We start from the raw sequence: 113,522 nt of genomic DNA, 5'->3' as shown, positions 1-113,522 counted from the left end.
TACCTTGTTCACAGGAAACGCCACCATCGTACCCACCGGCAGCGCCGAGGCCTGGGCAATCATCGACTGGACTTCGGTCTTGGTGTAACCATCCTTGATGCCCATGCCGGCCAGGGTGTCCGGGTTGTCGCCCGACATCACAAGCCCACGCTCATTGGTCTTAACCCGCGTCCATTCGCCGGGCGTCTTGTTCTTCGGCAGTACTTCCAGAATCGCCGCGTCGACGTAGGCCCGGGAGGCGAGCACCACGGCCGGGTCAATCTTCAGCGTGATGCTGCCGGTGCTGGTGACAATGAAGTTCATGCGCACGATTTGCGTGCGCCCCGAGCCTTGCGACAGCAACGGCTTGAAGCTCGGCGCGCAGTTGGCCACCGCCACCAGATCGCCGTCCGAATCGTACAGGCCAATTTCACGAATCCACTTACCGCCCTCATCGGCCGGAATGACCTGTTCGGCGATGATCACCGCCGGGTTGATCGGGTCGATCTTCAGTTGGTTCAGCGGCTTTCGGCGCCACTCGTTGATCAGTTTGGTTTGCGCCGGTGACGGGACGGGGTTAGCCGGATTTTCCAGCCCGGCCGGATTAGCATCACCCACGCCCATCTCGGTGATCTTCCAGGCAATGCCGAGCGCGTCGGCGTTTGCCTGCTTGGCCATCCCCACATTCGTGAGGGTCGCGAAAAACTGCGAATTCGCATCAATCATAATAAACGTCCAGGGTGTCTATGGAGTGTTCGCGGCCGACCACGCCGAAGCGGCCCGTGACCTCGATGTCACGCATCACCGGCGGGTAAACGTCGATTTCGTCGCCTTCGTAGAGGGTCACCGCAATGTTCAAATTGCCTTGGGTTTCGAGGCTGATCGCCAATCCCGTTAGATGCCGTGTAACCGGTTTGGCGTCGTCAATCAGCCGTTCCAGCTCCTGATACATCTCCTCGGTGATGCCGGTATCAAGCACGCCGACCTTCAGCGCAAAGGTGCCCGGCACGCCCATAGGCACGGTGTTGAACCACTCGATAATCTCGATCAGGTAGCCCAGGGGCTCGACCACACGACGCAGCGCACCCTTGGTGCCCTTGTGCTTATGGATGTAGTACGACGCCTTGATCGCCGCGCGCTTGGTCGCCTCGCTCCATCGGTAGTCCCAGCGATCCACCGACCACGCCCACGCCAGATGCGGCAGCAAATGCACCGGACAGGTATCAGGGTTGTAGAGGTCGCGCAGCGGGATGATGGTGTTCTCGAAAAACGTGGCCTCCATGGCCCGTTCCAGTTGCGTGCTGTTGATCGGCAGTAGGCTTTTCATATCAGCCCGCCAGCTTCACGGTGTAGCCCGTACAGAACGCCGCCTGTGCCTTGGTCGGGGCCAGGTCCTGCCATCCGACCAGCTCAACCCGGGAAACGCCGGCAACGTGCAACTGAGCGTCTACCGCAGACCGTGCAACCTCAACGCCCAGCCGCTTTCGTGGGTTAACCCAGGCGGCCAATCGGCTTTTCGCTTCGGCCAAACTGGCATCCGCTTCGGGCCCGGCGCTGGCCATGTGCAAAATCGCGTCGATTTGGTAGCGGATCACCTGGGCGCTCTGTACGGTCACAAAGTCCGTGAGGGGGCGCGTGTCCTCATCATCGAGCGCCGTCGCAACGGCGGCCAACAATTCGGGGCCGGCCACGCCTTCCCCCTCAAAACTCAACACCGTTACCGTAACGCAGCAGGGTGCCGGGCTTTCGGCCGAGGCATCGGCCACCAACCCCGAGGCGCTTCGTGCGTGCAGGATGTAGCTGTTACGCGGGCCGGCCGTGGTCAGTCCCTCATAGGCCAACTGGATACGCTCACGAAACGGGTCGTCGTCCTCCTTGACCTCCGGCACTGGCGGAACCGCCAGCAGATCCTCGGCTTGAATCACCAGGCGCTTTAGATTGACGTTCCCCCCAAGGTGATCGAGGTCGCCCTTGATGGCATGCGCCAGCAATACCGCCTTGCCGGCGTCATTGACCCGCGCGCGGTTGCCGACCTTGATGTAAGCGCCGACCTCAATCGTCTTAACCACCGGATCGCTTTCAAGAGCGGCGGTCCAGTTACCGCCCATGTACCCGCGAAAAACGCCCAGCTTTTCCTGATACACCTCCTCAAAGTCCAGCGGCTCCAACACAGTCGGCGCCGGCAACGACGACAGATCCACGATACTCATACGGCTACCTCCAACGTGACACCGTCGCCCAGGTACTGCCCGACGATCTTCAGGTTGATTTGCCCGCCAATCACGGAAAGGACGCGCACCTGGTCCAGTTTCAAACGCGGCTCCCAGCGCCCCAGGGCGCGAGCGACTTCAGCCTGTACGGCGCTTTTCCAGCCCTCGTTTACAGGCAAGTCAACAAACCGCCGCAGCTTGCTGCCGTACTCCATCCGGTGTCGGCGACTGCCTAACGGCGTGCCCAAGATGTCGGCGATGGATTGGCGCAAGTGCGCGATACCGGAAATGGGGAGGCCGGTATGGCGGTCCATTCCGATCATCTACCTCACTCCTTCAGCAGCTCGAATTCTTCGTTGGCTTTCAGGAATTTGACCGCGTCGGTATCGGACGTCGGGACCTCTACCACTCCCTTGCTGACGGGCAAGGTGCGGTCGGTGTCGGGAACGATCAGCAGCCGCGACGTGTAGACCTTGTCGCGAAACTTCAAAAGCTCCGTTGTCGTCAACGGGAGCGCTTCCCGCATCGGTGATGCGGACGCGGGTTCGTCGGTGATAAGCGTGTCGACGATCTTGGCCATGTGTTTCTCCAGGCATAAAAAAGCCCGCACTGGGCGGGCTGTCGTGGATTGAACTTAATGCTTGTGATTCGGCGTGTTGCCGGTGGTGTCGATGATCGACGCATCACTGGTGATGTTCTGCGTAACGTGTAGCGAGCCGTCGATGTTCACAACCCCTTTCAGGTTGATACCCCCGGCCGTTACGGTAACGGCGCTATCGGTTACGGCCGCTTCCGTGCCACCGACTTTAATGGTCACTGTGCCGGTTGGCAGGGTGATGCTGTAGCTCTTGGCCTGCCAGTCGTAGACCAGCGAACCACCATCATCAAAGCGCCAGACTTCGACATGGTCGCGGTTATCCGGTGGCGGACCGGCATCACCGTACAAGCCCGGGATAAACGTGCCTTGCGACACGTCACCGCTGGCACTGACCAACGTCCCCTGCTCGCCCATGGACGGCGCCCGCCAGTGCCGGGCCTTGCCGGCGGCGACACTGTGCCAGCGCACCCAGGCACTGACCCACTCGCCATCGGACACCCGACACGCGGGTGGGGAGGCGGCCAGATCGACCGCCACCACATAACAAGCTTTAACCACCCCCGCGAGCATGCGGTCATGCTGTGCGCTGGCGTAGCTCACGACTCATTCTCCGGCGCCACCACAACCTCAACGGCGTAGTCGTCCAATCGCAGTTCACCCGGCTGATCGTCCGGCCACGGCCATTGCTCGGTACCGAGGTAAATCTGCTGGGTCCACTCCACCAACCAAACGGTGTAACCATCCAGAGCCGGCTGAGTCCAGTCTTGCTGGGCCTGCACAAACTCGGCGGGATCAACCGGCAGCCCCCACGTCTGCGCGCGCAGCAACACTGCGAGCTGAGTCGCCAATTGCACGGCCTGCTGATGATGGTGCGGCTTGATCGGGTCGACGATGACGCGTGCCTCAAACTTGCAGAGCAGCGTTGTTTCACCGGTGCCGATGTCGGCCCCCGGCTCGATCTCGGCCAGCTCCAGAAACACCGCCGGCAGCGCAACGCGGTCCGACACATTCGGCCAGGCCGTCACTGTCTGCACACCAGGCAGATGGGTCGCCAGATGCTGTTCCACCGCCAAGTAAAGCTGGTCCAGGCTCAAAGTCTCATCAGACATTGCCGATCCTCTTGAGGTATTTTTGCAGCTCAAAGTTGAGCTCCTGTTTCAGGATCTCCAGCAGGCGTTCATCGGCCTTTTGCACCCAACTGTTGAAGTGCGGTCGAGCCTGCTCCAGCGAGACTTTGGCCTTGGCCAGCGGAAAGCGACTGCCGTGTTCCGCCACCCACCCCGAACTCGGCCCACGACCGGGTGACACCGTGCTGTCGGGGTAGTCGTCCGCATTGAAGTGCTTGCTCGCGGTGCGAATCCAGATGTCGGCCTTATTGCCGTAGACCTTCTTCAGGAACGCGCCCTGGTAACGCCGCCCCGCCACTGACACGCCGCTGCCGGTCTGCCGTGCTCGGCCGATCCGGCTGGATTCGATGGCGTTCAAACCAAACCACAGCTTGCCGCTCGAAGCCCCGCCGGACACTGGATAACTGCGCAACCGTTGACGCACCGCCGCGACGGCAATGCGCTCCTGCCGACTGACGGCCCGGGCGATGTGCGTGCGCAACCACCCCAACGTCTTGTTGATCGCACGGCGGTGCGCCGTTGCCGCCGCTTTGGGCACCAATTTGGCAAAGTCCTGAAACGCCTGAAGGTCCGTCGCCGAGGACTGGATAGAAATCATCCCGCCACCGGCCGAAGGTTTGAAATAGCTGCCGACGCTCATGGGCGTAACCTCAAGATCAAGGCGACCAGGCCGTCACCGCTCGGCTCCAGTTGAAACAAGTCGTAGTCGCCGCCGCCATCCAACGCAGGCAAATCGATGCTGACCAACAGGCCCGGCTCCAGGCCCTGCGAATCGCTGACGCGGATCTCGAACCGAGGCTCACGCAACCCGGTGTTGAGCTTGCCGAATTTCGGTTGCAGCCAGGGCGCGGCAAACATGCCGAACACCGGCTCTTCACGACCTTCGATCCGTGCGGTATCGCCCAACGTTTCGAACACCACCGCGTCGACCTCGGCGACCAGGTCGCGAAAGCCCACGATCAGAGCTCCAGCTGGATCTGGGCGCGCGGTCGGGTGCACAGGTGCAGCGGGTTGGACTGTGCTTCACCGGCCATGCCTTTGTTGAACGGCAGCGGCTCGATCATGCTGTAGTACGGAATGCCCTGGGTGTTGACCGTCTCCATGTAGTCGGCCGGTGCGAACACCGAGATGTACAGATCCGGTACACCCTCAGGGACCAGCAACGCCTTATCGTCGTGAACGAAAGACACTCCGGCGACCTTGCCACGGTAGCGCTCCCAGATAATGCCGCCGAACTCGAAGCTCTCCCGAGCGTCACCGCGCAAGGCCGCCGCCTGCTGGCTGTTGAGGTAGGTCTCTTTGACCGACTTGTGAACAATCAACTTGTTCCAGAAGTTCTTGCCGCAGAAGGCTCGGGAACCGGTGCTGGTCACACTGCCGAGGGCATCCTCTTGCATGTCCAGTGCTTCACCGCATTTAACCCGCAGCTCGGTGCCTGGATCCGCTAGGTCCATGGACAGTTTCTGACGCTGCACACCAAAGCGGTCATACAGGTCCAGCAGCACCGTCTTGCCATCGGCATCCAGGATCAAGCCGTTGAGCGCGCCCATGCGCTGGAATTCGTGGGTCGCGTCCAACTGGCGACGCGCTTTGGCCAGGCGGGTATTGACCACGTCCTGCACCGCCTGCAACTCGGTACGGGTACCGAAGGCGCGAATGCCCTGGATCTCGTCGGCCTTGATGGTGAAGCGCTCCGGCAGGTGCACGGTGTTGAACGGGATCAGGTTGCGTTTGCTGGCCGCGACCACCAGGCCAGAGCCACCGCGCTCACCGGCCGGCACCAGCGCCAGGGTGTCGCCGTCCTTTTCGATCTGGACGGTCAGGGTGGTGATGCCTTCCTCACGGAACAAGCCCAGGGCGCTGATGCGGCCCGGCAGGTAGGGTTGATCGTTGAGTGCTGCAGTCAGCGCGGTCACGGTAAACGCTTCGTCGTCAAAAATGGCGATCTCGGCCATGGGTACTCTCCAGAAATGAAAAACCCGCTCAAGGCGGGCTGGGTAAACGTGACTGAGCGTCTTAACGGACGATCAGGAAATGGGTGATCAGGTCTTTTTCGGCCTCAGGGTCCAGCCCGGTCAGGTGCACTTCGCTGACCTCCGCCATGCGCACCACGGCGCGACCACGGCGCACGATGTCCGATTCACCCAGCGGCCCGTAGAGAATCGCCACGGCCGTCTGGGTACCATCTTCAGCGGCCGGGGCATACGGCGCGAACTCGCCCGAGGCCGTCACCAGGCCGAGGACTTGACCCGAATTCAGCGCGGGGCCAGCAGCCACGTTGATCGTTTCCCGTGAGATGTTCCCGGCGCCCTCGGACAGCAGAAACTCACCTGTGTGGATCGGCTCTTTTTTGATGGTCATGCTCTTGCTCCTTTCGCGCCGCGCGCATTTCCAGATTGAGCCGCTTGTCGCGATGCCCAGATCGAGGTGGGGTCAGGTTGTTTGGCCAGCACCTTCGGCGCCGGGTCGTTGTCGAGTGGCAGGCTGTTGTCGATTTCAAAGCCTTTGCCGCTGGTGACGATCTTGTCGAACAGACGCGCGCGCACCGCAGCAGCATCCAGTCCCGCTGAAACGTATTCGGCGCTGAACTCCGGCAAGCGCGCCGCCACGCAGAGGTCATTCACCGCCTTGGCGCGGGCCAGGCCAGCGAGGACGATCTCTTCGCTTTCAAGCTGGGTCGAGCTGAGCAGCGGCGCGACCAGGTTGCTAATACCGCCCTCCGCGCAACGCTGGGTGATCATCAATGCCAATTTGGCCGAGTCGACTACCGGCGGCACCAACGGCACCAGCGGCGGATCGACAACGTCCAATTCCGGATCAGCTTCGGGTGGTTCGTCGAGCTGGGCCAGCAATTCGGCGGGCGCGTGCTGGTAACGCTGCAACACACCACCCTGCCCGAGGCACGCCTTGACCTTGATCCCGTCACCGACCTCATCGGCTAAGCCCAGGGCTACGGCTTCATTGGCGGTGAGCCAGGTTTCAGCGGCGACCAGCCGACGCAGTTCGACTTCATCAATGTCCGGCGCCTTGGCCTTATAGGCCGCGATGATCGCTTCCATCGTCTGATCGAGGACGTCGGCCACCTTGCGAAAGTCCTCGGCATCACCGGCCGCATAGGTCCAGGGATTGTGAATCATCAACATGGCGTTGGCCGCGATCACGACCTTGTGTGCGCCGCACACCGCCACGCTGGCGGCACTGGCGGCCAATGCATCAATCCGGCCGGTACAACGCTCGCCCAGCCGCGACAGTGCGTTGTGCATGGCCAGTCCGTCGAACAGGTCGCCGCCGATGCTGTTGAACGCCGCGACGACGTCCGAAACACCGTCGTCCATGGCGCGCAGGTCCTGCACGAATTGATTGGCGGTAATGCCCCAGCCGCCAATCTCTCCGTAAACGAAGACCTCGATCACCCGCTCGGCGGCCTCGCCGCTGGCCTGCACGGCGTACCAGGTTTTGTCCTGAACCTCCACGCGCTGGCCTGCGCGGTTGTAAATGCGCGGTCGCGCTTGTTTGCTCATGATTGCTCCTTGTCGTCGATTGGCTCGACGGCATCCAGGGTGTTGTAGTTGAGGCCCAATGCGGTGGCGCGCGCCAGATCGGCGGCATTTTCCAGATCGACCGTTTCGGCGTCGTAGCCGGTGCGCAGCACCATCTCGCTACGTGAGGCAAAGCCGGCCTGCACTTCCATCCGGCGCGCCTGCACGTCCTGTACTGGCTGGATGTACGCCCAGCCTTGCGGCACCCAACGGGTACGCAGATAGTCGCGGCGTTTTTGCGCGTAATCGCCCAGCACCAGGACACCCGACAACACCGCCATGTCCATCCAGGCAGCCCGCACTGGGCGACAGAGCTGATGGACGTAAACGCCGAACTGCAGTTGTTCCAAGCGGCGCCGAAACTCGTTGAGCACCACCCGTAGTGCCCGGTCGTTGATCCCGCGCATGTCGCCGGTGAGGATCTCGTAAGGCGTGCCGGAACCGGCGGCTGCCGCCATCAGTTGCTGGCGCATAAAGTCCGGATAGTTGTTGCCCGCGTCCGGTGGTTTTGAAAACTCGACCTCCTCACCCGGCCCCAGCTCCTGCATGGTGCCAGGCTCCAGCGCGACCATCGGGGTGAACCCGTCACGATCCAGGCTCAACAGTTGGCCGGTCACCGGATCCCTGGGAACCTGGCCTGAATCCGGTGCCGGACGACTGATGAAGCCGGCAAACAGATTGGCCACTTCCTGACGGAACAACACCGCATCGTCATAGTTGTCGAGACTGCGCAGGCGCTTGAGCACCGGTGACAAGCGCGGCACTCCGCGCAACTGACCAGGTTCGACCGGCTCAAAGATGTGCAGCACCTGGGCCGCAGGCACACGGACCAACTGGTTGTAGCCAACGGTCAGCGATGCCGCATCACGCGGATGCGACAGGTACATCCAGTACGCCACGCGCTTGCCGCCCGGGTTGAACTCGATACCTGCGCGGATCGTATTGCCGCTTTTGGTGCTTTCGTACTTGTCATGCGGGACGAACTCCGGCGCGAGGATCTGCAGCTGCAGCGGAACCGCCAAACCCTCGTCCAGGCTGCGCGGTCGCAGCCGCACAAAACATTCGCCCGAGGTTTCCACCGTGCGCGCCACCAAGGCCTGCTGGCCGTAGAAGTCGGTACGCTCATCGGCGTCCGATTCATCGACCCAATCCGCCCAGAGCTCCTGCAGCAGTTTGCGTAAAGCATCATCGTCGGTAGTTGGCCGAGGGGTGATGCCGGTGCCGATCAGGTTGCTGACACGCTTGTCGATCACGTTGAAGGCATACGGGTCGTTGCGCACCGCTGCCCGGGAGCGCGACCGCAGGTTGCGCAGTGCCGGGGTATTGATGCTGTTGATCCCGTTGTCGGGAGCATCCCAGCCAGTGGAGCGGCGGCCCTCTCCGGCGCCTTCGTAACTGGCCTTGATGTTCGACGGCAACACGAATCCGTTACGGGTTAGCGTCGGATAGCGAGCCATTAGAGTCCTTTGCCCCCGTGGTACAGCCGAACAGCACGCGAACGGGGTCCTGCAGCGTTGACCAGTGACGAACGAATCTCTTCGCGCGCCCTGAGCAGTTCGTCGACGGTGCGGTATTCCACGGTACGGTCGGTGTAGCGCACGGTTTTTTCACCACGAGCAATGGCCGCCTCAACCGCGTCGAGGTGCTTCTGGGTAAATGACATATCAGCGTCTCTTCAGATAACCGCTGGCAGAGCTGCGGCGTTGAGGTGGTGGTGCGACAGCCCGCGATTGCACGGCCGGGGCCGCAGGTTGCGGTGCCGGTTGAGTCTGTCGTGCGGCCGATGGTGCGGGTGTTTCGTTGTCGATCAGGCGATGGCCCTGAACAGGCTTGATGCTCGACGCTTCATCAAACAAACCAGCCTGCGCCAAGGACTGCCGGACCCGCTCCCAGTCATGTTCCTGATAACGGTTGATGCCCAGGTAATGCGCCATGGCCAGGCAATACACCATCAGGTCGAGTGCTTCGTTGCGCTCGGCTTTGCCCTTGACCCATTCGATGCGTTTGTGACCGCGCACGTAACGGGCGACCTTGCGCTCTGCCACGCACTGGGCGAAAAACTCGTCCGGCAAGTCGTTGGCAAAGTGCAACGCACCCGGACCATCCGGGAACGGGTAGCGGTTGTAAATCCAATCCTTCGCAGTGTCGGTGCCGACGAACCACAGCTCGGCGCCGTTGCGTTCGGTCTGGCCCTTCCAGGTCACGTCGACCATGGATGGACGCTGAGCGATCACCGGCCTGCCGGGCTTGCTAGCGCCCTTGATGGCGAAGACGTTTCGCCAGCGACGGACGCGGCAGAACTGATAGACCTCGTCGGTGTGGTGACCACCGGAGTCGACACCGGTTGCGAGGATCGCCAAGCCGACACCACACGGATGCCGGTAACGCGCCTTGAGCTTTTCATCCAGCACCGCCCAGGTGCGTTCATCCGCCGGGTCACCCCAGATCACCTGGTGGTCAACGACCCAGCGCTCCATGCCGACGCCGAAGCCCATCACCATGAGTTCCAGGCGGTTGGCCTGAACGTCAACAGCACCGGTGAGCATCATTACACCGGCCGGCATTGCGCCGAGGGTGTAGGTTTCCAGACGCGCCCTGGCGATCAACACTTCCGCCTTGGTCTGCTCGAGCGCGCTGTCCCAAACCTTGGCCAGACGGGTGTTGTAGAACACCTGCATAAGGCTGGTATCACCTTGCGACTGCGCTTTTTTGGCGTCCTCGAACTCCACGGCGAGCGAGGCCCAATCCATCCAGCCGGTCGGCGAATACAAGGCGCTGAGATGAAACCCCACGGTTTTGCCATCGCCACGACCATGCGCACGCCACTCACCTCGGGCGAGCATGTCGCTTTTGTGGTGCTCCTCAATCAGCACGTCGCACTCAGGGGCGGCGCACTCGTAATGCACGGTGGTGAAGTCTGCACTGTAGTGCAGCCGCTCCCACTCCAGCACCTGCATATGAGCGCAGGTGGGGCATGGCACGTAGTAGTGACGCTGGTCGCTGGATTCGAACAGATCGGCGATCCGCGAGGCGCCCTTGATCGTCGGCGAGCTGGAAAAATAGATCTTGGCGTTTCGGCCGAAGTTGGTCGCCCGCGTCTCGGCCAACCTGATGGGATCACCCTCTTGGCCTACGTCGTTTTCCCAGCGGTCGACTTCGTCGCCGTAGATGTAACGTGCAGACAGCTCCGAAAGGTTAGCGGCGGAACCAGCGGTGGTGACGTACAGCGAACCACCCTCGAACTCCTTGGTGTCCATCGTATTGCGGGCGTCCCGTGAGCGGCTGGTCGCCACGCGTTCACGCAGCACCGGGGTGGCCTTGATCGTCTTGCTGATTCGCCCCGAAACACGCTTGGCCAATCCAAGGCTGGGCAGCAAGGCCAGGATGTTCGACGGCGCCATGTGGATCAGTCCGCCCATCCAGTTCAGGGCGATCTGCGTTTTCATCAACTGCGAGGCCACCATGGTGACCACGCGCCTGCAGGGATGAGCCGGCGACAGGCAACGCATCGGTTCACGGGCATACGGTGTTCGTGAGGTTCGGTACTGGCCGGGCTCAGGGGCGCCGGTGTCCCGTGGAATCCGCATGTACTCATCGGCCCATTCATCGATCCAAAGTTCTGGATCGGGACGCAATCCACGGAAGTAGTTCTCACGGTACACCTTTGCACCGTCAGAAAATTCCGTGTGCATGGGTTCAATCCAGTGTTAGGGCATGTTCAAGATCTGCTGAGGAGAGGCGCTCGGCCTCTTCCAGCGTTCGACGGATTGTTGCTGTGAGGTGTTTTTCGATCTGCCAGGGATCCGTCATCGCCGCCAAGTCATACGACAGCTGAGGCAACGGGCCGAACAACTGGTCGCGCAGCAAGCGGCCGGCGTCGTAGGCACCGGTCTCTACGGCTTCCTTGGACACCAATGAACCTTGCGCCTTGCCCAGTTCGATCTCGGCCAGTTTGGCCATGTTGTGCTCGCGCAGCGCGCGGGACTTCTGGTAGTCGGGGTGTTTGCCATCGCCTGGCATTAGCTGCGGCGGCGCAGCCGTGGAAGTCGGCTCAATGACGGGGGACAGTTGGCTGTACACGTCACGCTGAATCCGATCTTGCTGGTGGCGTTCGGCAACGGCTGCCTTGCTGGGGTCGCTGGTTTTGTCGAGCAGTGCCTCAGTAGCCTCAAGATCAATCTTGCCGTTTTCGGTAAGCACCAGCCGATCCTGGCTGGCTAATTTGGAAACGTAGGATTTGGCCCAACCGCGCCGGGCCGCAAACTCCGTTTTGCTGATTACAGTCATGGTTAATTTCCCCAGTTCACCCCGCGAGTTCACCTGTTCACCTCAGTTCACTAAGCTGGTGAACCGCCCGCTAACACAGTCCCGCGGGTTTCCGACCCCGTACCCGCCGAATACCCCCAGGGTCCCCGGCAGTTTTCGGCGCCCCGCCGCAATTCCTCACCCCTGTTCGCCGTTGGCAGGTGGCACTTCGGAAACGCCCAGCCGCTTGGCGGCCCAGCGCTCGTAAAGACCAATGGCGACATCAGCGCCGGCCATCGCAGTCAGGCAACCCAAGCTGCCGGCCGTCCAGATCGTCATGCCCGCGCCGATCATCAGCATCATCGCCGACACCCCGCAGACAATGCAGGCACCGGACCGAAGTGCAAGGCGCCGCAACAACGCCCAGCCTCGCGCCCCATCTTTATCTGCTCGCCACATTTCACCGGATACGCCGCCGACCAAGGCCAGGACGATCACTAACCAAATCGGCATCTCTGCCAGCGCTTGCTGCTCATTTGTCATGTTGTGCCTCAAGTGAAAGAGCGCGCTAAACACAAAAAGAAAACCCCGCCGGAGGGCAGGGTTTTCAGTGTCGCGGCGCTTGCCAGGACGGAGTGCACAGCACGTGCTCGGGGGAAGCGCCGAGGCGCAGAACTCATATCGTGGTGACTTTTTACCCCCTGAGTACGGAACCGAAAAGAGGGCATTTTCGGTTAACCGGCTCGACGCAACTTTGACGCAACTTTGAGGAGACTTTGAGGTAAAACGCCCCGACCAGCGGTTAGCCACTTACGTGCATCTTTGCGTTCGGCCAACACCTCAAAGAGTCGCACATGAAGACTGTGCACAAGGTCGTAGTAGGTTTGCTTCGCCTTAGACACATATCCCAGTTCATGCATTTGCGAAGGCCAGGTCGGTGCAGGGTCGTAGCCGTAGCGCAAGACCGCCAACTGTTGCAGCCTTTCTCCCCGCCCACCATGTCGAGCGATCTCGGAAAGAGCCGCACCGATTTCTTGAGCAACTGCATCAGGCCCCGCACCAGCCCCCATAATGATCCGCGATCCGGGCGTGCCGCGCGGTGCACATCCACCCCACTCCATGATCGTTGCCATCGGGCTACCCATCCCCCCCACCTCGCCATTACTCCGAAGTTGCTCGCCCCAATGCTTCAGCAGCACTTCCATTGCCTCGATCATCGCCCTACCCCCCGAAAAACCGAACCCAACACAGAAAACCCGTTACCCGACACAAACCCAACACATATACATCCCTTTAAAATCAATACTCTTATTAACTTTGAGTTGAGTGTGTTGGGTTTGTTGGGTTTTTCCGTCCTCGCATAAGAAAAAATTCTTACTGTTGTCTTCAGTGCAAATAACGTCACGCATGCGCGCCCGCGACACCAAACCCAACACACCCAACACAACAGCCGGAAACCCGCGCAAATAAAGGACTGAAACTGTGTTGGGTAGCCAAAACCAACCCGACACACACCCGACACACCCAACACACTTTTAGGCGTAGTCATGCGGCAGCTGCCTTAATGTGGTCCCAGCTGTCCACATTCCACCCTGCTAGCTTCGCGTTTGCTCGCCAGCTGACAACCACCGCGCCAAGCACGGCCGACTTCAGTGATGGGGGCGGGGAAGCATCCTGATCAACCGGAAAGAAGAACGCACCAAACTTGCGATTACTCCCATCGGTCCAAGGTATCGATCGCGTTTTTTCCACCTCGGAATTGATGAACAGCGAGAACTTCGTCTGACTCATCACGTGTTCTTTATTGCGCTGACACCACTCCAGGAACAACGAGTAAAGGTCAGTGGAAAGACACGGCCCCCAGAGTCCTTGACCCAGCTCGCTGTATTTCCACAGGTGTAGGAACGTCTGCCAGCCGGCCCGACTCAGGGCCACCAGGCGTTCACGGGCGTCAGTGGATGGCGGACGCGTTCGCTGATTGAAGTCGCCCAAATCAACCGACAACAGCCAGCCATAAAGAGCTGCGACACCGCCTTGCTCCAGCTCCCGGCCAATGGCTTTTTGGCGCGCCACCGGCAAGGTATCCAAGGGCCAGACAACCAGCATTCGGCGATCGCTGTCACTGATCGGCCATGGCATGATCTCGTTACTCAAGAACACCGCGTTCATATGGTTGGATTCCTCCCAGCCATTGATGAACTTGGATTCCATCCGCACCGTTTTGCCCGTCACCAGGTGTTTGATTTTGCCCACCTGGTTGTATCGCTGATCGCGGCTGACCACCTCTTCGAAAACGGCCCAAAGCTTCCGGCTTTGCCAGGCGTTGAAATTGCTTTCCAACTGAGTCTGTCCGACTGTCGCGGCGTACTGGCCGTACAACTTGCCCATGGTATCGGCGAAAAACAGACTCTTACCCGAGCCCTCCATGCTGGAGTGCATCAGCACAGCGGTATCCATCTTCGCGCCCAAATGCTGCAGCGGAAACGCCAGCCAGCGAGTCAACCAGAGCGCCGCATTTTCATCGTGGTTACATAGAAATGAGATCAACCACCGCAAGTTGGCACATGCGGCATCGTCCCTGAGCGGCTCCAGCGGCAAGCCATCAAAGGTATTGATGTAGATGCTCGGGTCCTTGGTCATCGTCGGGTCAAAAACAATGTGGTCAACGTCGACCACCCGCCGCTCGCTGCTGTTCAGCCACAATGGGTACGTGTCACCGAGGGCCATTTTCACGGCACCCTCGGCAACGCGGCGTTTCTTCTCACGATCCCAAACGTCCTTGGTGCCATCGATGTACACGTAACGCTCGGTTGGCGGCATCCCGAAGGCACCGCCCTTCTTGCCCGCCATCCGCCGCGACTGCTCGATATCGCGCACATGGTCATCGGATATCAGCTTGCGGTGCTCGGTATCTTCCGCCCATTGTTTCGCCAGCGGCTTGCCGACACGCGCTTCGAACGCAGACTTCTTCATCACCCGCGACTGGTCGAAGTCCCACACGTGAGTGGTGCCTTCCACCAGCGCATACCGCCGCAGGATCTGTTCAAGCGTGAGTGCCTCCCCCGCCCCCCCGTCAGAAGCCGGAGCGGCCTCGCCGCCTTCGTCCGGCGCACAGTCCGGCTCGCTCGGGTCACCTGATGGGGTCGGGGGAAGATCACGCGGGTCCGGTCGCGAAGAATGCTGCATACCCAGCAGTCGTGCGGCGTCCTTGACGGCCCGAGACTGGTCGCCACCATGCTGCAACAAACAGAACACCTCAAACGCGTCGTTCTGGTGCCCGTTAGCGAGTGGATCTGCGCCGTGGTGCGAATAGACCTTGCCATCATCACTGACCGTCACACCCGGCAGCCCGGTACTGCTGTGTGGATACAGCCACTTACTGCCGCGCTTAATGTAGTCGTGGGCACGCAGCAGCTCTTCAACGTCGTGACTGCGATTGAACTCGTCGATCACCGAGGGTTTACCGGCTGCCGGTGGCGCACGCTTGATGACCTTGGCCGGCGGTTTTTTCGGCTTTGGCACCCATGGACACGCCGCCTCGGCATCTCGCTTGAAGATGTCCCAGTTGTTCCAGATGGACAGCAACTCCGGAGTCAGCATCGGCAAGCCATCACTCACACTCGGCGGCGTGCGCCAGGTGTAAGGTTTACCCGTGCCTGGGTGGATCGATGGTGGCAATACATCCTGCACCAACCCACCGCGCAGCTCGAACACCGTAATGCGCTGGAATTCGTCCGCCTCAGCCCGCGCCTCGGCTTCACCCGCCGCATCACCGGCTTCCTTCGCAGCTTTTGCCTTGGCGATCAGCGCCTTGTGTATCGATCCGTCAGGGTCTTTCTCGTTGGGCCACGCCAGCGAATGACGGCTTAGTTCAAGACCGTCAGGGACGCGGAACATAATGCGAAAGCGTGCTGGGTTGCCCACCACCGTCGGAAACACCAACGCCATCGCATCAAGATCAATTTCCAGCTGGTCATAGAGAACATGCCGCGTCCACTGCACGTCATCGACGTCCAGGGAACAGATACGGCTGGGACCAAGCACAACACCAAGATTGTGCTCCGGCTTCTTTTTCCAGAATGCTGCAGCCTTCGCCGAATCGGTGAAGTACCCACCCGGCTTGTTCCAACCCATCCCCTTCGGGCCTTTCTGACCTGGCTCAATCGGAACCAGCGCCAAACCAAACGTCTCAACGTAAAACTGAGCCCAATCAGCAGTAGGCAAACGGTTCTCGTGCTCAGTCATCTGCGCCGCTCCCGCAACCCCTGGCAACTGACACAGGTCTGGCAACCCTGAATCGTCTGCTGTCGAAGCAACGGAATCGGCTCATCGCAGTCTTCGCAGAATTGAGCGCTGACGCGATTTGAAGGGATACGGCGACTACGGTGAAGAGCAACGTCGAGCAGATATTGAGCTTGGTCATTTGCGCGATCGATATCGTCAGCCATCGTTGCGATCCTCCATCGCCTGACGGGCGCCCGCCATGATGCCGAGAATTTCACGGATCACATCAGCACCGTGCTTCTCCAACGCGAGGACCTCATGAAGCTCCCAGACGTTGTCCTTGGCTGCTTCATGCATGCTCGATACGAACTCTGCAGTCTCACCCAAAACATTACCGACAGCTTTCAGCGCTTCCGAAGTTGCAGGCACTGGAACTGGTTTGTACCAAACCACCCCGGCAGGACGCATCAGCGCGTCCAGCAGCAATGGACTGGCCGTCAGCCGGATAACTTCTTCCAGCTCGTCCGGCGTCAGCCAGCGGCGCTCTTCGTCGAGCTTCAGTTTTTTCTGAAGCGAGTCGTTATCCATGACCATGTCGAAAGCCAGGGCTGTGATGCCGCCCCGATAATCACGCCCAGCGCGATAAAGCGCATGACGCAGAGAAAGGACCGGACCAGCGTCCGGCAAAAGATCTGTGCGACTCATAACCGTAAATCCCCTGTTTACGGTGTGGCCGTAGAGCAAAACACGCTCTATCCTACGACCACGACCGATGTGCTGTGCGAATCGTGCTGTGCAGCACGGCTCATCGTTCCAGTCGGCCCAGGGGATTCTTATGGTGAGAGGTCCTGGGCCGACGCGCTATGTAGCGACTTGCATGTACCTTGTGTAGCTCGTTGCTTCCGACCTGTAGTTTCTTTGGTGAGAGGTTTCAGGCCGGTGTTTCAAGTGGCGGTACGGTATGTGCTGCGTATCGCCACCGCTGGGCTGGGGGATTCTTATGGTGAGAGGCCCCAGCTCAGCACCCTTCTAAGCTGCTGACTTCAGGCCAGCTTCCGCTTTTACTTGCATGTAAAGGCCCTCAATGGCCTTTCCTGTTACGTACCGAACATCAGCACCTTTAGCAGCACGATTGATAGTCGGCTGCGTTGTTCCCACACGCTCTGCGATAACACGTTGGGATAAACCCGACCGCAGTAACTCCGCGAGCATTTCTTGGATAGTCATATCGTTCACCGATGCGCTTTCGCATTGAACGACACAATACACAAACGTATTGATCGATTCAATACAATCGCCGATACGTTTTTGAATCAAGGCAGAAAAAAGTGATTGGCGATCGCATTGCTCAATGCATGCAAGAACTGAGTCTTTCTGAAGGCGAGCTTGGTCGCCGTTCTGGCGTCCCCCAGCCAACGATTCATAGAATCGTGACGAATGCGGTTGCCAGCCCTCGCCACGAAAACATTGAAAAAATTGCCAAAGCCTTAAAAGTCAGCAGCAACTGGCTGTGGAAAGGAGGCGAACACAAGGCCCCAGGCGTTGAGATCAGCCCCTCATCTTCATCTGAGACTAACGTTGAGCCAGGCCCGGCGATCAAAGGATATGTACCCTTGATTTCTTGGGTACAGGCAGGCGCCTGGTGTGAGATTGAAGATGTGCGAACCATTGATGATGCAGAGATCTGGCTACCATGCGCCGCGTCCCATAGCAGCCAAAGTTACGCTCTCAGGGTGCGCGGACTTTCGATGTTTAACCAGCATGAACGACGGTCCTTCAGAGATGGCGATATCATTTTTGTTGATCCCGCGAAGGATGCCGAGAACGGCTCACTTGTTATCGCTAAATTGGTTGATCGCCAAGAAGCAACGTTTAAACAGTTGGTTATGGAAGGGAAGCGTCGATTTCTAAAGCCGCTGAATCCTGCTTGGCCTGAACCGATCATCGAACTGGGAGACGACGCCATGATTTGTGGCGTCGTCTTCTCGAAGCTAGAAATTTTCTGATACATCGCCGCACCAGATGGAGCCCGCTTCTTGCGGGCTTTTTTATGCTTCTTGAAAAATCAATTCGAATACGTATTGACTAGATCAATACGTATTTGTATCGTTTGCATCGTATACCTCTCACCAAAGAGTACGAGCCATGCAAACCACACAGCACAGCAACACCCGCAGCCCGATCTACCTCCACCCAGCAGCATGCAGCAGCCGCGCAGCAGTAGAAGCCATCCAGCGCCGCACCGGCCTACTGGTGATCACCGCCCCCAAAGGTCGCACTAAGGCCATCCAGGCTCTCAACAATGCCACCGCCGATGAAAGCCAGTCGCCGTTCGGGGGTGACGCAGCATGACGACACTTCTAATCGGCCTTGCTGGACGGGCTCGCTCTGGCAAAGACACTGCTGCACAACACCTGGTGAACAATCACGGATTCCAGTCCTACGCGTTCGCTGATCCGTTGCGTGACGGCCTTATGCACATCCTCAATCTGAGCCCGTGCGACTTCGAAGGCGAGCAAAAGGAACAAGCGTTGCCATGGTTGGGACGCTCACCCCGCGAACTAATGCAGTCCCTAGGCACAGAGTGGGGCCGCGACAACGTGCACCCTGAACTGTGGCTGCTACTGGCCGCGCAGAACCTAGATCTACTGGCACGCACCCACGACACCGCACGTGGCTTCGTCGTCAGTGACGTTCGGTTCAACAACGAAGCGGACTTCATCCGTAAGCGCGGCGGCGTAGTACTTCACATGGTTCGCGTGGTCGCATCACCCGTAAAACCGCACAGCAGCGAAAACGGAATCCAGATTGCTCCTGGCGACTTGCGGCTGAAAAACGACGGTTCCTTCGATGAATTGTTCACGAATGTCAACGACATCGTGGACACGCTGCACGCCCGTGCAGCAGTCGCCTGAGGACAGCGCCATGAACCGCACCCTGGACGAAACCGCCGCAGTGCTCGGACTCAAACCCCGGAAATTCCGCGAGCAACTGCGTGCGCTCCACGTGCTGACGCAAAGCGGCGACCTTGCCAGCCACCACCGTGGCGGCGGCAATCTGTTTTCAGACCCGCGCAGCGTCCAGATCGGGACCACCAACCGTTACAAGCATTACGCCGTGGTGATGGTCACCGAGGCTGGCGTGCAATGGCTGGCCAAGAAGCTGGGTATCACCATCACGCACAAGGACGCCGCCGCATGAAAACCAACTACTTCAATGCCTACACCCAAGCTCTCGGCGCCCTGAGACTGATCCCCATCTACCTGGACAGCCCAGGCGTAGTCAGCCGCGCCACACTGATCGGCGCCGCGAGCGAAGCGATTGACCTGCTGGACAGCATGCCTTGTCGCACAGTGGAACTGGCCGAGGTCTTTCGCTGTGTCAACAACGTGATTCAAGAAGGCCAAGTGGCCTATGTCACTCCGACCAACTCGCCCGAGTATCCATTCGGCGCCGTTGTCGCTGATGCAAAAGGCAACGTCTGCGCCGCCGGAATTGGAAAAAGCAAAGAAAGCCTCGCCGAACTGATCCGCCTCAAGTTGGTGCCCCCTGCGGAGGGGTTCGGGGAGGTCGCTGCATGAGCAATACCCTCGACCAGCTTCGCAAGCAATTCGCCACACCCTGCCCGTCTCTGACGGCAGTGCGGGAACAGTACTTCTCGCACATCCGGACGGACCGTTACCTGCTGAGTGAGATCAAGGCTGGGCGCATTGCGTTGGTCGTGACACACCTGCACAGGTCAGTCCGGACTAAACCGGTGGTGTACCTGCACAACCTTGCCGCCTTCCTCGACGCCCAAGCGGAGGAGGAAGCCGCCTGATTCAACGGTGCCCCTGCCGTCCAGGGGCAGACAACATCCACTCAATGAGGCACAGCACATGAGCAAAGCTCGCCCCTTCATCGACACGTTACGGGACATCGAGGCCGGAGGCTTACTTGATGAATTAAGCGAAACCCAACATAGCCTGGTCGATGCCATCCGCCAGACCGGCAAGGGCGGTGAACTGACCATCAAGCTCACCTACAAGCCTGATGGCAGCGGCCAGATGACTATCAAGGCCGACGTCAAAGCGAAGGAACCGATTCTGTCTCGCGGCACATCGCTGTTCTTCCTTACTCCCGAGGGCAATCTGACCCGCCGCGACCCACGACAACAGGACCTCCCGTTACGAACAGTCAGCGAAGACCCGGTACCGGAAAAATTGCGCCACGTAAGCCCGTAACGCCAGATTCGAAAACCTCTCACCACAGCAGCACCCAGCGGAGCACATCCAATGCAACAAGCCATTAAACAACTGGTCACCCTCGCACAGGCGATCGGCAAACCGATTGATCATCAAGGACTGGCAGCACCCATTTCCCTGCTTCCTGATGGCGTGAGCGTCAACTCGCTTGAGCACCTGCTACCCAACCCAACCCGCACGCGCCAGAAACTCACCGTGCTTGATGCCGAGTCCTTCATTGCATACGTGAACCGCTTCGCCGATGCCGCGACCGCAGTGTTCTGCAATGGCCCAGAAGGCCGAACCTTCTTGGCAGTTATCGACTACCACCAGCCAACCGCCCCCGCCTGGCGCGACCACGTGGCCACGTACCGTTGCCCTACCAGCATCGAGTGGGGTCGCTGGAAAGAGAACGACCGCAAGCGCATGGATCAAGCAACGTTCGCCGAGTTCATCGAAGAGAACGTCAGGGACATCACCCAGCGCGCAAACGAAACGAACGACCCCAGCCCGGCCGACATGCTGGAGATCAGCCGCACCCTGGAAGCCAAGAAAAACATCACCTTCCGCCAAGGCACCCGCCTCGACAACGGCCAGGTTCAACTGACCTACAACGAAGAAATCGACGGGCGTGCCGGCGAAGCAGGCCAACTGCGCATCCCTGAACAATTCTTCATCGCCGTGAAACCTTTCCTCGGTGGTGACGCTTTCTGCGTCCCTGCCCGCTTCCGCTACCGCATTCTGGAAGGTCGCCTGCAAATGTGGTTCGAGCTGGTGCGCCCCGACAAAGTGCTTGAAGAGGCCTACAACGCCGTCCGCCTGAAGATCCAGAGCGCAATCGGCGAAGTACCGCTGTACGAAGCCACCCTGTAACTAATCCCAAGTAATACCCCGCCGCCAGCCTCTCACCAAAAATCCTGTCGGCGGGCTCTACCGAGGTACACAGCACATGACACCAATTCAGATTTGCGCACTGATCGTTCTGATCGTACTTGTTGGCCTTACCTATTGGGCAGGCTATCGCGGCGGCCTGAACGATGGCCGCATCGAAGGTATCGACGAAGGCAAGGCCATCCAGCAATCAGATAGCTCAGGGACGATCCAGGACCTCAAGCGATCGCTTGATCAGGCGCAGGACCACCACAAGCAACTGTACTCCCACTATGAGCGCGCATTGGCCGCCTCAAAACTAGGGGAACCAGAACGCCAGACTCTGCTGGCCATCGCCGAACAACTGCGAATTGCGGCAGAGACATTCAGCGCATTCCGCACAGGCAAGAAACTCGAACGAGACACCATTACGCTCCGCGACCAGGCTCTCGCCATTGCAAGCATTCTGGAACCAGTAGCGCAGGAAAGTGCCGCATGACCACCCTTCGCCGAACAGTCCGAATACGCAGCGGACAAATGCCGCCCCTCGACCTCAATGTCATCTGTAACAAATGCGACAAGTCGCGGGCACACGGCAACCATAAAGAATGTAGCAAGCAGCGCCAGGCCGACGGCATCGCACGGCGCGCAGGGGAGCGACAGCAATGAGCCTTCCACGCTGGGTAATGATTAACCGCGCCTCAGAACTTACGGGCTACAGCGAAGACGCCATTCGCCACAAAGTGAAGAACGGCACCTGGGCTCAAGGCCGGATCTGGCGCAAAACGCCAGACGGCCGCATTGCAATCAACATGACGGAGTACGACAAATGGGCCGAGAGCGCACCGCAGCAAGCGGCTTAGAGGCAGAGCTGGCCAAACACAAGGGGATTGAGCTACATGGTGGCAACATTCGCGTCGTGTTCATGTGGCGGCGAATCCGCTGCCGCGAATCCCTCGGCCTCCCGATAACCAAAGCCAACATCAAACATGCCGCCCTACTAAGGGCGGCGATCATTCATGAGATCAAGACAGGAAACTTTGATTACGGCCGGCACTTTCCAAACTCGAAGAATGCGACCAACTACACCAACGTAAAAGACGAGCGCATCGCAGCACTGATGGCACGTTACAAACCGCTGAAGGCTGTCGACATTACTCCGATGACCGAAGAAAAGTACGGCTACGCGCTGGATATTTGTACCGAATTATTGGGGCCCGAGCGATTGGCAGGCATCCTTTTACCTGAAGATATCCAACTGCTCAGGACGCAATTGATCGCCACCCGGGCGCCTTCGACGGCGAACCATTATCTGGCTACGTTTGCCGGATTTTTGGCGTGGTGCGAGACCAACAGCTACTGCCGGAAAGGCTTGTCCGCCGCTTGCATTCGATTCGCCATGATCGGACGTGAACCGGACCCTCTCACCAAGAGTGAGTTCGAACAGTTGCTCAATAAAGGCTGCATTCACCCTCAAGACTCAGCCGCGATTACTCTCGCAGTTTACTCGGGACTTCGCCCTGGTGAACTGTGCGCGCTGGCAGTCGAAGATATCGATCTGGTCGCGGGACAGATCAACATCATCAGGGCAATCACTGCGGATGGCACATTCAAAGTACCTAAGACTGGAAAACCTCGGGCGGTGCTTCTGATGCCGCCTGCGATCGAGGCCTGTAAAACTCTGATGGGACTAGTAGACGATCATGCGCCGCGCAAGATCGAGGTGTACATGAATCGCCACGAAAGCCGTGCAGAAACAGTCACCCCACTTCTATCTCCGACCACGCAAGCCAGAAAGAAAATAATCAACCATTGGTTCATTCCCACCTCGTGGAACACAAAGTGGGCAGCCATTCAAAAGCGTTCGGGGATTCGCCCGCGTCGGCCATACCAAACTCGGCACACCTACGCTTGCTGGTGCTTAACAGCTCGAGGAAACCTCGCATTCATTGCGAAGCAAATGGGCCACAAAGACTTCACTATGCTAGTAGAAGTCTATGCAAAATGGATGGATGATGAATCTCCCAGAGAGCTACAAAACATCTGGGATAATATAAGAACAAAACGTTAAGCCGCGATACTAGCTTCAAGATCTTCTACCAATACGATAGCGATCTCACAACGCTGTAGAAATACATCAGCATCCATTGAAGATATGTGCGAGCCAAGCTGATAATCAGCCTTACATCTAGTCTCATGCAAAACTTTGAGCGCGTACCCCACACGCTTCATTTTTGACTGAAGAACCTTATCGGGGTACAGCGTGTCGATATAAAAGGCTCTTAGATTCTTATGTGTCGGCCCCGACAGGCTACTGACTGGCGGTAAATGCACACCATCAGCATGCTCAATTGCGGAGTGATATAAAGCGTAATAGCCTCTCGAAATACAGCTTCTAACACGAATCTCAGCACTGGGAGAGGTGGAAAGAAAATCTTTCGCCTCACTCAAAAAATCCCTATATACAACACCCATAAAAACTCCCTATTTATGCTGCGTTATGCTCAATGCCAGAGTGCGCCTGAAGATGCTCACGACGAATAATATTTACAACAATTCTATCCCAGTCCTCAATAGCAGGATCTTCAAGAATCAAATCCATCAAGTATTCATTTACTTCAACCAACTGACTTACGCTATTCGCCTCAACATTCAATTCCAAATATATGTGACTTACGCCATCAAAATTTGAAACTCTCTCCACCATATGAGCAGTACTTAAGTTGTACTTTAATAACGCCTGCTCAACATATAGGCCTACTTTAGAAACTTGCTTCAAGCAAATACCTAGAGACTCTACTGAGGACACAAAAGCCCGCGCCTCTTTAACTGCCTTAAGCTCATCTACATCTACAACAGAGTTCGCCTTCTTGAAATCCGCAATTATTGGCTCAAGACTCTCGTAATCCAGAAGAAACGCTATAGTCTGTAAACGGTGAGACAGAAGCTCTGTATCTCCGGGGACAATGGTAGCGGTCTTAGCAAAAAGATCTTTAGCCAAAGTTAAATCACCGAGTGTTTTCATCGACACCCCAAAATTGAAGTAACCAACATCATCGGCAACAAGTCGCAGCGACCTTTCATGAAGTTCTTTAGACTCTGCGTAATCTCCAGTAATCGCCGCAAGCATACCGCCCAACATATATGCTTCCGATGCGTTAACCGACACTAGCTTTTCTATATCTCTTTTCAGAGACCTAACTTCAAATGGGGTTACATCAGAACGCTTCGAGAGAACCTCGATGCGAGCAGTCAATTCTTGACCCTTACTGTTCGGAACGGACATATAGTCCTCCTGTACCGGCGATCCTTTGCCACAGTCCCTAGGTTGCAGGTGATGCTCCTAAGGACCGATAAAATATTTACCCAGAAACACGCGATGAAAAAATGGGTCTGGGTAAACATTTTCATAGCTCATAGCGGTGCAAAATCTACGCATCGCCCTACCTTTAGTCAACACCTCCTATGCCAGAAACCTTCGCGACAAAGACTTTTTTCCAAAGGATCGGGCGGGGTGAGGCCCGATCCGGCGTGGTAACCTTCTACAACTGTAGCTGAGTAATGCGAATGCAGGGCCCGAGCACGACACCATGCAAAAATTCAGCAAATGCCCCATTTTTGCCCCACAAATTTCAACATAGCCCCTTAACTACCTGATGAATAAAGCGATTTCAGATTTATCCTCCCACACGCCGATGATGCAGCAATACTGGCGCCTGAAGAATCAGCACCCTGACCAGCTGATGTTCTACCGCATGGGTGACTTCTACGAGATCTTCTATGAAGACGCGAAGAAGGCCGCCAAGTTGCTCGACATCACCCTGACCGCCCGTGGGCAGTCGGCCGGCCAGGCGATTCCGATGTGTGGGATTCCTTACCACGCCGCCGAAGGCTACTTGGCGAAACTGGTCAAGCTCGGCGAGTCGGTGGTGATCTGTGAGCAGGTCGGTGACCCAGCCACCAGTAAAGGGCCGGTGGATCGGCAGGTAGTGCGGATCATCACACCGGGTACGGTCAGTGATGAAGCGTTGCTGGATGAGCGTCGGGACAACCTGATCGCGGCGGTGCTGGGTGACGAGCGTCTGTTCGGTCTGGCGGTGCTGGACATCACCAGCGGCAATTTCACCGTACTGGAAATCAAAGGCTGGGAGAACCTGCTGGCGGAACTGGAGCGGGTCAATCCGGTGGAACTGATGATCCCGGATGACTGGCCAAAGGATCTGCCGGCGGAAAAGCGTCGTGGGGTTCGTCGTCGTGCACCGTGGGATTTCGAGCGTGACACGGCGCTGAAAAGTCTCTGCCAACAATTCTCGACCCAAGACCTTAAAGGCTTCGGCTGCGAGAATCTGACCCTGGCCATCGGCGCCGCCGGTTGCCTGCTCAGCTACGCCAAGGAAACCCAGCGCACTGCCCTGCCGCACTTGCGCAGCCTGCGCCATGAACGCCTGGACGACACCGTGGTGCTGGATGGCGCGAGCCGTCGCAACCTGGAACTCGATACCAACCTGGCGGGCGGCCGCGAGAACACTCTGCAATCGGTGGTCGATCGCTGCCAGACCGCCATGGGCAGCCGCTTGCTGACCCGCTGGTTGAACCGTCCGCTGCGAGACTTGACCGTATTGCTGGCGCGTCAGTCCTCGATCACTTGCCTGCTCGATGCCTACCGTTTCGAAAAGCTGCAACCGCAGCTCAAGGAAATCGGCGACATTGAGCGGATTCTGGCGCGGATCGGTTTGCGTAATGCTCGCCCTCGCGACCTGGCCCGTCTGCGCGACGCCCTGGGCGCACTGCCCGAGCTGCAAGTGGCAATGACCGAGCTCGAAGCCCCGCACATCATTCAACTGGCCGCGACCACCAGCACCTATCCGGAACTGGCGGCGCTGCTGGAAAAAGCCATTATCGACAACCCGCCGGCGGTCATCCGTGACGGCGGTGTGTTGAAAACCGGTTACGACGCCGAGCTCGACGACCTGCAATCGCTCAGCGAAAACGCCGGGCAGTTCCTGATTGATCTGGAAGCTCGCGAGAAGGCGCGCACCGGTCTGTCGCACCTGAAGGTCGGCTACAACCGCATCCACGGTTACTTCATCGAGTTGCCAAGCAAACAGGCCGAGTCGGCGCCGGCGGACTACATCCGTCGCCAGACGCTCAAAGGTGCCGAGCGCTTTATCACGCCGGAATTGAAGGCGTTCGAAGACAAGGCGCTGTCTGCCAAGAGCCGCGCTCTGGCTCGCGAAAAGATGCTCTACGAAGCGCTTCTCGAAGACCTGATTTCGCAACTGCCTCCCTTGCAAGACACCGCCGCGGCACTGGCCGAACTGGACGTATTGAGCAACCTTGCCGAACGCGCACTGAACCTTGATCTGAACTGCCCGCGCTTCGTCAGTGAGCCGTGCATGCGCATCAGCCAGGGTCGTCACCCGGTGGTCGAGCAAGTGCTGAGCACGCCGTTCGTGGCCAACGACCTGAGCCTGGACGACAACACGCGCATGCTGGTGATCACCGGCCCGAACATGGGCGGTAAATCCACCTACATGCGTCAGACCGCGCTAATCGTATTGCTGGCGCATATCGGCAGTTTCGTACCGGCCGCCAGTTGCGAGTTGTCCCTGGTAGACCGGATCTTCACCCGGATCGGTTCCAGCGATGACCTGGCCGGTGGCCGATCGACCTTCATGGTCGAGATGAGCGAGACCGCAAACATCCTGCACAACGCCACCGAACGCAGCCTGGTGCTGATGGACGAAGTCGGTCGCGGCACCAGCACCTTCGACGGTCTGTCCCTGGCCTGGGCGGCGGCCGAGCGTTTGGCGCATCTGCGCGCCTACACGCTGTTCGCCACTCACTACTTCGAATTGACCGTGTTGCCGGAAGCCCAGCCGTTAGTGGCCAACGTGCACCTCAACGCCACCGAGCACAACGAACGCATCGTGTTCCTGCACCACGTGCTGCCTGGCCCTGCCAGCCAGAGCTACGGCCTGGCGGTTGCGCAGCTGGCCGGTGTGCCAAGCGAAGTGATCGTGCGTGCTCGCGAGCACCTGGGTCGCCTGGAAGCCACCGCCCTGCCGCACGAAGTGCCCAAGGCTACCAAAGGCAAACCGGCCGCGCCGCAGCAGAGCGACATGTTCGCCAGCCTGCCGCATCCGGTGCTGGATGAATTGGCCAAACTGGATCTGGACGACATGAGTCCGCGTCGCGCGCTAGAAATGCTCTATACACTAAAGACACGGATCTAACGCACTTGCCTGCAAGCTGTTAGAATCTCGCGCGGTTTGGGATGCTGCTGGCTAATAGCCTGGCCAGCAGACTATCGCTCCCGAACCTGGCGACCCCAACGTGAAGGGGCTCCGCTGCCGCCGCCTGAGGAGAAAATTAGAAATGACCTTCGTCGTCACCGACAACTGCATCAAGTGCAAGTACACCGACTGCGTAGAAGTCTGTCCGGTGGACTGCTTTTACGAAGGCCCGAACTTCCTGGTGATTCACCCGGATGAGTGCATCGACTGCGCACTGTGCGAACCAGAATGCCCGGCCGTGGCCATCTTCTCCGAAGATGAAGTCCCGGAAGACATGCAAGAGTTCATTCAGCTGAACGTTGAACTGGCCGAAATCTGGCCCAACATCACTGAAAAGAAAGAATCGTTGCCAGACGCTGAAGAGTGGGATGGCAAGAAAGGCAAGATCAAAGACCTCGAACGCTGATTACCCCGCGTTCCCGAAAAGGCCCCTTGTGGGCCTTTTTGCTTTTCCGGGAACCCCTCTAAAAAGATCAAAAGATCGCAGCCCTCGGCAGCTCCTACGCGCCTGTGGGCGCTGCCGAGGGCTGCGATCTTTTGACTTTTCTGCAGGCAAAAAAAAAGGGGCGGTTTGACCCGCCCACATTTTTTCCCTATTCCCTGTGTTCCTTTTCATCATCCTGATGAACCGCATCCTGCGATGTCCTTTCCCCTCTTCCTTGAAGGGCGTGTCTATCCGTCGACACAACCCAGATACTAGAGAATTCCCCGGTAGGAGCAACCGCACTTCCCTGGCGAAACGCTCTGTCATATGCACTTCACAAAACAAAATATCTATATAAGTCAGCCGGTTAGCATGACGTCGTTTTGAAAATGGCCAACTACCAACCTGTAAAAATAACGAACACTTACGAAAGAGTAAGCAAAGTCTTACATCGCAATACTACGAACCCGAGATTTCTCCCAGGCAACAAAAAGCCCCGAACCAGTCGGGGCTTTTTGGTGCCATTGCGTGAATGCCTTATTGAAACAGCGACTCACTCGACAGGCCGTTCTTCTCGAGAATTTCTCGAAGGCGTTTGAGCCCTTCCACCTGGATTTGCCTGACCCGCTCCCGGGTAAGGCCGATCTCCAGGCCTACATCTTCAAGCGTGCTGCTCTCGTGACCGCGCAGGCCGAAGCGGCGTATGACCACCTCGCGTTGCTTGTCGGTGAGCTCCGAGAGCCACTGATCGATGCTCTGAGACAGGTCATCGTCCTGTAGCAGTTCGCACGGATCGGTTGGACGATCGTCAGTAAGGGTGTCCAGCAGGGTTTTATCCGAATCCGGACCCAGCGAGACGTCGACCGAAGAAACCCGCTCGTTCAGGCCTAGCATGCGCTTGACCTCGCCTACCGGTTTTTCCAGCAGGTTGGCGATCTCTTCGGGTGAAGGTTCGTGATCGAGCTTTTGCGTCAGCTCCCGTGCGGCCCGGAGGTACACGTTGAGCTCTTTGACCACATGGATCGGCAACCGGATGGTCCGGGTCTGATTCATGATCGCGCGCTCGATGGTCTGACGAATCCACCAAGTTGCGTAGGTCGAAAAGCGGAAGCCGCGCTCAGGGTCGAACTTTTCCACTGCCCGGATCAGGCCGAGGTTGCCCTCTTCGATCAGGTCCAGCAGCGACAAGCCACGATTGACGTAACGCCGGGCGATTTTCACCACCAGCCGCAAGTTACTTTCGATCATGCGCTTGCGCCCGGCCGGATCGCCACTTTGCGACAGGCGCGCAAAATGAACTTCTTCTTCCGGGGAGAGCAGCGGGGAAAAGCCGATTTCATTGAGGTACAGCTGCGTGGCATCGAGTGCCCGCGTGTAGTCGATGTACTTGTGTTGCTTTAACGAAGCGGAGTGTTTGGATTTGGCGCGAACGGAAGGCGGTGCAGCCCCTTCATCATTCGACATCGAATCCGTAGCGATGCCGGTCTCCATAAGGAGAACCTCATCGTCGATGTCAAACTCCGGCACTTCTTTACTGAGAGCCATTGTTATAGTCCTTTGGTGAGTTCGACCTCAAGCTCAAGCGGCGCCTTTATCCTTGGCAACGCTGGAGCCTGTTCCCTCTACGTGACGGAACAGGCTGGCAACAAATCAACGACGTGGCAGGAATTGCAGCGGATCTACAGGCTTACCTTGTCGGCGAATCTCAAAATGCAGTTTCACCCGGTCTGTACCCGTTGACCCCATTTCGGCAATTGTCTGTCCGACTTTGACCTGCTGCCCCTCCCGAACCAACAGCCTGCGGTTATGTCCGTAGGCACTGACGTAGGTATCGCTGTGTTTGATGATGACTAATTCGCCGTAGCCCCTTAAGCCACTCCCGGCGTATACCACCGTCCCATCAGACGCAGCTAAAACAGGCTGTCCCAAATCCCCGGCGATATCAATTCCTTTATTCAAACTACCGTTTGAAGAGAATTTTCCAATTAATATGCCATTAGAAGGCCATCCCCAGCCGGTCGGGGCCGGGCCTGCTGGAGGCAGTGGCGCGGGTGCTGACTTGTTGGCGACGGACGGTGCAACCACCGCTGTAGTCGTGGTTGCGCCATTCGGCTGGCGTCGAATTACCGTGGTTTTCAACGACGATGAAGGCGTTGAATCCGACGCGCTGGCCACTGCCGTTGGCGTTGAACCGGTACGACCATCAAAGCGAATTGTCTGACCCGGATGGATCGTGTACGGCGTAGGAATATTGTTCCGAGCGGCGAGGGCTTTGTAGTCCCAGCCGTAGCGAAAGGCGATCGAGAACAGGGTGTCTTTAGGTCGAACGACGTATTGACCCGTCGTCACTGCCGGACGCTGGGCGACCGCATTGTTGCGGTCCACTACGCCCACGGTGCTCGACTTGGTGCTGGAGCAACCGACCAGCAACGTGCTCAAGACAAGGCCAGTCACCAGGCGCTGAAAGCTTGTTGTACTCATACGCTGCGCAATGACTGTGAGACTCACCCGCCGCTCCCTTTGTGGTGGCTGAAAAATGTGGTTTGCCGTGATCCGGCACGAAATGTCGCAAGTATAACGGGCCGTACAGGCTTTACCTTTAATGAAGCGAAATCGCTTCTCGCACACGTTTGCTGCCTGACGATAAAACCCGTTTAACTGATCGATGCCGCTGTAAGACCCAGGCAATCGAAGAGAATTCAGCGCGCGAAAACAAATGCTCAGGCCAGTGGCCCGTTGAGCAGTGGAACGAAGCGCACCGCCCCCAGAACGCGCCGGGAAAAGCCCTGTTCTTCACGGATGATCAGCATCAATTGCTGGACCTCACCGGAGCCGACCGGGATCACCAGACGCCCGCCCGGTGCCAACTGATCGAGCAGTGCCTGGGGCACGTCGGTGGCAACGGCGGTGACGATAATGCCGTTATACGGCGCCAGTGCCGGCCAGCCTTCCCAGCCATCGCCCCAGCGGAACACCACGTTGCGCAGGTTCAGTTCGACCAGGCGTTCCTTGGCCCGATCTTGCAACACCTTGATGCGCTCTACGGAAAACACCCGCTCTACCAGTTGCGACAACACGGCGGTCTGGTAGCCCGAGCCAGTACCGATCTCCATCACCTTGTCCAACGGACCCGCCTCCAGCAGCAACTCGCTCATGCGGGCCACCATATAAGGCTGGGAGATGGTCTGGTTGTTGCCGATCGGCAGCGCGGTATCTTCGTAGGCCCGGTGCGCCAGCGCCTCGTCGACAAACAGGTGACGCGGTGTACGGCGGATCACTTCCAACACCTTGGCGTTGGAAATCCCCTCTTCATACAGTCGCTGAATAAGCCGCTCGCGGGTTCGCTGAGAGGTCATGCCGATGCCGCGACGCAGCATATCGTCTTGTTCACGAGACATTAACGCAGCCCCTCCAGCCAGCCATCGAGACTTCTGAAGGCATCATTGAAGGTGCGATCCAGTTGTAGTGGAGTGATTGAGACATAACCCTGCATCACCGCATGGAAGTCAGTACCCGGGCCGCCATCCTCGGCATCCCCTGCGGCCGCAATCCAGTAGCCGGACTTGCCGCGCGGATCGACGACTTTCATCGGCGCCGCAGCGCGGGCGCGATGCCCGAGGCGGGTCAACTGAATGCCGCGGATGTGGTCCAGCGGCAGGTTGGGAATGTTCACGTTCAGCACCGTGCGCGGTGGCAGCTGGAGGTCAGCATGGGCTTCGACCAGTTTGCGCGCAAAGTAGGCGGCTGTGGGAAGGTTCTCTACTTGGCGTGAGACCAACGAAAAGGCAAACGAAGGACGCTCCAGGAAGCGACCTTCAAGGGCCGCCGCCACGGTGCCGGAATACAACACATCGTCCCCCAGGTTCGCGCCCAGGTTGATACCGGAAACCACCATGTCCGGCTGGCGCTCCAGCAAGCCGTTAAGGCCCAAGTGCACGCAATCGGTGGGTGTGCCATTGAGGCTGATAAAGCCGTTGGCCAGGGTTTGCGGGTGCAACGGACGGTCGAGCGTCAGCGAACTGCTGGCGCCGCTCTTGTCCTGGTCCGGGGCGATAACCACGCACTCGGTGTAATCCGCCAGCGCAGCATAAAGCGCGGCGAGACCGGGTGCGGTTACCCCATCGTCGTTAGAAATCAGAATACGCATGGGCTGTCCGTCTGCCCCACCGGCACCAGATCGACGAGTTCGCGCACCAATACGGTGGCGAAGCATCCGGCCGGGAGGACGAATTCCAGTTGCAGAATGTCAGGCTCGGGATAATGCCACGTCAACCCACCAATGGGCAGCCGCAGGATGCGACGTTCGTGGCTCATTCCGGCGTTAATCAACCAATCGCGCAAGTCTGCTTCGCGGCTGGCGATTTCCTGCTCCAGTTCATGGACAGCGCCCGTCGCTGGCGAGTCACCTTCGCCCCATTGCGGGCCGGTCGGATGCAGGTCGAGAATCGCCAGACGCGGGTCGCTGCACTCCGCTTCACCGGCCGGAAAAAAGCTGCGACTGTCGGTGAAGGCCAGCAGATCACCCACCTGGGCACGCTGCCAGGTGCCATCGGCCACACGCGCCGCCAGCACTTGGTTGAACAGAAAACTGCGAGCGGTGGAGAGCAGGCGCGAACGCACATTGCGCTGCTCCGGCAACGCTTTACGCGCGGCCCAGGCACGGGCATCGACGACGTTGCCGCCGTCAAAGCCAAAACGCTGGGCGCCGAAATAATTGGGAATGCCTTGTTGGGCGATCAATTGCAGACGTTCTTCGATCGCCGCCTTGTCGCCGGCAAACTGGGTCAGGCGCAAGGTGAAGCCATTGGCCGAGTGGGCACCGCGTTGCAGCTTGCGTTTGTGCCGGCCGGTCTTGAGGATTTTCAACGTGTCGTTTTCGGCCGCCGACAGATCAGGATCGGCCTTACCCGGCAGTTGCACGCTGAACCACTGGCGGGTCAGCGCCTGACGGTCCTTGAGGCCCGCATAGCTGACGGTGCGCAACGGCACGCCGGCAGCCTTGGCGATCCGGCGTGCCGCTTCTTCGGTGTTCAAACCGCGCTTTTCCACCCAGATCCACAGGTGCTCGCCGTCACCGCTGAGCGGGATATTGAGTACTTCGTCGACCTGGAAATCTTCCGCCGTAGCTTTCAGTACCGCAGTGCCGAGGGCTTCACCATAGGCTCGCGGGCCGAGCAGTTGCGACTCGTTCATGCGCGCAGCAACAAAGCAACGGAATGCACGGCAATGCCTTCTTCGCGACCGACAAAGCCAAGCTTCTCGGTGGTGGTAGCTTTCACGTTCACTTGATCCAACTCAACTTGAAGATCCGCGGCAATCAGCGCGCGCATCGATTCGATATGCGGGGCCATTTTCGGCGCCTGGGCAACGATGGTGTTATCGACGTTGCCGACTTTCCAGCCTTTGGCGTGGATCAGTGCGACGACGTGACGCAACAGCACACGGCTGTCGGCGCCCTTGAATGTCGGGTCGGTGTCCGGGAAGTGCTTGCCGATATCACCCAGCGCAGCCGCGCCGAGCAAGGCATCGCTCAAGGCGTGCAGCAGGACGTCACCGTCGGAGTGAGCGAGCAGCCCGAAGCCGTGTGCAATGCGCACGCCGCCCAGAGTAATGAAATCGCCTTCAGCGAAACGGTGCACATCATAGCCGTGGCCAATACGCATAAAAAAACGCCCCGATTTTTGTCAGGGCGTGATTCTACCTGCATTAGGCGCTTAGGGCGCGCGCGTGATGCTGTAAGTGATCGCCTATAAAGCTGGCGATGAAGAAATAGCTGTGGTCGTAGCCCGGTTGCAGGCGCAACGTCAGCGGATGACCGGCCAGTTTGGCTGCCTGTTGCAGGGCTTCAGGCTTGAGTTGAGTGGCGAGGAAATCGTCGAGATCACCTTGATCGACCAGCAGCGGCAACTGCTCATCGGCTTCAGCGATCAGAGCGCAAGCATCCCATTCGCGCCACTTCGAACGGTCCTCGCCCAGGTAACGGGAAAAGGCCTTCTGACCCCACGGGCAATCCATCGGGTTGTTGATCGGCGAAAACGCCGACACCGACTGATAACGCCCCGAATTGCGCAACGCACAGACCAGCGCCCCGTGACCACCCATGGAATGACCGCTGATGCCGCGCTTATCCGATGCAGGGAAATGCGCTTCGACCAATGCCGGCAATTCCTGCACGACATAGTCATGCATCCGATAGTGCCGCGACCACGGTTCCTGCGTGGCATTCAGATAAAACCCGGCGCCGAGCCCAAAGTCCCAGGCGCCATCCGGATCGGCCGGCACATCAGCACCGCGCGGACTGGTGTCCGGTGCAACGATGATCAGCCCCAGCTCGGCGGCCATGCGCATGGCGCCGGCCTTTTGCATGAAGTTCTCGTCGGTGCAGGTCAGGCCGGACAGCCAATACAGCACCGGCAATTTGCCGCCCTGCTCCGCTTGCGGCGGCAGGTACACGGCGAACACCATGTCGCAGCCAAGCACTTCGGAGCGATGCCGGTAGCGTTTGTGCCAGCCGCCGAAGCTTTTCTGGCAGGAGATATTTTCCAGGCTCATGACCGACCTCAGAAATGGATGACGGAACGGATGCTCTTGCCTTCATGCATCAGGTCAAACGCCTTGTTGATATCTTCCAGGCCCATGGTGTGGGTGATGAAGGTATCCAGCGGGATTTCGCCGGTTTCGGCCATTTCAACGTAGCTCGGCAATTCGGTACGACCACGCACGCCGCCAAATGCCGAACCGCGCCAGACGCGACCGGTCACCAACTGGAACGGACGGGTCGAGATTTCCTGGCCGGCACCAGCCACGCCAATAATCACCGACTCGCCCCAACCCTTGTGGCAGCACTCAAGGGCTGCACGCATCAATTGCACGTTGCCGATGCACTCGAAGGAAAAGTCGACGCCGCCATCGGTCATGTCGACGATGACTTCCTGGATCGGACGGTCGAAATCTTTCGGGTTCACACAATCGGTTGCACCCAGTTGCTTGGCGATCTCGAACTTGGCCGGGTTGATGTCGATGGCAATGATCCGCGCAGCCTTGGCTTTGACCGCACCAATCACCGCCGACAAACCGATACCGCCGAGGCCGAAGATGGCGACGGTGTCACCGGGTTTTACCTTGGCAGTATTGAGCACCGCGCCGATGCCGGTGGTGACACCGCAGCCGAGCAGGCAGACTTTTTCCAGTGGCGCTTCTTTCGCAATCTTGGCGACGGAGATTTCCGGCAGCACGGTGTATTCGGAAAAGGTCGACGTCCCCATGTAGTGGAAAATCGGCTGGCCTTTGTAGGAAAAGCGCGAAGTGCCATCTGGCATCAGGCCTTTGCCTTGGGTGGCACGAATGGCCTGGCAAAGGTTGGTTTTGCCCGACAGGCAGAATTTGCACTGGCGGCATTCCGGGGTGTACAGCGGGATCACATGATCACCGACAGCCACCGAGGTCACGCCTTCGCCGATGGCTTCAACGATGGCGCCACCTTCGTGACCGAGGATTGACGGGAAGATGCCTTCCGGATCGGCGCCGGACAAGGTGTAAGCGTCGGTGTGGCAAACACCGGAAGCCACGACACGCAGCAGGACTTCACCGGCCTTCGGCATGGCGACATCGACTTCAACGATCTCGAGGGGTTTCTTGGCCTCGAAGGCAACGGCGGCGCGCGACTTGATCATGCTGACTCTCCAGTGAATAAAAACGAGACAAGGAGTGTAATACACCGCCGTACGATGAATAATCGGGACAAATGCAAAATATTATTGCCATACAGGGATAATCCTTGATGTCGGAAAATCGCTGGGAAGGGATCGACGAGTTTGTCGCCGTCGCCGAGTGCAGCCAATTCACTGCCGCTGCCGAGCGTCTTGGAGTTTCTTCCTCCCATGTCAGTCGACAAATCGTACGCCTGGAAGAACGCCTTCAGACGCGCCTGCTATATCGCAGCACCCGCCGGGTCACGCTGACCGAGGCAGGGCAAACGTTTCTGCAACACTGCCAGCGTTTACAGGATGGCCGCGAAGAAGCCTTGCGCGCGGTCGGCGACCTGACCAGCGAACCCAAGGGCATGCTGCGCATGACCTGCGCCGTGGCTTACGGCGAGCGCTTTATCGTGCCGCTGGTAACCCGGTTCATGGGGCTTTACCCGCAACTGCGGATCGACATTGAACTGAGCAATCGCCAACTCGATCTGGTGCACGAAGGCCTGGACCTGGCGATCCGCCTCGGTCGCTTGCAGGACTCACGACTGGTGGCGACACGCCTGGCACCGCGGCGCATGTACCTGTGCGCATCACCGTCCTACCTGGAACGGTATGGTCGCCCACACAGTTTGTCGGAATTGAGTCGGCATAACTGCCTCATCGGCAGTTCAGACCTGTGGCAACTGGAACAGAACGGGCGGGAATTTTCCCAGCGGGTGCAGGGAAACTGGCGTTGCAACAGTGGACAAGCGGTACTGGATGCGGCGCTACAAGGGGTGGGGTTGTGTCAGTTGCCGGACTATTACGTGCTGGAGCATTTGCACAACGGCGCGTTGATTTCGTTGCTGGAGGCGCATCAACCGCCGAATACGGCGGTGTGGGCGCTTTATCCACAGCAACGGCATCTGTCGCCGAAGGTGCGCAAGTTGGTGGATTTCTTGAAGGAAGGATTGGCTGAGCGGCCGGAGTATCGGGTTTGATGGTTTGAAGATCAAAAGATCGCAGCCTCGTTGCACTCGACAGTTCCTACAAGTGCCGTACGGTGAACGCGGACAATGTAGGAGCTGTCGAGTGCAACGAGGCTGCGATCTTTTAGCGCCGGTTAGCCCAACGCTGGCGCAACCATTCCAGGTCTTCGGGGCGGGTGACCTTCAGATTATCGGAGCGCCCTTCGATCAAGCGTGGCGCCATACCTGACCACTCCATCGCCGACGCTTCATCGGTAATCACAGCGTCCGCAACCAGACTGTCCGCCAAGGCTCGATGCAACGCCCCCAGGCGAAACATCTGCGGCGTAAAGGCTTGCCAGATCACGCTACGATCCACGGTTTCAACAACACGACCGTGCTTATCAACCCGCTTCAAGGTATCGCGCGCCGGCACCGCCAGCAGTCCGCCGACCGGGTCATCCGCCAGTTCACTCAATAACTTATCGAGATCGTCCCGGGACAGATTCGGTCGTGCGGCATCATGCACCAACACCCAATCCTCATCATCAGCGCCCAACGCGTGCAAATGCAGCAACGCATTAAGCACCGATCCGGAACGCTCCGCGCCGCCCTCGACCCGCTGAATGCGAGGGTCGGAGGCACATGCCAGGTTCGGCCAATAAGGATCATCAATCGCAAGACTGACCACCAACCCCTTCAGGGCAGGATGATCAAGGAAACAGCCGAGGCTGTGTTCGAGAATAGTGCGCCCGCCCAGTTGCAAGTATTGCTTGGGACGGTCCGCGGCCATACGGGCACCGACGCCCGCGGCAGGAATTACGGCCCAGAAGGCCGGTAACGACTGGATCATTGAGCCAACTGGTAAAGGGTTTCACCGTCCTTGACCATACCCAACTCATGACGAGCCCGCTCTTCAACGGTCTCCATGCCTTTTTTCAGCTCACTGACTTCAGCGTCCATCACCCGATTGCGCTCGAGTAAACCTTCGTTCTCGGCGTGTTGATCCGCAATCTGCTGAGTCAGCTCGGCCACTTGCGCCAGACTGCCATTTCCCACCCACAGGCGGTACTGCAGGCCAGCCAGCAGCAGGAGCAAGACGAGGAACAACCAATTGGGACTGCGCATCGAATATCAGGTATCCAGTGAAAAAAGACAGCCATGCCAAAACTATGAAGCTTCTGATAGCACGAAGCCTGGAAGACCCAGGCTTGTGCTCTTAAGGCATCAGATTAGTGGCAAAAACGTCGCTGTCGCGATTTTTTCGACACAATCCGCTGTCTTTTTAACATCTAACGATCAGCCGCGAAACTCGCTGCGACCGTTGTACTTGGCTTTGCCGTTCAACTGCTCTTCGATACGCAGCAGTTGGTTGTACTTGGAAACGCGATCGGAACGGCACAGGGAGCCGGTCTTGATCTGGCCAGCCGCGGTGCCCACTGCCAGGTCGGCAATGGTCGAATCTTCGGTTTCGCCGGAGCGGTGCGAGATCACGGCGGTGTAACCAGCGGCCTTGGCCATCTGGATGGCTTCCAGGGTTTCGGTCAGGGTGCCGATCTGGTTGAACTTGATCAGGATCGAGTTGGCGATCTTTTTATCGATGCCTTCTTTCAGGATCTTGGTGTTGGTCACGAACAGGTCGTCGCCCACCAGTTGGATTTTCTCGCCGATCTTGTCGGTGAGGACTTTCCAGCCAGCCCAGTCGGACTCGTCCAGGCCATCTTCGATGGAGATGATCGGGTAACGCTCGGTCAGGCCTTTGAGGTAGTCAGCAAAACCTTCCGAGGTGAACACATGGCCTTCGCCGGACAGATTGTATTTACCGTCTTCGTAGAATTCGCTGGCTGCGCAGTCCAGTGCCAGGGTCACGTCGGTGCCCAGTTTGTAACCGGCGTTGGCCACGGCTTCGGAGATCACTTTCAAAGCGTCTTCGTTGGAGGCCAGGTTTGGTGCGAAACCACCTTCGTCACCGACCGCAGTGCTCAGGCCACGGGCCTTCAGCACAGCTTTGAGGTGATGGAAAATCTCGGTACCCATGCGCAGGCCTTCCGAGAAAGACTTGGCGCCAACCGGCTGAACCATGAATTCCTGGATGTCGACGTTGTTATCGGCGTGCTCGCCACCGTTGATGATGTTCATCATCGGAACCGGCATCGAGTAAACACCCGGGGTGCCGTTCAGGTTGGCGATGTGAGCGTACAGCGGCAGGTCCTGGTCCTGTGCTGCTGCCTTGGCCGCAGCCAGGGAAACGGCGAGGATCGCGTTGGCGCCCAGGGAACCTTTGTTTTCAGTACCGTCGAGCTTGATCATCGCGTGATCGAGGGCTTTCTGGTCGCTTGGGTCTTTACCCAACAGCAGGTCGCGAATCGGACCGTTGATGTTGGCTACGGCTTTGAGTACGCCCTTGCCCAGGTAACGGCTTTTGTCGCCATCACGCAGCTCGAGTGCTTCACGCGAGCCAGTGGAAGCACCGGACGGCGCGCAAGCGCTACCGATGATGCCGTTATCGAGAAGCACGTCCGCTTCGACGGTGGGATTGCCACGGGAGTCGAGAACTTCACGACCTTTGATGTCGACGATTTTTGCCATTGTTGTAAACACTCCAAAGTTGACGAAAACGACGCAGCTAGAGGAAATCTTTTACCGTCGGCAAGTGATGTGCAGCGGGCAGGCTTGCGGACGATAAGGCTCAGGCCCGCGGGCCTGAACATTAAATCGTGCGGTACTTTACCGGAGAAATGAGGTTTACGCGGTTTCTACCGTCGGAAAACTCTTAACCAGTTCGTCCAAAGCTTTGAGCTGGGCCAGGAATGGCTCCAGTTTGTCCAGACGCAAGGCGCAAGGGCCGTCGCATTTGGCGTTGTCCGGGTCCGGGTGGGCTTCGAGGAACAGACCCGCCAACGACTGGCTCATGCCAGCCTTGGCCAGATCAGTGACCTGGGCGCGACGACCGCCAGCGGAATCGGAGCGACCGCCGGGCATTTGCAGCGCGTGAGTCACGTCGAAGAACACCGGGTATTCGAACTGCTTCATGATGCCGAAGCCGAGCATGTCGACGACCAGGTTGTTGTAGCCGAAGCTCGAACCGCGTTCGCAGAGGATCAACTGATCGTTACCCGCTTCCACGCACTTGCTCAGGATGTGTTTCATCTCGTGCGGTGCGAGGAACTGGGCTTTCTTGATGTTGATCACCGCGCCGGTCTTGGCCATCGCGACCACGAGGTCGGTCTGGCGCGACAGGAAGGCCGGCAGTTGGATGATGTCGCAGACTTCAGCGACGACCGCGGCCTGTTCAGGCTCGTGGACGTCGGTGATGATCGGCACGCCGAAGGCTTGCTTGATGTCCTGGAAGATCCGCATGCCCTCTTCCAGGCCGGGGCCACGGTAAGAGGTCACGGAGGAACGGTTAGCCTTGTCGAAACTGGCCTTGAACACGTAAGGGATACCGAGTTTCTCGGTGACCTTGACGTACTCTTCGCAGACCTGCATCGCCATGTCGCGGCTTTCCAGCACGTTCATGCCACCGAAAAGCACCATCGGCTTGTCGTTGGCAATCTCGATATCGCCTACACGGATGATCTTCTGCGCCATTGGTTTCACGCCTTCTTCTGGTGTTGAGTCAATGCTGCTTTGACGAAGCCGGTGAACAACGGGTGACCGTCGCGCGGTGTCGAGGTGAACTCAGGGTGGAATTGGCAAGCGACGAACCAAGGATGATCCGGTGCTTCAACCACTTCGACCAGCGCGCCATCACCGGAACGACCGGAGATTTTCAGGCCGGCTGCCATGATTTGCGGCAGCAGGTTGTTGTTCACTTCGTAGCGATGACGGTGACGCTCGACGATCACATCTTTGGCGTAGCAATCGTGAACCAGAGAACCCGGCTCCAGCAGGCAATCCTGTGCGCCAAGGCGCATGGTGCCGCCCAGGTCGGACGTTTCGGTACGGGTTTCGACGGCGCCGGTGGCATCTTCCCACTCGGTGATCAAACCCACGACCGGGTGACCGCTTGCACGATCAAACTCGGTGGAGTTGGCGTCTTTCCAGCCCAGCACGTTACGAGCGAACTCGATCACGGCCACTTGCATGCCCAGGCAGATGCCCAGGTACGGAACCTTGTTTTCACGAGCGTATTGAACGGCGGTGATCTTGCCTTCCACGCCGCGCAGACCGAAGCCGCCCGGTACGAGGATCGCGTCGACACCTTCCAGCAGCGCGGTGCCCTGGTTTTCGATGTCTTCGGAATCGATGTAGCGCAGGTTGACCTTGGTGCGGTTGCTGATACCGGCGTGACTCATCGCTTCGATCAGCGACTTGTAGGCGTCCAGCAGTTCCATGTACTTGCCGACCATGGCGATGGTGACTTCGTGCTCAGGGTTGAGCTTGGCGTCGACCACGGCTTCCCACTCGGACAGATCGGCGCCGCCACATTGCAGGCCAAAACGCTCGACGACGAAATCATCCAGGCCCTGGGAATGCAGGATGCCCGGGATCTTGTAGATGGTGTCGGCATCTTCCAGCGCGATCACCGCGCGTTCTTCAACGTTGGTGAACTGGGCGATCTTGCGACGCGACGAGATGTCGATCGGGTGATCGGAGCGGCATACCAGCACGTCAGGCTGCAGGCCGATGGAACGCAGTTCCTTGACCGAGTGCTGAGTTGGCTTGGTTTTGGTTTCGCCGGCAGTGGCGATGTATGGCACCAACGTCAGGTGCATCAGCATCGCGCGCTTGGCGCCGACTTCGAAACGCAATTGACGGATCGCTTCGAGGAACGGTTGCGACTCGATGTCACCCACGGTGCCACCGATTTCGACCATGGCCACGTCGGCATCGCCGGCGCCCTTGATGATCCGGCGCTTGATTTCGTCGGTGATGTGCGGGATCACCTGGATGGTGGCGCCCAGGTAATCACCACGGCGCTCTTTGCGCAGGACGTGTTCGTAGACACGGCCGGTGGTGAAGTTGTTGTTCTGGGTCATGGTCGTGCGGATGAACCGCTCGTAGTGGCCCAGGTCCAGGTCGGTCTCGGCGCCGTCGTGGGTGACGAACACTTCACCGTGCTGGAACGGGCTCATGGTGCCCGGGTCAACGTTGATGTACGGGTCCAGCTTCAGCATGGTGACCTTAAGTCCCCGCGCCTCCAGGATGGCCGCCAATGAAGCCGAGGCAATGCCTTTCCCCAATGAAGAAACAACACCGCCCGTGACGAATATGTAGCGCGTCATGAAAAACCCTAGAAGTCTGCGTTAAAGCGGTCCGAGCCGCCGGGGAAAGCGAAGGAAGGCCGAAGCCCCCGATCACCTGCATTAATCACAGTGCATCTTTCAAAAAAACCGCCGCGTTGGGACAGACCGGGAGATGAAACACCGGTGCGTTGCTCGCTACACATTTTTTGGAATCGCCCAGCAAAGACTGCTTGGTAATCGGCAACTCCTGCAATTCAGGCGAATCCACAGAAGTTGTATCAAGAAGGGAGCGTAGTCTACCGGAAAGCCCCTTTCAGCTCAAACCTTGATCTTCGCTTGGCGGCTGCCAATGTAAATTCCAGCCGTCCTGTGTCGTGCCGTTCAGCCCCCGCAGCCCCGCCACCGCCAGCAATTGCTCGCCGCGATAGAGCAGCGGCAATCTGCCACGGGCAAATGACGGTACGCCACTTTCATTAAGCAAACGCTTCAGGTCGCGGTGACCGCGCTCAGGCAAATTCATGATTTCACCGCCTAAACGATAGCGGATACGCAACGGACCGTCGGGGATTTGGCCCGTCAGTGTGAGCAGGCCATTATCGAGCAACGCCAGCGGCAACGTGGGGTCCGCCCAGCGTCCAGCCTCTGGTGGCGTGCGCAACCAGGCGCCGGACAACCACCAGATACGCCCTCCCGCACGGCGCAATTCACCGTCCGCCAGCCGCCAGACTGGACGGGCATCGCCAGTAGCATCGCGAAGATCTTGCCAACCCGACCAATGGTCGCTGTCCGGCAGTCGAGTCCGGGTCGCCAACCAGTGACTCAAGGCATTACGTTGGCGAGCGGCGGACAGTTTTCCCAGCGAGGACAATTCCAGGGACGGCACTCCCAACCAATCGAAATCACTGCGACTGCCCGCCTCGCCCAGATCAATCTGCGCCAACTCATCCAGCAAGCCTTGGGCTTCGCGTAGATGCGCCGCACTTCGGGCCATAGTCGCTTGCGCTTGCGGCCAACGCTCGGTCAACACCGGGAATACCTGATGCCGCAGGTAATTGCGCGAAAACTGTCGATCCTGATTCGAAGGATCTTCGATCCAGCTCAATTGATGCGCGGCGGCATACGCCTCAAGTTCCGCGCGGGTGACATCCAGCAGCGGCCGCAGCAAGTGCCCCCGCCCCAATGCACGCTCACTCGGCATCCCCGACAACCCCCGCACCCCAGCCCCGCGCAACAGTCGAAACAGCAGGGTTTCTGCCTGGTCGTCACGATGCTGGGCAGTCAACAGCACTTCATTGGCTTGAGTGGCCTTGATGAAGGCGCCATAACGCGCATCCCGGGCGGCACGTTCAAGGCTGGCACCTGACTGAACCTGGACGTGAACAACCTCTAGTGGCACACCCAGCGCATCACAGACCGACTGACAATGAGCTGGCCACGCATCAGCCGCAGGCTGGAGACCGTGATGAATATGGATGGCGCTGAGCGTCGGCAGGGATTGGGTTTTTGCGAGGTGTGCAAGAAGGTGCAGCAGGACGGTGGAGTCGAGGCCGCCGGAGAAGGCGATGCGCCAGGTTGTCGCGGTGCGCCAAGGCTTAAGGTTCAGCAGAAGCCTAGCAGGCAGATCAATCATGGACTGGCTCATATCGATCACTTCACACAAAACAAATGTGGGAGCGGGCTTGCTCGCGAAGGCTGCCTAACATTCAACACACAAGTTGAATGTTATACCGCTTTCGCGAGCAAGCCCGCTCCCACATGGGTACAGCGAGGTCAGATCAGAGACCGTAGCTCATCAGACGCTCGTAACGACGGGCCAGCAGCGCTTCGTTGTCGAACTTCTTCAGCATCGCCAGTTGCGCGCTCAGCTCGGCACGGATCGAAGCCGCTGCAGCAGCCGGGTCGCGATGGGCGCCGCCCAGAGGCTCGCCAATCACTTTGTCGACGATACCCAGGCCTTTCAAGCGCTCAGCGGTAATGCCCATGGCTTCAGCAGCATCCGGGGCTTTCTCGGCGGTTTTCCACAGGATCGACGCGCAACCTTCCGGCGAAATCACCGCGTAGGTCGAGTACTGCAGCATGTTCAACTGATCGCAAACACCGATTGCCAATGCACCACCGGAACCACCCTCACCGATAACGGTGGCGATGATTGGGGTCTTCAGGCGTGCCATGACGCGCAAGTTCCAGGCAATCGCTTCGCTCTGGTTGCGCTCTTCGGCGTCGATACCAGGGTAAGCACCCGGGGTGTCGATGAAGGTCAGGATCGGCATTTTGAAACGCTCGGCCATTTCCATCAGGCGGCAAGCCTTGCGGTAGCCTTCCGGACGCGGCATGCCGAAGTTGCGGCGAACCTTCTCGCGCACTTCACGGCCTTTCTGGTGACCTATGATCATCACCGGTTCATCGTCCAGACGGGCAATGCCGCCAACGATGGCAGCGTCGTCGGAGAAGTGACGGTCGCCGTGCAGTTCGTCGAACTCGGTGAAGATATGTTCGATGTAGTCCAGGGTGTATGGACGTTTCGGGTGACGCGCCAGACGCGCGATCTGCCAGCTGGTCAGCTTGCCGAAGATGTCTTCGGTCAAGGTGCTGCTTTTGTCCTGCAGGCGGGAGATCTCATCGCCGATATTCAGCGAATTGTCATTACCGACCAAGCGCAACTCTTCGATCTTGGCTTGCAGGTCGGCGATCGGCTGTTCGAAATCTAGAAAATTCGGGTTCATAGGCGTCCGTCTTGGGTCGACATCCAAGAGAGCTTGGGCCGGCCGGTTGTCTATTCGCGCCCTACCTTAAGGGAGAGGCGCGTTCAGGTCGAGATTAAAAATTCAGGTCGAGATCAGGGCAGTTCATTGCCACCTGACCGTCAACGGTATTGGAGGAAGACGTTGTCTCGCCCGAACTGGTCACGCAGGGCTTGAATCAAGGTATCCGCCGGGTCGATCCGCCAGGTCTCGCCGAACTGCAGCAAGGCCTTTGCATCAGGACTGGTGTACTCCATGGTGATCGGGCACGCGCCGCGGTGGCGCTTGATCAGTTCACCGAGCCAGCGTAGCTGATCGCCTTTCAAATCCTGGGTGTGCAGCTTCAGACGCAGGCTTTCGGCCAGGTTGGTGCGCGCATCTTCCATGCTCATCACCCGCTTGACCCGCAAGCGCAAGCCGCCGGAGAAGTCGTCGTTACTGACTTCACCTTCAACGACCACCATCGCATCAGTCTGCAACAGCGACTGTGCGGAATGGAACGCCTCGGCGAACAGCGACGCTTCGATCCGGCCCGAACGATCGTCGAGGGTAATGAAACCCATCTTGTCGCCCTTTTTGTTCTTCATCACCCGCAACGCGATGATCATGCCCGCGACCGTCTGCGTATCCCGCGCCGGTTTCAGGTCGATGATGCGCTGACGGGCGAAACGGCGGATTTCGCCTTCGTATTCGTCGATCGGGTGACCGGTCAGGTACAGGCCCAGGGTGTCTTTCTCGCCTTTCAGGCGTTCCTTGAGCGTCAGCTCCTTGGCCTTGCGATGATTGGCATAGACATCGGCGTCCTCTTCGACGAATAGGCCGCCAAACAGGTCAACGTGTCCGCTGTCTTTGGTACGCAGGGTTTGTTCGGCGGCTTTGATCGCCCCTTCCATGGCATTCAGCAAGACCGCGCGGTTGCGATCGATATTGGCCTGATAGGCTTTCTGCTCGTCATGGAAGTACGGACCGAGACGATCCAGAGCACCGCTGCGGATCAAACCGTCCAGGGTGCGCTTGTTGATGCGTTTGAGGTCGACCCGGGCGCAGAAGTCGAACAGATCCTTGAACGGACCGGCCTGACGCGCCTCGGTGATGGCTTCGACCGGACCTTCGCCCACACCCTTGATCGCGCCGAGGCCGTAGATAATCCGGCCTTCCTCGTTCACCGTGAACTTGAACTCCGAAGTATTCACATCCGGCGCGTCGAGACGCAGCTTCATGGTGCGAATTTCTTCGATCAAGGTCACGACCTTGTCGGTGTTGTGCATATCCGCCGACAGTACCGCAGCCATGAACGGCGCCGGGTAGTGGGTTTTCAGCCATGCCGTCTGGTAAGACACCAGACCGTAAGCGGCAGAGTGAGACTTGTTGAAACCGTAACCGGCGAATTTCTCTACCAGGTCGAAAATGTTACCGGCCAGGTCAGCGTCGATATTGTTGGTGGCGCAACCTTCAATGAAACCGCCGCGCTGCTTAGCCATTTCTTCGGGTTTTTTCTTACCCATGGCCCGACGCAGCATGTCCGCACCGCCGAGGGTGTAACCGGCCATGACCTGGGCAATCTGCATCACCTGTTCCTGATACAGGATGATGCCGTAAGTCGGTGCCAATACCGGCTTGAGGCCTTCGTACTGGTAGTCCGAGTGCGGGTACGCCAGTTCGGCGCGACCGTGCTTACGGTTGATAAAGTCGTCCACCATGCCCGATTGCAGTGGGCCCGGACGGAACAGGGCCACCAGTGCGATCAAGTCTTCCAGGCAGTCGGGCTTGAGCTTTTTGATCAGCTCTTTCATGCCCCGGGACTCGAGCTGGAACACCGCGGTGGTTTCAGCTTTTTGCAGCAGCGTGTAAGTCGGTTTGTCGTCCAGCGGGATGAACGCGATGTCCAGCGGCGGTTGATCAACCTTGGCGCGATCGCGGTTGATGGTTTTCAGCGCCCAGTCGATAACCGTCAGGGTCCGCAGGCCGAGGAAGTCGAACTTCACCAGACCGGCAGCCTCAACGTCATCCTTGTCGAACTGGGTTACCAGGCCATCGCCGGCCTCGTCGCAATAGATCGGCGAGAAGTCAGTCAGCTTGGTCGGTGCGATAACCACACCACCGGCGTGCTTACCGACGTTACGCACAACGCCTTCGAGCTTGCGGGCCATTTCCCAGATTTCCGCGGCTTCTTCATCGACCTTGATGAAGTCGCGCAGGATTTCTTCCTGCTCGTAGGCTTTTTCCAGGGTCATGCCGACTTCGAACGGAATCATCTTCGACAGGCGATCCGCCAAACCGTAGGACTTGCCCTGCACCCGCGCCACGTCACGGACCACAGCCTTGGCAGCCATGGAACCGAAGGTGATGATCTGGCTTACCGCGTTGCGACCGTATTTCTCGGCCACGTATTCAATTACCCGATCCCGACCGTCCATGCAGAAGTCGACGTCGAAGTCGGGCATCGATACCCGTTCCGGGTTAAGGAAACGTTCGAACAGCAGGTCATATTCCAGCGGATCGAGGTCGGTGATCTTTTGCACATAGGCCACCAGCGACCCGGCACCCGACCCGCGGCCCGGACCTACCGGCACGCCGTTGCTCTTGGCCCACTGGATAAAGTCCATAACGATCAGGAAGTAACCGGGGAAGCCCATCTGGATAATGATATCCAGCTCGAAATTCAGCCGGTCGACGTAGACCTGGCGCTTGGCTTCGTAGTCTTCGGTGGTGTCCTTGGGCAGCAAGACGCTGAGGCGATCTTCCAGGCCATCGAAGGACACCTTGCGGAAATACTCGTCGATGGTCATGCCATCGGGGATCGGGAAGTTGGGCAGGAAGTGCTTGCCCAGCTTCACTTCAATGTTGCAGCGCTTGGCAATCTCGACGGTGTTTTCCAGCGCCTCGGGAATGTCGCTGAACAGCTCGGCCATTTCCTCAGCGCTTTTGAGGTATTGCTGGTCGCTGTAGTTCTTCGAGCGCCGCGGATCGTCGAGGGCGCGGCCTTCACCGATGCAAACGCGGGTTTCGTGGGCTTCGAAGTCTTCCTGCTTGATGAAGCGCACGTCGTTGGTGGCCACCAGCGGCGCGCCGATCTTCTCGGCCAGGGCCACAGCGCCGTGCAATTGTTCTTCGTCATTGGGACGGTTGGTGCGCTGGATTTCCAGATAGAAGCGATCCGGGAACACCGCCATCCATTCACGGGCCAGGGTTTCCGCTTCTGCCGGGTTGCCGCCGAGCATGGCCAGGCCGATCTCGCCCTCTTTCGCCGCCGACAGCATGATCAAGCCTTCGCTGGCTTCGGCCACCCACTCACGCTCGATGATAATCGAGCCATTGCGCTGGCCATCAATGAAGCCGCGCGAGATCAATTCTGTAAGGTTGCGATAACCCACGGCGTTCATCGCCAGCAGGCTGATCCGGCTCAATGGGTTGTCGGGGTCTTTGTTCGACAGCCATAGGTCGGCGCCGCAGATCGGCTTGATGCCCGCGCCCATGGAAGCTTTATAGAATTTGACCAGAGAACACATGTTGTTCTGGTCAGTGACCGCCACGGCAGGCATGTTCATGCCGACCAGGGTCTTGACCAGCGGTTTGATCCGCACCAGACCGTCGACCAGGGAATATTCAGTGTGCAGGCGTAGATGAACGAATGAAGCCGGCATAGTGATCCTGCGTTAAGTCATGAAAACAACAAGGCCCGGAAATCCGGCGTTTAAAGCTACTACGCTTGGTAATCCAGCGTTGAACGGCAACTCGAAATGCTCATTGACTAACGTCAACTCCGCTTTCTCGCTGCCGTTCGCCTTGTCTTACCTGCGCTCGTGACGCTTTAAATCGCCGGATTGTACCGGGCCTTTATAAAAACATCAGCCTTGCGACTAACTCTCGATCAGACTTTCCCGCGCCTCGTAGGCCAGGCGAACCGGGGCGAACGAGCGGCGGTGAATTGGCGTTGGCCCCAAACGGGCCAAGGCTTCCAGATGAACGGGGGTCGGGTAGCCTTTGTGGCCGCCGATCCCGTAACCCGGGTAAATCAATTCGAAAGCGGCCATCTCACGGTCGCGACTCACCTTAGCCAGGATCGACGCCGCGGCAATGGCCGGCACCTTGCTGTCGCCTTTGACCACGGCTTCGGAGCGCATGGACAGTTTCGGGCAGCGGTTGCCATCGATCATCGCCAGTTTCGGCTGAATGTGCAGGCCTTCGATGGCGCGCTGCATGGCCAGCATGGTGGCATGCAGAATGTTCAACTCGTCGATTTCTTCGACTTCAGCCCGAGCGATGTGCCAGCTCAGGGCCTTCTCACAGATTTCGTCGTAGAGCTTTTCGCGGCGGGCTTCGGTGAGCTTCTTCGAGTCGTTCAGGCCCAGAATCGGCCGATTCGGATCGAGAATCACCGCAGCGGTGACCACGGCGCCGCAGAGCGGGCCGCGACCGACTTCGTCGACGCCGGCAACCAGATCTTCCACTTCAGCGACCAAGGTGAAATCCAGCCCCATTTGCATGCTTGTCTTACTCATTGTACTTGGCCGATCAGTTTCAGCACGGCGTCCGCCGCCTGGTTGGAGGCATCCAGACGCAAGGTCCGGTGGATTTCATCGAAGCCGCGGGTCTGTTCTTCACCGCCCTCGATCAGCGGAGACAAGGTCTGGGCCAGGGCTTCAACCGTCGCGTCGTCCTGCAACAACTCGGGCACCAGCAGGCGCTGGGCCAGCAGATTGGGCAGCGAGACGTAGGGACTTTTCACCATGCGCTTGAGAATCCAGAACGTCAGCGGCGCCAAGCGATAGGCAACCACCATCGGCCGCTTGTACAACAGCGCTTCAAGCGTCGCCGTTCCGGAGGCGATCAACACGGCATCGCAGGCCGCCAGGGCCAGATGGGATTTGCCGTCGAGCAAGGTCAGCGGCAAATCGCGGCCAGCCAGCAGCTCTTCGAGCTGGACACGGCGCTGGGGGCTTGCACACGGCATGACGAACCGCACGCCAGGGCGCAAGGCACGCAGACGCTGGGCGGTATCGAGGAACAACGCACCGAGACGGCCCACTTCGCCGCCACGACTGCCCGGCATCAGCGCCACCAGCGGACCGTCAGGCAAACCCAACTCGGCCCGCGCCGCTGCGCGATCGGCTTCGAGTGGAATGGCATCGGCCAGGGAATGCCCGACAAACCGTACCGGCACGCCCTTCTCTTCGTAGAATTTCGCTTCGAACGGGAACAGCGTCAGCATCAGGTCGCAGCCTTCGCGAATCTTCAGCACACGCTTCTGCCGCCAAGCCCAGACCGACGGGCTGACGTAATGCACGGTCTTGATGCCGGCCTGACGCAGCTTGAGTTCGATATTGAGGTTGAAGTCCGGGGCGTCGATGCCGATGAACACGTCCGGCTTCTCGGCGATCAGGTCCGCGACCAGCTTTTTACGCCGGGCCAACAGCTCCCGCAATCGACCCAGCACTTCCACCAGGCCCATGACCGAAAGTCGTTCCATCGGGAAATATGAAGTCAGGCCTTCGGCCTGCATCAGCGGTCCGCCGACGCCAATGAACTCCACCGCCGGATGCTGTTCCTTGAGCGCGCGCATCAGGCCCGCGCCCAGAATGTCACCGGAAGCCTCACCCGCTACCAGCGCAATACGCAGATTAGCCATGATTAACGGGTGATGCCGCGGGTCGAAGACTGGATCGAATCACGGAACACCGCGACTTCCGGAAACTGTGCCGAAGGTTCGGCCAGTTCGGCGAGCGCTTGCTCGACCGTCAGCCCCTGGCGGTAAACCACCTTGTAGGCACGACGCAGGGCGTGGATCGCGTCTTCGCTGAAACCGCGACGGCGCATGCCTTCGAAGTTCATGCTGCGAGCTTCGGCGGGGTTGCCGAATACCGTGACGTACGCGGGAACGTCTTTGCCGATGGCCGTGCCCATGCCGGAAAAGCTGTGGGCACCGATGTGGCAATACTGGTGAACCAGGGTGAAGCCGGACAGGATCGCCCAATCCTCAACATGCACATGCCCCGCCAACGCGGTGTTATTGACCAGGATGCAATGGTTGCCAATAACGCTGTCGTGACCGATGTGGGCATAGGCCATGATCAGGTTGTGATCACCCAAGGTGGTTTCCGAACGGTCTTGAACGGTGCCACGGTGAATCGTCACGCCTTCGCGGATGATGTTGTGATCACCAATGACCAAGCGGGTTTCTTCACCCTTGTATTTCAGATCGGGTGTGTCCTCGCCTACCGAAGAGAACTGGTAGATGCGGTTATGCTTACCGATACGGGTCGGGCCTTTGAGGATCACATGCGGCCCGATCACTGTCCCCTCGCCGATTTCCACACCTGCGCCGATGATCGACCAAGGGCCGACCTCGACGTCGTCGGCCAGAATGGCCGTCGGATCGATGATTGCGCGAGGGTCAATCAAACTCATAGTTTGCGTTCCGCGCAGATGATTTCAGCGGAGCAGACTGGTTTGCCATCGACCGAAGCCTGGCATTCGAACTTCCAGATCTGACGCTTGCAGCTCAGGAACTTGGCTTCGAGGATCAACTGATCACCCGGCAGCACCGGCTGACGGAAACGCAGCTTGTCAGAACCGACGAAGTAATAAAGGGTGCCGTCGGCCGGTTTCACGTCCAGCATTTTGAAACCAAGGATCCCGGCAGCCTGGGCCATTGCTTCGATGATCAACACGCCCGGCATGATTGGATGCGCAGGGAAGTGACCATTGAAGAACGGCTCGTTGATGCTGACATTCTTGTAGGCGCGAATGCGCTTGCCTTCCACATCCAGATCCACGACCCGGTCCACCAGCAGGAACGGGTAACGGTGAGGCAGGTATTCGCGAATCTCGTTGATGTCCATCATTTCGGGGGGAAGCCTATGTAAAGATTGGGAGCGCGCGACTGACGCGCACCCCTCTAGCAAATCAAGGAGGCAGTCTAGCGGCTGTGCACACTTGATATGGAAATGGTATCAGCCATCTGATGAAGCATTATCGCCAGGGGTCACTTCCCCTACACGCTTTTCCAACTGTCGCAGACGCCGCGCGATGTCATCGAGCTGACGGATGCGTGCCGCGCTTTTGCGCCACTCGGCAGCCGGTTGCATGGCTGTACCGGAAGAATAGGAGCCCGGCTCGGTAATCGAGTGGGTCACCATGGTCATCCCGGTCAGGAAAACGTTGTCGCAAATCTCGATATGCCCCACCAGCCCAACACCACCGGCGAGCATGCAATGCTTGCCGATCTTGGTGCTGCCGGAGATCCCCACGCACGCTGCCATGGCGGTGTGATCACCGACCTGGACGTTGTGGGCGATCTGAATCTGATTGTCGAGCTTCACACCATTACCAAGGACGGTATCGGCCAGCGCACCGCGGTCGATGGCGGTATTCACGCCAATCTCCACATCGTCGCCGACCAGGACACCACCAATCTGGGCAATCTTCTGCCAGACACCTTTCTCGTTGGCAAAACCGAAGCCTTCGCCACCGAGTACGGCGCCCGACTGAATCACCACTCGTTTGCCAATGCGTACGTCGTGGTACAGCGTGACCCGCGGAGCCAGCCAGCCGCCCTCGCCAATCTCGCAGCGCGCACCAATGAAGCAATGAGCCCCAACGGTCACACCCGCCGCAATACGCGCACCGCTTTCGATTACCGCAAAGGCACCAATGCTTGCCGCCGGGTCGACCGCTGCGTCCGCCGCCACTACCGCTGTCGGATGAATACCGGCAACTGCCTTGGGCTTGGGATCAAACAGATGGGAAACACGGGCATAAGCCAGGTACGGATCCGGTACAACCAGCACATTACCGGTAAAACCTTCAGCGTCAGCAGCTTTCAGCAACAGGGCTGCAGCCTTACTGTCCGCCAGGTATTTACGGTATTGAGGGTTTGCCAGAAAGCTCAACTGAGCTGGGCCAGCCTCTTGCAAAGTGGCTAGCCCAGTAATTTCTTTCTCCGGGTCGCCACTCAGGGTGGCGCCGAGGAACTCGGCCAATTGGCCGAGCTTTATAGTCGCTGTCATGGATTACTTCAGCTGATTCATGCGCTCGATAACCTGGCGAGTGATGTCGTACTGAGGTTTGACATCAATCACTGCGCCACGCTCGAAGACCAGGTCAAAAGCACCTTTCTTGATGACTTCTTCCACAGCGCTGTCCAGTTTCGGCTTGAGCTGCTTCAGCATTTCACGGTCAGCAACGGCTTTGGCTTCGTTCAATTCCTTGGACTGGAACTGGAAGTCGCGGGCCTTTTGCTTGAATTCAAGCTCCAGACGTTCGCGTTCGCCTTGCTGCATCTTGTCGCCACCGGCTACCAGACGATCCTGGATGCCTTTGGCGCTGCTTTCCAGAGTCTTGAGTTTGGTCAGCTGCGGGCCGAATTTTTTCTCGGCGTCGACGGCGTATTTTTTCGCCGCGTCAGATTCCAGCAGTGCCATCTGATAGTTCAGAACGGCGATTTTCATGTCGGCAAAAGCCGGACCTGCAACCAGTACGGTCGCCAGGAGAACCAATTGAGTCAACTTACGCACGATGCACTCCTACAAAATCCATTGTCGTTATCTTGGGTCAGACGCTTAGAACGTCTGGCCGAGGGAGAATTGGAAAACCTGTGTTTCAGCGTTATCCGGTTTCTTGACCGGCATGGCCAACGCGAAGCTCAGTGGACCCAGTGCGGTGACCCAGGTCACGCCGACACCGACGGAACTGGCCATGTTGCTCAAGCTGATGTCGTTGCACTCTGTTTGAGAGGTCGAACCGACATTGGCGTTAGTCGTCTTGTCACACTTGGAATCGAATACGTTACCCACATCCCAGAATACCGACGTCCGCAGGGAACGCTGATCCTTGACGAATGGCAGCGGGAACAGCACTTCGACACCACCCTGGATCAGGACGTTACCACCGAACGGCAGTGGATCCTGGTCCGGGTCAGCCAGCGTACCGGTGTTACCCGTCACACCCTGACCGCGACTCGGGGTACTGCGGGGACCAAGCGTACTGTCCTTGAAGCCACGAACCGAGTTGAAACCACCAGCATAGTAGTTTTCATAGAACGGCAAGCCATTGGTCGAACCGTAACCATCGCCGTAACCCAACTCGGTGTGCAGACGCATGGTGTAGTTTTCAGACAATGGCTGGAACAACTGGCCACGGTAGTCGAGCTTGAAGAACGACAGGTCGCTGCCAGGCGTGGTGGTTTCCAGTGTCAGGCTTTGGGAATGACCACGGGTAGCCAGTACGCCTTTGTTCAGGGTCGACTCGGACCAGCCGGCCGACGCCTTGAAGTTCAGGTAGCTGTCGCCTTCCCTGTTAACGAAGTCGAAAATCTCATCGACGGTGTATTGACCGGTCTTGATCTTGTCTTGTTGCGCTGTCAGACCGAAGGTCAGACGCGAAGTCTCGCTGATCGGGTAACCGACGCTTACGCCAGCACCGAGGCTGTCTACCGCATAGCTTGCAACATCGACATCGAGGTCTTTGTAGTCAGTGGTGCGATAGAAAGCGTTGTAACCCAGGCTCACACCGTCTGCAGTCCAGTACGGGTCGACATAACCGAAGTTATAGCGGCTCTGGTATTGGCTTCGGGTCAAACCGATGCTGACCTTGTTACCGGTACCCAGGAAGTTGTTCTGGGTGATCGAACCACCGAGGATCAGACCGGCACTCTGGGCGAAACCGACACTGGCGGTAATCGAACCGGAAGCCTGTTCTTCAACGCTGTAGTTCACGTCAACCTGGTCATCCACGCCCGGCACGGCCGGGGTTTCAACGTTGACTTCCTTGAAGAAGCCCAGACGTTCAAGACGAGTCTTGGATTGGTCGATCAGGTAGGTCGAAGCCCAGCCGCCTTCCATCTGACGCATTTCACGACGCAGCACTTCGTCTTCGGACTTGGTGTTGCCGCGGAAGTTGATGCGGTTCACGTAGGCACGCTTGCCCGGATCAACAGCGAAAGTGATGTCTACCGTGTGGTCGTCATCGTGAGGCTGAGGCACGCCGTTGACGTTGGCGAAGGTGTAACCCTCGTTACCGAGACGACGGGTGATCAGTTCGGAAGTCGTGGTCATCAGCTTGCGCGAGAACACCTGACCTTTCTGAACCAGCAGCAGGGACTTGACCTGGTCTTCAGGCACTTTCAGGTCGCCGCTGAGTTTCACGTCACGAACGGTGTATTTCTCGCCTTCGTTGACGTTGACGGTGATGTAGACGTGTTTCTTGTCCGGGGTGATGGACACCTGGGTCGAAGCGATATCCATGTTGATATAGCCGCGGTCCAGGTAGTAGGAGCGCAGACGCTCCAGGTCACCGGAGAGTTTCTCACGAGCATACTTGTCATCGTTCTTGAAGAACGACAGCCAGTTGGTGGTCTTGAGTTCGAACAGGTCGATCAGGTCGTCGTCGGCAAAGACCGTGTTACCCACCACGTTGATGTGCTGGATAGCAGCAACGGTGCCTTCGTTGATGTTGACCTTCAACGCAACGCGGTTACGCGGCTGCGCCACCACTTCGGTGTCGACGGTCGCCGAGTAACGGCCCTGAGCGACATATTGACGCTGCAGTTCGTTACGCACACCTTCGAGGGTGGCACGCTGGAAGATCTCGCCTTCGGACAGGCCGGATTGCTTGAGGCCCTTCATCAGGTCTTCAGTGGAGATGGCCTTGTTACCCTCGATCTCGATACTCGCGACCGACGGACGCTCGACTACCGTGATAACGAGGACATTGCCTTCGCGACCCAGCTGGATATCTTGAAAGAAACCGGTTTTGAACAACGCACGAGTGGATTCCACCAGGCGACGATCATCCGCCTGTTCACCGACGTTCAACGGCAAAGCACCAAAGACACTACCCGCGGAGACCCGCTGGAGGCCATTGACGCGAATATCAGAGATAGTGAAGGACTCGGCGTGAACTTCGGCGATCATCAATACGGTGAGAACCGCAGTTAGCAGCAGACGTTTCATGAAGTCCTTTCTTATTCCAACTGGCAATAAACAAACTGCCGCAAAATGCGGCAGATTCGCAATTCAGCGAAGCGTTACAGTCGACCCAGATCATTGACCAGAGCAAGCAACATCACCCCGACCACCAAACTGATACCGATCTGTATCCCCCAACCCTGCACCCGATCCGACAAGGGGCGACCACGCACCCACTCGATCAGATAAAACAACAAATGCCCCCCATCCAGTACAGGAATGGGCAACAAATTCAGAACTCCCAGGCTAATACTCAGATAAGCAAGGAAATTCAGGAAATCAGCGACGCCCGACTGGGCAGAAGCGCCCGCCACTTTAGCAATGGTTATCGGTCCACTCAAGTTTTTTACCGAGAGCTCGCCGAACAACATTTTCTTGAGCGAATCGAGGGTCAGTACACTCATGGTCCAGGTGCGTCGGGCACCCTCCCCAATCGCTGCCACCGGACCGTAGCTGACCTCACGAATCATCTCTGGTGGCCATTCGACTGCTTTCACCCCTGCGCCCAGATAACCCGTGGGTGCTTTGCTGCTACCACGAGCCGCCAGCGTTACAGGGACGTCGATTTGAGCACCATCGCGCTCGATGCGCAGCATGATTTTGGTATCTGGATGCATACGGACGGTATCGACAACTTGCTGCCAGTCATCAAGGGACTTGCCATCAAGTGCCAACAACCGGTCACCGGTCTTCAGGCCCGCGGCTTGCGCCGGCCCTTTTGAATCGAGTTCAGCCAAAACCGGCGGCAATGCCGGACGCCATGGACGAATACCCAGCGAGCGAATCGGATCCGGTTCATCGGCGCCCTTGAGCCAGTGATCCAGTGCCAGCTCTCGAGGCGAATCAGCGGTGGAACCCTGTTCACGCACCAGCAACTGCAAGGTACCGCTCTCGCCCAGGCGACGGACCAGCTGCAAATTCACGGCGGCCCAGCCGGATGTCGGCTCGCCATCGATGGCAACGATTTCCTGATTCGCGCTCAAACCTGCCTTGGCCGCGATGCTGCCCGACTCGACAGCGCCGATAACCGGACGCACCTGTTCGCTGCCGAGCATGGCCAGCACCCAGAAGAAAACCATCGCCAGCAGAAAGTTGGCGATCGGGCCGGCGGCAACAATGGCAATGCGCTGGCGGACGGACTTGCGATTGAAGGATTGATCGATTTGGTCGGCCGGCACTTCGCCTTCGCGCTCGTCGAGCATCTTCACGTAGCCGCCCAACGGAATGGCGGCGAGCACGAACTCGGTGCCTTGCTTGTCGTGCCAGCGCAGCAACGGCATGCCAAAGCCCACGGAGAAACGCAGCACTTTTACCCCACAGCGACGTGCGACCCAAAAGTGGCCGAATTCGTGGAAGGTGACCAGCACGCCCAGGGCTACTAGGGTGCCGACAATCATATAGAGCGCGCTCATCTACTTTCTCCGCAATCCTATCCAGTGCTGCATGGGGCCAACGTACTGCAGCACTTATTGCCCGTGACGACTCAACCACTGTTCGGCCAGCACACGCGCCTTGGCGTCTGCGGTGAACACCGCCTCGAGATCATTCACCGCAACCACAGGTTCAAGATTCAAGACTTCCTCGATGATACTCGCGATTTCCGGGTAACGAACCCGTCCGTCGAGAAAGGCTGCGACCGCCACTTCATTCGCCGCATTGAGCATGGCCGGCGCACTATTGCCAGCCTCTGCCGCCTGGCGCGCCAGACGCAGGCACGGGAAACGCTCCTCATCGGGCGCCTGGAAATCCAGACGTGCAATGGCAAACAGATCCAGCGGGGCGACACCCGAGTCGATGCGCTCCGGCCAGGCCAGGGCATTGGCAATTGGCGTGCGCATGTCCGGATTACCCAACTGCGCCAGTACTGAACCGTCGACATAGTCCACCAGCGAGTGGATAACACTCTGCGGGTGAATCACCACTTCAACCTGGGATGGCTTGGCATCGAACAGCCAGCAGGCTTCGATCAGTTCAAGCCCTTTGTTCATCATGCTGGCCGAATCGACCGAAATCTTGCGCCCCATGGACCAGTTGGGGTGAGCACATGCCTGGTCGGGGGTAACATGCGCCAACTCCGCCATCGGCGTCTGCCGGAAAGGGCCACCAGAGGCTGTCAGTAAAATCCGACGCACGCCGACCGCACCCAGACCGCGGGCGAAATCGTTGGGCATGCACTGGAAAATCGCGTTGTGTTCGCTGTCGATCGGCAGCAGCACCGAACCACTTTTACGCACGGCCTGCATAAATAAGGCGCCGGACATTACCAGCGCTTCTTTGTTGGCCAGGAGGATCTTCTTGCCCGCTTCGACCGCCGCCAGGGTCGGGCGCAAGCCCGCCGCACCAACGATGGCCGCCATGACCGCATCGACTTCAGGGTCGGCAGCGACCTGACACAGGCCCTCCTCCCCGACCAGAACACGCGTCGACAAGCCTGCGGCGCGCAAATCATCCTGCAGGCCACGAGCAGCGCCCGCTTCAGGCACAACCGCAAACCGCGGTGTATGCCGCACACACAGGGCCAGCAGTTCACTCAACCGAGTGAAACCGCTCAACGCGAAAACCTGATAGCGCTCGGGATGACGAGCAATGACATCGAGGGTGCTCAGGCCAATCGAGCCCGTCGCCCCCAGAACGGTAATCTGCTGTGGGCGGCTCACGGTGCCGCCATCCACAACAGCACCGCGAATACCGGAATCGCGGCCGTCAGGCTGTCGATACGGTCCAGCACGCCACCGTGACCGGGCAACAGATTACTGCTGTCCTTGATCCCGGACTGACGCTTGAACATGCTTTCAGTGAGGTCGCCCACCACCGAAATGAACACGATCAATGCAGCGCCGATCAGGCCTTTGAACAGTTCTGCTACAGTCCAGTCGCGAACCAGCCCCACCACCAGCGTGATGACCAGGCTCAGCGCCAGGCCGCCATAAACCCCTTCCCAACTCTTGCCGGGACTGACCTGCGGCGCCAGCTTGCGCTTACCGAACTTGCGGCCGGAAAAGTACGCACCGATGTCAGCGCCCCAGACCAGCACCATGACGGCCATGATCAGCCAGTTGCCCAACGGCTCCTGCTTGATCTGGACCAGACCTTGCCAGGCCGGCAGCAAGATCAGCAAACCGATCACCAGTTTGCAGGCGGCACTGGCCCAGTGTTCGCTGGAGCGCGGATAGGTCAGCACCAGGTATGTCGCGACACCCCACCAGAGCACCGAAGCGCCCAGCACCCAAGGCGCGAGCCCCGGAAGGATATGCATGACAAACAGCACCAAGGCGACCACAGCCGCATAGGCAACGCGAATCGGCTGGGCAGTGAAACCCGCCAGGCGAGCCCACTCCCACGCACCCAGTGTCACGACCAGCCCGATGAACAGCGCAAAACCGGAGCCTTCGAGCAGGAAAAACCCGCACAAGGCGATCGGCAGCAGGATCAGCGCGGTGATGATTCGTTGTTTAAGCATTAAACCCGGGCTCCAGACTCGACCTGCTCGCTCGTTTTACCGAAGCGGCGCTGGCGAGAAGCGAAATCGGCCAGCGCGGTGCGCATGGCGTCGTGTTTGAAGTCCGGCCAGAACAGGTCGGAGAAGTACAGCTCGGTGTAAGCCAGCTGCCATAACAGGAAATTGCTGATGCGGTGCTCACCGCCGGTACGAATGCACAAGTCCGGCAACGGCAGGTCGCCGGTCACCAGACAGGTTTGCAGCAGTTCCGGAGTGATGTCTTCCGGGCGCAAATGCCCGGCCTGAACTTCCCGTGCCAGGCGCTGCGCAGCTTGCGCGATATCCCACTGACCACCGTAGTTGGCGGCGATCTGCAGGATAAAGCGATTGGCACCAGCGGTAATCGCCTCGGCTTCGCGCATGGCTGCTTGAAGCTCAGGGTGAAAACGCGAACGGTCGCCAATGATGCGCAGACTGATGTTGTTCTCGTTCAGACGCTTGGCCTCGCGGCGCAACGCCTTGAAGAACAGGTCCATCAAGGCGCTGACCTCATCGGCCGGACGCTGCCAGTTTTCACTGGAGAACGCGAAAAGGGTCAGCACCTCGACCTTGGCCTCAGCGCACACCTCAATCACCGCACGAACAGCATCCACACCCGCTTTATGCCCGGCGACACCCGGCATAAAGCGTTTTTTCGCCCAGCGATTGTTACCATCCATGATGATCGCGACATGGCGCGGCACCGCGGACGGCGCAGTCTGCTTGGTCTTGTCCATGAAAAATCGACCCTTATACGGCCATCAGGTCTTTTTCTTTCTGCGCCAAATTCGCGTCGATTTCAGCCACGTATTTTTTGGTCAGATCATCAATTTCGCCAGCGCCGCGACGCTCTTCGTCTTCACTGATTTCCTTTTCCTTGACCAGATCCTTGAGCTGGCTGTTCGCATCACGACGGATGTTGCGCACGGCAACACGAGCGTCTTCAGCAACATCACGAGCCTGCTTGGTGAAGCCCTTGCGGGTTTCTTCGGTCAGGGCCGGCATGGAGATCAGCAGCAACTCACCCAGGTTGGTCGGGTTGAGGTTCAGACCCGCGCTACCGATAGCCTTGTCGACAGCACCCAGCATGTTGCGCTCAAAGGCAACGACTTGCAGGGTACGGGCGTCCTTGACGGTGATGTTCGCGACTTGTTTGATCGGGGTGTCGGAACCGTAATACGGCACCATCACGCCTTCGAGAATGCTTGGATGCGCCTGACCAGTACGAATACGGCCGAAGTTGTGCAGAAGCGACTCGACGGATTTTTTCATGCGCTCTTGAGCGTCTTTCTTGATTTCGTTGATCATTGTTGGCCTTCCTCGATCAGGGTCCCTTCAGCGCCGCCATGTACGATGTTCAGCAGGGCGCCGGGCTTGTTCATGTTAAATACGCGCAACGGCATCTTGTGGTCGCGGCACAGGCAGATAGCGGTCAGATCCATCACGCCCAGCTTGCGATCCAGTACTTCATCGTAAGTCAGATGATCGAACTTCTCGGCATGCGGGTCTTTGAATGGGTCAGCGGTGTAGACGCCATCGACCTTGGTCGCCTTGAGCACGACATCGGCATCGATTTCGATTGCACGCAGGCAGGCTGCCGAATCCGTGGTGAAGAACGGATTGCCCGTACCGGCCGCAAAAATCACGACTTCCTTGGCGTTCAGGTGGCGCATGGCCTTGCGGCGATCGTAGTGATCGGTCACGCCAACCATGGAAATGGCCGACATCACGATGGCCGAGATATTGGCACGTTCCAGCGCGTCGCGCATGGCCAGGGCGTTCATCACAGTGGCCAGCATGCCCATGTGGTCACCGGTAACCCGATCCATGCCGGCCGCGCTCAGCGCTGCACCGCGGAACAGGTTGCCGCCGCCGATCACCAGACCGACCTGCACACCGATGCCGACCAATTGACCGACTTCCAGTGCCATGCGATCCAGAACTTTCGGGTCGATCCCGAACTCTTCCGAGCCCATCAGGGCCTCGCCGCTAAGCTTGAGTAGAATGCGTTTATAGCGAGCCTGATAACCACTGCCCTGCTGAGCCATTGCGAATCTCTCCTGCGGCGTATTTTAAAAATTCTTTGCGAGCTGTTTACAGCTGGCGTTCACTCTAGCTTGGCGCTGCTTCAGCGCCATCGGAACATGGCTTTGTAAGCCAGTTCCAAAGGGAAACCAATAAAAAATTGGTAGCCCATCTGAAAAGAGGCTGCGCGCGTAAGCGGGCAGCCTCTTCAGGGCGACAGTTATAAAAACCGTCTTATTGCTTGGCGGCAGCCAGCTGGGCAGCAACTTCTTCAGCGAAGTTGTCGACCGGCTTCTCGATGCCATCGCCTACTTTGAAGTAGGTGAAGGAAACGATTTCAGCACCGGCTTTCTTGGCCAGTTCGCCAACCTTGATTTCAGGGTTCTTGACGAACGCCTGCTCAACCAGGCTCGCTTCAGCCAGGAACTTGCTGATACGACCTTTGACCATGTTTTCAACGATGTTTTCTGGCTTGCCAGCGATCTTGTCAGCGTTGAGGGTCAGGAACACGCCTTTTTCGCGCTCGACCGCTTCAGCGGAAACTTCCGATGGCAGCAGGAATTCAGGGTTGGTCGCCGCTACGTGCATAGCGATGTCTTTGGCCAGCTCAACGCTGCCGCCTTTAAGGGCAACCACAACACCGATCTTGTTGCCGTGCAGATAACCACCAACAACATCACCTTCGACGCGAGCCAGGCGACGGATGTTGACGTTTTCGCCAACCTTGCCGACCAGAACCAGGCGATCGGCTTCTTGAGCGGCGATCAGCGGAGCAACGTCAGTCAGTTTGTCAGCGAACGCTTTTTCAACGCTCGAAGCAACGAATGCCTTGAAATCGTCCTGCAAAGCCAGGAAGTCGGTCTGCGAGTTCACTTCCAGCAGAACGGCGGATTTACCGTCTTCTTTCAGAGCGATTGCGCCTTCAGCAGCCACGTTGCCTGCTTTTTTGGCAGCCTTGATCGCGCCGGAAGCACGCATGTCATCAATGGCTTTTTCGATGTCGCCGCCGGCCTTGGTCAAGGCCTTTTTGCAATCCATCATGCCTTCGCCAGTACGCTCACGCAGTTCTTTAACCAACGCTGCAGTAATCTCTGCCATTTCAAAAATCCTCTTGGATAGGTTATCAACCATTCCACCCGATCGAACGGGCGTTCAATTCTTCCCGAAACACCTTTGTAAGTCGCTGCACGTTACAGAAGCTGTAGCTGCGCTACCGACAAATGGTTTTCGAGGTGGCAAAAAGGGGGCCAAGCCCCCTTTTTGCTTACTGAGTTAACGCCAAAGCGTCAATTACTCAGCTGCTGCTACCGGAGCTTCTTCAACGAACTGCTCGGTGCCGCCAGCAACGTGGTTGCGACCGCGGATTACAGCGTCAGCCATCGAACCCATGTACAGCTGGATAGCGCGGATTGCGTCATCGTTGCCTGGGATGATGTAGTCAACGCCTTCCGGGCTGCTGTTGGTATCGACTACGCCGATAACCGGGATGCCCAGCTTGTTGGCTTCGGTGATCGCGATGCGCTCGTGATCAACGTCGATAACGAACAGTGCGTCTGGCAGACCGCCCATGTCCTTGATACCACCCAGGGAACGATCGAGCTTCTCAAGATCGCGAGTGCGCATCAGCGCTTCTTTCTTGGTCAGCTTGGCGAAAGTACCGTCTTCGGCTTGCACTTCAAGGTCACGCAGACGCTTGATGGAAGCACGGATGGTTTTGAAGTTGGTCAGCATGCCGCCCAACCAGCGGTGATCGACGTACGGCGAACCGCAACGTGCTGCTTCTTCAGCAACGATCTTGCCAGCGGAACGCTTGGTGCCGACGAACAGAATCTTGTTTTTGCCCTGGGCCAGACGCTCTACGAAAGTCAGAGCTTCGTTGAACATTGGCAGGGTTTTTTCAAGGTTGATGATGTGAATCTTGTTACGCGCGCCGAAAATGTATTTACCCATTTTCGGGTTCCAGTAACGGGTTTGGTGACCGAAGTGCACACCGGCCTTCAGCATATCGCGCATGTTGACTTGGGACATGATAGTTCCTTAATAAGTCGGGTTTGGCCTCCACGTATCCCAATGACCAACCAGCAGCATCAGCTGAAGGCACCCAGGTCATCGTGTCGACACGTGTGTGGATTTAAGCCTTTCGGGGTATCCCCGGAAAGCGGCGCATTTTATATCACAAGGCTGCAAAAAACGGAACCCGGATTCTCAATTCCTGGCGCGCGCCTTTATCCGCGCCCCTTGGAATCCCCCAAGAATGCGCCTATCTATAGAGAGAAGCGACGCACAGAGGCTCAGATTTGCGCTGATCGTCTGTTAGAATCGCGTTTTTCAGGGCCGCGAAGATAGCTCGCGCAATGCCCATTCCGTATTAGAAAGCGCCATCGAGCGCAGAGAGAGCCTGTATGACCGTCACCCTCAAAACCCCCGAGGACATCGCAAAAATGCGGATCGCCGGCAAACTGGCCGCCGATGTGCTGGAAATGATTGCCGAACATGTCAAACCGGGCATTACCACCGAAGAACTGGACCGCATCTGCCACGACTACATCGTCAACGAGCAGAAAGCCATCCCTGCCCCGCTCAACTACAAAGGCTTCCCGAAGTCGATCTGCACCTCGATCAACCACGTGGTCTGCCACGGCATCCCGAACGAGAAGCCGCTGAAGAATGGCGACACCGTGAACATCGACGTGACCGTGATCAAGGACGGCTACCACGGCGACACCAGCCGCATGTTCCACGTCGGCACCGTGCCGGTCTGGGCCGAGCGCCTGTCGCAGGTCACTCAGGAATGCATGTACAAGGCTATCGAAATCGTCAAACCCGGCTGCCGCTTGGGCGATATCGGTGAAGTGATCCAGAAGCATGCTGAAAAGAATGGTTTCTCGGTGGTTCGCGAATTCTGCGGCCACGGCATCGGCAAGGTGTTCCACGAAGAACCACAGATCCTGCACTACGGCCGCGCCGGCACCGGCATGGAACTGAAAGCCGGCATGACCTTCACCATCGAGCCGATGATCAACCAGGGCAAGGCCGACACCAAGGTATTGGGCGACGGTTGGACCGCGATCACCAAGGACCGCAAGCTGTCCGCCCAGTGGGAACACACTCTGCTGGTGACCGACACCGGCTACGAGATCTTCACCCTGCGCGCCGATGACACCATCCCTCGCGTATCGGCCTGATCAACCCGCTCTGCCCATAGCCTTATAGAAAGGAAAGCCAATCGATGCCGCAGGTGGATCCCGAACTCTTCGACCGTGGCCAGTTCCAGGCTGAGCTGGCCTTGAAGGCCAGCCCGATCGCGGCCTTCAAAAAGGCGATTCGCCAGGCCCGCGAGGTGCTCGACGGGCGCTTTCGTAGTGGCCGGGAAATTCGCCGGCTGATCGAGGATCGCGCCTGGTTCGTCGATAACATCCTGCAAAAGGCCTGGGAGCAGTTCAACTGGAGCGAAGACGCCGACATCGCGCTGGTCGCGGTCGGCGGCTACGGTCGCGGCGAGTTGCACCCGTATTCCGACATCGATTTGCTGATCCTGCTGGACAGTGCCGACCACGAAGTTTTCCGCGATTCCATCGAGCGTTTTCTGACGCTGTTGTGGGACATCGGCCTGGAAGTCGGTCAGAGCGTGCGTTCGGTGGAAGAATGCGCCGTTGAAGCCCGCGCCGACCTGACCGTGGTCACTAACCTGATGGAAAGCCGCACCATCTGCGGCCCCGAACGCCTGCGTCAACGCATGCTGGACGTCACCAGCACCGCGCATATGTGGCCGAGCAAAGACTTTTTCCTGGCCAAACGCGCCGAGCAAAAGGCTCGTCACCACAAGTACAACGACACCGAATACAACCTGGAACCCAACGTCAAAGGCTCGCCCGGCGGTTTGCGGGATATCCAGACGATTCTGTGGGTCGCCCGTCGCGAGTACGGCACCCTGAACCTGCGGGCCTTGGCCGGCGAAGGCTTTCTGGTAGAGAGCGAAAACGCCCTGCTGGCCTCGTCCCAGGAGTTTTTGTGGAAAGTCCGTTATGCCCTGCACATGCTGGCCGGACGCTCCGAAGACCGCTTGCTGTTCGACCATCAGCGCTCCATCGCCGGGCTGCTGGGGTTCGAAGGCGATGACGCCAAGCAAGCCATCGAAAACTTCATGCAGCAGTATTACCGGGTGGTCATGAGCATCGCCCAGCTCAGCGACCTGATCATCCAGCACTTCGAGGAAGTCATTCTCGCGCCGGAAGACGAAGCGCCGCCGCAGCCGATCAATTCGCGGTTCCAACTGCACGATGGCTACATCGAAGCCCGCAATAACAACGTGTTCCGCCGTACGCCGTTCGCCATGCTCGAGATCTTCGTGCTGATGGCCCAGCAGCCGGAAATCAAAGGCGTGCGTGCCGATACCATTCGTCTGCTGCGGGAAAACCGTCACCTGATCGACGATGATTTCCGCAACGATATTCGCAACACCAGCCTGTTTATCGAGCTGTTCAAGTGCAAGATCGGTATTCACCGCAACCTGCGACGGATGAACCGTTACGGCATCCTCGGGCGCTACTTGCCGGAGTTCGGCTTCATTGTCGGGCAGATGCAGCACGACCTGTTCCACATTTATACGGTCGACGCCCACACCCTGAACCTGATCAAGCACCTGCGTAAGTTGCAGTACACCCAGGTGTCGGAAAAATTCCCGCTGGCCAGCAAGCTCATGGCCAAACTGCCCAAGCCTGAACTGATCTACCTGGCCGGCCTATACCACGACATCGGCAAAGGCCGGCATGGCGACCACTCGGACATCGGCGCCGTCGATGCCGAAGCCTTTTGCCAGCGCCACCAGCTGCCGGTGTGGGACAGCCGCCTGATTGTCTGGCTGGTGCAGAACCACCTGGTGATGTCGACCACCGCCCAGCGCAAGGACTTGTCCGATCCGCAGGTGATCCACGATTTCGCACAGATCGTCGGCGATGAAACCCATCTCGATTACCTGTACGTGCTGACCGTCGCCGACATCAACGCCACCAACCCGACGCTGTGGAATTCCTGGCGCGCCAGCCTATTGCGCCAGCTCTACACCGAAACCAAGCGCGCCTTGCGTCGCGGCCTGGAAAACCCGGTGGACCGCGAAGAGCAGATCCGCCAGACCCAGAGCGCGGCCTTGGACATTCTGGTGCGCGGCGGCACCGATCCGGACGACGTCGAGCAATTGTGGGCGCAACTGGGCGATGACTACTTCCTGCGCCACACCGCCGGCGACGTCGCCTGGCACAGTGACGCGATCCTGCAGCAGCCGGCCGATGGCGGGCCGCTGGTGCTGATCAAGGAAACCACCCAGCGCGAGTTCGAGGGCGGCACGCAGATCTTCATTTATGCGCCGGACCAGCACGACTTCTTCGCCGTGACCGTGGCCGCGATGGACCAGCTCAACCTGAACATTCATGACGCGCGGGTTATCACCTCCAGCAGCCAGTTCACCCTCGACACCTACATCGTGCTCGACACCGACGGCGACTCGATCGGCGACAACCCGACGCGGGTCAAGCAGATCCGCGACGGCCTGACCGAAGCCCTGCGTAACCCGGACGATTACCCGACGATCATCCAGCGTCGGGTGCCGCGCCAGCTCAAGCACTTTGCGTTTGCGCCACAGGTGACGATCCACAACGATGCCCAGCGCCCGGTGACCGTGCTGGAACTCAGCGCGCCGGATCGCCCGGGCCTGCTGGCACGCATTGGCGGCATCTTCCTCGAGTTCGATCTGTCGCTGCAGAACGCCAAGATTGCTACTTTGGGCGAGCGGGTGGAAGACGTGTTCTTTATCACCGACGCGAACAACCAGCCGTTGTCCGACCCGTTGCTGTGCAGCCGTTTGCAGGATGCGATCGTTGAACAGCTGAGTGTCAGCCAAGAACCCGATATCAAACTGTCGCGCATTAGCATCTGAACAACACATTTCCCCTGTGGGGATGGACATGTGTGATGTGGGGCTTGTTGTGGCGAGGGGGCTTGCCCCCGTTCGGCTGCGAAGCAGTCGTAAAACAGTGCATGCGGTGTACCTGATACACCGCGTCCACAGGTTTTGGGGCCGCTTCGCAGCCCAACGGGGGCAAGCCCCCTCGCCACATAAGCCCTGCCACCACGTTAGTCCTCCCACATTGAACGAGGCCCCCGATGAACAACGCTCTGAACCAGTTGCAGCCCTACCCGTTCGAGAAGCTCCGCGCCCTGCTCGGCAGCGTCACGCCCAACCCGGACAAGCGCCCTATCGCGCTGTCTATCGGCGAGCCGAAGCACCGTTCGCCAAGCTTTGTCGCCGAAGCCCTGGCCAGCAATCTGGATCAGATGGCCGTTTACCCGACCACCCTCGGCATCCCCACCCTGCGTGAAGCCATTGCGGCCTGGTGTGAGCGTCGATTCAACGTCCCGAACGGCTGGCTCGACCCGGCGCGCAATGTGCTGCCGGTCAACGGCACCCGTGAAGCGCTGTTTGCCTTCACCCAAACCGTGGTCAACCGTGGCGACGACGCCCTGGTGGTCAGCCCGAACCCGTTCTATCAAATCTACGAAGGCGCGGCATTCCTCGCTGGGGCCAAGCCGCATTACCTGCCGTGCCTGGACGAAAACGGCTTCAACCCGGATTTCGATGCCGTTTCGCCCGACATCTGGAAACGTTGCCAGATCCTGTTCCTGTGCTCGCCGGGCAACCCGACCGGCGCACTGATCCCGGTTGAAACCCTGAAGAAACTGATCGCCCTGGCCGACCAATACGACTTCGTGATCGCCGCCGACGAGTGCTACAGCGAACTGTACTTCGACGAACAAACCCCGCCGCCCGGCCTGCTCAGTGCCTGCGTGGAACTGGGCCGCACGGACTTCAAGCGCTGCGTGGTGTTCCACAGCTTGTCCAAGCGCTCCAACTTGCCGGGGCTGCGTTCGGGGTTTGTCGCCGGTGATGCCGATATTCTCAAAGGCTTCCTGCTGTACCGCACCTACCACGGCTGCGCGATGCCGGTTCAGACCCAACTGGCCAGCGTTGCCGCGTGGAACGACGAAGTGCACGTGCGCGCCAACCGTGCGCTGTATCGCGAAAAATACGATGCAGTCCTGGAAATCCTCAGCCCGGTGATGGATGTACAACGTCCGGACGGCGGTTTCTACTTGTGGCCGAACGTTGAAAGTGATGACGAGGCGTTCTGCCGGGATTTGTTCGTTGAAGAACATGTGACGGTGGTGCCGGGGTCGTACTTGTCCCGTGACGTGGACGGCACCAATCCTGGCGCTGGTCGGGTGCGCATGGCGCTGGTTGCGCCGTTGGCCGAGTGTGTTGAAGCCGCCGAGCGGATTCGCGCCTTCATCCAGCGCCGCAAATAACCCCAACCTGTGGGAGCGGGCTTGCTCGCGAAAGCGGTGTAACAATCAACATTTATGCTGACTGACACAACGCCTTCGCGAGCAAGCCCGCTCCCACAAAGAGGTTGCTCTACTTCACTTGGCCGAGGTTGGCTTCGCTCAGGTCCAGTTCGCCCAACACTTCACGCAAAACGTCATCACCAATCTGGTGGTGACGGCTGAGGCTGTACAACTCCAGGCGTTGCGCCCGCAGCGCCTTCAAGCGCAAACGCCGCTCCAGCAAGTCCATCTGAAACGCCAGGGCCTGGGCTTCGGCAGAGTCGTTGAACACGTCGAGTTGATGCCGATATTCGGACATGATCCGCGCCTTGAGTTCAGTGGCCAACGCCGCCTCAGCGGCATCCGCCGGCTTGGCTTCGTCGACTTCCAGCGCATGAATCGCCGCTTCAGCAGTTTTGCGCCAGGCATCGCGCACTTCATTGCGACGCTTGTCGTCGGGGCTTTTCTCGATGCCGCGCAACAACAGCGGCAAGGCGATGCACGCGGCAATCAGCGACAGCAGAATCACTCCCGCGGCGATGAAAATCAGCAAGTCGCGCTCGGGAAATTCATCAGCCCCCATCAATAACGGCACTGACAGCACGCCCGCCAGGGTCACCGCACCGCGCACGCCGCCGACGGTCAGCAACCAGCAGGATCGCGCCGTGGGCACCAATGTCAGCTCGCCCTTGCCACGCCAGCGCCGCAACAGTCCCGAGAAGCGCCACGTGCTCTGCACCCAGATAAACCGCAGCACCAGCAACACCAGGAAAATCGCCACCACGTCCAGGCAACGGTAAAGCAGGGTCGGCCACAACGACGTTTCGTGGCTCGCCACGGCCTAGATGATGTCCGGCAATTGCAAGCCCAGCAGCAGAAAGATCAAGCCGTTGAAGGCGAATTCCAGCAACGACCAGACACTGCGATTGAGCAGTCGGGTGCTGGTCTGGCGTGGCAGTAGGTCGAGCCAGCTCTGCATCATCCCCGCTGCCACCGCCGACAAAATGCCGGATGCACCGAGACGTTCGGCCAACACGTACGCGGCGAACGGCAGCAACAGCATGAACACCACGTGAGTCGCCGGGTCATCCCAGCCCCGGGCGATCATCCACGAGCGCAAGCGGCCGACCAGCCAACTGAGCGCCACACCAATGGCCAGGCCACCAACGGCGACCAGCACGAAGGTCAGGCTGGCATTGGCCAGGGAAAACACACCGGTCACGGCGGCAACCAAGGCAAACTTGAAGGTCACCAGGCCCGAGGCGTCATTCATCAACGCCTCGCCCTGGAGCATGTGCATCAGGGGTGTCGGCAAGCGATTCTGGGAAATCGCCGAAACCGCCACGGCGTCGGTTGGCGACAACACCGCCGCCAGCGCGAACGCCACCGGCAGTGGAATGCTCGGGATCAACCAATGAATGAAATACCCGGCGCCGACCACGGTGAACAGCACCAAACCCACGGCCAGCGTCAGGATCGGCCCGCGCAGGCGCCACAGTTCACGCTTGGGCATGCGCCAGCCATCGGAAAACAACAGCGGCGGCAGGAACAGAAAGAGGAACAACTCCGGGTCCAGCGCTACATGCAGCCCCAACGTAGGCCAGGCCAGCAAAGCACCCGCGCCGATTTGCACCAACGGCAAGGGCAGCGGGATCACCCGTCCGATCAGGCGTGAAACGCCGACCAGCATCAACAGGATCAGGACGGTGTAGGCGGTTTGCATAAAGCGTTTTTCCCAGGCAATCGACAGCATTGAAGTGCCATATTAGCCGCTTAGACTGCGGGCAGGCCGTTGCACCAATGTCGCATCGCCCGCAAACACCGCAAAACCACTGTGGGAGCGGGCTTGCTCGCGAAGGCGTGGTGTTAGCCGCCATCACTGCTGCCTGACACGACGCCTTCGCGAGCAAGCCCGCTCCCACATCAGGATCAGTTTTGCGTTTTAACTGAAAGGCCATGGCATAATCCGTCACCATTTTTTTCCAGCACCTGCAAAGGGGCAATTCCTTGACCGATTCAAGCAAAACGTTGCACCTTTTCGGCATCAAAGCCTGCGACACCATGAAAAAGGCGCGCACCTGGCTCGATGAACACGCTGTCAGCTTTGACTTTCATGATTACAAAACGGCCGGAATCGACCGTGAACACCTCAACCAATGGTGCGACGAGCACGGCTGGCAAGTGGTGTTGAACCGCGCAGGCACGACCTTTCGCAAACTCGACGACGAACGCAAAGCCGATCTCGATCAAGCAAAAGCCATCGAACTGATGCTCGCACAACCCTCGATGATCAAGCGCCCGGTGCTTGATCTCGGTGACCGAACCCTGATTGGCTTCAAGCCAGATATCTACGCGGCCGCACTCAAGTAAGGCAGCCCGTTCTTTTTGTTAGAGGTATCAACATGTCCAATTCCCTGTTCAGCCTGGCCTTTGGTGTCGGCACTCAAAACCGTCAAGGCGCCTGGCTGGAAGTGTTTTACGCGCAGCCACTGCTCAATCCATCGGCTGAACTGGTTGCAGCCATTGCGCCGGTTCTGGGCTACACCGAAGGCAACCAGGCCATCGCTTTCAGCACTGCCCAGGCTTCGCAACTGGCTGAAGCGCTGAAAAACGTCGACGCCGGCCAAGCCGCGCTGCTGACCCGTCTGGCCGAAAGCCACAAGCCGCTGGTCGCGACCATCCTGGCCGACGACGCGCAACTGACGTCCACGCCTGAGGCTTACCTCAAGCTGCACCTGCTGTCTCACCGTCTGGTCAAGCCACACGGCCTGAACCTGGCCGGTGTGTTCCCGCTGCTGCCAAACGTAGCGTGGACCAGCCAGGGCGCCATCGACCTCGCCGAACTGGCCGAGCATCAACTGGAAGCCCGTCTGCGCGGCGAGCTGCTGGAAGTGTTCTCGGTGGACAAGTTCCCGAAAATGACCGACTACGTGGTACCGGCCGGCGTGCGTATCGCTGACGCTGCGCGTATCCGTCTGGGCGCCTACGTGGGCGAAGGCACCACCGTGATGCACGAAGGTTTCGTCAACTTCAACGCGGGCACCGAAGGCCCGGGCATGATCGAAGGTCGTGTGTCGGCTGGCGTGTTCGTCGGCAAGGGTTCGGACCTGGGCGGCGGTTGCTCGACCATGGGCACCCTGTCGGGTGGCGGCAACATCGTGATCAAAGTTGGCGAAGGTTGCCTGATCGGCGCGAACGCCGGTATCGGTATCCCGTTGGGCGACCGCAACACCGTGGAGTCGGGCCTGTATGTGACCGCTGGCACCAAAGTGGCGCTGCTGGACGAGAAAAATCAGCTGGTCAAAGTGGTGAAGGCCCGTGAACTGGCCGGTCAACCTGACCTGCTGTTCCGTCGCAATTCGGAGACCGGTGCGGTGGAATGCAAAACCCACAAATCGGCCATCGAACTGAACGAAGCGCTGCACGCTCACAACTAAGCAGAGCGCAAAACGATCACCTGCACCTTGCCCTCGATCTTGATTTTGATCTTGTAGGAGCGAGGCTTGCCCGCGAAGGCGTCATCACTGACGCCCAAAAGCTTCGCGGGCAAGCCTCGCTCCTACAAGGGCAAGGACGAGGAAAATCAAGGTCAGGCGCTCCCCTCGCCCATGTTCAACAGGGCCCGATAGCATGATGATTCCTTCTCCCTGGCGCGCCGATTTTCCGGCCATCGCCGCATTACAAAGGCAAGACCAGACCTATCTGGACAACGCCGCCACCACGCAAAAACCTCAAGCCCTGCTGGATGCTCTGGCGCATTACTACGCCAATGGCGCGGCCAACGTGCATCGGGCGCAGCACTTGCCCGGCGCCCACGCCACCCAGGCGTTCGAGGACAGCCGCAGTAAAGTCGGCCAATGGCTGAATGCCGGCGATTGCGGGCAGATAATCTTTACCCACGGCGCGACTTCCGCGCTGAACCTCCTGGCCTATGGCCTGGAACACCTATTAAATCCAGGCGATGAGATTGTCATCAGCGCTCTGGAGCACCACGCCAACCTGCTGCCCTGGCAGCAACTGGCCCTGCGCCGCGACTTGAAACTGCTGATTTTGCCGCTGGACGCCGACGGTGTGATCGACCTTGAAGCTGCCGCGCAGTTGATCGGCCCGCGAACCCGTTTGCTGGCGGTCAGTCAGTTGTCCAATGTGCTCGGCGTCTGGCAACCGTTGCCCGAGTTGTTGGCGATGACCAAGGCGCACGACGCCCTGACCGTGATCGACGGCGCGCAAGGCGTGGTTCATGGCCGGCACGACGTGCAGGCGCTGGGCTGCGACTTCTATGTGTTTTCCAGCCACAAGCTCTACGGCCCCGATGGCCTTGGCGTGCTGTTCGGGCGCAATGAAGCCCTTGAACAGCTACGCCCATGGCAATTCGGTGGCGAAATGGTGCTGGACGCCAATTACCACGACGCCCGTTTCCGCCCGGCGCCGCTGGGTTTCGAAGCAGGAACGCCGCCGATCTCCAGTGTGATCGGTCTGGGGGCGACCCTGGATTACCTCGCTGGGCTGGATCAGGACGCGGTAAACGCACACGAAGCGGCGCTGCATGACTACTTGTTGAAAGGTCTTGAGGCACGCAATGGCATTCGATTGCTGGGCAAGCCGCAACTCGCGCTGGCCAGTTTTGTCGTCGAGGGTGTGCATAACTCCGATCTCGCGCATTTGCTGACCGAACAGGGGATCGCCGTGCGCGCCGGTCATCACTGCGCCATGCCGCTGCTCAAGAGCTTCGAACTGGCCGGGGCGATTCGGGTATCGCTGGCGCTGTATAACGACTCCGAGGATCTGGAGCGGTTCTTTGAAGCGCTGGATCAGGCGCTGGAGTTGCTGCGATGAGTTTGCCGGCCGATGCGGTTTTGGCGCTGGAAACATTTGAACAAGCCGGTAGCTGGGAACAGCGGGCGCGATTGCTGATGCAATGGGGCGATCGCCTGCCGGCGTTGAGCGATGTGGATAAGGTTGACGCCAACCGCGTGCATGGCTGTGAAAGCCAGGTTTGGCTGGTGGGAACATTGCAGGATGGGCATTGGCAGTTCGCCGCGAGCAGCGATGCGCGGTTGATTCGCGGGTTGGTGGCGTTGCTGCTGGCGCGGGTTAACGGGTTGTCGGCGGCTGAGTTGCAGCAGGTGGATTTGCCGGATTGGTTCAATCAGCTTGGATTGAGCCGGCAGTTGTCGCCGTCGCGCAGTAATGGCCTGAATGCCGTGTTACAGCGAATGAATGAGTTGGCTGGTTAATCGCCTTCGCGAGCAAGCCCGCTCCCACAGGGAAATGCATTCCAATGTGGGAGCGGGCTTGCTCGCGAAGAGGCTATCAGCCACACCGATCAAGCCTCGGGTTTTACCCGATCCGCCGGCCGCCGCACACCCGCCACAATCTTATCCACAGCCTTGGTCGCCGCGACCATGCCAAATGTCGCCGTCACCATCATCACTGCGCCAAACCCGCCGGCGCAGTCGAGTTTCACACCATCACCGACAAAACTCTTCTGCAAGCAAATGCTGCCATCCGGTTTCGGGTAGCGCAGCTGTTCGGTGGAGAACACGCACGGCACGCTGTAATGACGGGTCACGGTACGGGAGAAGTTGTAGTCACGGCGCAGCGTCGAGCGCACTTTCGAGGCCAGCGGATCGTTGAAGGTCCGGTTCAAATCACAGACCTGGATCAGCGTCGGGTCAATCTGCCCGCCCGCGCCACCGGTGGTGATGATCTGGATCTTGCGCCGTTTGCACCAGGCGATCAGCGCAGCCTTGGCATTCACGCTGTCGATGCAGTCGATCACGCAATCGATGTTCGGCGTGATGTACTCGGCCATGGTTTCGCGGGTGACGAAATCCGCCACCGCGTGCACCGTGCAGTCCGGGTTGATCCCGCGCAGGCGCTCGGCCATCACCTCGACCTTGGGCTTGCCGACGGTGCTGTCCAGCGCATGCAATTGACGGTTGGCGTTGCTGACACAGACGTCATCGAGGTCGAACAGCGAAATCTCGCCCACGCCACACCGGGCCACGGCTTCCGCCGCCCAGGAACCGACGCCACCGACGCCGACGATCGCCACATGGGCCGCGCGCAGGCGCTCCAGGCCCTCAATGCCATACAACCGAGCAATGCCGGCAAACCGCGGATCTTCTGTACTCATGACCATTACCCCAAAAACCGGCGCGCATTATAGGGCCACAGCGCGAGAACTTTTAACCTTCCGGCTATAAGTGTAAGAACTTATGTGAAACCGAAGTGCCCAATGTCGGGCGTTTCCCTGTTCGCTGTACGGTCAGAGAACCTCCAGTGTAGGATGCGCGCCCCTGCCCCCTGGCAGCCAGCCGCAAACCGTTCCTTCGTTCCACAGCCTTTGGAACCCGAAAAAGCTATGTCATCGCGTAAATTTGGACTCAACCTGGTCGTGGTGCTCGCCATCGCAGCCTTGTTTACCGGCTTCTGGGCGCTGATCAATCGCCCGGTCACCGCCCCCAACTGGCCTGAACAGATCTCCGGTTTTTCCTACTCGCCGTTTCAACAAGGCCAGTACCCACAGAAAGACCAGTACCCGACCGACGATGAAATGCGTCGCGACCTGGAGATCATGAGCAAGCTGACGGACAACATCCGTACCTACTCGGTCGACGGCACGCTGGAGGACATTCCCAAACTGGCGGAAGAGTTCGGCCTGCGGGTGACCCTGGGGATCTGGATCAGCCCGGACCAGGAACGCAACGAGCGCGAGATCTTGCGCGCCATCGAACTGGCCAACACCTCACGCAGCGTGGTTCGCGTGGTTGTAGGCAACGAGGCGATCTTCCGTAAGGAAATTACCGCCAAGGACCTCAGCGTCATCCTCGACCGCGTCCGCGCAGCCGTGAAAGTGCCGGTGACCACGTCCGAGCAATGGCACGTCTGGGAAGAACACCCGGAACTGGCCAAGCACGTCGACCTGATCGCCGCGCACGTTCTGCCTTACTGGGAGTTCATTCCGGTGGACAAGGCCGGTCAATTCGTCCTCGACCGCGCCCGGGACCTGAAAAAGATGTTCCCGAAAAAACCACTGCTGCTCTCGGAGGTTGGCTGGCCGAGCAACGGTCGGATGCGTGGCGGCACCGACGCGAGCCCGGCGGATCAGGCGATCTACCTGCGTACATTGGTCAACAAGCTGAACCGCCAAGGCTTCAACTACTTCGTGATCGAAGCGTTTGACCAGCCATGGAAAGCCAGCGACGAAGGTTCGGTGGGCGCGTATTGGGGCGTGTTCAACGCCGCACGCCAACAGAAATTCAACTTCGAAGGTCCGGTAGTCGCGATCCCGCAATGGCGCGTGCTGGCAATCGGCTCGGCCGTATTGGCCTTGCTCTCCCTGACCTTGTTGATGATCGACGGCTCGGCCTTGCGTCAACGTGGCCGCACTTTCCTGACCTTTATTGCGTTCCTTTGCGGGTCGGTTCTAGTCTGGATCGGCTACGACTACAGCCAGCAATACAGCACCTGGTTCAGCCTGACGGTGGGCTTCTTGCTCGCCCTCGGTGCGCTCGGGGTGTTTATCGTGTTGCTGACCGAAGCCCACGAACTGGCCGAAGCGGTCTGGACCCACAAGCGCCGGCGAGAATTCCTGCCGGTCGTGGGGGATTCGGACTACCGACCGAAAGTGTCGATTCACGTACCGTGCTACAACGAACCGCCGGAGATGGTCAAACAGACCCTCAACGCCCTGGCCAACCTCGACTATCCGGACTTCGAAGTCCTGATCATCGACAACAACACCAAGGACCCGGCGGTCTGGGAACCGGTGCGCGATTACTGCGAAACCCTCGGCCCGCGCTTCAAGTTCTTCCACGTCGCCCCATTGGCCGGTTTCAAGGGTGGCGCGTTGAACTACCTGATTCCGCACACCGCCAAGGATGCCGAAGTGATTGCGGTGATCGATTCGGACTACTGCGTCGACCCGAACTGGCTCAAGCACATGGTGCCGCACTTCGCCGATCCGAAAATCGCCGTGGTGCAGTCGCCACAGGATTATCGCGACCAGAACGAAAGCACCTTCAAGAAGCTCTGCTACGCGGAATACAAAGGCTTCTTCCACATCGGCATGGTCACCCGTAACGACCGTGACGCGATCATCCAGCACGGCACCATGACCATGACCCGCCGTTCGGTGCTCGAAGAACTCGGTTGGGCTGACTGGTGCATCTGTGAAGACGCCGAGTTGGGTCTACGAGTGTTCGAAAAAGGTTTGTCGGCGGCGTATTACCACACCAGCTACGGCAAAGGCCTGATGCCCGATACCTTTATCGACTTCAAGAAACAGCGTTTCCGCTGGGCCTACGGGGCGATTCAGATCATCAAGCGTCACACCGCCAGCTTGCTGCGCGGCAAGGACACCGAGTTGACCCGTGGCCAGCGTTACCACTTCCTCGCGGGCTGGTTGCCGTGGGTGGCGGACGGCATGAACATCTTCTTCACCGTCGGCGCCCTGTTGTGGTCGGCGGCGATGATCATCGTGCCGCAACGGGTCGATCCACCGCTGCTGATTTTCGCAATCCCGCCATTGGCGCTGTTCGTATTCAAGGTAGGCAAGATCATCTTCCTCTATCGCCGTGCGGTCGGGGTTAACTTGAAGGACGCGTTCTGCGCGGCGCTGGCCGGTCTGGCGTTGTCGCACACCATCGCCAAAGCGGTGCTGTACGGCTTCTTCACCAGCAGCATTCCGTTCTTCCGTACGCCGAAAAACGCCGATAACCACGGCTTCTGGGTAGCGATTTCGGAGGCGCGCGAAGAGATGTTCATCATGCTGCTGTTGTGGGGCGCGGCACTCGGGATCTTCCTGGTGAACGGCCTGCCGAGCAACGACATGCGCTTCTGGGTGATCATGTTGCTGGTGCAGTCGCTGCCATACCTGGCGGCGCTGATCATGGCGTTCCTGTCTTCGCTGCCCAAACCGGCCGCCGAGCCTGAGCCGGCACCGGCCGTCTAAATCAGTACAGATGCACTAAACGGCGGCCAATGGCCGCCGTTTTGCTTTAAGATAACCGCCATTTTGCAGGCCTTGCCTTAGTGGCCCGACCTAATACCTGTGGGAGCGAGCCTGCTCGCGAAGAGTCCGTCACATTCAACCTTTATGGTGACTGTCAGACCGCTTTCGCGAGCAGGCTCGCTCCTACATTTTCAGCTTCCGGAGTTTTCCATGACGGCCCACGCCGACCTTTCGCCGACCCTTCAACTCGCCATTGACCTGATCCGCCGTCCGTCCGTGACGCCGGTCGACGCCGATTGCCAGAAGCAGATGATGCAGCGCCTGGGCGATGCCGGTTTCCAACTGGAACCGATGCGCATCGAAGATGTGGATAACTTCTGGGCCACTCACGGCAAACACGACGGTCCGGTGCTGTGCTTCGCCGGTCACACCGACGTGGTCCCGACCGGTCCGGTCACCGCTTGGCAGATCGAGCCGTTCAACGCCGTCATCGATGAACACGGCATGCTCTGCGGCCGTGGCGCCGCCGACATGAAAGGCAGCTTGGCGTCGATGACGGTGGCCGCCGAGCGTTTTGTCGCCGACTACCCGGATCACAAGGGCAAGGTTGCTTTCCTGATCACCAGCGATGAAGAAGGCCCGGCACACCACGGCACCAAGGCTGTGATCGAACGCCTCGCCGCGCGCAAGGAGCGTCTGGACTGGTGCATCGTCGGCGAACCGTCGAGCACCACCCTGGTCGGTGACGTGGTCAAGAACGGTCGTCGCGGTTCCCTCGGCGCCAAGCTGACCGTACGCGGTATTCAGGGCCACGTGGCCTACCCACACCTGGCGAAGAACCCGATCCACCTCGCTGCCCCGGCGCTGGCCGAACTGGCCGCCGAGCATTGGGACCACGGCAACGATTTCTTCCCGCCGACCAGTTTCCAGATTTCCAACGTGAACTCCGGCACTGGCGCGACCAACGTGATTCCGGGTGATCTGGTGGCGGTGTTCAACTTCCGCTTCTCTACCGAATCCACCGTTGAAGGCCTGCAAAAACGCGTCGCCGACATTCTCGACAAGCATGGCCTGGACTGGCACGTGGATTGGGCGCTGTCGGGCCTGCCGTTCCTCACCGAACCGGGCGCCCTGCTGGATGCTGTTGCATCGAGCATCAAGGACATCACCGGTCGCGAAACCAAGGCGTCCACCAGTGGCGGTACGTCCGACGGTCGTTTCATCGCGACTATGGGCACCCAGGTGGTTGAGCTGGGGCCGGTCAACGCGACGATTCACCAGGTCAACGAGCGTGTGCTGGCCGCCGACCTCGACGTGCTGACCGAAATCTACTACCAGACCCTGATCAAGTTGCTCGCCTGATGCTTGCCTGCCCGATCTGCAGCGAACCGCTTAACGCGGTGGACAACGGCGTGGCCTGCCCCGCCGGGCATCGTTTCGACCGCGCGCGCCAGGGTTACCTGAACCTGCTGCCGGTGCAGCACAAGAACAGCCGCGACCCTGGGGATAACCTGGCGATGGTCGAGGCCCGACGCGACTTCTTGAACGCCGGCCATTACGCGCCGGTGGCCAAGCGCCTGGCGGAGTTGGCGGCGCAGTACGCGCCCCAGCGCTGGCTCGATATCGGTTGTGGCGAGGGTTACTACACCGCGCAAATCGCCGAAGCCTTGCCGAATGCCGATGGTTACGCATTGGATATTTCCCGGGAAGCGGTCAAACGCGCCTGCAAGCGTAATCCGCAGCTGACTTGGTTGATCGCCAGTATGGCGCGGGTGCCATTGGCGTCCGGCAGCTGCCAGTTTCTGGCGAGCGTTTTCAGCCCGCTGGACTGGGAAGAAGCCAAACGCCTGCTCAGCCCTGGCGGCGGCTTGATGAAAGTCGGGCCGACCAGCGGCCATCTGATGGAATTGCGCGAAAGCCTGTATGACGAAGTGCGCGAATACACCGACGACAAGCACCTGGCCCTGGTGCCGGAAGGCATGGCGCTGGCGCACAGCGAAACCCTGGAATTCAAACTGACGCTGGCAAGCGGTCAGGATCGTGCCAACCTGTTGGCCATGACGCCCCACGGCTGGCGCGCCAGTGCCGAACGCCGGGCAGCGGTCATCGAGCAGGTCGAGCCGTTCGAGGTCACCGTGTCGATGCGCTACGATTATTTCGTACTTCAATAAACCCTAATTTTTTGGCCTTTAGCAATCGCTTGAGGCCGGCTAAATCCGCGAATGGATTTTTCAAGACCGCAGTGAGGACATCCATGCGCCAACCCGATATCGAGATTTACCTGAAAGACGCCGACGTCGACTACAAAGCCGTCGCAGATTGGCTTAGCGAGGCGTTGGGCCAGTGCAGTGAATGGGTCAAGAAGGGCCAGACCTACAAGTGCAAGGCCGGCAACGTGCCGGTGACCTGGCTGCCGAAAGCCGTCGGCAAATGGAACAGCCTGTTCCTGGACAGCGACCAGACCCCGTGGGAAGACGACATCGCCTGCGCCCGCGCAGCCTTTGCCGCGCTGAACGTCGAAGTGCGTTGCGCGCCGGGAACGTGGGTCGAGGAAGAAGGCGAAGAAACCGCCGATCGCTGGATGCGCATCAGCGCTGATGGTGAAGAAGAGATCACCTGGAAAACCGTATAAGACCAGCAACACCACAAACCTGTAGGAGCGAGGCTTGCCCGCGAAGCTTTTAGCGCCAGTGATGACGCCTTCGCGGGCAAGCCTCGCTCCTACGGGTCATGCGTGATCCGGGGATCGGGTTTACAGACCTACAACATCCTCAGCCTGCAACCCCTTCTCGCCCGTCACCACGGCGTATTCAACCTGCTGGCCTTCAGCCAGCGAACGGTGGCCTTCGCCGCGGATCGCGCGGTAATGCACGAACACGTCCACCCCGTCCTCGCGTTGAATGAAGCCGTAGCCCTTGGCGTCGTTGAACCACTTCACATTGCCGGTCTCGCGCGTAGCCATGTCTCGTTACCCCCTTGTTTTTATTTTGAGCGGTCGAGTATATGACAGCCGCTAAAACTCTCAACTCAAGTTTACTTGCCCGCTTTTTTGCCGATTTTCGGCGAATACGGCACACTATCGGCCGCCCGAGCATTTGCTCGGTTTTATTCACTCACGCAGAAGCCGTATGACCCGCTCCCCGTTCCGTCGTCTTGTGTTTGGCACCCTGCGCCGACTGTTGTACCTCTGGGTTCGCTCGGAGACGATCAACCAGTCGTCCTTTACCCTCAACCTCGACCGCAGCCGTCCGGTGTTCTACGTCCTGCAAAATCCTTCGCTGACCGACCTGGCCGTGGTCGACACCGAGTGCACCAAGGCCGGTCTGCCGCGCCCGGTGCTGCCGGTGTCGGTGGGTAATCTGCTGGAGCCCGCCGCGTTCTTTTACCTGACACCGGAGCCCGACTGGCTCGGCCGCCAGGACAAACGCGGCGCACCGCCAACCCTGACCCGTCTGGTCAGCGCCTTGAGCCAGAACGCCGCCGAAGATGCGCAGATCATCCCGGTCAGCGTGTTCTGGGGTCAGTCGCCGGACAGCGAGTCGAGCCCGTGGAAGCTGTTGTTCGCCGATAGCTGGGCGGTCACCGGGCGTCTGCGCCGCTTACTCAGCATCATCGTGCTGGGGCGCAAGACCCGCGTGCAGTTCTCGGCGCCGATCCATCTGCGTGAGCTGATCGAGCACAACAAGGGCCACGAGCGCACCGTGCGCATGGCCCAGCGAATTCTGCGGGTGCACTTCCGCAACCTCAAAGCCGCAGTGATCGGCCCGGACATTTCCCACCGTCGCAACCTGGTCAAGGGCCTGCTCAATCAGCCACTGGTCAAGCAAGCGATCCTCGATGAAGCCGAGCGCGAGAACATCTCCCCGGAAAAAGCCAAGGCCCAGGCCCTGCGCTACGGCAACGAGATCGCCTCGGACTACACCTACACCGCGATCCGTTTCCTGGAAGTGGTGCTGAGCTGGTTCTGGAACAAGATTTACGACGGGATCAAGGTCAACCATATCGAAGGCGTGCAGAAAGTCGCCCAGGGTCACGAAGTGATCTATGTGCCTTGCCATCGCAGCCACATCGATTACCTGCTGCTCTCGTACCTGCTGTTTCGCAACGGCCTGACCCCGCCGCACATCGCCGCCGGGATCAACCTGAACATGCCGGTAATCGGCAGCCTGCTGCGCCGTGGCGGCGCGTTTTTCATGCGCCGTACCTTCAAGGGCAACCCGCTGTACACCTCGGTGTTCAACGAATACCTGCACACCTTGTTCACCAAAGGCTTTCCGGTCGAATACTTCGTCGAGGGCGGCCGTTCCCGCACCGGGCGCATGCTGCAACCGAAAACCGGAATGCTGGCAATCACCCTGCGCAGTTTCCTGCGTTCGTCGCGCATGCCCATCGTCTTCATCCCGGTGTACATCGGTTATGAGCGCGTACTCGAAGGCCGGACCTACCTCGGCGAACTGCGCGGCGCGAGCAAGAAGAAAGAATCGATCTTCGACATCTTCAAAGTCATCGGCGCCCTCAAGCAGCGCTTCGGCCAGGTGGCGGTGAACTTCGGCGAGCCGATCAAACTGGCGGAATTCCTCGACAGCGAACAGCCAGACTGGCGCTCCCAGGAACTCGGCCCGCAATTCAAACCGGCGTGGCTCAACGAAACCACCAACCGCCTCGGCGAGAAAGTCGCGCAGCATTTGAACGAAGCGGCGGCGATCAACCCGGTCAACCTGGTGGCCCTGGCGTTACTGTCCACCAGCCGTTTGGCTCTCGATGATCGCGCGATGGCGCGGGTGCTGGATTTGTATCTGGCGCTGTTGCGCAAAGTGCCGTACTCCCCACACACCACATTGCCGGAAGGTGACGGTCGGGCGTTGATCGAGCATGTGAAGGACATGGACCTGCTGTCCGAACAGAGCGATGCCTTGGGCAAGATTCTGTATCTGGACGAGCAAAACGCCGTCCTGATGACCTACTACCGCAACAACGTGCTGCACATTTTTGCCTTGCCGGCGCTGTTGGCGAGTTTCTTCCAGAGTGCGTCGCGCATGAGCCGCGAACAGATCCTGCGCTACACCCGCGCGCTGTATCCGTACCTGCAATCGGAGCTGTTCATTCGCTGGTCCATGGATGAGCTGGAGGGCGTGGTCGATCAGTGGCTCGAAGCCTTTGTCGAGCAAGGCCTGCTGCGATTCGAGAACGACGTGTATCTGCGTCCGGCACCGAGTTCGCGACATTTCGTGCTGCTGACGCTGCTGTCAAAAAGCATCGCCCAGACCCTGCAACGCTTCTATATGACCGTTTCCCTGCTGCTCAACAGCGGCCAGAACAGCATCAGCGCCGAAGAACTGGAAGACCTGTGCACGGTCATGGCCCAGCGCCTGTCGATCCTCCATGGCCTGAACGCCCCAGAGTTCTTCGACAAGAGCCTGTTCCGCCACTTCATCCAGACCATGCTCGATCTGGACGTGCTCAAGCGCGATGAAGCCGGCAAGCTGAGCTATCACGAACTGCTCGGCGAACTGGCCGAAGGCGCGGCCAAGCGTGTACTGCCGGCGGAGATCCGTTTGTCGATCCGTCAGGTGGCGCTGCATCGCAGTGAAGATGCGGCGGATCAGGTCGCCACACAGCCCGAGGCTTGATGCAATTCCCTGTGGGAGCGGGCTTGCTCGCGAAGTCGGTGTGTCAGACGACAGAGATGTTGAATGTTAAACCGCCTTCGCGAGCAAGCCCGCTCCCACATTGACTGGAGATCTGCGATGAAAAAACTCTCTCTACTAGCCCTGACCGCATTGCTGGGAGCCTGCCAATCCATGCACCCTTCAGCCAAAACCAGCCTCGACGGCGAAGTGTTCTACCTGCAACGCATCGCTCTGCCGCCGAGCGCAATCTTGAGCGTCAGCCTGCAGGACATATCCCTGGCCGACGCGCCAGCCGTCGTCCTCGACGAACAGAAAGGCCCGGTCAAAGGCCAAGTGCCGTTGCCATTCCATCTGAGCTACGATCCGGCACAGGTCAAACCCGGCCATCGCTATTCGGTCAGCGCACGCATTGAAGTGAACGGTGAACTGATGTTCATCACCACCGAAAACCATGCAGTGCAACTCGATGGCAACGATCCGCAGCCGCTGAAAGTCCGCGTCGACGCCGTCCGTTAATTTCCCTTATTCGTACAAGGAAGCCGCCATGTTCCGCCCTACCCTTCGCTTCGCCGGCCTGTGCGCAGGTTTGATGATTTCTGCCAGTGCCATGGCCCTGTCGCTCAGCGACCTGTCGCAAAACGACGCCACCGGCGGCCTCAAGGACGCCCTGACCCAAGGTGCACAACTGGCCGTTAAACAACTCGGCACGCCGGGCGGCTTCAGCAACAACCCGGACGTGAAGATCGAACTGCCGGGCAAACTGGGCAAAGTCGCGAAAAAGATGAAGCAGTTCGGGATGGGCGACCAAGTCGATCAGCTGGAAACCAGCATGAACAAAGCGGCTGAAACCGCCGTGACCCAGGCCCAGCCGATCCTCGTCGATGCCGTGAAAAAAATGAGCGTGTCCGACGCCAAGGGCATCCTCAGCGGTGGCAAAGACTCGGCCACTCAGTACCTGGATAAATCCAGCCGCGAACAGATCCGCGCCAAGTTCCTGCCAATCGTAAAACAAGCCACCGACCAGGTCGGTTTGGCCAAACAATACAACTCGTTCGCCGGCCAAGCTGCGACACTGGGTGTGGTGGACGCGAAAAGCGCCAACATCGAAAGCTACGTGACTGAGCAGGCATTGAACGGTTTGTTCGAGATGATCGGCAAGCAAGAAGAAACCATCCGCCAAAACCCGGCGGCTGCGGCGACCAGCCTCGCGAAGAAAGTCTTCGGCACGCTCTAAGCTCAAACATAAAACCCTGTGGGAGCGGGCTTGCTCGCGAAAGCGGTGTATCAGTCAACGTTGATATCGACTGGTACACTGCCTTCGCGAGCAGGCTCGCTCCTACAGTAAGTCAGGCTTTTGCGGTAGACCTCGGTAAAGCCAGTCACCGCCCTCAAAACGACCGAACACTGGAAATCGATGAAGTAAGTCAAGTCCAGGTCATCGGCTTCGGTGTGCAGATACGAGCGTCCATATTTCACCGGTGCGTTGCGCAGCAGTGTGCTGATGGCGATGTAGCGAAAGGCCGAAAAATCATTTTTGAACATGAACCAGTAAAACAGCGCTCGGGCGACGCGGCCGTTGCCGTCGCGAAACGGATGCTCGTAGCCCAGGGCAAAATGTAGCGCGATGGCTTTGATCAAGGGATGAACATAATCCCCGTGGAAGGGGTCGTTGTGGGCTTGGTTGATCCACTTCGTCAACGCATCCAAGCGCAACGCCAGCCCCACTGCGGGAGGCGGTGTGTGAACGGTGTTGCCCTCGCCGTCCTGCACCACCACATCATCTTTGACCCTGAAAGTTCCGGGACTGTATTGCGCGTCGTCGATGCCTTCGACGCCCACGCAATGGATCGCGGCGATCAATTCGACGCTCAAGGGCCGGTCACGCATTTCCCAGGCGAAATTCATCATCTTGTAATTGCCGATGACCATTCGCTCATCCGGCGTGCGCGGCAGGCGCTTGCGCTTGAGCATGTCCTTGGCCACCCGCGTGGTGGTGGCAGCGCCTTCCAGTTGGCTGCTGCTGATGGCTTCGTCTTCGATCAGGTCATTGAGCAGATAGCTGAAATGCGCGTGCTCACCAATCTGGCTACTCATGTACGCCAACGCTGCAGTCGTCGCCTGTCGGTCGACGGTAGATATCGCGATTTGTGCGACCGGTGTCAGCACGAAATTGCTCCATTGGATCGGCTCACCCAATGGCAGCAGGTTTGCGTATTGGGCGGTGCGGGCCTTTTTGACCAGTGCCCAACAGAGACGGGGATCCAGGCCCGGCGCCCAGCGATGGCGCAAGTCATCAAATGGAAGGTAACGGCCCTGACCGTCCAGAGGCTTTAGCAGTACGAGGTAATCCGAAAGGCGTTCTTTGTGCGGCGATTGCGCCAGCAGGTCAAACACAGGGTCGGACCTGCCTCTCAGCGCAGGGGGCTTTTTCATTACGACTGCCTCAAGAACTCATCAAAACCGAGTCTGGAGTACAGCATTCAGCCCTCTGCGACTCAATATCAGAGCATTCTGAAATATTTGTAGGAAATCTAATGTGGGAGCGGGCTTGCTCGCGAAAGCGGTGTATCAGTCAACGTTGATATCGACTGGTACACCGCATTCGCGAGCAAGCCCGCTCCCACAAAAGTAGGTGGCCCGACGGCCGCCCGGTTCACGCTGGGTCTTTTTTGATCCGGAACCACGCCGCATACAGCGCCGGCAGGAACAGCAACGTCAACGCCGTCGCCACGATCAATCCGCCCATGATCGCCACCGCCATCGGCCCGAAGAACACGCTGCGCGACAGCGGGATCATCGCCAGCACGGCGGCGAGTGCCGTCAACACGATTGGCCGGAATCGGCGCACCGTGGCTTCGATAATCGCTTGCCACGGCTTGAGGCCGGCGGCGATGTCTTGCTCGATCTGGTCCACCAGGATCACCGAGTTGCGCATGATCATCCCGGACAAGGCGATGGTCCCGAGCATGGCGACAAAGCCGAACGGCTGGCGGAACACCATCAGGAACAGGGTCACGCCGATCAAGCCCAATGGCGCTGTCAGGAATACCATCGCCGTGCGTGAGAAACTGCGCAGTTGCAGCATCAGCAACGTCAGCACCACGACGATGAACAGCGGCACGCCGGCCTTCACCGAGTTCTGTCCGCGAGCCGAATCCTCCACGGTGCCGCCGACTTCCAGCAAGTAGCCGTCCGGCAGTTCGGCGCGAATCGGGTCGAGGGTCGGCATGATCTGCTGCACCAGGGTCGCCGGCTGCTCCTTGCCGTAGATGTCGGCGCGAATCGTCACGTTGGGCAGGCGATTGCGGTGCCAGATGATGCCTTCTTCGAAGCCATATTCCAGGGTCGCAATCTGCGACAGCGCGACGCTTTTGCCGTTGTCGGTGGGCACCGCCAGGCTCGGCAGCAGCGACAGTTCGGTGCGTTCATGCACGGTGCCGCGCAGCAGGATTTCGATCAACTCGTTGTCTTCGCGATACTGACTGACGCTGGAACCGGTCAGGGAGCTTTGCAAAAACTTCGAGAGGTTGGCGGTGCTCACGCCGAGCGCGCGGGCGCGGTCCTGATCAACGTTCAGGTACACGACTTTGCTCGGTTCTTCCCAGTCCAGATGGACGTTGACCACGTGGGGATTCTCGCGAACTTTCTCCGCGACTTTTCGCGCCAGAGCCCGGACTTCTTCGATGTGTTCACCGGTCACGCGGAACTGCACCGGGTAGCCAACCGGCGGGCCGTTTTCCAAACGCGTAACCCGCGAGCGCAGGGCCGGAAATTGTTCGTTGAGGGTTTCGATCAGCCAGGTGCGCAGGGTTTCGCGCTCCTCGATGGTCTTGGCCAGGACGACAAACTGGGCGAAGCTCGCGGCAGGAAGTTGCTGATCCAGCGGTAGGTAAAAGCGCGGCGAGCCGGTGCCGACGTAAGCCACATAGTTATCGATGCCGGCGTGGTCCTTCAGCAGACCTTCAAGGCGTTTAACCTCGTCGGTGGTGTTGCTCAAGGACGCGCCTTCGGCCAGTTTCAGATCGACCATCAATTCCAGACGGCCCGAGGCCGGGAAGAATTGCTGCGGCACGAAGCGGAACAGGAAGATGGAGCCAATGAACAACACAACGGTCAATACGATCACGGTCTTGCGCCAGCGCACGCACCATTCGACCAAGCGCCGAACGCGTTGATAGAACGGCGTGCCGTAGGGGTCGGGCTGACCGCCAGTAGTGCCGTGTTTGGCGGCGTGAATCTTCGCCAGGTCCGGTAGGAGTTTTTCCCCCAGGTACGGCACAAACACCACGGCGGCAATCCACGAGGCCAGCAGTGCGATAGTCACCACCTGGAAGATCGAACGGGTGTATTCACCCGTGCCCGATTGCGCGGTGGCAATCGGCAGGAAACCGGCTGCGGTGATCAGCGTGCCGGTGAGCATCGGGAACGCGGTGCTGGTCCAGGCGAAACTCGCGGCTTTGATCCGATCGAAACCCTGCTCCATTTTGATCGCCATCATTTCCACGGCGATGATCGCGTCGTCCACCAGCAAGCCCAAGGCCAGAACCAGTGCGCCGAGGGAAATCTTGTGCAGGCCAATTCCCAAGTAATACATGCAGGCGAACGTCATCGCCAACACCAGCGGAATGGCCAGCGCCACCACCATGCCGGTGCGTACGCCGAGGGAGAAAAAGCTCACCAGCAACACAATCGCAAGGGCTTCCACCAGCACCTGGACGAATTCACCGACACCGGTTTTCACCGCAGCAGGCTGGTCCGAAACCTTGCGCAGTTGCATGCCGGCGGGGAGGTTTTTCTGGATGCGGTCGAACTCGACTTCCAGGGCCTTGCCAAGCACCAGAATGTCACCGCCGTCCTTCATCGCTACGGCCAGACCGATGGCGTCTTCAGCCATGAAGCGCATGCGGGGCGCCGGTGGATCGTTGAAACCGCGACGCACGTCCGCCACATCTGCGATGCGGAACGTACGATCACCGACCCGGATCGGGAAGGCCTTGATCTGATCGACCGTCTGAAAATTCCCCGAGACCCGTAGCTGCAATCGCTCGCTGCTGGTTTCGAAGAATCCGGCAGTGGACACTGCGTTCTGCTCTTCAAGCGCCTGCTGCACGGCGGCCAGCGGCAAGCCGAGGGTGGCGAGCTTGACGTTGGACAGTTCGATCCAGATCTTCTCGTCCTGCAGACCGAGCAGATCGACCTTGCCCACGTCCTTGACCCGCTGCAACTGAATCTGGATGCGGTCGGCGTAATCCTTGAGCACCGCGTAGTCAAAGCCGTCGCCAGTCAGCGCGTAGATATTGCCGAACGTCGTGCCGAATTCATCGTTGAAAAACGGCCCTTGAATGCCCGGCGGCAGGGTCTGGCGGATATCGCTGATCTTCTTGCGAACCTGATACCAGAGCTCCGGGATCTGCGCCGAGTGCATCGAATCCCGAGCCATGAATGTCACTTGGGATTCCCCCGGACGGGAGAACGAGACGATGCGCTCGTACTCGCCGGTTTCCATCAGCTTCTTTTCAATGCGCTCGGTGACCTGGCGCGAGACTTCCTGGGCCGTGGCCCCCGGCCAGTTGGTGCGAATCACCATGGCCTTGAAGGTGAACGGCGGGTCTTCGCTTTGGCCGAGTTTGGTGTAGGAAAGCGCGCCGACGATTGCCAGCAAGAGCATCAGGAACAGTACGATCTGGCGATTGCGCAGCGCCCATTCGGAAAGATTGAAACCCATCGGGGATTACTCCTTGTCCGCCAGATTGACCACGCGGTTGGAGCGATCCACCGGGCGCACTTGCTGCCCGTCATGAAGCACATGAACGCCGGCGGCCACCACCCAGTCGCTGGCGTTCAACCCTTCGAGTACCGGCACGGTTTTCTCACCGAAGGCACCGACCCGGACCGGGACTTTCTTCAACGTGTTGTTGGCGCCGACCACCCACACATAAGTGGCACCGTTTTCGGCGGTAACCGCCGAGAGCGGCACGGCCAGCGATACTACGGCGGCGGACTGGATAAACACCCGGGCACTCTGGCCGAGTTCGGCAGGGACTTTGCCGGAAGTGAAGGCAATACGCGCCGCGAAGGTCCGGGATTTGGGATCGGCGGCGGGCGAAAGTTCGCGAATGCGCCCGGCAAAACGTTGATCAGGCTGGGTCCAGAGTTCCACCGACACCGGTTGATCGACCTTGAAACGACCGAAGCTTTGCTCCGGCAGGCTGATCAACACTTCGCGCTCGCCATCGGTGGCGAGGGTAAACACAGTTTGCCCGGCAGCCACCACTTGGCCGACTTCCACCGCGCGCTTGGCGACCACGCCATCCTGAGGCGCACGCAGCACCGCGTAGCTCGCCTGATTGGTCGAGACATTGAATTCGGCTTTGATTTGTTTGAGGCGCGCTTCACCGGATCGGTAAAGGTTTTCGGAATTGTCGTACGCAGACTTGCTCACCATCTGACGGTCCATCAGCGTCTTGTAGCGATCCCGCTCGGCGCGAACCAGGTTCAGATTGGCTTCGGCAGCGGTGACTTGAGCGCGGGTAGCCTCCAGTTGCAGGCGCACATCCTGGGGATCGAGCTCGGCCAAGGGTTGATCGGCCTTGACCCGCTGGCCTTCCTCGACCAGTCGTCGGCTGACTTTACCGCCAATGCGGAACGCCAGATCCGGCTCATAACGGGCGCGGACTTCGCCGGGATAGCTTTCCATCGCCTGGGCCGAAGGCTCTGGCTGCACCACCATGGCCGGGCGCACGCTGACTTGCGGCGCCTCTTCGTGACCGCACGCCGACAATAAAAAAGCCAGGCTGACTGGCAACGCGAGGGGCAAGGCATAGCGGAACATGGTGAAGGACCTTTCGCTAATGGTGCTTGGAATAATTATACTGGCCAGTATGTTATTAATAGCAAACTCACCAGTCCAGTATTAAAAGCGAATAATGTCGAACAATCTTTCAGCATCCAATGGTCCGGGCCGCCCCAAGGATCTGGCCAAGCGCCAAGCCATCCTCGATGCGGCGAAAATTCTGTTTCTGAGTAATGGCTATGCCAGCACCAGCATGGATGCCGTGGCGGCCGAGGCCGGGGTGTCCAAGTTGACGGTCTACAGCCATTTCAACGACAAGGAGACGCTGTTCTCCGCTGCCGTGGTGGCCAAGTGCGAAGAGCAATTGCCGCCGCTGTTTTTTGAATTACCGGACGGCATTGCGGTGGAAACGGTGCTGTTGAACATTGCTCGCGGCTTTCATCAACTGGTCAATAGCGACGAATCGGTGAACCTTCATCGCTTGATGATCAGCTTGGGCAGCCAGGACCCGAAGCTATCGCTGATCTTCTTCGAGGCCGGGCCGGAGCGCATGTTGAATGGCATGGAGCGGTTGTTGAGCAGGATTGATCAGACCGGCGTATTGAGCATCGATAAACCGCGCAATGCCGCCGGGCATTTCTTCTGCCTGCTCAAGGGAGCGGGGAATTTTCGGTTGTTGTATGGCTGCGGCGACCCATTGACCGGGGATGCGGCCGAGGAACATGTGCTTGAAGTGGTGGGGTTGTTTATGCGGGCTTATCGGCCTGAGACAGCCTGAGAGATTGCCGGTGTTTGATAGGACGCCTTCGCGGGCAAACCACGCTCCAACGGGGTTAGCGCACAACCTGTAGGAGCGAGGCTTGCCCGCGAAGGCAGCGCCTCGGTCTTAGGGCTTAAGCGCCTTCTTCGGATAAATGTCATACCGACTGGATTTGCCATCCAGCGCATGACTCGGCTTCGGCCCGTCAATGCACGGCGCCTTGCGCGGGCGCTTGACCACCACCCGGTGGCTGGCCAGGGCCAGCGCCGCTTCAAGCAAGGCCGGTGCATCCGGGTCATCGCCCACCAGCGGGCGGAACAGGCGCATTTCCTTCTTCACCAGGGCGGTTTTCTCACGGTGCGGGAACATCGGGTCGAGGTAGATCACCTGCGGCGGCTCGCCTTCCCAATTGCGCATGACTTCAATCGAATTGCCCTTGAGCAAGCGCATCCGCGCCACGATCGGCGCCACGTCGAAATCTTCGGCGCCACGGGCCAGTCCATCTTCCAGCAAGGCGCCGATCAGCGGCTGACGTTCGATCAGGCTTATCTCACAGCCCAGACTGGCCAGCACAAATGCATCCTTGCCCAGCCCCGCCGTGGCATCCAGCACCCGTGGGCGTACGCCTTGGGCGATGCCGACAGCCTTGGCGATCATCTGCCCCGTGCCGCCGCCGAACAACCGACGATGAGCGGCACCACCCTCGACGAAGTCCACTCGCACCGGCCCCGGCGCATCAGGCCCCAGTTGTTGCAGCTGCAAACCCTGCTCGCCCACCTGCAAGGCAAACTCGCCGTCATCCACCTGCAGGGGCAAGCCCAGGCGTTCGGCCCATTGCTCGGCCTGTGGCTGAAACGCCGGGGCCGAAGCCTCGACATGGATGCGGCAGGCCGCGGGTTGATCAATCATGGGAAAAGGTGCTCAAAAAATTAATGATCGGCAGAAAACGTCCGATAACAAAACTATCGAGCATTTTGCCAGAGCTGAGCGTCGACCGAGAAAAATGTCAGACATTCAAACCACATCCGTAGGCTACATATCGCGTCATGGCGATTATGGCCTGCGAAACTCCCAAGCACTGAGCGGCGTCAGTCACCTGTGGCAAGATTTTTTTGCTCAGGCCCTGGCCGAACAGTCGAGTGATGTGGTGCCTGCGTGCGGGACCTTTCCACCGGTTGATCTGGAAAGCCCGGTCGAGCCGACCGTTGGCAGCGAGCTCTACGCGCACATCGTGTCCCAGCGTGAATGCGATGTGACAGAAACCCAGGTCAAACCGCCAGAGCCGCTGTTCCTGCCGATTGCCGAGTTCGAAATGGACCTGGCTGACAAACCTTTCCCGCCGTTCCCGCCGGAAGAAATCGTCGCCCAACAGCAACAGCAGAACTTCGAAAGCGGCTGGGTGCGCCCGATCGTGCTCACCGCTGGTCAACCAGTACCTGAAGCCGGCCCTGCACCGCAGCCGCGTCCGCTGCACCTGCCAATTGCCGAGTTTGAACTGCATCTGCTGGACAAACCGTTCCCGCCGTTCTCGCCCGAAGAACTGGTGGAGCAACAGAAGCAACTCGATTTCGATAACGGCTGGGCACGCCCGATCGTTCTGCAGAACCTGCGCATCGCCGCCTGATCCCTCAGAATCTCTCAGCGACACACCCACCACGGCCCCACATCCAGATGAAAGTGATTGCGATGGGCGGCGTTGTAGTCCGGGCTCAACACCACACTAAACATGTCGCAGGCGCCGTCGCGGACCTGGCGTAGAAACCGCGCATCCTGATTATCCTTGGGCCAATCCTTGAGCACATTGATGGTTCGACCATCCGCCAGACGAAAACCGGCGATATCCAACGCATTGGCGCTGGCGTGCTGGCTGCGAGCGCCGTTCTCGCGGTTGTACATGTTGCGGCAGGCGAAACTGCCAAGATGATCAACCCGCGTCACGGCCTGGCCGTAAACCGCCTGTGACGCTGGTTGCAGGGCGTGGCGTTCGAACAGGGCGAACGCCACCGCCAACGAGCAACTGGCGAGGAAACTGCTGCTCAGGGCCACCTCGCCGCCTTGTACGCGTACGGTGTTGGTCAACGGGCAGACAGCATCCGGGCTATCGGATTGGTGCGTAACGCGCAAACCGGAACTGCTCAGGGCTTGATCGCATAACTGCGGGTCATCGCGCAGGCGCATCAGTTTGTAGCGGGTCAGCAGGTTGGGCGCGGCGCTGACGTCCAGCGGCGCCCAGGGATTCCACTGCGCAGGCACGGGAATCCAGCCGCGCCAGACGCTCAGTCCCGCCGCCCCAATCATCAACAACACCAGCAGCAATCCCTTGGCAAACCGCATCGTCAGCCTTTGAAAAACTGATTGGCCTTCGCGTACGACATGGAGCGCGATGTAAAGCTGAAGGTGCCAGACGTCTTGATCTCTTCAGCCGCGCGGAAGAACTCGCCATACGCCGCCAGGGCCAGCGCCGAACCGACGCTGATGCGCTTGACGCCCATTTCGCTCAGTTGCTCGACCGTCAATTTGAGCCCGCCGGACATCAACACATTGACCGGTTTCGGTGCCACGGCACGGACCACCGCCAACACGTCGTCGGCACTGCGCAGACCCGGCGCATAAAGCACATCGGCGCCAGCTTCGGAGAACGCTTGCAAGCGGCGGATGGTGTCGGCCAGGTCAGGATTACCGTGCAAAAAGTTCTCGGCACGGGCCGTCAGCATAAAAGGGAATGGCAGGCTGCGAGCTGCTTTCACGGCGGCTTCGACACGCGCTACGGCATGTTCGAAGCAGTAGATCGGCGCCTCTTCACGACCGGTGGCATCTTCAATCGAGCCACCGACAGCGCCCGCCTCTGCTGCGCGCAAAATACTCTGGGCGCATTCGACCGGATCATCAGCGAAACCGTTTTCCAGATCGACAGCGACAGGCAGATCAGTCGCCGCGACAATCGCCCGAACGTTGGCCAGGGTGTCGTCCAGCGACAGTCCGCCATCGGGGCGAGCATTGGAAAAAGCATAACCGGCACTGGTGGTCGCCAGCGCCTCGAAACCCAGGCTGGCGAGCATTTTCGCCGAGCCGGCGTCCCACGGGTTGGGAATCACAAAAGCCCCCGCGCGTTCATGCAGTGCTTTGAACGCCTGGGCTCGAAGGGTTTGCGCATCCATTGGCAGGCTCCTGAAAAGAGGAAGAATCCACCTCAGAGCAGGCCAAGTTGCTCCGCGGCGGGTTCTCTGTATAGCTCAGGCAGCGGCGGCAAGCCAGGCAAACGCAGCATCAGTTGTGCGTGGAAACGTTGCGCCAGTTTCGCCGCCAGCAAGTTGTCGGCGGTGTGCAGGAAAATATAAGGCGTACGACCCTCCTCGATCCACCCGGCGATTTTCTCGACCCAGGGCACCAGGAATGGGTCATTGGCCTCCAGTTGTGGATGGCCGATAAAACGCACCTGCGGACATTGCGTAAACGCTGCCGGACGGGTGGGTACGTTGGGCTTTTTCGATTGGGCGTGGAGCACCGAGGGATCGGTCGAGATACAACTGAACAGCGCGCGCGGATCGAGGCAGATACGCTCGACGCCTCGATCCAGTAGCAGGCGATTGAGCATGCGCTCGGCATCGCCCTTGGCGAAAAACTCGCTGTGCCGCACTTCGACCGCCAATGGTCGGTCCACGGCGTCGATAAAACCAGCCAGCTCTGACAGTCGCTGCGGGGTGAAGCTTTTCGACAATTGCAGCCAGACCGGCGACACCCGTTCGCCGAGTGGACTGAGCAATTGCAGGAAGGTTTCGGCAGCGGTCAGTTGTTCGCGCAGGTCGCCGCCGTGGCTGATGTCGCCGGGGAACTTGGCGGTAAAGCGAAAATGTTCGGGCATGGTCTCAGCCCAGCGCTGCACAGTGGATGCAGCCGGGCTCGCGTAGAAGGTGGTATTGCCTTCAACGGCGTTGAACACTTGGGAATAGAGATTAAGGAATTCGGCGGGCTTGGCGTCTTGCGGGTAGAGATAGTCGCGCCAGGCGTTTTCACTCCAGGACGGGCAACCGAGGTAGTAAGGCAGCAACATCAGATGTACAGGTCGAGGCCCAGCACATCGGCATCCCAATCGACAAAACCGGCGGTGCTCAGGTAACTGGCCAGGGCCATCGCTACGCTTTTGCTCATGGCGCGGTGGTAAATCATGTCTTGCTGACGGGCGGGGAGATTGCTCAAGCGTTGTGCGGAGGCTTTGGCAGCGCGGGCGGCCAATTGCTCTTCGGTCGGGATTTCCAGCTCGCCGTCGATGTCATCGACGGACTCATCCAGCGCGATATTGCCTTTGCGAGGCTTTCGCTTGATGGGGTAAGACTGAGAGGAAAGGCCGTCTATACGCATAAGTGCATGCTCGGTATCAGTGATGGCAGTTTAGTGGCGCACAAGCCACTTCGCAAACTGTCGAGTGATAACTAGAACACATAAAAGGAAAAAGGTTTAAAGCTGGGGGTTAGAAACTGACGATTGGCGATATCCGTCAGATCGCTTTCGCGGGCAAGCCTCGCTCCTACAGGGGTTAGCGCGAGTCCTGTGGGAGCGGGCTTGCTCGCGAAGGCTGCGTGTCAGTCAATAATGATGTCGCCTGACACTACGCCTTCGCGAGCAAGCCCGCTCCCACATGGGGTCGCTTTGATCAGCGTGCTTTCGGGGTCGCAACCTTGTCGCGCAGATAAACCGGCTGCGCCTCATCCGCCACAATCGCCTCGCCCCGCTCCCAGGCAAACCGCGCCAGGGTCAGCAGGTCTTCAGCATGGGGCAACATCCCCGCATCCTGGCCGATCAGGCTGACGCCTATACGCTCGGCGTACCCCCAACCAGTGCCCGCGCCAAACCATTCGCCACTGGCATCCGCCGGCAACGCTGCCACTTCCGGTGGCAACACAGCTTCATTACCGACAAGGCGCATCTCACCTGCCGTTTCGCGGTAGCAACCCCAATACACTTCGTCCATCCGCGCATCGATGGCCGCCGCGACCTGACTCACACCGTGTTCACGATAGGCGCGCTGGGCCAGCACGGCGAGGTTCGATACCGGCAATACCGGGCGTTCCAGGGCAAATGCCAAACCTTGCACCACACCGATGGCGATCCGCACACCGGTAAAAGCCCCCGGCCCACGCCCGAATGCAATGGCGTCCACCGCTTGCAGGGTGGTCCCGGCGTCGGCCAGCAGTTGCTGGATCATCGGCAATAGCTTTTGCGCGTGCAGGCGCGGGATCACCTCGTAATGGCTCGTAACCTTGCCGTCATGCAGCAAGGCAACGGAGCAAGCTTCAGTCGCGGTGTCCAGGGCCAGCAAGGTGCTCATCGATGTTTCCGTAAGAGAGGTCAGAAAAAGTGCGCCAGTATAAACAACTACGGCCCGCAAGCGGGCCGTAGAAGATGAAGCGTTTCAGACTTTTCAGTTCAGCGCTTCAAGCACCTTGCCGGTGATCGCTTCAACCGAGCCAACACCTTCGATGTGGCTGTACTTCGGTTTGCCCTGAGCGGTGGACAGTTCCTGGTAGAACTTCACCAGCGGCTCGGTCTGAGCATGGTAGACCGACAGACGATGACGCACGGTTTCTTCGGTATCGTCTTTGCGCTGCACCAGTTCATCACCGGTGATGTCGTCTTTACCGGCAATTTTCGGCGGGTTGTAGACGATGTGGTACACGCGACCAGAAGCCTCGTGCACACGGCGACCGGCGATACGCTGGACGATGTCTTCGTCTTTGACGTCGATTTCGACCACGTGGTCCAGCTCGACGCCGGCTTTCACCAGGGCTTCAGCCTGGGGAATGGTGCGCGGGAAACCGTCGAACAGGAAACCGTTGGCGCAATCAGCCTGGCTGATGCGCTCTTTAACCAGATTGATGATCAGGTCATCGGAGACCAGACCACCGCTGTCCATGACGCTCTTGGCGATCAGGCCCAGCTCGGTGCCGGCCTTGACCGCTGCACGCAGCATGTCGCCAGTGGAGATTTGCGGAATGCCGAATTTCTCGGTGATGAACTTAGCCTGAGTACCTTTACCGGCCCCGGGAGCTCCCAGCAGAATGACGCGCATCGATGTGCTCCTCAATTTTTTATATAGATAACGTCAGATTCGCCTCGTGGGGCCAATCTCAAAAATAGGGTCGTGGCCGCCCAAACGGCCAAAGGCTGATCAAGATACACAGCAGGCCCTGACCACACAAGCCGCCGAAAGTCGGAGAAACCCGCGCCGGTTGTGACCTTTGGACGGGGTACCCCAAGTCGCAACCCCGTCATTAACTGTCGCCTGCCAGACCTTTTTGGCCCTTCGCCTACAGGCACCGGGCGCAAGTGCCAAGTGCCCGAACCCAAGAGGAAAACCTTAGCCGGTATTTCGCAAACCGGCGGCAATCCCCGCCACAGACACCAGCAGCGCCTGTTCTACCGGGCTGCCCTGCGCCACTTCCTGTTGCCGCGAACGGGCCAACAACTCGGCCTGCAATAGATGAAGCGGGTCGAGGTAGGTGTTGCGCAGGCGAATGAATTCCAGGGTATCTGGGCTATGTGCCAGTAGCTGCGACTGACCGGTCAGCCCAAGGACCACTGCGCAGGCCTGCGACAATAGGTCGCGTAAATGCGCACCCAAAGGAAGCAAATCGGGCTCCACCAGCCGTTCATCGTAAGACTGGGCGATGTCCGCGTCGGCCTTGGCCAGGACCATTTCCAGCATGTCGATGCGGGTACGGAAGAATGGCCATTGCTCGCGCATCTGACCCAGCAACTCACCTTCGCCACGTTCCAGCGCCTTGCTCAGGGCCGCTTCCCAGCCTAGCCAGGCCGGCAGCATCAGGCGCGTCTGGGTCCAGCCGAAGATCCACGGAATGGCGCGCAGGCTTTCAATCCCGCCGGCGCGACGCTTGGCCGGGCGGCTGCCCAGCGGCAGACGACCGAGTTCCTGTTCCGGCGTCGACTGACGGAAATACTCAACGAACTGCGGATTTTCCCGCACCACGGCGCGGTAAGCCTTGACGCCGTCGGCGGCCAATTCGTCCATCAAATGGCGCCACGCAGGCTCTGGCGGTGGTGGCGGGAGCAAGGTCGCTTCGAGCACCGCGGCTAAGTACAGATTGAGGTTTTGCTCGGCGATGTCCGGCAGGCCGAATTTGAAACGGATCATTTCCCCCTGCTCGGTGGTGCGGAAACGCCCGGCCACCGAACCTGGCGGCTGCGACAGAATCGCCGCGTGAGCCGGACCGCCGCCACGACCCACGGTGCCACCGCGACCGTGGAACAACAGCAATTCCACTTGTTGTTCGCGGCAGATATCCACCAAGCGTTCCTGGGCCCGATACTGCGCCCAGGCGGCCGCCGTGGTGCCGGCGTCCTTGGCCGAGTCGGAATAGCCGATCATCACTTCCTGTGGCCCTTGCAGGCGCGCGCGATAGCCCGGCAGCAGCAACAGTTTTTCAATCACCGGGCCGGCGTTATCGAGGTCGGCGAGGGTTTCGAACAACGGCACCACACGCATTGGCCGCAGCACGCCGGCCTCTTTCAGCAGCAATTGCACGGCCAGCACATCGGAAGCCGCGCCAGCCATGGAAATCACGTAAGAGCCGAGGGATGCCCCCGGTGCTGCGGCAATTTCCCGGCAGGTCGCCAACACTTCGGCAGTGTCGGCGGACGGTTTGAAATACGCCGGCAACAAGGGTCGGCGGTTGTTCTGTTCACGCATCAGGAAGGCGATGCGCTCTTCCTCGCTCCAGTCTTCGTAGCGACCGAGTCCCAGATAGTCAGTGATTTCGGTCATGGCGGCGGTGTGCCGGGACGAATCCTGACGCACATCGAGGCGCACCAGGAACAAGCCGAAGGTCACCGCCCGACGCAGGCAATCAAGCAGCGGACCGTCAGCGATCACGCCCATGCCGCACTCATGCAACGAGTTGAAACACAGCTCCAGCGGATCGAGCAGGTCGCGGTTGTTTTGCAGCACATCGGCCGGTGCCGGTGTGGTCTTCGTCAACGAAGCGTGGGCCCAATTACGAGTCGCGCGCAGGCGTTCACGGAGTTGTTTGAGCACCGCGCGATAAGGCTCGGCGCTGTCGCCGGCCTTGGCTTTCAACGCTTCGCTGGCCTGCTGCATCGACAACTCGGCGGCCAGGTGATCGACATCGCGCAAGTACAAGTCAGCGGCCATCCAGCGCGCCAGCAACAGCACTTCGCGGGTGACGGACGCCGTGACATTCGGGTTGCCGTCGCGGTCGCCGCCCATCCACGACGCAAAACGAATCGGCGCCGCCTCCAGTGGCAAACGCAGGCCCGTCGCGGCGTGTAGCGCTTGGTCGGCCTTGCGCAGGTAATTGGGGATTGCTTGCCACAGCGAATGCTCGATCACCGCAAAGCCCCATTTGGCTTCGTCAACCGGCGTCGGGCGGGTGCGGCGGATTTCTTCGGTGTGCCAGGCTTCGGCGATCAGGCGCTGCAATTTCGCCTGGATCTGCTCGCGTTCGGCGGTGGTCAGGTCACGGTGATCCTGAGCGGCCAGTTGTGCGGCGATGGCGTCGTATTTCTGGATAAGCGTGCGGCGTGCGACTTCGGTCGGGTGCGCGGTCAGCACCAATTCGATTTCCAGCCGACCGAGTTGCCGGGCCAGGGATTCGGCGCTGTGGCCTTCGGCGCGCAGGCGCGCGAGCAGTTCCGGCAGCACCCGGGCTTCAAATGGCGCGGGCTGCGACTCTTCGCGGCGGTGAATCAGCTGATATTGCTCGGCGATATTGGCCAGGTTGAGAAACTGGTTGAACGCCCGCGCCACCGGCAGCAACTCGTCTTCGCTCAACTGGTTGAGGCTGGCGCTCAGTTCGGCGTCCATCGAACCACGACGGTCGGCCTTGGCGCCTTTGCGGATCTGCTCGATCTTGTCGAGAAAACCGTCCCCGTACTGTTCACGAATGGTGTTGCCCAACAGTTCACCCAACAGGTGAACGTCCTCGCGCAAGCGTGCATCAATATCAGTCATCAGCAGTTCTCCAGCAAAAATCCGGGTGACTTTAGTGCCATGCATTGAAGGTAGAGAGTGCCGTCGTAAAGCGCTTCTTACAAGCAAACGACGAAGGGACTTTAAACCTTAGGCGATAAAGCTAGTCTCAACAGTAGGCCGTACAACGGCTTACCGGCAGCCATCGCCGGACATTCACCCTGCCTGCCACGAGCAGGTGCGCCATGAGGTCACTATGAAAATCCGTGAGCTAGCCCAGCATTGGGAAGAAAACGCCAAGGGTCGCCTGACTGACACTGGCTATGCGATTCACCTGGACGTGGAAGCCGCCGCACGGCTGGCAGCGATCACCGAGATGTACCCGAAACGGCATCCCGAAGAACTGCTGGGCGAACTGATCGGCGCGGCGCTGGAGGAACTCGAAGCAAGCTTCCCGTATGTCAAAGGACAGACCGTGGTCGCCACCGATGAAGAAGGCGATCCGTTGTACGAAGACGTCGGCCCGACCCCGCGTTTCCTCGCGTTGTCCCGTCGGCATTTGCATGATTTGTCAGCTGGCGACGACAAACAAAAACATTGAATTTGACACCGAACCTGTGGGAGCGGGCTTGCTCGCGAAGAGGTTGTATCAGTTGAAATAAATGTCGACTGACACACCGCTTCGCGAGCAAGCCCGCTCCCACATTGGCCTGCATATCCCCTCAAAATTGGTGTAATCCCGAGCCCTGAAATGTCCGGGAATACCGCCCCGCATCGCGAAAGTTCCCGTTCTAGAGCCTTGTCCGCTCGGTCAAAGTTTTTTTAGGCAATACGCCATCTTCTCTGAACTTTTGAAAAACGCCTCGGGTCGTACCCATTAACCACGCCTGGTACGGCCGTTTCAAATCACGCTTTGAAAGTACGGTTACGGCTCCTTACACCAGGATGGATTTAGATGTTTTTCAGGAGATATCCAATGGAGTTGAAGACCATGACGACCAGCACTGCCAAATCCTCGTTCACCCACCTGCGCGGTCTGAAACTGGCTGCCTTGGCGATCGGCAGCACCTTCGTACTGGCCGGTTGCGCTGGCAACCCGCCGACCGAGCAATACGCTGTGACCCAGTCCGCCGTGAACAGCGCTGTCAGCGCCGGTGGTACCGAGTTCGCAGCCGTGGAAATGAAGTCCGCACAGGACAAACTCAAACAAGCCGAAATCGCCATGCACGACAAGAAGTATGACGAAGCCCGCACTCTGGCCGAACAAGCCGAGTGGGACGCTCGTGTAGCAGAACGCAAGGCCCAGGCGATGAAAGCCGAACAGGCTGTGAAGGATTCCCAGAAAGGTGTTCAGGAACTGCGTCAGGAAAGTCAGCGCACTGTGCAGTAAGCGCGCATCCGGACCACACGCCTGAAGCTCTTATCGATAGAAAGGACGAACCATTATGCGTAAACAATTGATGATCCCCGCTCTCCTGGCCGCAAGCGTCGCCCTGGCTGCCTGCTCCACCCCGCCGAATGCGAACCTGGAACAGGCCCGCGTGAACTACTCCGGCCTGCAAGCCAACCCGCAAGCCAGCAAAGTCGCGGCCCTTGAGACCAAAGACGCCAGTGATTACCTGGACAAGGCCGACAAGGCTTACCAGGACAAACAGGACCAGGCCAAGGTTGATCAACTGGCTTACCTGACCAACCAGCGCGTGGAAGTGGCCAAGCAGACCATCGCCCTGCGCACCGCTGAAAACAATCTGAAAAACGCCGCAGCCCAACGTGCCCAGGCGCGTCTGGATGCCCGTGACCAGCAGATCAAGCAGCTGCAGGACAGCTTGAACGCCAAGCAAACCGATCGCGGCACCTTGGTGACCTTCGGTGACGTGCTGTTCGCAACCGACCGTGCTGACCTGAAATCCAGCGGTCTGGTGAACATCAACAAACTGGCGCAATTCCTCCAGGAAAACCCGGACCGTAAAGTGATTGTCGAAGGCTACACCGACAGCACCGGTAGCGCTGGCCACAACCAGACGCTGTCCGAGCGTCGTGCCGATTCCGTGCGTACGGCACTGGTGAAAATGGGCGTTGATCCAGCGCGCATCGTCGCTCAGGGTTATGGCAAGGAATACCCGGTTGCCGAAAACGGCAGCGTGTCGGGCCGTGCGATGAACCGTCGAGTGGAAGTGACCATTTCCAACGACAACCAGCCAGTGGTGCCACGTTCGGCGGTTAGCTCGAACTAAGCGTCACGCTGAAACACAAAAGCCCCGCCTGATCTGATCAGGCGGGGCTTTTTGTCGGGCGTTCACTTAACCCTGTGGGAGCGGGCTTGCTCGCGAAAGCGGTGGGTCAGCCACTATCAATGTCGACTGACACTACGCCTTCGCGAGCAAGCCCGCTCCCACAGGAGATCGTTGGTGATCACGGGATTGGGGTTACTGCTCGAGCTTCTGCGGGGTTTCCTGGCCCATGCAACGCACCGCTTTTTTCTGGCCGTTGATCAACACACCGGTCAGGCCTTTCTGTTCGGTGTCGAACAGCACCAGCACGCCATCGACGCACTGGGCCACTTGTGGCGCCGGCTCCAAAGCGACTTTGTAGTCTTCACCCGGCACGGTCTTGAGCATGGTGAATTCGTTGAGCAGCAACGCATCCTCGGGTTTGGCGAAGTGCAGGTAGCCGTAGTACCACAACACCCCGACAGTGCCGAGGATGGTGCAGATACCGGTGATGATCAGCGGGATGGCGTTACGTTCTTCACTCATTGCGGACTCTCTGGTGGTTCATCTTTTGAATTGACCGGCACCGGGTAGTTCGGGACTTCACCCAGGCGGCGCAGACCGTTGAAATGCTGCGGGTCTTCGAGATAGCGCAGCATCACCTGACGCCAGACCGGGTCGGCGAAGGTCTGCACATGACCGCCTCGGGTCAGTTGCAGCACCCGTGGTGGCGGCGCAGCTTGATACAGACGAATGCCATTGGAAAGGGGCACGAGGTTGTCGTCGATGCTGTGGTAGATCAGTTTTGGCACGTCTTTGAGCTGCGCCATGGAGTTGATCGCGCTATCGCCGTCCGGCACCAGCCACGACAGCGGCACCTGGAACGGCCAGGTCAGCCACGAGTTGGTCAGGGCAAATCGGCCGACATCGCGGTAGCTGGCGGGCGCGCCGTCGAGGACCAATGCTTTGATTTGAGGCTGGCGTTCCGGGTGCTGGACCAGGTAATGCACGGCCATCGAACCGCCGAGGCTCTGGCCCAAAATGATCAACGGCTTGCCCTTGACCTCGGGCGCCTGGTCGAGCCATTTGAACGCCGCGTCGATGTCCTGATAAATCTCTGGCAGGCTCGGTTTGCCTTCGGACAGGCCATAACCGCGGTAGTCCACCAGCAACACTTGGTAACCCTCTTTCGGCAACCACCAGCTCCCGCCCAAGTGATAAGACAGGTTGCCGCCATTGCCGTGCAGGTGCAGCACGGTGCCTTTGACCTCGACGCCTTTGGCCACCGGCAGCCACCAACCGTGCAGCTTCAGGCCATCGGCGGTGGTCAGGGTGAGGTCGCGAAATTCGAGTTTGGCCTTGTCCGGGGTGAACGGTTGGCCGGGCTCGGGGTAGAACAGCAGCGAGCTACAACCGCCGAGGGTCAGGAGCAGGCAGACAATGCCGAGGATTCTCATCCGTTGAAACCTCGCAGAAATTTGGGTTGGAACTCATTCCCCCTTGTGGGAGCGGGCTTGCTCGCGAAAGCGGTGTGTCAGGCAACATCAATGTTGAATGTTAAGCCGCTTTCGCGAGCAAGCCCGCTCCCACAGGGGGTATTGTGGTGCTTACAAGATGTTGGAGTAATCCGCTTCGATCCGATCCAGGCTCAAGTGATTGAGGAAGTTGGAGAAGCACATCCACGCCGACAGTGCGTTCAAGTCGCGGAACTGGTCCGGCAGATACTTGGGTGCCACCACCAGGCCTTCGTCTACCAATTGGCGCAAGGTCCGCATGTCTTCCAGCGTGGTCTTGCCGCAAAACAGCAGCGGTATCTGCTCCAGCTTGCCTTTACGCACGGCCAACTGAATGTAGTTGTAAACCATGATAAAGCCCTTGAGGTAGGACAAGTCTTTGGTAAAAGGCAGGCCATTCGGCACCGAGCCACGGAAAACCCGACTGGCGTTGCCGTAGCTTTCAGCCATCTCGAAGCCTTGCTCGCGGAAGAACTCGAACACCTGCAGGAAGTCAGCGCCCTCCTCGACCATGTGAATGGCACGGGTGCGGTTGGTCAGTTTGCGCAAGCGGCTCGGGTAAGAAGCGAAGGTGATGATTTCCATCAGGATCGCCAGGCCTTCCTGAGTCACCGTCGACGACGGCGGGCCCTTGGACAGGAAGGTGCAGATCGGCTGGTTCAAGCCGTTGAGGGTCGTGCCCACGTGCACCAGCCCTTCATGGACTTCCAGGGCGCGCACATCGCGGTCGTTGAACATCGCGTCGGCGCGGATCTTGATGTAGTCGGCGCCCGCCGCTGCATCGGCGACGATCCCGTCGGATTCGAACACCCGAATGGTTTCCTCGGCCTCGCCAAACACCTTGTTCAGGCGGGTTTGCAGCAGGTGCACGGCATCCTTGGCGGTGAGGATTTTCGGCTCATCCTTCAGATCGCCACGACCATCGATGTTGTTCAGGTAGTCGGACATCATCAGGCCAAGGTCGGCCAGGGTCGGGTCGCCGGCGTGGAACGCGTCGGACGCGGCGCCGTACAACTCTTGGGAAATCAGGCCGAAATCCTCAGTGCCGCGCGCTTCGAGCATGCGCACCACCATCCGGTATTCCTTGCACATGCGTCGCATGATCTGGCCGACCGGGTTGAACTGGCCGAGCTGGCGGGTGATGTCGCGCTCGATATTCTGGAATTCCAGTTTGACCTTGCTGGAGTCGAAGGACAGCGGCCGGTTCAGGTAATAGTCGCGGTCCACCGCCGGCATTTCCTTGCCCTTAGCCTTGAGGAAACCCTTGCGGATGTTGTCGTCCCACTTGACCGCATCAAGGACGCGAATCGGCGTCTGCGCCAGCACTATGCGATCGGACAAAATGCGTATCGTCTGCTGGTAATCGTCCACCCGAAACTCCTGTAGAAAAACCGTTAGGTGCTGGATTTATTTGACTTTAGCTTTGGCCAGGCGCTGATAGCGCACCGCTTCGACGAACACATCGGAATTGGCCGGGTCGTCGAGGTAAGCAAAGACTTGGTTCATGTCAGTGTTGATCAATACACCATCGCCATCGTCAGTCTGGAAGCCTTCACCGCTGAGGGCTTTTTGCCCCAGGGCCTGGTTGATCTGCTCGAGGTCGAGGTTGTAGACCACCAGTTCATGCTTTTCGTTGAGCTCGAAACCGGCAATGGTGAAATGCCCGCCGAATCTGGCTGGCACTGGCGCCGACAAATACCAGCGATTGCCGTGGCGGGACACCGTGAAAGGATAGGCCTCGCGCTCACGGGGCTTGGCCTTGAAGTAGCTGACCGCCTGATAGCGGTTGTCGCCGAGGCGCGTCAGTTCAAGATTCATCGGCTCGCCCCAGGCGTTGGTGCTGGTCCATTTGCCGAGTAATCCCTTGGGCGCGGGTTCGCTCGAAGGCAGCGGGTCCTTGAAGGTCACCAGACAGCCACTGAGCAGCAGGAACGACAAGGCGATCACAACGACGCGCCAGGCTTTCATTCAACACTCCCTATGAACACACGCAGACCTCATGTGGCCACCGACCCCATGTGGGAGCGGGCTTGCTCGCGAAGGCGGTTTAACCTTCAACATCTACATCGACTGTCACACCGCTTTCGTAGGCGCTGCCGAAGGCTGCGATCTTTTGATCTTCAACCTGCTCACCATCGTCGAAGATCAAGATCAAAAGATCGCAGCCTTCGGCAGCTCCTACGGGGATCCGCGTTTACACCGACGCGAGCACCAAATGCATATACCGCGTGAGGATGCCGAGCATTTCGGCTTCGCTCGCAGGCTCGGCGTCGTTGAGCAGGCCCTGATATTCCATCCGTCCGATAATGGCCGTCAACACTTTGGCATCTTGTTGTGGCTCGCGGGAACCCAATACCTCGAAAAGCTGGCAGGTGCCCTGCAACAAAATTTGCTGATGGGAGCGCACCAACAGGGCCAGGCGCGGGTTGAGCAGCGCTTCCTGGCGGAAGGCTTGCTCGGCCATCAAGTGCTCTCGACGATTGATCAGTTGCCGGTGGACGTAGTCCGCCATCAGCCGCGCAATATCATCGGCCAACTGCGAACGCGATTCCGCGCTGCCATCGCCGCTGACAACCATCTCGCGCAGCAGGCCTTCGTTGCTGGCCCACAGCTTGCCCATGTAAGCGGCGCTGCGTTCGACGTATTGGGCGAAGGTATCGGTGAGCAGGTCATCGATATCCTTGAAATAGTAAGTGGTGGCCGACAACGGCACACCGGCCTCTGCCGCCACGGCGCGGTGCCGCACCGCCCGCACGCCATCGCGCACGACAATGCGCATGGCCGCATCGAGAATATCCTGTCGACGCTGTTCGCTGCCCTGCCGGCTGGCCTTGCGGCCTTGGTACTGAACACTTTCAGCGACCGCAGTGGCGATACCCGCTGCGCCTTCTTGAGCCAATGCACGATTCACGACAGGTGTTCCCCTCTTACGTCAAAAGTAACCAATTGATACGTTTGTACCAGACAGGCAATAAAAAGCCGCCTGTTTTAGGCGGCTTTTTAACTGAAACGTTTACGCTTGCGGCCGCATGTGCGGGAACAGGATCACGTCGCGGATCGACGGTGAGTTGGTCAACAACATCACCAGACGGTCGATGCCGATCCCTTCACCAGCCGTTGGCGGCATGCCGTACTCCAGCGCGCGAACGAAGTCGGCGTCGTAGTGCATGGCTTCGTCGTCGCCGGCGTCCTTGTCGGCCACCTGGGCCATGAAGCGTTCGGCCTGGTCTTCCGCGTCGTTCAACTCGGAGTAGGCGTTGGCGATTTCGCGGCCGCCGATGAACAGCTCGAAACGGTCGGTGACGTTCGGGTTGTCATCGTTGCGACGGGCCAGCGGCGACACTTCGAACGGGTATTGGGTAATGAAGTGCGGCTGTTCCAGCTTGTGCTCGACCAGCTCTTCGAAAATCATCACCTGCAACTTGCCCAGGCCTTCGAAGCCCAGCACCTTGGCGCCGGCCTTCTTGGCGATGGCGCGGGCCTTGTCGATGTCGGTCAGGTCGTCAGCGGTCAGCTCAGGGTTGTACTTGAGGATCGAGTCGAACACCGACAGACGCACGAACGGTTCGCCGAAGTGGAACACCTTGTCGCCGTAAGGCACGTCGGTGCTGCCCAGAACCAGCTGCGCGAGTTCGCGGAACAGTTCTTCGGTCAGGTCCATGTTGTCTTCGTAGTCGGCGTACGCCTGGTAGAACTCCAACATGGTGAATTCTGGGTTGTGACGCGTCGAAACACCTTCGTTACGGAAGTTGCGGTTGATCTCGAAGACTTTCTCGAAACCACCGACTACCAGGCGCTTGAGGTACAGCTCCGGCGCGATACGCAGGAACATTTCCATGTCCAGGGCGTTGTGGTGAGTCTCGAAAGGCTTGGCCGCCGCGCCGCCAGGAATGGTTTGCAGCATCGGCGTTTCGACTTCAAGGAAGTCGCGCTTCATCAGGAAGCTGCGGATGTGCGCAATCACTTGCGAACGCACGCGGAAGGTCTGACGCACGTCTTCGTTGACGATCAGGTCAACGTAGCGCTGGCGGTAGCGCTGCTCGGTGTCGGTCAGGCCGTGGTGCTTGTCCGGCAGCGGACGCAGGGATTTGGTCAGCAGACGCACTTCGGTCATTTCGACGTACAGGTCGCCCTTGCCGGAACGCGCCAGGGTGCCAACGGCGGCAATGATGTCGCCCATGTCCCAGGTTTTCACCGAGGCCAGGGTTTCTTCGGACAGGGTTTTACGGTTGACGTAAACCTGAATGCGCCCGGTCATGTCCTGGATCACCATGAACGAGCCACGGTTGAGCATGATGCGACCGGCAACCTTGACCGGGATTGCAGCCTCTGCCAGCTCTTCCTTGGTCTTGTCCGCGTATTGCTTCTGCAAGTCTTCGCAGTAGTTTTCGCGGCGGAAGTCGTTCGGGAAGGCATTGCCCTTGGCGCGCTCGGCAGCCAGCTTTTCCTTGCGCAGGGCGATCAGGGAGTTTTCTTCCTGTTGCAGGGCTTGCGGGTCGAGTTCTAGGTCGCTCATGTCTTTAAATATTCCATCAGGTTCGTTGCCCCCGGCATTCGCCGGGGTTCGCGGGCAAGCCTCGCTCCTACAGGATCGCGGAGTGTCCGCAGATCCTGTAGCGCGTGCTTTAGAGCCCTTGTTTCAAGCTGGCTACCAGGTATTCGTCGATATCGCCGTCGAGCACCTTGTCGCAGTCACTGCGTTCGATGTTAGTGCGCAAATCCTTGATTCGCGACGCATCAAGCACGTAAGAGCGAATCTGGTGACCCCAGCCGATGTCCGACTTGGTGTCTTCCAGGGCTTGGGAGGCGGCGTTGCGTTTCTGCACTTCCTGCTCGTACAAGCGCGCCCGCAACATTTTCATCGCGGTGTCTTTGTTGGCGTGCTGGGAGCGTTCGTTCTGGCAGCTGACCACGGTGTTGGACGGTACGTGGGTGATACGTACGGCCGAGTCGGTGGTGTTTACGTGCTGACCACCGGCACCGGAGGAGCGGTAGGTGTCGATGCGCAGGTCCGACGGGTTGATGTCGATTTCGATGTTGTCATCGATTTCCGGCGACACGAACACGGCCGAGAACGAGGTGTGGCGGCGGTTGCCGGAGTCGTACGGGCTCTTGCGCACCAGACGGTGAACGCCGATCTCGGTACGCAACCAGCCAAAGGCGTATTCGCCCTTGATGTGGACCGTAGCGCCCTTGATCCCGGCGACTTCACCGGCCGACAGCTCCATGATGGTCGCGTCGAAACCGCGTTTGTCAGCCCAGCGCAGGTACATGCGCAGCAGGATGTTGGCCCAGTCCTGGGCTTCGGTACCGCCGGAGCCGGCCTGAATGTCCAGGTAGGCGTTATTGGCGTCCATCTCACCGCTGAACATGCGACGGAATTCGAGTTTTTCCAGGGATTCGCGCAGACGTTCGACTTCGGCAGCGACGTCATCGACGGCAGCCTGGTCTTCTTCTTCGGCGGACATCAGCAGCAGGTCTTTGGCATCGGCCAGACCGGTGTGCATTTCGTCGAGGGTTTCGACGATCTGAGCCAGCAGCGAGCGCTCGCGACCCAGTTCCTGTGCATACGACGGGTTGTTCCAGACTGCCGGATCTTCAAGCTCGCGATTGACTTCAGTCAGACGCTCATGCTTTTGATCGTAGTCAAAGATACCCCCGAATAGTTTCGGAGCGCTCGGACAGGTCCTTGATACTGTTAAGGATCGGGTTGATTTCCATGGCGGGCAGCACTCGTTGGCGAACTTTTGAAAGCCGGCGAGTATAACGTAATCAAGCTGTCACGGCAGCCCGCCTGGCGGACTGAATGCGCTTCAATACCGTTTTGGCCGCCTCAAATGAGGGAAACCTTCCCCAGGAAAAACCCTAACCAGCAAAACGACTCTTCCTACACTCGAAACAGACTTGCCCTGCATAAACCCCGCATTCACTCATTCACAGTCCCGCCCTTCTAAATCAGCACTAGGGATGTGTGATGTTCGGGCCTGCCAACCAAGCCTCTTTCCTTCTGGACATCGAGGGGTTTGCCCACGATCTGCGAGTCCTTGAGTTCACCGGCAAGGAAGCCATCAGCCAACCTTTTCGCTTTGATCTAAAATTGGTTAGCGAACGTCCCGATCTGGACCTGGAAAGCCTTCTGCATCGAATGGCTTTTCTCAGTTTTGACCGCCACGGCGCCGGCATTCATGGCCAGGTTTACGGCGTCGGCCAGGGCGATGCAGGCAAGCGCCTGACCCACTACCAACTCAGCCTGATGCCCAGCCTTGCCTGGCTGGGCCACCGTTTCGACCAGAAAATATTCCAGAAACTGAGCGTGCCGCAGATCATCGCCCAGGTCCTGGAAAGCCACGGCATTCTCCGTGATAGCTACCGCTTCGCCCTCGGCACCGATTACCGCCCACGGGACTACTGCGTTCAGTACGGCGAGAGCTGTCTGAATTTTCTGCAGCGACTGTGCGAAGAAGAAGGCCTGCATTACCACTTTGAACACCGCCGCGAGGGGCACGTGCTGGTGTTCGGCGATGATCAAACAGTATTCCCCAGACTCCACCGCCCCACCGCCTACCTGCAGGACAGCGGGATGGTCGCTGATGATCCGGTGATCAACGCCTTCACCCTCGCCATGGAAACCCGCCCCACAGGTGTGACCCGCCGCGACTACGACTTCGAAAAGCCTTTACTGCAATTGGAGAGCCGTGCGAAAGATCCTTCGCCGCTGCAACTCGAAGACTACGGCTTCCCCGGCCATTTCACCGACCGCGAACAGGGCAAGGACCGCGCTCGGCGAGCACTTGAGCGTCACCGCAGCGATTATCGGCAAGCCACCGGACGCAGCGATCAGCCGATGTTGCTCAGTGGCCATTTCCTGCCCCTGATCGACCACCCGCGCCAGGAATGGAACGACTTGTGGTTGCTGACCGAAGTCATTCACATCGGGAAACAACCGAGCGTGCTTGAAGAGTCGATCACCAGTGCCCCGAGCGATGACTTTTCCCAAGGCTACCGCAACACTTTTCTCGCGACCCCGTGGGACACCCCGTTCAGGCCCTCGCTCGCTCACCCCAAAACCACGATCAACGGCTACCAGCACGCCGTGGTCTGCGGTCCGCCCGGCGAAGAAATCCACTGCGACGAATACGGCCGCGTCCGTGTTCAGTTTCCTTGGGACCGCGACGGCGAGCACAACGATCACTCCAGTTGCTGGGTGCGCGTCGCCAGCGGCTGGGCTCACGACCGTTATGGCAGCGTATTGATCCCCCGCGTCGGCATGGAAGTGATCGTCGGTTTTTATCAGGGCGACCCGGACAAACCGTTGATCGTTGGCTGCCTGCCCAATGGCGCCAATCGGCCCCCGCTCGACCTCCCCGCCGAGAAAACCCGAAGCACCTTCAGAACCCAAAGCAGCCCTGGCGGCTCCGGCTTCAACGAACTGCGCATCGAAGATCGCAAAGGGGCCGAGGAAATATCCGTCCGCGCCCAGCGTGATTACGTACAGCACGTGCTGAACGACGAACGGATTCAAGTCGACAACCAGCGCAGCATCGTGGTCGGCGGCAACGCCCGTCATGAACTGCACGCCGAAGAACAGCGCATCACCCACGGCAACCGATTGACGGAAATCCGGCAAGACGACCACCTGACGGTGCATGGCGACCGTCATATCCGCGCCACCAGCCATCGGTTGAGCGCTCAACAGCAGGTCCACGTCAGCGCCGGCCAACACATCGTCATCGATGGCGGCGCCAGCGTCACGATCCAGGCCGAAGGCGGATGGATCACGATCAATGCGGCAGGCATTTTCAGCAGCGTGCCGGTTACGCAAGGTGGTTCGCCAATGCCGTTGATGGCGGCCACCCCAGTGGCGCTCGACGCGGGCGAGCCGGCACTCGCCGAAACGCTTTCAACCGCCCTTCTCAAACAACTGCTCGGCGACGAAGCCTTGATTGAACTCTGCCAGATGCCCAGCGGTGGAACGCCGATGGACTGCCCGCTGAGCGACTGCCAATGCCGCAAAGCTCTAGGCTATGGAGATCGCTCATGAATACATGGATTTTGCTGGAGCGCCCCGCTGCGCAGCTCGAAACGCTCTACCGCCTGGCGACACATCCCGACACCCAGAAGCTGTTCGCCGGCACTTCACTCGACGGTTTCGCCGAGCACAGCCCACTGCTGGTCCGGCTGAACAACCAGCCAACGCTCACCCAGGCGATCGAGCAAATCCCGGTGCAATGGCCCGGTCTGCTGATCGAAAGCACGTGTGACACGCCCTCGGTACTCGCGCACTTGCGCCAGATGCTGTTCGTCAACTTCGACCAGCAACGCAAAGGCGTGTTGCGCTACAGCAACCCGACTGTCGCCAGCTATTTTTTTGCCGCGTGTACCGCGCAAGACCTCAGCCTGTGGCTCGGCCCGATCAGTTGTCTTCGCTGGTTCGGCGCGACGTGGGCCACTCAAGCGACAGGCGAAGCTGGCTGGCAGCGGTTGGACAATCTCCACGCGAACGACTGGCGCATTGAATGGACACACCGGGCGATGGTGCTGAGCGTCGCCCAGGAGGAGGCACTGACGCGCCAGCGCAATGAACAGTTTCTCTATCACTGGTGGCAGCAACATCCCCAGCACTCCTTTATGCAGGCCAGCCATTGGCTGGAACAAGCGCTGAGTCAGGGCATCGACGACAGTGAAGACATCAGCGTCTTCCTGAGCGCTCACTGCACGCAGGCTGAGTCATGACGCGCCTCGGGAAGTTAACCAGCGGCCCCGGCTGCGAGCGTGACAAGCTGATTGTCCAGGTCATTGGCACGGGACATTCCAAGAACCAGCGACTGCTGCTCGTCGATCACTCGGGCGTCGAACCTCTCCAGGCCCTGACCGATGAGGCCGCGTGCGAAACCGAGCGTTCGACCAGCGTCCACAGTGAGCTATTTGTGTGGGATTGGTCGGCACAGCTCAAGCACCAGTTGTGGCTGGAAATTGCCACCACCCAGGGCCCGCCCATTCGCCTGCCGTTGCTGGAGGACGTGCGTGTCACGCCGCGCCAACTGGAAGCGCAGTGGAATCAGATCGTGCCGGTCCTGCCTTTCGTCGCGCTGCCCGGGACTCGCAGCAAGTACGACCTCGGCACGCCGGTGCTGTGCCGCAGCGGTTATGTCTACGTGTTTTACCGTGATCGTCTCTGGCGGGAGCTGGAAGTGCGGCAGGACGACGAACTCACGACTTTTAGCGATATCGATCTACAGGCTTATCGACTGAATCAGGCATTCAGCAGCGATTACCGACAGGCCAGTGGTGTCGATCTCAGCGACATCTGGCTGCCCGCGACCTGGAACAATCTGCCTGCCGAAGCTGTGCAACTGTGTTTCAGCGAAATCCAGCTCAGCGCTGCACGCCTGAAACGTCTGGAGGAAGACCCAGAGTTGCGCGCCCAGCGGTGTCAGAGTCCCGCATTACAGTGCGAGAGCCAGACGTTCGAACGGCTTTTTGACCAGCAGCCCGATGGGTCGGCGATGCTGGAAGCCTTCAGTGGTTTTAACCTATGGGATGCACAAGCGTCCGATGCCGCGACGAAGGCCAGCATCACATGGCGCAACCTCGCCGCACGAGCCTTTCCCGTCAGCCTGATCGCCACGCAACGGGCACGCCAAAGCGGTTTCGAATATGTGCTGGAGCATCCCGGGCGCTACGTGTGCGACCTCTCGGGACAATTCGCGGCGCAGCGTAAAACCGAAGCCGAGGCCTGTCTGGATCAGTGGGAGCAAGGCGCTACAGCTGCGTTACCTGAAACGTTTGAAAGCAGCGCTTGGGCGGATTGCCTCGCCACGTTGCTGGATCAATTGCGAGGAAAAACACCGAACGCCGATGACGCCGATCTCTGGCAGCCCCAGCCCACGGTCGTTGACGTGCTGGAAGCCGCTCGGCAACGGCGTGTGTGCGGCGTGCTGCTTGAAGACCCGCGCCACCGCGTACGGCATCTGGTTTCGCAGATCCAGCAACAACAGCAACTGCTGACGCTGTATGCCGAGCGCGCCAGCCTGCACCCACACCACGCCAGCGCGGTCATGGTTCAGCAACTGATCGTGCCGGCGACCATCGGTGGTCAGAAAAACCCGTTGCACGCCAGCTTCGACAAAGTGAAGGAGGCCGGTCGCCGCGACATCAACCGCTTCACCGCCACCGCTGAACGCGCCCTGCTCTGGCAACAACTGAACATGGCGCAGTCGCTGCTTGCCGAGTGCATGCAACAACCGGTCAACCAGCAAACCCTCGCCGATCATTTGAGCCTGGAGGGTTTTGATTACCTGGCGGCGCTGTTTGCCGTCAGCCAGGTTTTCGCCAGCCTCGCCACTGTGCCCGCGCAACTCGATCCGCTGGCCCGCAATGGCGATGTCACCAATGCGCTGACCGGTTTGAGCCTCTACAGCCCGCAGGCCAGCGTCGGCCAGACCCTGCTCAACGACATCGCTCACGACCCGACACACCCGCTGCACGGGATGCTTTGGCCGGCCGTTGATGAAGCCGCATTGGCTGCGCCTTATGTGCCGCCCACCGAGAAAACG

General features: G+C 59.1%; 110 protein-coding genes and 1 pseudogene (2 of these 111 only partly in view). 36 read left to right on the top strand and 75 right to left on the bottom strand.

What is annotated here, in order from left to right; genetic code table 11:
* The 21 genes from ACWIKB_RS07815 to ACWIKB_RS07715 form a co-directional block, all read right to left on the bottom strand.
* Positions 1-705 carry the start of a phage tail protein gene (locus ACWIKB_RS07815; protein WP_475266065.1) on the bottom strand. It extends 888 nt beyond the left edge of the window, so 705 of the gene's 1,593 nt are visible here — the first part of the coding sequence; the start codon lies at positions 703-705; its stop codon lies off the left edge, out of view.
* Entirely contained in the window at positions 698-1,306 is a 609-nt protein-coding gene (locus ACWIKB_RS07810) for a phage tail protein I (RefSeq protein WP_475266064.1), read from the bottom strand. The genes ACWIKB_RS07815 and ACWIKB_RS07810 overlap by 8 nt, the downstream gene beginning before the upstream one ends.
* 1 nt (position 1,307) lies before the next feature.
* On the bottom strand, positions 1,308-2,189 hold the full coding sequence (locus ACWIKB_RS07805; protein WP_475266063.1) for a baseplate assembly protein: 882 nt from the start codon (positions 2,187-2,189) through the stop codon (positions 1,308-1,310).
* Positions 2,186-2,512, bottom strand: coding sequence for a GPW/gp25 family protein (locus tag ACWIKB_RS07800; protein WP_475266062.1), 327 nt, complete (start codon positions 2,510-2,512; stop codon positions 2,186-2,188). The genes ACWIKB_RS07805 and ACWIKB_RS07800 overlap by 4 nt, the downstream gene beginning before the upstream one ends.
* 5 nt (positions 2,513-2,517) lie before the next feature.
* Positions 2,518-2,769 carry a hypothetical protein gene (locus tag ACWIKB_RS07795; protein ID WP_475266061.1) on the bottom strand — a complete coding sequence of 84 codons (252 nt, stop codon included), beginning with the start codon at positions 2,767-2,769 and terminating at the stop codon, positions 2,518-2,520.
* Between the two features lie 54 nt (positions 2,770-2,823).
* Positions 2,824-3,387, bottom strand: coding sequence for a phage baseplate assembly protein V (locus tag ACWIKB_RS07790; RefSeq protein ID WP_475266060.1), 564 nt, complete (start codon positions 3,385-3,387; stop codon positions 2,824-2,826).
* Positions 3,384-3,896 (bottom strand): hypothetical protein, encoded by a 513-nt coding sequence (locus tag ACWIKB_RS07785; RefSeq protein WP_475266059.1) that lies wholly within the window; start codon positions 3,894-3,896, stop codon positions 3,384-3,386. The genes ACWIKB_RS07790 and ACWIKB_RS07785 overlap by 4 nt, the downstream gene beginning before the upstream one ends.
* The gene (locus tag ACWIKB_RS07780; RefSeq protein WP_475266058.1) at positions 3,889-4,554 is read right to left on the bottom strand and encodes a hypothetical protein; all 666 of its coding nucleotides are present in this window, start codon (positions 4,552-4,554) and stop codon (positions 3,889-3,891) included. The genes ACWIKB_RS07785 and ACWIKB_RS07780 overlap by 8 nt, the downstream gene beginning before the upstream one ends.
* Positions 4,551-4,871 carry a head-tail joining protein gene (locus ACWIKB_RS07775; protein WP_475266057.1) on the bottom strand — a complete coding sequence of 107 codons (321 nt, stop codon included), beginning with the start codon at positions 4,869-4,871 and terminating at the stop codon, positions 4,551-4,553. Before ACWIKB_RS07775 ends, ACWIKB_RS07780 begins: the two co-directional genes overlap by 4 nt.
* 2 nt (positions 4,872-4,873) lie before the next feature.
* On the bottom strand, positions 4,874-5,869 hold the full coding sequence (locus ACWIKB_RS07770; protein ID WP_475266056.1) for a major capsid protein: 996 nt from the start codon (positions 5,867-5,869) through the stop codon (positions 4,874-4,876).
* 61 nt (positions 5,870-5,930) lie between these two features.
* Positions 5,931-6,275, bottom strand: coding sequence for a head decoration protein (locus ACWIKB_RS07765; RefSeq protein ID WP_475266055.1), 345 nt, complete (start codon positions 6,273-6,275; stop codon positions 5,931-5,933).
* Complete coding sequence (locus ACWIKB_RS07760) at positions 6,272-7,435, bottom strand: head maturation protease, ClpP-related (RefSeq protein ID WP_475266054.1); 1,164 nt, start codon at positions 7,433-7,435, stop codon at positions 6,272-6,274. Before ACWIKB_RS07760 ends, ACWIKB_RS07765 begins: the two co-directional genes overlap by 4 nt.
* The gene (locus ACWIKB_RS07755; protein WP_475266053.1) at positions 7,432-8,910 is read right to left on the bottom strand and encodes a phage portal protein; all 1,479 of its coding nucleotides are present in this window, start codon (positions 8,908-8,910) and stop codon (positions 7,432-7,434) included. The genes ACWIKB_RS07760 and ACWIKB_RS07755 overlap by 4 nt, the downstream gene beginning before the upstream one ends.
* On the bottom strand, positions 8,910-9,116 hold the full coding sequence (locus ACWIKB_RS07750; protein ID WP_054048667.1) for a phage head-tail joining protein: 207 nt from the start codon (positions 9,114-9,116) through the stop codon (positions 8,910-8,912). Before ACWIKB_RS07750 ends, ACWIKB_RS07755 begins: the two co-directional genes overlap by 1 nt.
* A gap of 1 nt (position 9,117) precedes the next feature.
* Positions 9,118-11,145, bottom strand: coding sequence for a phage terminase large subunit family protein (locus ACWIKB_RS07745; protein WP_475266052.1), 2,028 nt, complete (start codon positions 11,143-11,145; stop codon positions 9,118-9,120).
* 4 nt (positions 11,146-11,149) lie between these two features.
* Positions 11,150-11,740: a terminase small subunit gene (locus ACWIKB_RS07740; RefSeq protein ID WP_054048671.1), complete on the bottom strand. Its 591-nt coding sequence runs from the start codon at positions 11,738-11,740 to the stop codon at positions 11,150-11,152.
* Positions 11,741-11,896: 156 nt separating this feature from the next.
* Positions 11,897-12,241 carry a phage holin family protein gene (locus ACWIKB_RS07735; protein ID WP_475266051.1) on the bottom strand — a complete coding sequence of 115 codons (345 nt, stop codon included), beginning with the start codon at positions 12,239-12,241 and terminating at the stop codon, positions 11,897-11,899.
* A 191-nt stretch (positions 12,242-12,432) separates the two neighbouring features.
* Positions 12,433-12,903, bottom strand: a complete 471-nt coding sequence (locus ACWIKB_RS07730) for a hypothetical protein (protein WP_475266050.1) — start codon at positions 12,901-12,903, stop codon at positions 12,433-12,435.
* A gap of 340 nt (positions 12,904-13,243) precedes the next feature.
* The gene (locus ACWIKB_RS07725; RefSeq protein ID WP_475266049.1) at positions 13,244-15,943 is read right to left on the bottom strand and encodes a bifunctional DNA primase/polymerase; all 2,700 of its coding nucleotides are present in this window, start codon (positions 15,941-15,943) and stop codon (positions 13,244-13,246) included.
* Complete coding sequence (locus ACWIKB_RS07720; RefSeq protein WP_145252693.1) at positions 15,940-16,146, bottom strand: TraR/DksA C4-type zinc finger protein; 207 nt, start codon at positions 16,144-16,146, stop codon at positions 15,940-15,942. Before ACWIKB_RS07720 ends, ACWIKB_RS07725 begins: the two co-directional genes overlap by 4 nt.
* A complete protein-coding gene (locus ACWIKB_RS07715) occupies positions 16,139-16,627 on the bottom strand; it encodes a phage regulatory CII family protein (RefSeq protein ID WP_475266048.1) in 489 nt (162 codons plus the stop codon). Before ACWIKB_RS07715 ends, ACWIKB_RS07720 begins: the two co-directional genes overlap by 8 nt.
* 623 nt (positions 16,628-17,250) lie before the next feature.
* On the opposite strand from ACWIKB_RS07715, the gene ACWIKB_RS07710 reads away from it, so the two are divergent.
* From ACWIKB_RS07710 to ACWIKB_RS07660, 11 genes are all read left to right on the top strand, one after another.
* Positions 17,251-17,928 carry a LexA family protein gene (locus ACWIKB_RS07710; protein ID WP_475266047.1) on the top strand — a complete coding sequence of 226 codons (678 nt, stop codon included), beginning with the start codon at positions 17,251-17,253 and terminating at the stop codon, positions 17,926-17,928.
* 139 nt (positions 17,929-18,067) lie between these two features.
* Complete coding sequence (locus ACWIKB_RS07705) at positions 18,068-18,274, top strand: hypothetical protein (protein ID WP_475266046.1); 207 nt, start codon at positions 18,068-18,070, stop codon at positions 18,272-18,274.
* Positions 18,271-18,837: a deoxynucleotide monophosphate kinase family protein gene (locus ACWIKB_RS07700; RefSeq protein WP_475266045.1), complete on the top strand. Its 567-nt coding sequence runs from the start codon at positions 18,271-18,273 to the stop codon at positions 18,835-18,837. The genes ACWIKB_RS07705 and ACWIKB_RS07700 overlap by 4 nt, the downstream gene beginning before the upstream one ends.
* 10 nt (positions 18,838-18,847) lie before the next feature.
* Positions 18,848-19,123: a hypothetical protein gene (locus ACWIKB_RS07695; protein WP_401230520.1), complete on the top strand. Its 276-nt coding sequence runs from the start codon at positions 18,848-18,850 to the stop codon at positions 19,121-19,123.
* On the top strand, positions 19,120-19,503 hold the full coding sequence (locus ACWIKB_RS07690) for a hypothetical protein (RefSeq protein ID WP_475266044.1): 384 nt from the start codon (positions 19,120-19,122) through the stop codon (positions 19,501-19,503). Before ACWIKB_RS07695 ends, ACWIKB_RS07690 begins: the two co-directional genes overlap by 4 nt.
* Complete coding sequence (locus ACWIKB_RS07685; RefSeq protein WP_221106803.1) at positions 19,500-19,742, top strand: pyocin activator PrtN family protein; 243 nt, start codon at positions 19,500-19,502, stop codon at positions 19,740-19,742. The genes ACWIKB_RS07690 and ACWIKB_RS07685 overlap by 4 nt, the downstream gene beginning before the upstream one ends.
* Before the next feature lie 58 nt (positions 19,743-19,800).
* Complete coding sequence (locus ACWIKB_RS07680; protein WP_123584673.1) at positions 19,801-20,145, top strand: hypothetical protein; 345 nt, start codon at positions 19,801-19,803, stop codon at positions 20,143-20,145.
* A gap of 51 nt (positions 20,146-20,196) precedes the next feature.
* Positions 20,197-21,018: a YfdQ family protein gene (locus tag ACWIKB_RS07675; protein WP_475266043.1), complete on the top strand. Its 822-nt coding sequence runs from the start codon at positions 20,197-20,199 to the stop codon at positions 21,016-21,018.
* Between the two features lie 76 nt (positions 21,019-21,094).
* A complete protein-coding gene (locus ACWIKB_RS07670; RefSeq protein WP_475266042.1) occupies positions 21,095-21,514 on the top strand; it encodes a hypothetical protein in 420 nt (139 codons plus the stop codon).
* 166 nt (positions 21,515-21,680) lie between these two features.
* The gene (locus ACWIKB_RS07665; RefSeq protein WP_122588920.1) at positions 21,681-21,878 is read left to right on the top strand and encodes an excisionase; all 198 of its coding nucleotides are present in this window, start codon (positions 21,681-21,683) and stop codon (positions 21,876-21,878) included.
* Positions 21,845-23,086: an Arm DNA-binding domain-containing protein gene (locus ACWIKB_RS07660; RefSeq protein WP_475266041.1), complete on the top strand. Its 1,242-nt coding sequence runs from the start codon at positions 21,845-21,847 to the stop codon at positions 23,084-23,086. The genes ACWIKB_RS07665 and ACWIKB_RS07660 overlap by 34 nt, the downstream gene beginning before the upstream one ends.
* On the opposite strand, the gene ACWIKB_RS07655 is transcribed toward ACWIKB_RS07660, so the two are convergent.
* Together ACWIKB_RS07655 and ACWIKB_RS07650 are read right to left on the bottom strand one after the other, a co-directional pair.
* The gene (locus ACWIKB_RS07655; protein WP_475266040.1) at positions 23,083-23,490 is read right to left on the bottom strand and encodes a hypothetical protein; all 408 of its coding nucleotides are present in this window, start codon (positions 23,488-23,490) and stop codon (positions 23,083-23,085) included. The two genes, ACWIKB_RS07660 and ACWIKB_RS07655, sit on opposite strands and share 4 nt — an antisense overlap.
* A 13-nt stretch (positions 23,491-23,503) precedes the next feature.
* Positions 23,504-24,301 carry a hypothetical protein gene (locus ACWIKB_RS07650; RefSeq protein WP_475266039.1) on the bottom strand — a complete coding sequence of 266 codons (798 nt, stop codon included), beginning with the start codon at positions 24,299-24,301 and terminating at the stop codon, positions 23,504-23,506.
* A 382-nt stretch (positions 24,302-24,683) separates the two neighbouring features.
* On the opposite strand from ACWIKB_RS07650, the gene mutS reads away from it, so the two are divergent.
* Together mutS and fdxA are read left to right on the top strand one after the other, a co-directional pair.
* The gene (mutS, locus tag ACWIKB_RS07645; protein ID WP_475266327.1) at positions 24,684-27,251 is read left to right on the top strand and encodes a DNA mismatch repair protein MutS; all 2,568 of its coding nucleotides are present in this window, start codon (positions 24,684-24,686) and stop codon (positions 27,249-27,251) included.
* Positions 27,252-27,393: 142 nt separating this feature from the next.
* A complete protein-coding gene (gene fdxA, locus ACWIKB_RS07640; protein WP_100938647.1) occupies positions 27,394-27,717 on the top strand; it encodes a ferredoxin FdxA in 324 nt (107 codons plus the stop codon).
* Positions 27,718-28,272: 555 nt separating this feature from the next.
* On the opposite strand, the gene rpoS is transcribed toward fdxA, so the two are convergent.
* From rpoS to ACWIKB_RS07600, 8 genes are all read right to left on the bottom strand, one after another.
* The gene (gene rpoS, locus ACWIKB_RS07635; protein WP_054047143.1) at positions 28,273-29,280 is read right to left on the bottom strand and encodes an RNA polymerase sigma factor RpoS; all 1,008 of its coding nucleotides are present in this window, start codon (positions 29,278-29,280) and stop codon (positions 28,273-28,275) included.
* A 105-nt stretch (positions 29,281-29,385) separates the two neighbouring features.
* Positions 29,386-30,243: a peptidoglycan DD-metalloendopeptidase family protein gene (locus ACWIKB_RS07630; protein ID WP_475266038.1), complete on the bottom strand. Its 858-nt coding sequence runs from the start codon at positions 30,241-30,243 to the stop codon at positions 29,386-29,388.
* Positions 30,244-30,455: 212 nt separating this feature from the next.
* A complete protein-coding gene (locus ACWIKB_RS07625; RefSeq protein ID WP_173860469.1) occupies positions 30,456-31,091 on the bottom strand; it encodes a protein-L-isoaspartate(D-aspartate) O-methyltransferase in 636 nt (211 codons plus the stop codon).
* Positions 31,092-31,132: 41 nt separating this feature from the next.
* A complete protein-coding gene (gene surE, locus ACWIKB_RS07620) occupies positions 31,133-31,882 on the bottom strand; it encodes a 5'/3'-nucleotidase SurE (RefSeq protein WP_403027918.1) in 750 nt (249 codons plus the stop codon).
* Positions 31,870-32,928 carry a tRNA pseudouridine(13) synthase TruD gene (gene truD, locus ACWIKB_RS07615; protein ID WP_475266037.1) on the bottom strand — a complete coding sequence of 353 codons (1,059 nt, stop codon included), beginning with the start codon at positions 32,926-32,928 and terminating at the stop codon, positions 31,870-31,872. Before truD ends, surE begins: the two co-directional genes overlap by 13 nt.
* Complete coding sequence (ispF, locus tag ACWIKB_RS07610) at positions 32,925-33,398, bottom strand: 2-C-methyl-D-erythritol 2,4-cyclodiphosphate synthase (protein ID WP_010462780.1); 474 nt, start codon at positions 33,396-33,398, stop codon at positions 32,925-32,927. Before ispF ends, truD begins: the two co-directional genes overlap by 4 nt.
* Positions 33,399-33,441: 43 nt before the next feature.
* Positions 33,442-34,287: an S-formylglutathione hydrolase gene (fghA, locus tag ACWIKB_RS07605; protein ID WP_475266036.1), complete on the bottom strand. Its 846-nt coding sequence runs from the start codon at positions 34,285-34,287 to the stop codon at positions 33,442-33,444.
* Positions 34,288-34,295: 8 nt separating this feature from the next.
* The gene (locus ACWIKB_RS07600) at positions 34,296-35,408 is read right to left on the bottom strand and encodes an S-(hydroxymethyl)glutathione dehydrogenase/class III alcohol dehydrogenase (RefSeq protein ID WP_008054058.1); all 1,113 of its coding nucleotides are present in this window, start codon (positions 35,406-35,408) and stop codon (positions 34,296-34,298) included.
* Positions 35,409-35,515: 107 nt separating this feature from the next.
* On the opposite strand from ACWIKB_RS07600, the gene ACWIKB_RS07595 reads away from it, so the two are divergent.
* Entirely contained in the window at positions 35,516-36,412 is an 897-nt protein-coding gene (locus tag ACWIKB_RS07595) for a LysR family transcriptional regulator (protein ID WP_475266035.1), read from the top strand.
* A 112-nt stretch (positions 36,413-36,524) separates the two neighbouring features.
* On the opposite strand, the gene ispD is transcribed toward ACWIKB_RS07595, so the two are convergent.
* From ispD to rpsB, 23 genes are all read right to left on the bottom strand, one after another.
* Entirely contained in the window at positions 36,525-37,232 is a 708-nt protein-coding gene (gene ispD / locus ACWIKB_RS07590) for a 2-C-methyl-D-erythritol 4-phosphate cytidylyltransferase (protein WP_475266034.1), read from the bottom strand.
* Positions 37,229-37,507 carry a cell division protein FtsB gene (gene ftsB / locus ACWIKB_RS07585; protein WP_008028992.1) on the bottom strand — a complete coding sequence of 93 codons (279 nt, stop codon included), beginning with the start codon at positions 37,505-37,507 and terminating at the stop codon, positions 37,229-37,231. The genes ispD and ftsB overlap by 4 nt, the downstream gene beginning before the upstream one ends.
* A 171-nt stretch (positions 37,508-37,678) precedes the next feature.
* Complete coding sequence (eno, locus tag ACWIKB_RS07580; protein ID WP_054047161.1) at positions 37,679-38,968, bottom strand: phosphopyruvate hydratase; 1,290 nt, start codon at positions 38,966-38,968, stop codon at positions 37,679-37,681.
* Positions 38,969-39,124: 156 nt separating this feature from the next.
* Complete coding sequence (kdsA, locus tag ACWIKB_RS07575; protein ID WP_421139262.1) at positions 39,125-39,970, bottom strand: 3-deoxy-8-phosphooctulonate synthase; 846 nt, start codon at positions 39,968-39,970, stop codon at positions 39,125-39,127.
* Positions 39,971-39,975: 5 nt separating this feature from the next.
* Positions 39,976-41,607, bottom strand: coding sequence for a CTP synthase (locus ACWIKB_RS07570; RefSeq protein ID WP_475266033.1), 1,632 nt, complete (start codon positions 41,605-41,607; stop codon positions 39,976-39,978).
* 274 nt (positions 41,608-41,881) lie between these two features.
* A complete protein-coding gene (gene tilS, locus ACWIKB_RS07565; protein ID WP_475266032.1) occupies positions 41,882-43,210 on the bottom strand; it encodes a tRNA lysidine(34) synthetase TilS in 1,329 nt (442 codons plus the stop codon).
* Between the two features lie 133 nt (positions 43,211-43,343).
* On the bottom strand, positions 43,344-44,291 hold the full coding sequence (locus ACWIKB_RS07560) for an acetyl-CoA carboxylase carboxyltransferase subunit alpha (protein ID WP_475266031.1): 948 nt from the start codon (positions 44,289-44,291) through the stop codon (positions 43,344-43,346).
* A 140-nt stretch (positions 44,292-44,431) separates the two neighbouring features.
* Positions 44,432-47,953, bottom strand: coding sequence for a DNA polymerase III subunit alpha (gene dnaE / locus ACWIKB_RS07555; RefSeq protein ID WP_475266030.1), 3,522 nt, complete (start codon positions 47,951-47,953; stop codon positions 44,432-44,434).
* A gap of 216 nt (positions 47,954-48,169) precedes the next feature.
* The gene (gene rnhB / locus ACWIKB_RS07550) at positions 48,170-48,796 is read right to left on the bottom strand and encodes a ribonuclease HII (protein ID WP_475266325.1); all 627 of its coding nucleotides are present in this window, start codon (positions 48,794-48,796) and stop codon (positions 48,170-48,172) included.
* Positions 48,797-48,807: 11 nt separating this feature from the next.
* A complete protein-coding gene (gene lpxB / locus ACWIKB_RS07545) occupies positions 48,808-49,938 on the bottom strand; it encodes a lipid-A-disaccharide synthase (protein WP_475266029.1) in 1,131 nt (376 codons plus the stop codon).
* A 2-nt stretch (positions 49,939-49,940) separates the two neighbouring features.
* Positions 49,941-50,717 carry an acyl-ACP--UDP-N-acetylglucosamine O-acyltransferase gene (gene lpxA / locus ACWIKB_RS07540; RefSeq protein ID WP_475266028.1) on the bottom strand — a complete coding sequence of 259 codons (777 nt, stop codon included), beginning with the start codon at positions 50,715-50,717 and terminating at the stop codon, positions 49,941-49,943.
* The gene (gene fabZ / locus ACWIKB_RS07535; RefSeq protein WP_007907157.1) at positions 50,714-51,154 is read right to left on the bottom strand and encodes a 3-hydroxyacyl-ACP dehydratase FabZ; all 441 of its coding nucleotides are present in this window, start codon (positions 51,152-51,154) and stop codon (positions 50,714-50,716) included. Before fabZ ends, lpxA begins: the two co-directional genes overlap by 4 nt.
* A gap of 108 nt (positions 51,155-51,262) precedes the next feature.
* On the bottom strand, positions 51,263-52,318 hold the full coding sequence (gene lpxD / locus ACWIKB_RS07530; RefSeq protein WP_475266027.1) for a UDP-3-O-(3-hydroxymyristoyl)glucosamine N-acyltransferase: 1,056 nt from the start codon (positions 52,316-52,318) through the stop codon (positions 51,263-51,265).
* A 3-nt stretch (positions 52,319-52,321) separates the two neighbouring features.
* Positions 52,322-52,825 carry an OmpH/Skp family outer membrane protein gene (locus tag ACWIKB_RS07525; protein ID WP_054047181.1) on the bottom strand — a complete coding sequence of 168 codons (504 nt, stop codon included), beginning with the start codon at positions 52,823-52,825 and terminating at the stop codon, positions 52,322-52,324.
* Positions 52,826-52,870: 45 nt separating this feature from the next.
* Positions 52,871-55,261 carry an outer membrane protein assembly factor BamA gene (gene bamA / locus ACWIKB_RS07520; RefSeq protein ID WP_475266026.1) on the bottom strand — a complete coding sequence of 797 codons (2,391 nt, stop codon included), beginning with the start codon at positions 55,259-55,261 and terminating at the stop codon, positions 52,871-52,873.
* 74 nt (positions 55,262-55,335) lie between these two features.
* The gene (rseP, locus tag ACWIKB_RS07515; protein ID WP_475266025.1) at positions 55,336-56,688 is read right to left on the bottom strand and encodes a sigma E protease regulator RseP; all 1,353 of its coding nucleotides are present in this window, start codon (positions 56,686-56,688) and stop codon (positions 55,336-55,338) included.
* 54 nt (positions 56,689-56,742) lie between these two features.
* A complete protein-coding gene (gene ispC, locus ACWIKB_RS07510; RefSeq protein WP_475266024.1) occupies positions 56,743-57,933 on the bottom strand; it encodes a 1-deoxy-D-xylulose-5-phosphate reductoisomerase in 1,191 nt (396 codons plus the stop codon).
* On the bottom strand, positions 57,930-58,736 hold the full coding sequence (locus ACWIKB_RS07505; RefSeq protein WP_475266023.1) for a phosphatidate cytidylyltransferase: 807 nt from the start codon (positions 58,734-58,736) through the stop codon (positions 57,930-57,932). Before ACWIKB_RS07505 ends, ispC begins: the two co-directional genes overlap by 4 nt.
* On the bottom strand, positions 58,736-59,491 hold the full coding sequence (uppS, locus tag ACWIKB_RS07500; protein ID WP_475266022.1) for a polyprenyl diphosphate synthase: 756 nt from the start codon (positions 59,489-59,491) through the stop codon (positions 58,736-58,738). The genes ACWIKB_RS07505 and uppS overlap by 1 nt, the downstream gene beginning before the upstream one ends.
* Before the next feature lie 13 nt (positions 59,492-59,504).
* Positions 59,505-60,062 (bottom strand): ribosome recycling factor, encoded by a 558-nt coding sequence (gene frr / locus ACWIKB_RS07495; RefSeq protein WP_475266021.1) that lies wholly within the window; start codon positions 60,060-60,062, stop codon positions 59,505-59,507.
* On the bottom strand, positions 60,059-60,802 hold the full coding sequence (gene pyrH / locus ACWIKB_RS07490) for a UMP kinase (protein WP_003172271.1): 744 nt from the start codon (positions 60,800-60,802) through the stop codon (positions 60,059-60,061). The genes frr and pyrH overlap by 4 nt, the downstream gene beginning before the upstream one ends.
* Before the next feature lie 211 nt (positions 60,803-61,013).
* Positions 61,014-61,877, bottom strand: a complete 864-nt coding sequence (gene tsf, locus ACWIKB_RS07485; RefSeq protein WP_033056302.1) for a translation elongation factor Ts — start codon at positions 61,875-61,877, stop codon at positions 61,014-61,016.
* Positions 61,878-62,069: 192 nt separating this feature from the next.
* A complete protein-coding gene (rpsB, locus tag ACWIKB_RS07480; RefSeq protein ID WP_003219330.1) occupies positions 62,070-62,807 on the bottom strand; it encodes a 30S ribosomal protein S2 in 738 nt (245 codons plus the stop codon).
* Between the two features lie 374 nt (positions 62,808-63,181).
* Between rpsB and map the strand changes: the two genes are divergently transcribed.
* The 3 genes from map to dapC all read left to right on the top strand — a co-directional run bounded on the left by map (position 63,182) and on the right by dapC (position 68,138).
* Positions 63,182-63,964 (top strand): type I methionyl aminopeptidase, encoded by a 783-nt coding sequence (gene map / locus ACWIKB_RS07475; protein ID WP_475266020.1) that lies wholly within the window; start codon positions 63,182-63,184, stop codon positions 63,962-63,964.
* Positions 63,965-64,008: 44 nt separating this feature from the next.
* Positions 64,009-66,711, top strand: coding sequence for a [protein-PII] uridylyltransferase (locus ACWIKB_RS07470; RefSeq protein WP_475266019.1), 2,703 nt, complete (start codon positions 64,009-64,011; stop codon positions 66,709-66,711).
* A gap of 227 nt (positions 66,712-66,938) precedes the next feature.
* Positions 66,939-68,138 (top strand): succinyldiaminopimelate transaminase, encoded by a 1,200-nt coding sequence (dapC, locus tag ACWIKB_RS07465; RefSeq protein ID WP_475266018.1) that lies wholly within the window; start codon positions 66,939-66,941, stop codon positions 68,136-68,138.
* 109 nt (positions 68,139-68,247) lie between these two features.
* Here dapC and ACWIKB_RS07460 read toward each other — a convergent pair.
* Positions 68,248-69,879: pseudogene (locus ACWIKB_RS07460) on the bottom strand (Na+/H+ antiporter).
* A 338-nt stretch (positions 69,880-70,217) separates the two neighbouring features.
* Between ACWIKB_RS07460 and ACWIKB_RS07455 the strand changes: the two are divergent.
* From ACWIKB_RS07455 to ACWIKB_RS07440, 4 genes are all read left to right on the top strand, one after another.
* The gene (locus ACWIKB_RS07455; protein WP_475266323.1) at positions 70,218-70,526 is read left to right on the top strand and encodes an arsenate reductase; all 309 of its coding nucleotides are present in this window, start codon (positions 70,218-70,220) and stop codon (positions 70,524-70,526) included.
* Between the two features lie 32 nt (positions 70,527-70,558).
* Positions 70,559-71,593 (top strand): 2,3,4,5-tetrahydropyridine-2,6-dicarboxylate N-succinyltransferase, encoded by a 1,035-nt coding sequence (gene dapD, locus ACWIKB_RS07450; RefSeq protein WP_475266017.1) that lies wholly within the window; start codon positions 70,559-70,561, stop codon positions 71,591-71,593.
* A 193-nt stretch (positions 71,594-71,786) separates the two neighbouring features.
* Positions 71,787-72,992, top strand: a complete 1,206-nt coding sequence (locus ACWIKB_RS07445; RefSeq protein ID WP_475266016.1) for an aminotransferase class V-fold PLP-dependent enzyme — start codon at positions 71,787-71,789, stop codon at positions 72,990-72,992.
* Positions 72,989-73,393 carry a SufE family protein gene (locus ACWIKB_RS07440; RefSeq protein WP_475266015.1) on the top strand — a complete coding sequence of 135 codons (405 nt, stop codon included), beginning with the start codon at positions 72,989-72,991 and terminating at the stop codon, positions 73,391-73,393. The genes ACWIKB_RS07445 and ACWIKB_RS07440 overlap by 4 nt, the downstream gene beginning before the upstream one ends.
* An 89-nt stretch (positions 73,394-73,482) precedes the next feature.
* Here ACWIKB_RS07440 and tcdA read toward each other — a convergent pair whose 3' ends face one another.
* The gene (gene tcdA / locus ACWIKB_RS07435; protein ID WP_123405731.1) at positions 73,483-74,301 is read right to left on the bottom strand and encodes a tRNA cyclic N6-threonylcarbamoyladenosine(37) synthase TcdA; all 819 of its coding nucleotides are present in this window, start codon (positions 74,299-74,301) and stop codon (positions 73,483-73,485) included.
* A gap of 222 nt (positions 74,302-74,523) precedes the next feature.
* Between tcdA and ACWIKB_RS07430 the strand changes: the two genes are divergently transcribed.
* The 4 genes from ACWIKB_RS07430 (at position 74,524) to ACWIKB_RS07415 (ending at position 79,747) form a co-directional block, all read left to right on the top strand.
* The gene (locus tag ACWIKB_RS07430) at positions 74,524-77,115 is read left to right on the top strand and encodes a glycosyltransferase (RefSeq protein WP_475266014.1); all 2,592 of its coding nucleotides are present in this window, start codon (positions 74,524-74,526) and stop codon (positions 77,113-77,115) included.
* 210 nt (positions 77,116-77,325) lie between these two features.
* Positions 77,326-78,477 (top strand): succinyl-diaminopimelate desuccinylase, encoded by a 1,152-nt coding sequence (dapE, locus tag ACWIKB_RS07425; RefSeq protein WP_475266013.1) that lies wholly within the window; start codon positions 77,326-77,328, stop codon positions 78,475-78,477.
* Positions 78,477-79,286 (top strand): putative RNA methyltransferase, encoded by an 810-nt coding sequence (locus ACWIKB_RS07420; protein ID WP_290024817.1) that lies wholly within the window; start codon positions 78,477-78,479, stop codon positions 79,284-79,286. The genes dapE and ACWIKB_RS07420 overlap by 1 nt, the downstream gene beginning before the upstream one ends.
* Positions 79,287-79,369: 83 nt before the next feature.
* The gene (locus ACWIKB_RS07415) at positions 79,370-79,747 is read left to right on the top strand and encodes a hypothetical protein (RefSeq protein ID WP_109628193.1); all 378 of its coding nucleotides are present in this window, start codon (positions 79,370-79,372) and stop codon (positions 79,745-79,747) included.
* A gap of 120 nt (positions 79,748-79,867) precedes the next feature.
* Here ACWIKB_RS07415 and ACWIKB_RS07410 read toward each other — a convergent pair whose 3' ends face one another.
* Positions 79,868-80,077: a cold-shock protein gene (locus ACWIKB_RS07410; RefSeq protein WP_010462862.1), complete on the bottom strand. Its 210-nt coding sequence runs from the start codon at positions 80,075-80,077 to the stop codon at positions 79,868-79,870.
* Between the two features lie 166 nt (positions 80,078-80,243).
* On the opposite strand from ACWIKB_RS07410, the gene plsB reads away from it, so the two are divergent.
* The 3 genes from plsB to ACWIKB_RS07395 all read left to right on the top strand — a co-directional run bounded on the left by plsB (position 80,244) and on the right by ACWIKB_RS07395 (position 83,979).
* Positions 80,244-82,745 (top strand): glycerol-3-phosphate 1-O-acyltransferase PlsB, encoded by a 2,502-nt coding sequence (gene plsB / locus ACWIKB_RS07405; protein ID WP_475266012.1) that lies wholly within the window; start codon positions 80,244-80,246, stop codon positions 82,743-82,745.
* 117 nt (positions 82,746-82,862) lie between these two features.
* Positions 82,863-83,261 (top strand): YbaY family lipoprotein, encoded by a 399-nt coding sequence (locus ACWIKB_RS07400; protein ID WP_475266011.1) that lies wholly within the window; start codon positions 82,863-82,865, stop codon positions 83,259-83,261.
* 28 nt (positions 83,262-83,289) lie between these two features.
* On the top strand, positions 83,290-83,979 hold the full coding sequence (locus ACWIKB_RS07395) for a DUF4197 domain-containing protein (RefSeq protein WP_475266010.1): 690 nt from the start codon (positions 83,290-83,292) through the stop codon (positions 83,977-83,979).
* A gap of 50 nt (positions 83,980-84,029) precedes the next feature.
* Here ACWIKB_RS07395 and ACWIKB_RS07390 read toward each other — a convergent pair whose 3' ends face one another.
* From ACWIKB_RS07390 to ACWIKB_RS07380, 3 genes are all read right to left on the bottom strand, one after another.
* A complete protein-coding gene (locus ACWIKB_RS07390) occupies positions 84,030-85,178 on the bottom strand; it encodes a Fic family protein (RefSeq protein ID WP_475266009.1) in 1,149 nt (382 codons plus the stop codon).
* 220 nt (positions 85,179-85,398) lie between these two features.
* Positions 85,399-88,470: an efflux RND transporter permease subunit gene (locus tag ACWIKB_RS07385; protein ID WP_475266008.1), complete on the bottom strand. Its 3,072-nt coding sequence runs from the start codon at positions 88,468-88,470 to the stop codon at positions 85,399-85,401.
* Between the two features lie 6 nt (positions 88,471-88,476).
* On the bottom strand, positions 88,477-89,577 hold the full coding sequence (locus tag ACWIKB_RS07380) for an efflux RND transporter periplasmic adaptor subunit (RefSeq protein WP_475266007.1): 1,101 nt from the start codon (positions 89,575-89,577) through the stop codon (positions 88,477-88,479).
* A gap of 94 nt (positions 89,578-89,671) precedes the next feature.
* Here ACWIKB_RS07380 and ACWIKB_RS07375 point away from each other — a divergent pair, with 94 nt between their 5' ends.
* Positions 89,672-90,316 (top strand): TetR/AcrR family transcriptional regulator, encoded by a 645-nt coding sequence (locus tag ACWIKB_RS07375; RefSeq protein WP_475266006.1) that lies wholly within the window; start codon positions 89,672-89,674, stop codon positions 90,314-90,316.
* A gap of 108 nt (positions 90,317-90,424) precedes the next feature.
* Here ACWIKB_RS07375 and ACWIKB_RS07370 read toward each other — a convergent pair whose 3' ends face one another.
* Positions 90,425-91,207, bottom strand: coding sequence for a class I SAM-dependent methyltransferase (locus tag ACWIKB_RS07370; RefSeq protein WP_475266005.1), 783 nt, complete (start codon positions 91,205-91,207; stop codon positions 90,425-90,427).
* A 94-nt stretch (positions 91,208-91,301) separates the two neighbouring features.
* On the opposite strand from ACWIKB_RS07370, the gene ACWIKB_RS07365 reads away from it, so the two are divergent.
* Positions 91,302-91,922 carry an energy transducer TonB gene (locus ACWIKB_RS07365; protein WP_475266004.1) on the top strand — a complete coding sequence of 207 codons (621 nt, stop codon included), beginning with the start codon at positions 91,302-91,304 and terminating at the stop codon, positions 91,920-91,922.
* Between the two features lie 14 nt (positions 91,923-91,936).
* On the opposite strand, the gene ACWIKB_RS07360 is transcribed toward ACWIKB_RS07365, so the two are convergent.
* The 7 genes from ACWIKB_RS07360 to ppc form a co-directional block, all read right to left on the bottom strand.
* Complete coding sequence (locus tag ACWIKB_RS07360; RefSeq protein WP_475266003.1) at positions 91,937-92,632, bottom strand: extensin-like domain-containing protein; 696 nt, start codon at positions 92,630-92,632, stop codon at positions 91,937-91,939.
* Positions 92,633-92,634: 2 nt separating this feature from the next.
* Positions 92,635-93,456: an isocitrate lyase/PEP mutase family protein gene (locus tag ACWIKB_RS07355; protein ID WP_475266002.1), complete on the bottom strand. Its 822-nt coding sequence runs from the start codon at positions 93,454-93,456 to the stop codon at positions 92,635-92,637.
* Positions 93,457-93,488: 32 nt separating this feature from the next.
* Positions 93,489-94,349, bottom strand: a complete 861-nt coding sequence (locus ACWIKB_RS07350) for a DUF72 domain-containing protein (protein WP_475266001.1) — start codon at positions 94,347-94,349, stop codon at positions 93,489-93,491.
* Positions 94,349-94,657, bottom strand: a complete 309-nt coding sequence (locus tag ACWIKB_RS07345; protein WP_123597044.1) for a hypothetical protein — start codon at positions 94,655-94,657, stop codon at positions 94,349-94,351. Before ACWIKB_RS07345 ends, ACWIKB_RS07350 begins: the two co-directional genes overlap by 1 nt.
* 292 nt (positions 94,658-94,949) lie before the next feature.
* Positions 94,950-95,624 carry a tRNA (adenosine(37)-N6)-threonylcarbamoyltransferase complex dimerization subunit type 1 TsaB gene (gene tsaB / locus ACWIKB_RS07340; protein WP_475266000.1) on the bottom strand — a complete coding sequence of 225 codons (675 nt, stop codon included), beginning with the start codon at positions 95,622-95,624 and terminating at the stop codon, positions 94,950-94,952.
* Between the two features lie 93 nt (positions 95,625-95,717).
* Positions 95,718-96,365: an adenylate kinase gene (gene adk / locus ACWIKB_RS07335; protein WP_054047246.1), complete on the bottom strand. Its 648-nt coding sequence runs from the start codon at positions 96,363-96,365 to the stop codon at positions 95,718-95,720.
* Between the two features lie 288 nt (positions 96,366-96,653).
* Complete coding sequence (gene ppc, locus ACWIKB_RS07330; protein WP_475265999.1) at positions 96,654-99,284, bottom strand: phosphoenolpyruvate carboxylase; 2,631 nt, start codon at positions 99,282-99,284, stop codon at positions 96,654-96,656.
* A gap of 214 nt (positions 99,285-99,498) precedes the next feature.
* Between ppc and ACWIKB_RS07325 the strand changes: the two genes are divergently transcribed.
* From ACWIKB_RS07325 to lptF, 3 genes are all read left to right on the top strand, one after another.
* Positions 99,499-99,843 (top strand): pilin assembly protein, encoded by a 345-nt coding sequence (locus tag ACWIKB_RS07325; protein WP_475265998.1) that lies wholly within the window; start codon positions 99,499-99,501, stop codon positions 99,841-99,843.
* A gap of 375 nt (positions 99,844-100,218) precedes the next feature.
* Positions 100,219-100,632: a DUF4398 domain-containing protein gene (locus ACWIKB_RS07320; protein ID WP_475265997.1), complete on the top strand. Its 414-nt coding sequence runs from the start codon at positions 100,219-100,221 to the stop codon at positions 100,630-100,632.
* Positions 100,633-100,687: 55 nt separating this feature from the next.
* The gene (gene lptF, locus ACWIKB_RS07315) at positions 100,688-101,476 is read left to right on the top strand and encodes a lipotoxin F family OmpA-related lipoprotein LptF (RefSeq protein WP_475265996.1); all 789 of its coding nucleotides are present in this window, start codon (positions 100,688-100,690) and stop codon (positions 101,474-101,476) included.
* A 192-nt stretch (positions 101,477-101,668) separates the two neighbouring features.
* Here the strand turns inward: lptF and ACWIKB_RS07310 are convergent, their stop codons facing one another.
* The 7 genes from ACWIKB_RS07310 to prfB all read right to left on the bottom strand — a co-directional run bounded on the left by ACWIKB_RS07310 (position 101,669) and on the right by prfB (position 108,687).
* Positions 101,669-101,998, bottom strand: a complete 330-nt coding sequence (locus tag ACWIKB_RS07310; RefSeq protein WP_475265995.1) for a hypothetical protein — start codon at positions 101,996-101,998, stop codon at positions 101,669-101,671.
* Complete coding sequence (locus ACWIKB_RS07305) at positions 101,995-102,909, bottom strand: alpha/beta hydrolase (RefSeq protein WP_475265994.1); 915 nt, start codon at positions 102,907-102,909, stop codon at positions 101,995-101,997. Before ACWIKB_RS07305 ends, ACWIKB_RS07310 begins: the two co-directional genes overlap by 4 nt.
* A gap of 150 nt (positions 102,910-103,059) precedes the next feature.
* Complete coding sequence (locus ACWIKB_RS07300; RefSeq protein ID WP_475265993.1) at positions 103,060-104,337, bottom strand: flavohemoglobin expression-modulating QEGLA motif protein; 1,278 nt, start codon at positions 104,335-104,337, stop codon at positions 103,060-103,062.
* Positions 104,338-104,373: 36 nt separating this feature from the next.
* Positions 104,374-104,934 (bottom strand): hypothetical protein, encoded by a 561-nt coding sequence (locus tag ACWIKB_RS07295; RefSeq protein ID WP_475265992.1) that lies wholly within the window; start codon positions 104,932-104,934, stop codon positions 104,374-104,376.
* Positions 104,935-105,160: 226 nt separating this feature from the next.
* On the bottom strand, positions 105,161-105,877 hold the full coding sequence (locus ACWIKB_RS07290; protein ID WP_475265991.1) for a TetR/AcrR family transcriptional regulator: 717 nt from the start codon (positions 105,875-105,877) through the stop codon (positions 105,161-105,163).
* Between the two features lie 102 nt (positions 105,878-105,979).
* Positions 105,980-107,482, bottom strand: coding sequence for a lysine--tRNA ligase (gene lysS / locus ACWIKB_RS07285; protein ID WP_475265990.1), 1,503 nt, complete (start codon positions 107,480-107,482; stop codon positions 105,980-105,982).
* 109 nt (positions 107,483-107,591) lie between these two features.
* A protein-coding gene (gene prfB / locus ACWIKB_RS07280) for a peptide chain release factor 2 (protein WP_259499802.1) occupies positions 107,592-108,687 on the bottom strand; the annotation gives its coding sequence in 2 pieces (ribosomal slippage) (positions 107,592-108,614 and positions 108,616-108,687; 1,095 coding nt in all).
* A 253-nt stretch (positions 108,688-108,940) separates the two neighbouring features.
* Here prfB and ACWIKB_RS07275 point away from each other — a divergent pair.
* The 3 genes in view from ACWIKB_RS07275 to ACWIKB_RS07265 are tightly spaced (each overlapping or abutting the next) and all read left to right on the top strand, a layout consistent with a single transcriptional unit that may run on beyond the window.
* Positions 108,941-111,007: a type VI secretion system Vgr family protein gene (locus tag ACWIKB_RS07275; protein WP_475265989.1), complete on the top strand. Its 2,067-nt coding sequence runs from the start codon at positions 108,941-108,943 to the stop codon at positions 111,005-111,007.
* Positions 111,004-111,699: a DUF4123 domain-containing protein gene (locus tag ACWIKB_RS07270; protein WP_475265988.1), complete on the top strand. Its 696-nt coding sequence runs from the start codon at positions 111,004-111,006 to the stop codon at positions 111,697-111,699. Before ACWIKB_RS07275 ends, ACWIKB_RS07270 begins: the two co-directional genes overlap by 4 nt.
* Positions 111,696-113,522 carry the 5' end (the start) of a toxin VasX gene (locus tag ACWIKB_RS07265; RefSeq protein WP_475265987.1) on the top strand. 1,899 nt of this gene lie beyond the right edge of the window, so the window shows 1,827 of its 3,726 coding nt (coding positions 1-1,827); its start codon is at positions 111,696-111,698; its stop codon lies off the right edge, out of view. The genes ACWIKB_RS07270 and ACWIKB_RS07265 overlap by 4 nt, the downstream gene beginning before the upstream one ends.

The sequence above is a fragment of the Pseudomonas sp. 5Vm1k genome, assembly GCF_056161485.1.
Note: the sequence above shows the minus strand (reverse complement) of the source record. Positions and strands in the feature narration are given on the sequence as shown.

Excerpts from the sequence above, each read along its gene's own strand:
- surE (WP_403027918.1), bottom strand. The coding sequence starts at position 31,882 with ATGCGTATTCTGATTTCTAACGACGATGGGGTAACCGCACCCGGTCTC.
- ACWIKB_RS07755 (WP_475266053.1), bottom strand. The coding sequence starts at position 8,910 with ATGGCTCGCTATCCGACGCTAACCCGTAACGGATTCGTGTTGCCGTCG.
- kdsA (WP_421139262.1), bottom strand. The coding sequence starts at position 39,970 with ATGGCGCAGAAGATCATCCGTGTAGGCGATATCGAGATTGCCAACGAC.
- ACWIKB_RS07470 (WP_475266019.1), top strand. The coding sequence starts at position 64,009 with ATGCCGCAGGTGGATCCCGAACTCTTCGACCGTGGCCAGTTCCAGGCT.
- ACWIKB_RS07345 (WP_123597044.1), bottom strand. The coding sequence starts at position 94,657 with ATGCGTATAGACGGCCTTTCCTCTCAGTCTTACCCCATCAAGCGAAAG.
- ftsB (WP_008028992.1), bottom strand. The coding sequence starts at position 37,507 with ATGCGCAGTCCCAATTGGTTGTTCCTCGTCTTGCTCCTGCTGCTGGCT.
- fghA (WP_475266036.1), bottom strand. The coding sequence starts at position 34,287 with ATGAGCCTGGAAAATATCTCCTGCCAGAAAAGCTTCGGCGGCTGGCAC.
- dapC (WP_475266018.1), top strand. The coding sequence starts at position 66,939 with ATGAACAACGCTCTGAACCAGTTGCAGCCCTACCCGTTCGAGAAGCTC.
- lpxD (WP_475266027.1), bottom strand. The coding sequence starts at position 52,318 with ATGACAGCGACTATAAAGCTCGGCCAATTGGCCGAGTTCCTCGGCGCC.
- lpxA (WP_475266028.1), bottom strand. The coding sequence starts at position 50,717 with ATGAGTTTGATTGACCCTCGCGCAATCATCGATCCGACGGCCATTCTG.
- uppS (WP_475266022.1), bottom strand. The coding sequence starts at position 59,491 with ATGGACAAGACCAAGCAGACTGCGCCGTCCGCGGTGCCGCGCCATGTC.
- ACWIKB_RS07760 (WP_475266054.1), bottom strand. The coding sequence starts at position 7,435 with ATGAGCAAACAAGCGCGACCGCGCATTTACAACCGCGCAGGCCAGCGC.
- ACWIKB_RS07740 (WP_054048671.1), bottom strand. The coding sequence starts at position 11,740 with ATGACTGTAATCAGCAAAACGGAGTTTGCGGCCCGGCGCGGTTGGGCC.
- ispF (WP_010462780.1), bottom strand. The coding sequence starts at position 33,398 with ATGCGTATTGGCCACGGCTATGATGTGCACCGTTTCGCTGAAGGCGAT.
- truD (WP_475266037.1), bottom strand. The coding sequence starts at position 32,928 with ATGAACGAGTCGCAACTGCTCGGCCCGCGAGCCTATGGTGAAGCCCTC.
- ACWIKB_RS07395 (WP_475266010.1), top strand. The coding sequence starts at position 83,290 with ATGTTCCGCCCTACCCTTCGCTTCGCCGGCCTGTGCGCAGGTTTGATG.
- ACWIKB_RS07390 (WP_475266009.1), bottom strand. The coding sequence starts at position 85,178 with ATGAAAAAGCCCCCTGCGCTGAGAGGCAGGTCCGACCCTGTGTTTGAC.
- tsaB (WP_475266000.1), bottom strand. The coding sequence starts at position 95,624 with ATGAGCACCTTGCTGGCCCTGGACACCGCGACTGAAGCTTGCTCCGTT.
- ACWIKB_RS07800 (WP_475266062.1), bottom strand. The coding sequence starts at position 2,512 with ATGATCGGAATGGACCGCCATACCGGCCTCCCCATTTCCGGTATCGCG.
- ACWIKB_RS07370 (WP_475266005.1), bottom strand. The coding sequence starts at position 91,207 with ATGATTGATCAACCCGCGGCCTGCCGCATCCATGTCGAGGCTTCGGCC.
- ACWIKB_RS07310 (WP_475265995.1), bottom strand. The coding sequence starts at position 101,998 with ATGAGTGAAGAACGTAACGCCATCCCGCTGATCATCACCGGTATCTGC.
- lpxB (WP_475266029.1), bottom strand. The coding sequence starts at position 49,938 with ATGGCTAATCTGCGTATTGCGCTGGTAGCGGGTGAGGCTTCCGGTGAC.
- ACWIKB_RS07360 (WP_475266003.1), bottom strand. The coding sequence starts at position 92,632 with ATGCGGTTTGCCAAGGGATTGCTGCTGGTGTTGTTGATGATTGGGGCG.
- ACWIKB_RS07745 (WP_475266052.1), bottom strand. The coding sequence starts at position 11,145 with ATGCACACGGAATTTTCTGACGGTGCAAAGGTGTACCGTGAGAACTAC.
- ACWIKB_RS07420 (WP_290024817.1), top strand. The coding sequence starts at position 78,477 with ATGCTTGCCTGCCCGATCTGCAGCGAACCGCTTAACGCGGTGGACAAC.
- rpsB (WP_003219330.1), bottom strand. The coding sequence starts at position 62,807 with ATGTCCCAAGTCAACATGCGCGATATGCTGAAGGCCGGTGTGCACTTC.
- ACWIKB_RS07355 (WP_475266002.1), bottom strand. The coding sequence starts at position 93,456 with ATGGATGCGCAAACCCTTCGAGCCCAGGCGTTCAAAGCACTGCATGAA.
- ppc (WP_475265999.1), bottom strand. The coding sequence starts at position 99,284 with ATGACTGATATTGATGCACGCTTGCGCGAGGACGTTCACCTGTTGGGT.
- ACWIKB_RS07715 (WP_475266048.1), bottom strand. The coding sequence starts at position 16,627 with ATGAGTCGCACAGATCTTTTGCCGGACGCTGGTCCGGTCCTTTCTCTG.
- ACWIKB_RS07380 (WP_475266007.1), bottom strand. The coding sequence starts at position 89,577 with ATGTTCCGCTATGCCTTGCCCCTCGCGTTGCCAGTCAGCCTGGCTTTT.
- ACWIKB_RS07650 (WP_475266039.1), bottom strand. The coding sequence starts at position 24,301 with ATGTCCGTTCCGAACAGTAAGGGTCAAGAATTGACTGCTCGCATCGAG.
- ACWIKB_RS07805 (WP_475266063.1), bottom strand. The coding sequence starts at position 2,189 with ATGAGTATCGTGGATCTGTCGTCGTTGCCGGCGCCGACTGTGTTGGAG.
- ACWIKB_RS07385 (WP_475266008.1), bottom strand. The coding sequence starts at position 88,470 with ATGGGTTTCAATCTTTCCGAATGGGCGCTGCGCAATCGCCAGATCGTA.
- plsB (WP_475266012.1), top strand. The coding sequence starts at position 80,244 with ATGACCCGCTCCCCGTTCCGTCGTCTTGTGTTTGGCACCCTGCGCCGA.
- ACWIKB_RS07685 (WP_221106803.1), top strand. The coding sequence starts at position 19,500 with ATGAGCAATACCCTCGACCAGCTTCGCAAGCAATTCGCCACACCCTGC.
- ACWIKB_RS07690 (WP_475266044.1), top strand. The coding sequence starts at position 19,120 with ATGAAAACCAACTACTTCAATGCCTACACCCAAGCTCTCGGCGCCCTG.
- ACWIKB_RS07770 (WP_475266056.1), bottom strand. The coding sequence starts at position 5,869 with ATGGCCGAGATCGCCATTTTTGACGACGAAGCGTTTACCGTGACCGCG.
- ACWIKB_RS07670 (WP_475266042.1), top strand. The coding sequence starts at position 21,095 with ATGACACCAATTCAGATTTGCGCACTGATCGTTCTGATCGTACTTGTT.
- ACWIKB_RS07705 (WP_475266046.1), top strand. The coding sequence starts at position 18,068 with ATGCAAACCACACAGCACAGCAACACCCGCAGCCCGATCTACCTCCAC.
- ACWIKB_RS07700 (WP_475266045.1), top strand. The coding sequence starts at position 18,271 with ATGACGACACTTCTAATCGGCCTTGCTGGACGGGCTCGCTCTGGCAAA.
- ACWIKB_RS07320 (WP_475265997.1), top strand. The coding sequence starts at position 100,219 with ATGGAGTTGAAGACCATGACGACCAGCACTGCCAAATCCTCGTTCACC.
- ispD (WP_475266034.1), bottom strand. The coding sequence starts at position 37,232 with ATGATCCAGTCGTTACCGGCCTTCTGGGCCGTAATTCCTGCCGCGGGC.
- ACWIKB_RS07750 (WP_054048667.1), bottom strand. The coding sequence starts at position 9,116 with ATGTCATTTACCCAGAAGCACCTCGACGCGGTTGAGGCGGCCATTGCT.
- rpoS (WP_054047143.1), bottom strand. The coding sequence starts at position 29,280 with ATGGCTCTCAGTAAAGAAGTGCCGGAGTTTGACATCGACGATGAGGTT.
- ACWIKB_RS07785 (WP_475266059.1), bottom strand. The coding sequence starts at position 3,896 with ATGTCTGATGAGACTTTGAGCCTGGACCAGCTTTACTTGGCGGTGGAA.
- ACWIKB_RS07410 (WP_010462862.1), bottom strand. The coding sequence starts at position 80,077 with ATGGCTACGCGCGAGACCGGCAATGTGAAGTGGTTCAACGACGCCAAG.
- ACWIKB_RS07655 (WP_475266040.1), bottom strand. The coding sequence starts at position 23,490 with ATGGGTGTTGTATATAGGGATTTTTTGAGTGAGGCGAAAGATTTTCTT.
- ACWIKB_RS07365 (WP_475266004.1), top strand. The coding sequence starts at position 91,302 with ATGTCAGACATTCAAACCACATCCGTAGGCTACATATCGCGTCATGGC.
- ACWIKB_RS07415 (WP_109628193.1), top strand. The coding sequence starts at position 79,370 with ATGCGCCAACCCGATATCGAGATTTACCTGAAAGACGCCGACGTCGAC.
- ACWIKB_RS07675 (WP_475266043.1), top strand. The coding sequence starts at position 20,197 with ATGCAACAAGCCATTAAACAACTGGTCACCCTCGCACAGGCGATCGGC.
- tilS (WP_475266032.1), bottom strand. The coding sequence starts at position 43,210 with ATGAGCCAGTCCATGATTGATCTGCCTGCTAGGCTTCTGCTGAACCTT.
- ACWIKB_RS07350 (WP_475266001.1), bottom strand. The coding sequence starts at position 94,349 with ATGTTGCTGCCTTACTACCTCGGTTGCCCGTCCTGGAGTGAAAACGCC.
- frr (WP_475266021.1), bottom strand. The coding sequence starts at position 60,062 with ATGATCAACGAAATCAAGAAAGACGCTCAAGAGCGCATGAAAAAATCC.
- ACWIKB_RS07600 (WP_008054058.1), bottom strand. The coding sequence starts at position 35,408 with ATGATCAAGTCGCGCGCCGCCGTTGCCTTCGAGGCCAAGAAACCCCTC.
- pyrH (WP_003172271.1), bottom strand. The coding sequence starts at position 60,802 with ATGGCTCAGCAGGGCAGTGGTTATCAGGCTCGCTATAAACGCATTCTA.
- ACWIKB_RS07445 (WP_475266016.1), top strand. The coding sequence starts at position 71,787 with ATGATGATTCCTTCTCCCTGGCGCGCCGATTTTCCGGCCATCGCCGCA.
- rnhB (WP_475266325.1), bottom strand. The coding sequence starts at position 48,796 with ATGCAAATGGGGCTGGATTTCACCTTGGTCGCTGAAGTGGAAGATCTG.
- ACWIKB_RS07295 (WP_475265992.1), bottom strand. The coding sequence starts at position 104,934 with ATGAAAGCCTGGCGCGTCGTTGTGATCGCCTTGTCGTTCCTGCTGCTC.
- ACWIKB_RS07375 (WP_475266006.1), top strand. The coding sequence starts at position 89,672 with ATGTCGAACAATCTTTCAGCATCCAATGGTCCGGGCCGCCCCAAGGAT.
- ACWIKB_RS07595 (WP_475266035.1), top strand. The coding sequence starts at position 35,516 with ATGTCGGAAAATCGCTGGGAAGGGATCGACGAGTTTGTCGCCGTCGCC.
- ACWIKB_RS07455 (WP_475266323.1), top strand. The coding sequence starts at position 70,218 with ATGAAAAAGGCGCGCACCTGGCTCGATGAACACGCTGTCAGCTTTGAC.
- ACWIKB_RS07780 (WP_475266058.1), bottom strand. The coding sequence starts at position 4,554 with ATGAGCGTCGGCAGCTATTTCAAACCTTCGGCCGGTGGCGGGATGATT.
- dnaE (WP_475266030.1), bottom strand. The coding sequence starts at position 47,953 with ATGCCGGCTTCATTCGTTCATCTACGCCTGCACACTGAATATTCCCTG.
- ACWIKB_RS07570 (WP_475266033.1), bottom strand. The coding sequence starts at position 41,607 with ATGACGCGCTACATATTCGTCACGGGCGGTGTTGTTTCTTCATTGGGG.
- ACWIKB_RS07270 (WP_475265988.1), top strand. The coding sequence starts at position 111,004 with ATGAATACATGGATTTTGCTGGAGCGCCCCGCTGCGCAGCTCGAAACG.
- dapD (WP_475266017.1), top strand. The coding sequence starts at position 70,559 with ATGTCCAATTCCCTGTTCAGCCTGGCCTTTGGTGTCGGCACTCAAAAC.
- ACWIKB_RS07720 (WP_145252693.1), bottom strand. The coding sequence starts at position 16,146 with ATGGCTGACGATATCGATCGCGCAAATGACCAAGCTCAATATCTGCTC.
- ACWIKB_RS07325 (WP_475265998.1), top strand. The coding sequence starts at position 99,499 with ATGAAAATCCGTGAGCTAGCCCAGCATTGGGAAGAAAACGCCAAGGGT.
- ACWIKB_RS07725 (WP_475266049.1), bottom strand. The coding sequence starts at position 15,943 with ATGACTGAGCACGAGAACCGTTTGCCTACTGCTGATTGGGCTCAGTTT.
- bamA (WP_475266026.1), bottom strand. The coding sequence starts at position 55,261 with ATGAAACGTCTGCTGCTAACTGCGGTTCTCACCGTATTGATGATCGCC.
- ACWIKB_RS07275 (WP_475265989.1), top strand. The coding sequence starts at position 108,941 with ATGTTCGGGCCTGCCAACCAAGCCTCTTTCCTTCTGGACATCGAGGGG.
- rseP (WP_475266025.1), bottom strand. The coding sequence starts at position 56,688 with ATGAGCGCGCTCTATATGATTGTCGGCACCCTAGTAGCCCTGGGCGTG.
- ACWIKB_RS07505 (WP_475266023.1), bottom strand. The coding sequence starts at position 58,736 with ATGCTTAAACAACGAATCATCACCGCGCTGATCCTGCTGCCGATCGCC.
- ACWIKB_RS07625 (WP_173860469.1), bottom strand. The coding sequence starts at position 31,091 with ATGACCTCTCAGCGAACCCGCGAGCGGCTTATTCAGCGACTGTATGAA.
- ACWIKB_RS07735 (WP_475266051.1), bottom strand. The coding sequence starts at position 12,241 with ATGACAAATGAGCAGCAAGCGCTGGCAGAGATGCCGATTTGGTTAGTG.
- ACWIKB_RS07680 (WP_123584673.1), top strand. The coding sequence starts at position 19,801 with ATGAGCAAAGCTCGCCCCTTCATCGACACGTTACGGGACATCGAGGCC.
- dapE (WP_475266013.1), top strand. The coding sequence starts at position 77,326 with ATGACGGCCCACGCCGACCTTTCGCCGACCCTTCAACTCGCCATTGAC.
- ACWIKB_RS07795 (WP_475266061.1), bottom strand. The coding sequence starts at position 2,769 with ATGGCCAAGATCGTCGACACGCTTATCACCGACGAACCCGCGTCCGCA.
- ACWIKB_RS07560 (WP_475266031.1), bottom strand. The coding sequence starts at position 44,291 with ATGAACCCGAATTTTCTAGATTTCGAACAGCCGATCGCCGACCTGCAA.
- ACWIKB_RS07765 (WP_475266055.1), bottom strand. The coding sequence starts at position 6,275 with ATGACCATCAAAAAAGAGCCGATCCACACAGGTGAGTTTCTGCTGTCC.
- adk (WP_054047246.1), bottom strand. The coding sequence starts at position 96,365 with ATGCGCGTCATTCTGCTGGGAGCTCCCGGGGCCGGTAAAGGTACTCAG.
- ACWIKB_RS07665 (WP_122588920.1), top strand. The coding sequence starts at position 21,681 with ATGAGCCTTCCACGCTGGGTAATGATTAACCGCGCCTCAGAACTTACG.
- ACWIKB_RS07400 (WP_475266011.1), top strand. The coding sequence starts at position 82,863 with ATGAAAAAACTCTCTCTACTAGCCCTGACCGCATTGCTGGGAGCCTGC.
- ACWIKB_RS07730 (WP_475266050.1), bottom strand. The coding sequence starts at position 12,903 with ATGGAAGTGCTGCTGAAGCATTGGGGCGAGCAACTTCGGAGTAATGGC.
- tsf (WP_033056302.1), bottom strand. The coding sequence starts at position 61,877 with ATGGCAGAGATTACTGCAGCGTTGGTTAAAGAACTGCGTGAGCGTACT.
- ACWIKB_RS07440 (WP_475266015.1), top strand. The coding sequence starts at position 72,989 with ATGAGTTTGCCGGCCGATGCGGTTTTGGCGCTGGAAACATTTGAACAA.
- fabZ (WP_007907157.1), bottom strand. The coding sequence starts at position 51,154 with ATGATGGACATCAACGAGATTCGCGAATACCTGCCTCACCGTTACCCG.
- ACWIKB_RS07430 (WP_475266014.1), top strand. The coding sequence starts at position 74,524 with ATGTCATCGCGTAAATTTGGACTCAACCTGGTCGTGGTGCTCGCCATC.
- tcdA (WP_123405731.1), bottom strand. The coding sequence starts at position 74,301 with ATGGTCATGAGTACAGAAGATCCGCGGTTTGCCGGCATTGCTCGGTTG.
- ACWIKB_RS07810 (WP_475266064.1), bottom strand. The coding sequence starts at position 1,306 with ATGAAAAGCCTACTGCCGATCAACAGCACGCAACTGGAACGGGCCATG.
- ACWIKB_RS07305 (WP_475265994.1), bottom strand. The coding sequence starts at position 102,909 with ATGAGAATCCTCGGCATTGTCTGCCTGCTCCTGACCCTCGGCGGTTGT.
- eno (WP_054047161.1), bottom strand. The coding sequence starts at position 38,968 with ATGGCAAAAATCGTCGACATCAAAGGTCGTGAAGTTCTCGACTCCCGT.
- fdxA (WP_100938647.1), top strand. The coding sequence starts at position 27,394 with ATGACCTTCGTCGTCACCGACAACTGCATCAAGTGCAAGTACACCGAC.
- lysS (WP_475265990.1), bottom strand. The coding sequence starts at position 107,482 with ATGAGCGACCTAGAACTCGACCCGCAAGCCCTGCAACAGGAAGAAAAC.
- map (WP_475266020.1), top strand. The coding sequence starts at position 63,182 with ATGACCGTCACCCTCAAAACCCCCGAGGACATCGCAAAAATGCGGATC.
- lptF (WP_475265996.1), top strand. The coding sequence starts at position 100,688 with ATGCGTAAACAATTGATGATCCCCGCTCTCCTGGCCGCAAGCGTCGCC.
- ACWIKB_RS07695 (WP_401230520.1), top strand. The coding sequence starts at position 18,848 with ATGAACCGCACCCTGGACGAAACCGCCGCAGTGCTCGGACTCAAACCC.
- ACWIKB_RS07660 (WP_475266041.1), top strand. The coding sequence starts at position 21,845 with ATGGGCCGAGAGCGCACCGCAGCAAGCGGCTTAGAGGCAGAGCTGGCC.